Source organism: Staphylococcus warneri (genome assembly GCF_900636385.1).
GTDB lineage: Bacteria > Bacillota > Bacilli > Staphylococcales > Staphylococcaceae > Staphylococcus > Staphylococcus warneri.
Genome location: NZ_LR134269.1, coordinates 173,014 through 288,356, shown reverse-complemented (window position 1 = coordinate 288,356; position 115,343 = coordinate 173,014). Strand labels below are relative to the sequence as shown.

The 115,343-nt window shown below is 33.8% G+C and carries 99 protein-coding genes, 1 tRNA gene and 1 pseudogene (2 of these 101 only partly in view); 31 read left to right on the top strand and 70 right to left on the bottom strand.

Annotation, left to right across the window (positions count from 1 at the left end):
• On the top strand, nt 1–1,070 hold the 3' portion of the coding sequence (locus EL082_RS01270; RefSeq protein ID WP_002465924.1) for an FAD-dependent oxidoreductase. The gene continues 292 nt to the left of window position 1, outside the view; the window shows 1,070 of its 1,362 coding nt (coding positions 293–1,362); its start codon lies beyond the left edge, outside the window; its stop codon occupies nt 1,068–1,070.
• A gap of 58 nt (nt 1,071–1,128) precedes the next feature.
• Here the strand turns inward: EL082_RS01270 and EL082_RS01265 are convergent, their stop codons facing one another.
• Together EL082_RS01265 and EL082_RS01260 are read right to left on the bottom strand one after the other, a co-directional pair.
• Nucleotides 1,129–2,337 (bottom strand): putative glycoside hydrolase, encoded by a 1,209-nt coding sequence (locus tag EL082_RS01265; RefSeq protein WP_103286207.1) that lies wholly within the window; start codon nt 2,335–2,337, stop codon nt 1,129–1,131.
• A 144-nt stretch (nt 2,338–2,481) separates the two neighbouring features.
• Nucleotides 2,482–2,940 (bottom strand): P-loop NTPase family protein, encoded by a 459-nt coding sequence (locus EL082_RS01260; protein WP_002465925.1) that lies wholly within the window; start codon nt 2,938–2,940, stop codon nt 2,482–2,484.
• A gap of 154 nt (nt 2,941–3,094) precedes the next feature.
• Between EL082_RS01260 and EL082_RS01255 the strand changes: the two genes are divergently transcribed.
• Nucleotides 3,095–3,985, top strand: coding sequence for a fructose bisphosphate aldolase (locus EL082_RS01255; protein WP_103286208.1), 891 nt, complete (start codon nt 3,095–3,097; stop codon nt 3,983–3,985).
• Nucleotides 3,986–4,050: 65 nt separating this feature from the next.
• Here the strand turns inward: EL082_RS01255 and EL082_RS01250 are convergent, their stop codons facing one another.
• The 14 genes from EL082_RS01250 to betB all read right to left on the bottom strand — a co-directional run bounded on the left by EL082_RS01250 (nt 4,051) and on the right by betB (nt 21,986).
• Complete coding sequence (locus tag EL082_RS01250) at nt 4,051–5,187, bottom strand: FAD-dependent oxidoreductase (RefSeq protein WP_002465922.1); 1,137 nt, start codon at nt 5,185–5,187, stop codon at nt 4,051–4,053.
• Nucleotides 5,188–5,218: 31 nt separating this feature from the next.
• On the bottom strand, nt 5,219–5,797 hold the full coding sequence (locus EL082_RS01245) for a PadR family transcriptional regulator (RefSeq protein WP_002465926.1): 579 nt from the start codon (nt 5,795–5,797) through the stop codon (nt 5,219–5,221).
• A 135-nt stretch (nt 5,798–5,932) separates the two neighbouring features.
• A complete protein-coding gene (locus EL082_RS01240; protein WP_002465921.1) occupies nt 5,933–6,253 on the bottom strand; it encodes a YciI family protein in 321 nt (106 codons plus the stop codon).
• Between the two features lie 36 nt (nt 6,254–6,289).
• Complete coding sequence (locus EL082_RS01235; protein WP_002465927.1) at nt 6,290–7,729, bottom strand: 6-phospho-beta-glucosidase; 1,440 nt, start codon at nt 7,727–7,729, stop codon at nt 6,290–6,292.
• 120 nt (nt 7,730–7,849) lie between these two features.
• Nucleotides 7,850–9,349 (bottom strand): L-lactate dehydrogenase (quinone), encoded by a 1,500-nt coding sequence (gene lqo / locus EL082_RS01230; protein ID WP_015364658.1) that lies wholly within the window; start codon nt 9,347–9,349, stop codon nt 7,850–7,852.
• Between the two features lie 272 nt (nt 9,350–9,621).
• Nucleotides 9,622–10,446, bottom strand: coding sequence for a pyruvate, water dikinase regulatory protein (locus EL082_RS01225; protein ID WP_103286209.1), 825 nt, complete (start codon nt 10,444–10,446; stop codon nt 9,622–9,624).
• Between the two features lies 1 nt (nt 10,447).
• Complete coding sequence (ppdK, locus tag EL082_RS01220; protein WP_002466525.1) at nt 10,448–13,078, bottom strand: pyruvate, phosphate dikinase; 2,631 nt, start codon at nt 13,076–13,078, stop codon at nt 10,448–10,450.
• 237 nt (nt 13,079–13,315) lie between these two features.
• A complete protein-coding gene (gene mbcS / locus EL082_RS01215; RefSeq protein WP_103286210.1) occupies nt 13,316–14,905 on the bottom strand; it encodes an acyl-CoA synthetase MbcS in 1,590 nt (529 codons plus the stop codon).
• Between the two features lie 157 nt (nt 14,906–15,062).
• Nucleotides 15,063–15,536 carry an antibiotic biosynthesis monooxygenase family protein gene (locus EL082_RS01210; RefSeq protein WP_002465381.1) on the bottom strand — a complete coding sequence of 158 codons (474 nt, stop codon included), beginning with the start codon at nt 15,534–15,536 and terminating at the stop codon, nt 15,063–15,065.
• Between the two features lie 35 nt (nt 15,537–15,571).
• Nucleotides 15,572–15,781: a sterile alpha motif-like domain-containing protein gene (locus EL082_RS01205; RefSeq protein WP_103286211.1), complete on the bottom strand. Its 210-nt coding sequence runs from the start codon at nt 15,779–15,781 to the stop codon at nt 15,572–15,574.
• A gap of 111 nt (nt 15,782–15,892) precedes the next feature.
• A complete protein-coding gene (locus tag EL082_RS01200; protein ID WP_103286212.1) occupies nt 15,893–17,311 on the bottom strand; it encodes an MFS transporter in 1,419 nt (472 codons plus the stop codon).
• A 17-nt stretch (nt 17,312–17,328) separates the two neighbouring features.
• The gene (locus tag EL082_RS01195) at nt 17,329–18,504 is read right to left on the bottom strand and encodes a M20 family metallopeptidase (RefSeq protein ID WP_103286213.1); all 1,176 of its coding nucleotides are present in this window, start codon (nt 18,502–18,504) and stop codon (nt 17,329–17,331) included.
• Nucleotides 18,505–18,650: 146 nt separating this feature from the next.
• Nucleotides 18,651–20,360: a choline dehydrogenase gene (gene betA, locus EL082_RS01190; protein WP_015364653.1), complete on the bottom strand. Its 1,710-nt coding sequence runs from the start codon at nt 20,358–20,360 to the stop codon at nt 18,651–18,653.
• A 135-nt stretch (nt 20,361–20,495) separates the two neighbouring features.
• Nucleotides 20,496–21,986: a betaine-aldehyde dehydrogenase gene (betB, locus tag EL082_RS01185; RefSeq protein WP_002465377.1), complete on the bottom strand. Its 1,491-nt coding sequence runs from the start codon at nt 21,984–21,986 to the stop codon at nt 20,496–20,498.
• Nucleotides 21,987–22,404: 418 nt separating this feature from the next.
• On the opposite strand from betB, the gene cudC reads away from it, so the two are divergent.
• Entirely contained in the window at nt 22,405–22,959 is a 555-nt protein-coding gene (gene cudC / locus EL082_RS01180) for a choline uptake/conversion transcriptional regulator CudC (RefSeq protein ID WP_002465374.1), read from the top strand.
• Nucleotides 22,960–22,998: 39 nt separating this feature from the next.
• Here the strand turns inward: cudC and EL082_RS01175 are convergent, their stop codons facing one another.
• The 23 genes from EL082_RS01175 to EL082_RS11885 form a co-directional block, all read right to left on the bottom strand.
• Nucleotides 22,999–24,621, bottom strand: coding sequence for a BCCT family transporter (locus EL082_RS01175; RefSeq protein WP_002465378.1), 1,623 nt, complete (start codon nt 24,619–24,621; stop codon nt 22,999–23,001).
• A gap of 373 nt (nt 24,622–24,994) precedes the next feature.
• A complete protein-coding gene (locus EL082_RS01170; protein WP_047211203.1) occupies nt 24,995–26,287 on the bottom strand; it encodes an anaerobic C4-dicarboxylate transporter family protein in 1,293 nt (430 codons plus the stop codon).
• Between the two features lie 451 nt (nt 26,288–26,738).
• Nucleotides 26,739–27,302, bottom strand: coding sequence for an anaerobic ribonucleoside-triphosphate reductase activating protein (nrdG, locus tag EL082_RS01165; protein WP_103286214.1), 564 nt, complete (start codon nt 27,300–27,302; stop codon nt 26,739–26,741).
• Nucleotides 27,303–27,304: 2 nt separating this feature from the next.
• Nucleotides 27,305–29,149, bottom strand: coding sequence for an anaerobic ribonucleoside-triphosphate reductase (gene nrdD, locus EL082_RS01160; protein WP_103286215.1), 1,845 nt, complete (start codon nt 29,147–29,149; stop codon nt 27,305–27,307).
• Nucleotides 29,150–29,469: 320 nt separating this feature from the next.
• Nucleotides 29,470–30,219, bottom strand: a complete 750-nt coding sequence (locus EL082_RS01155) for a CHAP domain-containing protein (RefSeq protein WP_002465388.1) — start codon at nt 30,217–30,219, stop codon at nt 29,470–29,472.
• Between the two features lie 358 nt (nt 30,220–30,577).
• A complete protein-coding gene (locus tag EL082_RS01150) occupies nt 30,578–31,798 on the bottom strand; it encodes an ArgE/DapE family deacylase (protein ID WP_103286216.1) in 1,221 nt (406 codons plus the stop codon).
• 174 nt (nt 31,799–31,972) lie between these two features.
• Nucleotides 31,973–32,572 carry an adenylyl-sulfate kinase gene (gene cysC, locus EL082_RS01145; protein WP_103286217.1) on the bottom strand — a complete coding sequence of 200 codons (600 nt, stop codon included), beginning with the start codon at nt 32,570–32,572 and terminating at the stop codon, nt 31,973–31,975.
• 16 nt (nt 32,573–32,588) lie between these two features.
• On the bottom strand, nt 32,589–33,767 hold the full coding sequence (gene sat, locus EL082_RS01140) for a sulfate adenylyltransferase (protein WP_103286218.1): 1,179 nt from the start codon (nt 33,765–33,767) through the stop codon (nt 32,589–32,591).
• 20 nt (nt 33,768–33,787) lie between these two features.
• The gene (locus EL082_RS01135) at nt 33,788–34,687 is read right to left on the bottom strand and encodes a sulfite exporter TauE/SafE family protein (protein WP_103286219.1); all 900 of its coding nucleotides are present in this window, start codon (nt 34,685–34,687) and stop codon (nt 33,788–33,790) included.
• Between the two features lie 14 nt (nt 34,688–34,701).
• Nucleotides 34,702–35,319 carry an NAD(P)-binding protein gene (locus EL082_RS01130; protein WP_103286220.1) on the bottom strand — a complete coding sequence of 206 codons (618 nt, stop codon included), beginning with the start codon at nt 35,317–35,319 and terminating at the stop codon, nt 34,702–34,704.
• 61 nt (nt 35,320–35,380) lie between these two features.
• Complete coding sequence (cobA, locus tag EL082_RS01125) at nt 35,381–36,148, bottom strand: uroporphyrinogen-III C-methyltransferase (protein ID WP_002465384.1); 768 nt, start codon at nt 36,146–36,148, stop codon at nt 35,381–35,383.
• A 30-nt stretch (nt 36,149–36,178) separates the two neighbouring features.
• Nucleotides 36,179–37,897: an NADPH-dependent assimilatory sulfite reductase hemoprotein subunit gene (locus EL082_RS01120; RefSeq protein WP_103286221.1), complete on the bottom strand. Its 1,719-nt coding sequence runs from the start codon at nt 37,895–37,897 to the stop codon at nt 36,179–36,181.
• An 18-nt stretch (nt 37,898–37,915) separates the two neighbouring features.
• Entirely contained in the window at nt 37,916–39,766 is a 1,851-nt protein-coding gene (locus tag EL082_RS01115; RefSeq protein ID WP_103286222.1) for an assimilatory sulfite reductase (NADPH) flavoprotein subunit, read from the bottom strand.
• 283 nt (nt 39,767–40,049) lie between these two features.
• Complete coding sequence (locus tag EL082_RS01110) at nt 40,050–40,781, bottom strand: phosphoadenylyl-sulfate reductase (RefSeq protein WP_015364648.1); 732 nt, start codon at nt 40,779–40,781, stop codon at nt 40,050–40,052.
• A 179-nt stretch (nt 40,782–40,960) separates the two neighbouring features.
• Nucleotides 40,961–41,746, bottom strand: a complete 786-nt coding sequence (locus tag EL082_RS01105) for a zinc ribbon domain-containing protein (RefSeq protein WP_002465379.1) — start codon at nt 41,744–41,746, stop codon at nt 40,961–40,963.
• Nucleotides 41,747–41,998: 252 nt separating this feature from the next.
• Nucleotides 41,999–43,114 (bottom strand): MFS transporter, encoded by a 1,116-nt coding sequence (locus EL082_RS01100; protein ID WP_103286223.1) that lies wholly within the window; start codon nt 43,112–43,114, stop codon nt 41,999–42,001.
• Nucleotides 43,114–44,298 (bottom strand): 5,10-methylene-tetrahydrofolate dehydrogenase, encoded by a 1,185-nt coding sequence (locus tag EL082_RS01095; protein ID WP_049414730.1) that lies wholly within the window; start codon nt 44,296–44,298, stop codon nt 43,114–43,116. Before EL082_RS01095 ends, EL082_RS01100 begins: the two co-directional genes overlap by 1 nt.
• A 336-nt stretch (nt 44,299–44,634) precedes the next feature.
• Entirely contained in the window at nt 44,635–45,666 is a 1,032-nt protein-coding gene (locus tag EL082_RS01090) for a DUF4064 domain-containing protein (protein ID WP_103286224.1), read from the bottom strand.
• A 122-nt stretch (nt 45,667–45,788) separates the two neighbouring features.
• Nucleotides 45,789–47,783: an FtsX-like permease family protein gene (locus EL082_RS01085; RefSeq protein WP_232012201.1), complete on the bottom strand. Its 1,995-nt coding sequence runs from the start codon at nt 47,781–47,783 to the stop codon at nt 45,789–45,791.
• Between the two features lie 17 nt (nt 47,784–47,800).
• On the bottom strand, nt 47,801–48,547 hold the full coding sequence (locus EL082_RS01080) for an ABC transporter ATP-binding protein (protein ID WP_103286226.1): 747 nt from the start codon (nt 48,545–48,547) through the stop codon (nt 47,801–47,803).
• A 103-nt stretch (nt 48,548–48,650) separates the two neighbouring features.
• Nucleotides 48,651–49,547, bottom strand: a complete 897-nt coding sequence (locus EL082_RS01075) for a sensor histidine kinase (protein WP_047211220.1) — start codon at nt 49,545–49,547, stop codon at nt 48,651–48,653.
• 5 nt (nt 49,548–49,552) lie between these two features.
• Complete coding sequence (locus EL082_RS01070; RefSeq protein ID WP_047211221.1) at nt 49,553–50,218, bottom strand: response regulator transcription factor; 666 nt, start codon at nt 50,216–50,218, stop codon at nt 49,553–49,555.
• A 21-nt stretch (nt 50,219–50,239) separates the two neighbouring features.
• The gene (locus EL082_RS11885) at nt 50,240–50,398 is read right to left on the bottom strand and encodes a hypothetical protein (RefSeq protein ID WP_002467360.1); all 159 of its coding nucleotides are present in this window, start codon (nt 50,396–50,398) and stop codon (nt 50,240–50,242) included.
• 256 nt (nt 50,399–50,654) lie between these two features.
• Here EL082_RS11885 and EL082_RS01065 point away from each other — a divergent pair, with 256 nt between their 5' ends.
• Nucleotides 50,655–52,109: an alkaline phosphatase gene (locus EL082_RS01065; protein WP_103286227.1), complete on the top strand. Its 1,455-nt coding sequence runs from the start codon at nt 50,655–50,657 to the stop codon at nt 52,107–52,109.
• Nucleotides 52,110–52,191: 82 nt separating this feature from the next.
• Here the strand turns inward: EL082_RS01065 and EL082_RS01060 are convergent, their stop codons facing one another.
• The 3 genes from EL082_RS01060 to EL082_RS01050 form a co-directional block, all read right to left on the bottom strand.
• Nucleotides 52,192–52,293: an SE2200 family small protein gene (locus tag EL082_RS01060; protein ID WP_015364644.1), complete on the bottom strand. Its 102-nt coding sequence runs from the start codon at nt 52,291–52,293 to the stop codon at nt 52,192–52,194.
• A gap of 181 nt (nt 52,294–52,474) precedes the next feature.
• Nucleotides 52,475–53,941: a poly-gamma-glutamate hydrolase family protein gene (locus EL082_RS01055; RefSeq protein ID WP_103286228.1), complete on the bottom strand. Its 1,467-nt coding sequence runs from the start codon at nt 53,939–53,941 to the stop codon at nt 52,475–52,477.
• Between the two features lie 234 nt (nt 53,942–54,175).
• Entirely contained in the window at nt 54,176–54,625 is a 450-nt protein-coding gene (locus EL082_RS01050) for a MarR family winged helix-turn-helix transcriptional regulator (RefSeq protein ID WP_002467363.1), read from the bottom strand.
• 163 nt (nt 54,626–54,788) lie between these two features.
• Between EL082_RS01050 and EL082_RS01045 the strand changes: the two genes are divergently transcribed.
• Complete coding sequence (locus tag EL082_RS01045) at nt 54,789–56,429, top strand: alpha-keto acid decarboxylase family protein (protein WP_047211224.1); 1,641 nt, start codon at nt 54,789–54,791, stop codon at nt 56,427–56,429.
• A 235-nt stretch (nt 56,430–56,664) separates the two neighbouring features.
• Here EL082_RS01045 and EL082_RS01040 read toward each other — a convergent pair whose 3' ends face one another.
• The 7 genes from EL082_RS01040 to EL082_RS01010 all read right to left on the bottom strand — a co-directional run bounded on the left by EL082_RS01040 (nt 56,665) and on the right by EL082_RS01010 (nt 64,108).
• Nucleotides 56,665–56,877 carry a hypothetical protein gene (locus EL082_RS01040; protein WP_103286229.1) on the bottom strand — a complete coding sequence of 71 codons (213 nt, stop codon included), beginning with the start codon at nt 56,875–56,877 and terminating at the stop codon, nt 56,665–56,667.
• A 24-nt stretch (nt 56,878–56,901) separates the two neighbouring features.
• Entirely contained in the window at nt 56,902–57,909 is a 1,008-nt protein-coding gene (gene argF, locus EL082_RS01035) for an ornithine carbamoyltransferase (protein ID WP_103286230.1), read from the bottom strand.
• A gap of 244 nt (nt 57,910–58,153) precedes the next feature.
• Nucleotides 58,154–59,239 (bottom strand): CapA family protein, encoded by a 1,086-nt coding sequence (locus EL082_RS01030; protein ID WP_232012200.1) that lies wholly within the window; start codon nt 59,237–59,239, stop codon nt 58,154–58,156.
• A gap of 300 nt (nt 59,240–59,539) precedes the next feature.
• Nucleotides 59,540–61,060 carry a M4 family metallopeptidase gene (locus tag EL082_RS01025; RefSeq protein ID WP_103286232.1) on the bottom strand — a complete coding sequence of 507 codons (1,521 nt, stop codon included), beginning with the start codon at nt 61,058–61,060 and terminating at the stop codon, nt 59,540–59,542.
• A gap of 140 nt (nt 61,061–61,200) precedes the next feature.
• Nucleotides 61,201–62,043: a M23 family metallopeptidase gene (locus EL082_RS01020; protein WP_103286233.1), complete on the bottom strand. Its 843-nt coding sequence runs from the start codon at nt 62,041–62,043 to the stop codon at nt 61,201–61,203.
• A 105-nt stretch (nt 62,044–62,148) separates the two neighbouring features.
• Complete coding sequence (isaB, locus tag EL082_RS01015; protein WP_103286234.1) at nt 62,149–62,715, bottom strand: immunodominant staphylococcal antigen IsaB family protein; 567 nt, start codon at nt 62,713–62,715, stop codon at nt 62,149–62,151.
• Between the two features lie 157 nt (nt 62,716–62,872).
• The gene (locus EL082_RS01010) at nt 62,873–64,108 is read right to left on the bottom strand and encodes an ArgE/DapE family deacylase (protein WP_103286235.1); all 1,236 of its coding nucleotides are present in this window, start codon (nt 64,106–64,108) and stop codon (nt 62,873–62,875) included.
• Between the two features lie 112 nt (nt 64,109–64,220).
• Here EL082_RS01010 and EL082_RS01005 point away from each other — a divergent pair, with 112 nt between their 5' ends.
• A complete protein-coding gene (locus EL082_RS01005; RefSeq protein WP_103286236.1) occupies nt 64,221–64,739 on the top strand; it encodes a hypothetical protein in 519 nt (172 codons plus the stop codon).
• A 141-nt stretch (nt 64,740–64,880) separates the two neighbouring features.
• On the opposite strand, the gene EL082_RS01000 is transcribed toward EL082_RS01005, so the two are convergent.
• On the bottom strand, nt 64,881–65,660 hold the full coding sequence (locus tag EL082_RS01000; RefSeq protein WP_049414594.1) for a (S)-acetoin forming diacetyl reductase: 780 nt from the start codon (nt 65,658–65,660) through the stop codon (nt 64,881–64,883).
• 152 nt (nt 65,661–65,812) lie between these two features.
• Nucleotides 65,813–68,674, bottom strand: a complete 2,862-nt coding sequence (locus tag EL082_RS00995) for a YhgE/Pip domain-containing protein (RefSeq protein WP_103286237.1) — start codon at nt 68,672–68,674, stop codon at nt 65,813–65,815.
• A 258-nt stretch (nt 68,675–68,932) separates the two neighbouring features.
• Between EL082_RS00995 and EL082_RS00990 the strand changes: the two genes are divergently transcribed.
• A complete protein-coding gene (locus EL082_RS00990) occupies nt 68,933–70,984 on the top strand; it encodes an amidase domain-containing protein (protein ID WP_103286238.1) in 2,052 nt (683 codons plus the stop codon).
• Between the two features lie 63 nt (nt 70,985–71,047).
• Here EL082_RS00990 and EL082_RS00985 read toward each other — a convergent pair whose 3' ends face one another.
• Entirely contained in the window at nt 71,048–73,042 is a 1,995-nt protein-coding gene (locus EL082_RS00985; protein ID WP_103286239.1) for a midas domain-containing protein, read from the bottom strand.
• Between the two features lie 231 nt (nt 73,043–73,273).
• Here EL082_RS00985 and EL082_RS00980 point away from each other — a divergent pair, with 231 nt between their 5' ends.
• From EL082_RS00980 to EL082_RS00955, 7 genes and pseudogenes are all read left to right on the top strand, one after another.
• Nucleotides 73,274–73,702 (top strand): organic hydroperoxide resistance protein, encoded by a 429-nt coding sequence (locus EL082_RS00980; protein WP_103286240.1) that lies wholly within the window; start codon nt 73,274–73,276, stop codon nt 73,700–73,702.
• Between the two features lie 288 nt (nt 73,703–73,990).
• Nucleotides 73,991–74,164, top strand: a complete 174-nt coding sequence (locus EL082_RS11880; RefSeq protein ID WP_164553439.1) for a hypothetical protein — start codon at nt 73,991–73,993, stop codon at nt 74,162–74,164.
• A 244-nt stretch (nt 74,165–74,408) separates the two neighbouring features.
• Nucleotides 74,409–76,559, top strand: a pseudogene (locus EL082_RS00975) (MMPL family transporter); the annotation flags it as partial.
• Nucleotides 76,560–77,122: 563 nt separating this feature from the next.
• On the top strand, nt 77,123–78,049 hold the full coding sequence (locus EL082_RS00970) for a glycine betaine ABC transporter substrate-binding protein (protein ID WP_015364637.1): 927 nt from the start codon (nt 77,123–77,125) through the stop codon (nt 78,047–78,049).
• A gap of 212 nt (nt 78,050–78,261) precedes the next feature.
• Complete coding sequence (locus tag EL082_RS00965; RefSeq protein WP_103286242.1) at nt 78,262–78,834, top strand: TetR/AcrR family transcriptional regulator; 573 nt, start codon at nt 78,262–78,264, stop codon at nt 78,832–78,834.
• 121 nt (nt 78,835–78,955) lie between these two features.
• On the top strand, nt 78,956–79,513 hold the full coding sequence (locus EL082_RS00960) for a TetR/AcrR family transcriptional regulator (RefSeq protein WP_002467434.1): 558 nt from the start codon (nt 78,956–78,958) through the stop codon (nt 79,511–79,513).
• Between the two features lie 90 nt (nt 79,514–79,603).
• Entirely contained in the window at nt 79,604–80,797 is a 1,194-nt protein-coding gene (locus tag EL082_RS00955) for an MFS transporter (RefSeq protein ID WP_103286243.1), read from the top strand.
• A gap of 125 nt (nt 80,798–80,922) precedes the next feature.
• Here the strand turns inward: EL082_RS00955 and EL082_RS00950 are convergent, their stop codons facing one another.
• Both EL082_RS00950 and EL082_RS00945 read right to left on the bottom strand, forming a co-directional pair.
• Nucleotides 80,923–81,609, bottom strand: a complete 687-nt coding sequence (locus tag EL082_RS00950) for a flavin reductase family protein (protein WP_103286244.1) — start codon at nt 81,607–81,609, stop codon at nt 80,923–80,925.
• A 161-nt stretch (nt 81,610–81,770) separates the two neighbouring features.
• The gene (locus EL082_RS00945) at nt 81,771–82,946 is read right to left on the bottom strand and encodes an MFS transporter (protein ID WP_049414607.1); all 1,176 of its coding nucleotides are present in this window, start codon (nt 82,944–82,946) and stop codon (nt 81,771–81,773) included.
• 245 nt (nt 82,947–83,191) lie between these two features.
• On the opposite strand from EL082_RS00945, the gene EL082_RS00940 reads away from it, so the two are divergent.
• Together EL082_RS00940 and EL082_RS00935 are read left to right on the top strand one after the other, a co-directional pair.
• Nucleotides 83,192–84,244: an LLM class flavin-dependent oxidoreductase gene (locus EL082_RS00940; RefSeq protein WP_031464095.1), complete on the top strand. Its 1,053-nt coding sequence runs from the start codon at nt 83,192–83,194 to the stop codon at nt 84,242–84,244.
• A 14-nt stretch (nt 84,245–84,258) separates the two neighbouring features.
• A complete protein-coding gene (locus EL082_RS00935; RefSeq protein WP_002452034.1) occupies nt 84,259–84,618 on the top strand; it encodes a hypothetical protein in 360 nt (119 codons plus the stop codon).
• A 329-nt stretch (nt 84,619–84,947) separates the two neighbouring features.
• On the opposite strand, the gene EL082_RS00930 is transcribed toward EL082_RS00935, so the two are convergent.
• Nucleotides 84,948–85,424 carry a peptide-methionine (S)-S-oxide reductase gene (locus EL082_RS00930; RefSeq protein WP_103286357.1) on the bottom strand — a complete coding sequence of 159 codons (477 nt, stop codon included), beginning with the start codon at nt 85,422–85,424 and terminating at the stop codon, nt 84,948–84,950.
• 282 nt (nt 85,425–85,706) lie between these two features.
• Between EL082_RS00930 and EL082_RS00925 the strand changes: the two genes are divergently transcribed.
• The 4 genes from EL082_RS00925 (at nt 85,707) to EL082_RS00910 (ending at nt 89,894) form a co-directional block, all read left to right on the top strand.
• Nucleotides 85,707–87,035, top strand: a complete 1,329-nt coding sequence (locus tag EL082_RS00925) for a hypothetical protein (RefSeq protein WP_126474881.1) — start codon at nt 85,707–85,709, stop codon at nt 87,033–87,035.
• 284 nt (nt 87,036–87,319) lie between these two features.
• Nucleotides 87,320–88,252 (top strand): trypsin-like serine peptidase, encoded by a 933-nt coding sequence (locus tag EL082_RS00920; protein ID WP_103286324.1) that lies wholly within the window; start codon nt 87,320–87,322, stop codon nt 88,250–88,252.
• An 88-nt stretch (nt 88,253–88,340) separates the two neighbouring features.
• Nucleotides 88,341–89,531 (top strand): C47 family peptidase, encoded by a 1,191-nt coding sequence (locus EL082_RS00915; protein ID WP_058714242.1) that lies wholly within the window; start codon nt 88,341–88,343, stop codon nt 89,529–89,531.
• A 36-nt stretch (nt 89,532–89,567) separates the two neighbouring features.
• Nucleotides 89,568–89,894, top strand: coding sequence for a cysteine protease inhibitor staphostatin B (locus EL082_RS00910; RefSeq protein WP_103286325.1), 327 nt, complete (start codon nt 89,568–89,570; stop codon nt 89,892–89,894).
• 55 nt (nt 89,895–89,949) lie between these two features.
• Here the strand turns inward: EL082_RS00910 and EL082_RS00905 are convergent, their stop codons facing one another.
• From EL082_RS00905 to EL082_RS00880, 6 genes are all read right to left on the bottom strand, one after another.
• A complete protein-coding gene (locus EL082_RS00905) occupies nt 89,950–90,291 on the bottom strand; it encodes a hypothetical protein (RefSeq protein WP_103286326.1) in 342 nt (113 codons plus the stop codon).
• 132 nt (nt 90,292–90,423) lie between these two features.
• Complete coding sequence (locus EL082_RS00900) at nt 90,424–91,191, bottom strand: tyrosine-protein phosphatase (protein WP_103286327.1); 768 nt, start codon at nt 91,189–91,191, stop codon at nt 90,424–90,426.
• A gap of 238 nt (nt 91,192–91,429) precedes the next feature.
• Nucleotides 91,430–92,245: a phosphonate ABC transporter, permease protein PhnE gene (gene phnE, locus EL082_RS00895; protein ID WP_103286328.1), complete on the bottom strand. Its 816-nt coding sequence runs from the start codon at nt 92,243–92,245 to the stop codon at nt 91,430–91,432.
• Nucleotides 92,242–93,042, bottom strand: coding sequence for a phosphonate ABC transporter, permease protein PhnE (phnE, locus tag EL082_RS00890; RefSeq protein WP_103286329.1), 801 nt, complete (start codon nt 93,040–93,042; stop codon nt 92,242–92,244). The genes phnE (EL082_RS00895) and phnE (EL082_RS00890) overlap by 4 nt, the downstream gene beginning before the upstream one ends.
• Nucleotide 93,043: 1 nt before the next feature.
• The gene (gene phnC, locus EL082_RS00885; protein ID WP_002466170.1) at nt 93,044–93,817 is read right to left on the bottom strand and encodes a phosphonate ABC transporter ATP-binding protein; all 774 of its coding nucleotides are present in this window, start codon (nt 93,815–93,817) and stop codon (nt 93,044–93,046) included.
• A 147-nt stretch (nt 93,818–93,964) separates the two neighbouring features.
• A complete protein-coding gene (locus tag EL082_RS00880; RefSeq protein WP_103286330.1) occupies nt 93,965–94,921 on the bottom strand; it encodes a phosphate/phosphite/phosphonate ABC transporter substrate-binding protein in 957 nt (318 codons plus the stop codon).
• A 219-nt stretch (nt 94,922–95,140) separates the two neighbouring features.
• Here EL082_RS00880 and EL082_RS00875 point away from each other — a divergent pair, with 219 nt between their 5' ends.
• Nucleotides 95,141–96,676 carry a bifunctional metallophosphatase/5'-nucleotidase gene (locus EL082_RS00875; protein WP_103286331.1) on the top strand — a complete coding sequence of 512 codons (1,536 nt, stop codon included), beginning with the start codon at nt 95,141–95,143 and terminating at the stop codon, nt 96,674–96,676.
• Nucleotides 96,677–96,727: 51 nt separating this feature from the next.
• Here EL082_RS00875 and EL082_RS00870 read toward each other — a convergent pair whose 3' ends face one another.
• Entirely contained in the window at nt 96,728–97,897 is a 1,170-nt protein-coding gene (locus EL082_RS00870; RefSeq protein ID WP_103286332.1) for an MFS transporter, read from the bottom strand.
• 381 nt (nt 97,898–98,278) lie between these two features.
• On the opposite strand from EL082_RS00870, the gene EL082_RS11875 reads away from it, so the two are divergent.
• The 3 genes from EL082_RS11875 (at nt 98,279) to EL082_RS00865 (ending at nt 98,814) form a co-directional block, all read left to right on the top strand.
• Nucleotides 98,279–98,422, top strand: coding sequence for a hypothetical protein (locus EL082_RS11875; protein WP_162837424.1), 144 nt, complete (start codon nt 98,279–98,281; stop codon nt 98,420–98,422).
• Between the two features lie 50 nt (nt 98,423–98,472).
• Nucleotides 98,473–98,604 carry a hypothetical protein gene (locus tag EL082_RS12100; protein WP_002466168.1) on the top strand — a complete coding sequence of 44 codons (132 nt, stop codon included), beginning with the start codon at nt 98,473–98,475 and terminating at the stop codon, nt 98,602–98,604.
• A gap of 120 nt (nt 98,605–98,724) precedes the next feature.
• Nucleotides 98,725–98,814: transfer RNA gene (locus tag EL082_RS00865), tRNA-Ile, on the top strand.
• A gap of 109 nt (nt 98,815–98,923) precedes the next feature.
• On the opposite strand, the gene EL082_RS00860 is transcribed toward EL082_RS00865, so the two are convergent.
• Together EL082_RS00860 and lip are read right to left on the bottom strand one after the other, a co-directional pair.
• Nucleotides 98,924–99,250 (bottom strand): hypothetical protein, encoded by a 327-nt coding sequence (locus EL082_RS00860; RefSeq protein WP_002466171.1) that lies wholly within the window; start codon nt 99,248–99,250, stop codon nt 98,924–98,926.
• Nucleotides 99,251–99,552: 302 nt separating this feature from the next.
• Nucleotides 99,553–101,754 carry a YSIRK-targeted triacylglycerol lipase gene (lip, locus tag EL082_RS00855; protein ID WP_103286333.1) on the bottom strand — a complete coding sequence of 734 codons (2,202 nt, stop codon included), beginning with the start codon at nt 101,752–101,754 and terminating at the stop codon, nt 99,553–99,555.
• A gap of 382 nt (nt 101,755–102,136) precedes the next feature.
• Between lip and EL082_RS00850 the strand changes: the two genes are divergently transcribed.
• Nucleotides 102,137–104,395: an ATP-binding cassette domain-containing protein gene (locus tag EL082_RS00850; protein ID WP_103286334.1), complete on the top strand. Its 2,259-nt coding sequence runs from the start codon at nt 102,137–102,139 to the stop codon at nt 104,393–104,395.
• A 246-nt stretch (nt 104,396–104,641) separates the two neighbouring features.
• Nucleotides 104,642–106,207, top strand: coding sequence for a YfcC family protein (locus EL082_RS00845; protein WP_047211254.1), 1,566 nt, complete (start codon nt 104,642–104,644; stop codon nt 106,205–106,207).
• Between the two features lie 59 nt (nt 106,208–106,266).
• Here the strand turns inward: EL082_RS00845 and EL082_RS00840 are convergent, their stop codons facing one another.
• Nucleotides 106,267–107,079, bottom strand: a complete 813-nt coding sequence (locus EL082_RS00840; protein WP_002466579.1) for an alpha/beta hydrolase — start codon at nt 107,077–107,079, stop codon at nt 106,267–106,269.
• Nucleotides 107,080–107,128: 49 nt separating this feature from the next.
• Nucleotides 107,129–107,659: a VOC family protein gene (locus EL082_RS00835; protein ID WP_103286335.1), complete on the bottom strand. Its 531-nt coding sequence runs from the start codon at nt 107,657–107,659 to the stop codon at nt 107,129–107,131.
• 225 nt (nt 107,660–107,884) lie between these two features.
• Here EL082_RS00835 and EL082_RS00830 point away from each other — a divergent pair, with 225 nt between their 5' ends.
• Nucleotides 107,885–108,400: a YceI family protein gene (locus EL082_RS00830; RefSeq protein ID WP_002451375.1), complete on the top strand. Its 516-nt coding sequence runs from the start codon at nt 107,885–107,887 to the stop codon at nt 108,398–108,400.
• A 59-nt stretch (nt 108,401–108,459) separates the two neighbouring features.
• On the opposite strand, the gene EL082_RS00825 is transcribed toward EL082_RS00830, so the two are convergent.
• Complete coding sequence (locus EL082_RS00825) at nt 108,460–109,431, bottom strand: SMP-30/gluconolactonase/LRE family protein (RefSeq protein WP_103286336.1); 972 nt, start codon at nt 109,429–109,431, stop codon at nt 108,460–108,462.
• A gap of 333 nt (nt 109,432–109,764) precedes the next feature.
• On the opposite strand from EL082_RS00825, the gene trhO reads away from it, so the two are divergent.
• Together trhO and pcp are read left to right on the top strand one after the other, a co-directional pair.
• The gene (trhO, locus tag EL082_RS00820) at nt 109,765–110,727 is read left to right on the top strand and encodes an oxygen-dependent tRNA uridine(34) hydroxylase TrhO (protein ID WP_047211257.1); all 963 of its coding nucleotides are present in this window, start codon (nt 109,765–109,767) and stop codon (nt 110,725–110,727) included.
• Nucleotides 110,728–110,838: 111 nt separating this feature from the next.
• On the top strand, nt 110,839–111,477 hold the full coding sequence (gene pcp, locus EL082_RS00815; protein ID WP_103286337.1) for a pyroglutamyl-peptidase I: 639 nt from the start codon (nt 110,839–110,841) through the stop codon (nt 111,475–111,477).
• Nucleotides 111,478–111,529: 52 nt separating this feature from the next.
• Here the strand turns inward: pcp and EL082_RS00810 are convergent, their stop codons facing one another.
• Genes EL082_RS00810 through EL082_RS00800 form a run of 3 tightly spaced genes read right to left on the bottom strand, consistent with a single transcriptional unit; the run spans nt 111,530 to nt 113,229 of the window.
• On the bottom strand, nt 111,530–112,093 hold the full coding sequence (locus EL082_RS00810; protein WP_103286338.1) for a tubby C-terminal domain-like protein: 564 nt from the start codon (nt 112,091–112,093) through the stop codon (nt 111,530–111,532).
• 30 nt (nt 112,094–112,123) lie between these two features.
• A complete protein-coding gene (locus tag EL082_RS00805; protein ID WP_103286339.1) occupies nt 112,124–112,900 on the bottom strand; it encodes a hypothetical protein in 777 nt (258 codons plus the stop codon).
• 2 nt (nt 112,901–112,902) lie between these two features.
• Nucleotides 112,903–113,229, bottom strand: coding sequence for a PadR family transcriptional regulator (locus tag EL082_RS00800; RefSeq protein ID WP_002466587.1), 327 nt, complete (start codon nt 113,227–113,229; stop codon nt 112,903–112,905).
• Nucleotides 113,230–113,429: 200 nt separating this feature from the next.
• On the opposite strand from EL082_RS00800, the gene EL082_RS00795 reads away from it, so the two are divergent.
• Nucleotides 113,430–113,897 (top strand): DinB family protein, encoded by a 468-nt coding sequence (locus EL082_RS00795; protein WP_103286340.1) that lies wholly within the window; start codon nt 113,430–113,432, stop codon nt 113,895–113,897.
• Nucleotides 113,898–114,116: 219 nt separating this feature from the next.
• A protein-coding gene (locus tag EL082_RS00790) for an anion permease (protein ID WP_002466590.1) crosses the window boundary here: on the top strand, nt 114,117–115,343 show its 5' portion. It continues 192 nt past the right edge of the window; 1,227 of the gene's 1,419 nt are visible here — the first part of the coding sequence; it begins with the start codon at nt 114,117–114,119; its stop codon lies beyond the right edge, outside the window.

The following is a 115,343-nucleotide window of genomic DNA, read 5'->3' as shown; positions in this document are numbered from 1 at the left end:
AGCAAGTAAATTACGACAAACTCTTCTTAAGTCCAGGAGGAAAACCGGTCACACCTCCAGTTGAAGGTATCGATCAATACAATCATGTTTTATTCATGCGTGGCAGAGATTGGGCTAATCAAGTAAAATCACGTATGTCAAACGCCAAAAAAGCAGTTGTCGTTGGTGGTGGCTATATCGGTATCGAAGCAGCAGAAGCCTTCGCTAAAGCTGGTATTCAAACGAAAGTTATTGATGTCGCGGATCGTATTTTAAGTACGTATTTAGACCAAGAATTTACTGATATTCTTGAGGATAACGCTAAAGAACACGGATTAGAATTTATAGGTGGCGAAACAGTTCAATCCTTAAACGGTGATGAACAAGGAAATGTAACTAAAGTCATCACAGATAAAAACGAGTACGAAGCAGATACAGTACTATTTGCCGTAGGTGTTCAACCAGCAACAGATTGGTTAGAAGGTAAAATAGATTTAGGCAAAAAAGGCGTCATTAATATTAATCATCAACAACAAACATCTGCTAAAGATGTCTATGCTGGTGGCGATGCAACACTTGTTCCATTTGCACCAGTTGAAGAAGATCGATATATTGCTTTAGCAACCAATTCACGTCGACAAGGTGTAACAGCAGCTAAAAATATGTTAGGCCATGATATGACAATGCCACGCGTTTCTGGTACATCTGGTTTACAATTGTTTGATTATAAATTTGGTCAAACAGGTGTTCATGGTACAGAACAAGATCATTATGATGGAAACTTAGGACAAAAATATGTCAAAGAACTTATTCGTCCAAAATTCATGCAAGATGAAATCCCTGTACACATGAAAATTATCTATGATGAAGATAGTCATAAAATTTTAGGCGCACAACTTATGTCTAAAGATAATATTACTGAATCAATCAACACCATGTCCATTGCCATTTCAGCTGGTTATACTTTAGAACAACTCGCAGTACAAGACTTCTTCTTCCAACCTGACTACGACAGACCTTGGAATTACTTAAACGTACTTGCTCAGCAAGCATTAAATGACACATTTGGTAGTGATCAAATGCTATTTTAAATTACTTTGAAAGAAACACCTCTAGTGCATCGTATGCATTAGAGGTGTTTTTAATTAACTATTTATCTTTTTTCTCTTTTTGGTAATCTTTATCTTGATTCTTTCCTTTTTCAGGATTGAAGTTGGCACCTTTAGTATAGTCATTGCCAGCATTCCATAATAAGAATTCGTTAACGCCATTATCTTTTAAAGCCTGTACTTGATCAGATAATGTTTTTGCATCATATTCTTTATAGTTACCTTCTCCAAGATATGAAGCAGTAAAGTCTTGAATCCATGGACGAGAAATCGGTTTTTGTTTACCTAATGAATCTAATATATTATTTTCTTTTTGGATATATCTATTAACCGTTTTATATGGTTCAGTATCAGGTGCTTCTAATCCAAAATCTCCTGGACTCCAATGTGATGGATAAATCATAGAAGAAATAGCATCTACGTTTTTAGAGATTTTAGGGAAGCTTTGACCAATACCTGGTGCATTTTTCACTAATGCGGAATACCCAAAGACATCTGCTGATATTTTCACATTGTATGGTTTTAATTCTTTACGTGCATATTCTAAATAACTTGTAACAGCATCTACACGCTGATCGCCTTTACTTAATTTACTATTTTTATAATCACCTTTATCGTAATCTAATTGATCAGCTTCATTTTCAAATCCTTCTGGGAATCTAACATAGTCATACTGAATATCTTGGAAACCAGCTTTGGCTGCTTCTTTAGAAATACTTACATTATATTTCCAAACATCTTTAACAAATGGGTTTACAAAACTATCCCCTTTACCATTTTGCCAAACAGAACCATCTTTCTCTTTATATGACCATTCTGGATGTTCTTTAGCTAGTTTAGTATCTTTAAATGTAACGATTCTTGCGATAGGATAAATGTCATTATCTTTTAACTTTTTCAATAATGGTTTAGCATCTGCAATATCCATAGTATTTTTATCGATTAATTTATTTCCAGTATTAAATTTCATAGTGACATTACCTTCGTCATCTTTGACATCGATAACCATTGCATTTAATTTGGCATCTTTCACGTATTTAATTAATTGGTCAATTTTATCTCCTTGTGTTGAATTACTTGTAACGTAGATGCCTTTCACACCATCTTTAGGATAAGCGACTTTATTTCTTTGATTAGCCGTTTGTTCTGCTTTATTATCTTTTGATTTATCATTCTCATGACCGGAACTACAACCAGTAATTATTAATGCACTTGCTGCTAATGTAATCCAAATTTTCTTTTGCTTCATCCTTAATCCCCTTTTATGTATTGAAAATGATTTTTACAGACAATTTATGTAGTGGTACAAAATTTTAAAAATCATTAATCTTTTCTTATATTATATATTATCATATTTCATACATAGCATGTACATTACATATATTTAATCTCTTTATTTGATAATCCATAATTTCTCTGGGTACTTATGTTGTAACTTCTTTATTTGTTCATTATTAATCTTTGGAAAATCCCAAATAAATTTTAAAAACGCTAGACTCATTGTTTTAGGATTCTTTCCAATCGTTTGCTTACAAATGACATGTAGGAAATATCGTTTTAGTACTCTCCATATACAAGTCACTCTTTTTTCTTGTAACCAAATAACAACTTCAGCATGACTTACTCTCAGTTCTAATGTGTCTATATAATTACCATCAATAATCCAATATTGTTGTATCAAGATATCTTTGATTTCGTTAATCAATTCATCTTGTTCTATGGTCTGATTATCATCTTTCCAATTGATTTGATCCAAATGATAAAGAGGCAAGCTCATATATTTAGACAAATGAGTACTTAACGCAGATTTACCGCTCCCTGGACTACCTATAACTAGAACTTTGTTATACATTGTTATCCTCCTTCAAATCATCACATTATAAGGCGATTTTTTGACTTTATACTATTATAGTGTAATTTTCTAGGTAATTATAAGTTGAATCGCTTGAGAATAACAATATTTTTTATCATACTGTAGATGAAAGTTAAGTTAAGGAGTGGAAAGTATGAATAAAGAACAATTAGAAAAAATGAAGAATGGTAAAGGATTTATCGCTGCATTAGACCAAAGTGGCGGTAGTACCCCTAAAGCACTTAAAGAATATGGTGTTAACGAAGATGAATATAGCAATGACGATGAAATGTTCAAACTTGTGCATGACATGCGTACTCGCGTGGTAACTTCACCATCATTCTCAGCTGATAAAATCCTAGGTGCAATTCTTTTCGAACAAACAATGGACCGTGAAGTTGAAGGTAAATATACTGGAGACTATTTAGCTGATAAAGGCGTTGTTCCTTTCTTAAAAGTTGATAAAGGTTTAGCTGAAGAACAAAACGGTGTTCAATTAATGAAACCAATTGACGATTTAGACGAGACATTAGATCGTGCTAATGAACGTCATATTTTTGGTACTAAAATGCGTTCAAACATTTTAGAATTAAAAGAACAAGGTATCAAAGATGTTGTTGAACAACAATTTGAATTCGCTAAAAAAATTATTGCAAAAGGTTTAGTACCAATTATTGAACCTGAAGTAAATATCAATGCTAAAGATAAAGCTGAAATTGAAAATGTCTTAAAAGATGAACTTAAAAAAGGTTTAGATAGTTTAGACAGTGATCAATTAGTAATGCTTAAATTAACTATCCCAACTCAACCTAACTTATATAAAGAATTAGCTCAACATCCAAATGTTGTACGTGTTGTAGTACTTTCTGGTGGTTACAGCAGAGATGAAGCTAACAAATTATTAAAAGATAACGATGAACTTATCGCAAGCTTCTCACGTGCATTAGCTAGTGACTTAAGAGCTAGCCAATCTCAAGAAGAATTCGATAAAGCATTAGGTGACGCTGTAGATTCAATCTACGATGCATCAGTTAATAAAAACTAATTTCCACATTAAAAAAAGGTCGTGCAGTTTTCCTGCACGACCTTTCTTTATGTCATTTTTATTTTTTATGCTTCATCAAAAGCTTGGTTGAAAAAATCACCAAATTTTTGTGCACTATTTTGACTAAACATTAATTCTAAGTTATCTTGTGACTCTTGTGCTCTTGGTGCCGAACTTTCATACATTGCTTCTTCATACTGTTTCAATGCCGTTTGTAAATCTTCATTGCGTTCTATAGATTTAGCTAGTAAATAAGCATCATATAGCGCCATATTAACACCTTCACCCGCAAATGGGCTCATGACATGCGCTGCATCACCAATTAAAGTAATATGTGGATGATTGTCCCATTTGAAACCAATAGGCAATTTATAAATTCTTCTACACATCACGTCATCGCTAGCATATTTGATATATTTTTTAAGATCTTCATCCCAATCAGAGAAATCTTCAAGTAATTGTTCTTTCAACTCACCTACTGATAACGCTTTGTAATCATCAAGCTTTTCACTTGGCATGCGGAATGCAACATATACTTTAATACGGCCATTACCAGTAAACTGGCCTAATATACCTTTATAATCTCCTAATGCGACTAAGCTACCATTACTATTGATTTGAGCTAAGTCTGGATGTTTATTGACAACATCGTCAATATTCAATTCAATCATTGAAATATCATTATAAGTTACATCTACATGTGCAACATCATTTCTAACTTTCGAGAACGCGCCGTCAGCACCGACAACCATGTCGAACTGTTGCACTTCATCTTCTAAAAATTGTAAAGTTACTTTACCATTATCTAATTCTGTTAAAGATTGATACGTATAGCCATATTGAATCGTATCTTCTTTAAGCTTTTCAATAATAATGTCACATAGTTTACCTCGATCAATTTCAGGACGATCGCCTGTTCCTTGACCAATTTCTTCAAAATAAACAGTGCCATCTTTACCTAGCACACGTGTATCTTCCCCTTCTACACGGGCTAATGCTTGGAATCGTTCGAATATATCCGCTTCTTTCAATGCTAATTGGCCACTTTCTTCATGTATATCAAGAGAGCCCCCTCTTTTTTGATTTGAATCTGGACTCGCTTTTTCATATATTGAAACGTCATGTCCTTGTTGTTGAAGTAGCAAACCTAACATTAATCCTCCTGGACCTGCACCTATAATTCCAATTCTTTGTTTTTTCATTGAAAAGACCTCCTACACGACAACTACATCTCTATTTAGATAATTGTTCTAATTTCTCTTTTGTTTCTTTTATAATCTTATCTAACTGTTCTTTTTTATCATTGTCTTGCATAGATTCTTTTGATGCTTTCATAAATAAATGGAATAAATCGTGTAACTTTTCGCGTGATTGTTTCATTTCTTCAAAGTCTACATTTTCAAATTGCGCCATGCGTTCTGAAAAATCACTATTTTCTTTGTTTTCATCAACAAATTGTTGACCTTCTTCTGTAATTGAATACACTTTTTTATTGCCATCTTTAGTGATTGTGACAAAGTCTCTATCTTCTAACATTTGTAAAATAGGATACACTGAACCTGGACTTGGAGAATAAAAACCTTTAAATTTTTCTTCTAAATCTTTAATAATTTGGTAACCATGTCTTGGTTCCTCTTTTAACATTTCTAAAATTACAAATTGTAAATTTCCTTTTTTGAAGAATCTATCTCTACCATTCATTTGTCTAAAGTCTCCAAACTGACCTGGCCCTCTACCTTGGCCTCTGTTCATATCAAATCCTTCAAAATGTCTCATACCTCTATTTATACGATTATTATTTCTATTAAACATGTTAATCACCTTTCTTTTTTCGATATATCGATATATTAAACGATATATCGAAACTTGTCAACGATATATCGTTAATTATTTTAAAATAAAAAAATGGCACTATGATTTTTCCTTTCATAGCACCATTTTTATTGATTAATCTTCTTCTATAGGACTAGTTATCTCGATATTTTCTGGCTTACCAAACATAGGTGTCCATTGTTCTATCGAATAATCCGCTACTAATCCTTCTTTCCAAAACGGATCAGCTTTGAGTAATGACATTAATTGGTCTTCATTATTTGCTTTAAGTACTAAATACGCCTCCAATTTACTTTTATCCTCATTTTCGACTGGGCCTGATACTAATAAGTCACCAGATTCAACGAGCTGATATAAATAAATAGCATGATCACGTATGTGCTGTTGCCAGCCTTTCATATCTGTATGAACAAATTTCACTAAATAATAAGACATAGTATACTCCTTTTTATTAATACATTTTTGATACTCTTATAACCGTTCTCCATTAGATTCAATCACATTTCTATACCATTCAAAAGAATCTTTTTTCGTGCGTTCGAGTGTACCTTGTCCTCTATTATCTCTATCAACATGGATTAAACCATATCGTTTTTTCATTTCTCCAGTAGTGAAAGATACAATATCTATAATACCCCAAGGTGTATAACCCATTAAGTCAACACCATCCTGGTCGACTGCATCAATTGCGGCTTCAATATGTTCTTTTAAATATTGAATACGGTAGTCATCATGTATATTTCCTTTTTCATCCATTTCATCAACTGCACCAAATCCATTTTCGACTATAAACAATGGAATTTGATAACGATTATATAATACATTCAATGTGAATCTTAAACCTACCGGATCAATTGCCCAACCCCAATCACTAGTTTGAATATAAGGATTTTCAACTGAATTAGGTAAGCCACCGTTCACAACGTTATCTTCTACACTACTATTACTATCATGTTTAACTACTGTAGACATATAATAGCTAAATCCAATGTAATCGACTGTACCTTCTTGTAAAATTTGGTCGTCTCCTTCAAGCCAACCTATGTTAATATTTTCTCTTTCAAACATTTTCGTAGCATAACCTGGGTAATACCCTCTAACCTGCACATCTGGGAAGAAGAAACGCATTCTACCTGCAATTTCCGCTTCCATCATATCTTTAGGATTACAACTATATGGATAAATAGGTACATGTGAAATCATTGCGCCTATTTCAAATTCAGGATTAATGTCTTTACCAATTTTAACAGCTTTGGCACTTGCGATGAGTTCATTATGTGCGACTTGATATAAAACCTCTTCTTTATTATCTTCTTCGGATAATAACACACCAGAGTTTGTCCATAAAAAGATAGGGTTATTCAAATCCATCTGGTTATTAATTTCATTGAATGTCATCCAATATTTCACTTTATCTTTATAACGTTGAAATACTGTTTCAGCAAAATGCGCAAAGAAATCTGCTACTTTTCTATTTTTAAACCCACCATATTCTCTAGCAAGATGTAATGGCATTTCAAAATGTGATAACGTAATGACCGGTTGAATACCATATTTTAATAATTCATCAAATAAGTCATCATAAAATTTTAGTCCTTCTTCATTAGGTTCTTCTTCATCTCCATTAGGGAAAATACGTGTCCAAGCAATAGAAGTACGGAGACATTTTAATCCCATTTCACTAAATAATTTCACATCTTCTTTATAACGATGATAGAAGTCAATACCTTCGTGATTAGGATAATACTTGTCTGCTTCTACTTCTTGAGTGATTTCACGTGCTTTCCCATGTTCACCTGCTGTCATCACATCAATCACACTTAGTCCTTTTCCACCTTGATCATAGCCACCTTCAAATTGGTTAGCCGCTAATGCGCCACCCCATAAAAAATCATTAGGTAATTTAGACATACTACAACCCCTCATTTCTTTATCTGTTACATTCATTATATCAATTAAAAGTTCAAACTTTATAACAAAACAAAAAAACTCAACCAAGGCTCATTTACGCTTTGGTTGAGTTAATTTTAATTATTTTTCTCCATAGAAACCTAATTTAAGGTCTTTTGAAGTTTGTTTACGGATTTTTCTCATTAATTGTTCATCTTCAATTAATGATTCTCCATATGATGGAATCATTTTCTTAATTAATGGTTTCCATTCATCAGCATATTCAGCGAAGTTTTTCTCAAGAACTTCTAATGCTACAGATACTGAAGTTGAAGCCCCTGGTGATTCGCCTAATAATGCAATCACTGAGTGGTCTTGTGAATTCACTACTTCAGTACCGAACTGAATATAACCTTTACCATGTTCTTCTGTATCTTTAATAACTTGTACACGTTTACCTGCTGTATAAACTTGCCAATCTTCATCACGTGCTTCTGGATAGAACGTACGTAAATGATTCATACAACCTTCTTTAGTCATAATCACTTGGTCAAATGAATATTTAATTAATGGTAAGTTTTTAACCGCAGATGCTAGTAAAGTTGTAATATTGTATGGTTTTACAGATTTGAATAAATCTAAGTTTGAACCATTCTTAAGGAATTTAGGACCTACGTTCGCAAATGGTCCGAATAATAATGTTCTTTCACCATCAATATAACGTGTATCTAAATGAGGTACAGTCATTGGTGGTGTGCCAGGTGGTTCTTTACCATACACTTTGGCATCGTGTTGTTTGATGACTTCTGGGTTTGTACATGCAATGAATTGTCCACTGATTGGGAATCCACCTAAATGTTTACTTTCAGGGATACCTGTTTTTTGTAATAGTGGAATTGCGCCACCACCAGCACCAATAAATACATAGTCCGTTTCTTGTTCAAACACGTCACCTGTGTTACGGTTTTTAATTTTTACTGACCATTTACCATTTGATAAACGTGTAAAATCAACCACTTCATGATTGTATTTTACTTCTACATTATCAGTTTCTTGAAGGTGTTGTGCCATCTTACGTGTTAATTCACCGTAGTTTACATCTGTACCTTCATCAATTTTACTTGCTGCCATGTAGCCACCATCATTTTGGCGACCTTTCATCATTAATGGAATCCACTTTCTCATTACTTCGATATCTTCAGTGTATTCGATATTATCGAACATTGGGAAAGCTTTCATTTTTTCATAACGATCTTTTAAGAATTTAACGTTATTTTTACCTCTTACAAAACTAATATGAGGTAATGGATTAATAAATGCGCGTGGGTCTTCAATATTTCCTGATTTAACTAAATGACCCCAAAATTGTTTAGAAATCTCAAACTGTTCGTTGATTTCTTTCGCTTTTTCGATATCAATTGAACCATCAGGTTGTTGAACAGTATAGTTCAATTCACAAAGCGCAGCATGACCTGTACCTGCATTGTTACGTTCATTAGAACTTTCAATACCAGGACGGTCTAAGCGTTCATACAAATGAATATTCCAGTCTGGCGCAATTTCTTTTAACATTGATCCGAAAGTTGTACTAAGTACACCGGCACCAATTAAAATCACGTCTTTTTTGTCAGACTTTGCCATGTTGTTCACCTCTCCAAAATAAATACTTACACCAGTCCACTAAAATTGCATTTTATTGACTAAATCAGGATTTAATACAATTTTTCTAACATTTCATCTCGTAAACTAGTCTTCTATTCTTATGTTAAATCAACCATTGATAAAAGTAAATTATTATTCTTTATAATAATAGAAATTGATTTAGAAGGTGATTATATTTTATCCATAAATACATGAAATTGTATATATGTCACATTAAGTCACTATAAAATAACATTTAATATGATTATGTTTTAATCGTTTTGTTGTAAAAACTTTTCAATATAAAATGCTGATTCTTCTATAGATTTATATTCTGTGTTAATCACGGTTGTATTTAATTTATTGAATATTTCTTCGGCATAGGATAATTCTTTTTTAATTCTGTCTAAACTGTTGTATGTTGACGTTTTTGAAATACCTAACGCCTCAGCACGATTTTTTCTAATATTAGCGATATAATTGGGACTTGCTGTTAAACCGAATACCTTTAGTCCTTTATGTTGAAATACACTTTCAGGAATCGTCACTTCTGGCACTAATGGTATATTCGCTATTTTATAACCTTTATTGGCTAAATACATACTCAATGGTGTTTTAGACGTTCGAGATACGCCAACAATTAGGGCGTCCGCTTCTCCAATATCCGTGAAGTGTTTACCATCATCATATTTAACCGAATATTCTATAGCTTCAATACGTTTGAAATATTCTGTGTTCATTTTTCGTAATGCGCCACTTTCCATCAGTGGTGTAGATTGCGTATGTTGCTCAATCATCGTGATTAATTCCGACATATAATCTATATATGATATTTGGTGTTCCTGTGCATATTGATGACCAAGTGCATTGAAAGATTCACTAACCAGTGTTGTAACCACTATCGCGTTTTTTTCATGCGCTAATTCTAATACATTAAGAAATTCATTTTCATCCTTAATATATGGGAACTTCTTAATTTCTATTTGTGTTAAATCTGGAAATTGGGTCAGTGTCGCATGTATCATCCGTTGTGCCGTTTCCCCTATAGAGTCAGAAACGATGTAAATCGTTAATTGTTGTGCTTGTTGTTCTTTCACATTATCTCTCACTTTCTTCAGCTTGACTCTGAGCTGTAGCTAGGATTGCTCCAGGTACACGGAATGGTGAACATGAAACATAATCAATGTCCAATTGGTTAAATCTACGTATTGATTTTGCATCTCCACCTAATTCTCCACAAACACCTATTTTAATGGACGAATTAACGCGCTTAGCATTTGTGACCGCTATCTCTATCAGTTGACCTACGCCATCATGATCTAACGTTTGGAAAGGGTCAAGCTGTAATATATTACTTTCAGTATACACATTTATAAATTTACCTGCATCATCTCTTGAGAACCCATATGTTAATTGCGTCAAATCGTTCGTTCCAAAGCTAAAGAAGTCACATTGTTGTGCCAATTGGTCCGCAATCAAACATGCTCTTGGCGTTTCTATCATAGTGCCAATCAAGTAATGTACTTTATCTTTCATATCATTTTCTAAATCCTGAATCGTTGATACTAATTGTGATTTTAATGTTGTAAATTCTTCAACTGTAGATACAAGTGGAATCATGATTTCTGGTTGAGATGTAATACCTTCTTTTTTAAGGTTAAACACGCTAGTCATGATTGCCTCAACTTGCATTTCATAAAGTTCAGGGTAAGTAATAGCTAGGCGACATCCTCTATGTCCTAACATTGGGTTAACCTCATTCAAATCATTGATTCTTCGTTTTAGATGTGCTGTAGAAACATTTAATTGGTCTGCAACCATAGCAATATCTTCTTCTGTTGATGGTAAGAACTCATGTAACGGTGGATCTAATAATCGGACAATTGTTGGTCGCCCAGATGACAATTTAAATATGGCTTCAAAGTCTTCAATTTGATATGTCTTGATTTTATTTAATGCTTCTACACGTTCATCATAATTAGAAGCTAATATAAATCGACGCATTTCCACAAGGCGTTCCGCACCGAAAAACATATGCTCTGTACGCACTAAGCCAATACCTTTAGCATTAAACTGATAACCTGCTTGTATATCTTGTGGTGTTTCTGCGTTCATTCGTACCTGTAATCGTGCAATTTCTTCTGACCATTGCATAAATTGTTCGAACTCATCACTATGTTCAGCGCTAACTGTTTCAATTTCTCCAAGATATAAATCTCCAGCGCTACCATCGACAGAAATGATATCTCCTTCATGTAACATATCACCATTAGGGTAATGTACTGTTTTGTTTACTGTATCAATTTCGACATCAGAACAACCTGTCACACAACATTTCCCCATCCCTCTAGCGACAACTGCAGCATGTGATGTCATTCCTCCATGTGTAGTTACAATAGCTTCACTCGCCACCATACCTTCGATATCTTCCGGAGATGTTTCAGGTCTCATTAAAATAACACTGTCACCATTCTCTGCTTGAACTTTAGCTTCTTCAGCTGAAAATACAACTTTTCCTGTCGCTGCACCTGGACTTGCAGGTAGCCCCATTTTCGAAATAACCGTCGCTTGTTTTAATGCTTCTTCTTTAAAATTAGGATGTAATAATGTCTCGATTGATTTTACATCAACTTGTGTCACAGCTTCTTCTTTAGTAATGAGCCCTTCATTAACCAAATCAACAGCCACTTTAATAGCTGCTCGAGCCGTACGCTTACCATTACGCGTTTGTAATAAATACAATCTTCCATTTTCAATCGTAAATTCAATGTCTTGTAAATCTTTATAATGCGTTTCTAATTGTTTCGTCACATTGACAAATTGTTGATGCACATCTGGCATTTGTTCCTTCAATGTATCAATATCCTTGGGTGTACGAATACCTGCTACGACATCTTCACCTTGAGCATTTAATAGATATTCTCCAAATAATTGATTCTCTCCTGTCACAGGGTTTCTAGTAAATGCCACGCCTGTACCACTTCGTTCACCACTATTACCAAATACCATTTCCTGAATGTTCACAGCTGTACCAATATCATGTGGAATATCATTTAAATCTCTATAGACACGAGCACGATCATTATCCCAAGACTTAAATACAGCTTCAATGGATTCTTCTAATTGTTGAAGCGGATCTTGAGGGAAGGGTTTATGACCATGTTCTAAATAAATCCCTTTATATTGTTCACAAATTTCTTTTAATCCTTCAGCAGTAATATCAGCATCAGAGTTATATTGATGCGCTTTTTTATATTGTTCAAAATATGTATCAAAATGAGTCATTGGTACGCCATATACAACATCACCAAACATTTGTAATAAACGTCTATAGCAATCATATGCAAATCGAGCATCATCTGTTTTAGTGGCAAGTTTTTCTACATTCTCATCATTTAATCCTAAATTTAATATGGTATCCATCATACCTGGCATAGATATTTTCGCACCACTTCGTACTGATACAAGTAATAAATGATCCTGAGATGAAAAAGATTTGCCTGTTCTATTTGAAAAAGCAGTTAAGTGGTCATGTAATTGTGACTTTACTTCGTCTGATAAATGTTCACCTTGCTTTAAGTAATCTATACAAGCTTCTGTCGTAATCGTAAAACCGTCTGGAACAGGTAAACCCAATCGTTTCATTTCCGATAAATTAGCACCCTTTCCCCCCAATAAGTCTTTCATAGATTTTTGTCCTTCATCAAATGCATAAATCAATTTTGTCATAAGTAAGCACCTCTTTTTATTATGTCATACTAATTAATTTTGAGTATGTCATAATAAAAAGAAAAATACAAGCATGATATGAAAACGATTACGCAAAGTTTTTATTATTGTCACAATTCATCTAATATTTGTACTAAAAATCTATAGTTGTTTTAGCCATCTTTTTACAAACAATGTGTCATACTAATAAAAAACCTGAGCATGGATCCAATGCTCAGGTTTTTCTCACTTTATATTTTATTCATGTTCTTGGTTATATTTTTCTACTTCTGCATCTCTTAATTCTACACGTCTAATTTTACCTGAATTTGTTTTTGGTAATTCTTCTACAAATTCTATTGCACGTGGATATTTATATGGTGCAACTTCATTTTTTGTAAAGGTTTGAAGTTCTTTAACTAGCTCGTCATCACCTGTGTATCCATTTTGAAGAATTATAAACGCTTTAACAATATTACCTCTTAATTCATGTGGACTTGCTACGACAGCACATTCTTTAACAGCAGGATGATTTGTCAATGCATCTTCTACTTCAAATGGTCCAATCGTATAACCAGAACTAATAATGATGTCATCTTTACGACCTTCAAACCAGAAATAACCATCTTCGTCTTGATGAGCTAAATCTCCAGTCACATAATAATTGCCTAATCTTGCAGCTGCAGTTCGTTCTGGTTCTTTGAAATACCCTTTAAATAACGCTGGTAAGTCTAACGGCACAGCAATATTACCTTTGACGTTAGGTTCCACTTCATTTCCATCGTCATCAATAATAGTTGTATAACTACCTGGAATAGATTTACCCATCGCACCTGGACGAGATGCTGTATCTTTTAAGAAACCAATTAATAATGTACTTTCTGTTTGACCATAGCCGTCTCTCACTGTGATATCAAAATACTTTTTAAATTGTTCAACGACTTCCCTATTTAATGGTTCACCCGCTGACACTGCACTATGCAGATGTTCTAAATGATAATCATCTAAATTTTGTAATTTAGCCATCATACGATATTCTGTCGGCGTACAACATAATACATTGATTTGATATTCTTGTAATAATTCTAAATATGTTTCTGGTTTAAAACGACCGTTATATACAAACGCTGTTGCCCCTGAACCTAAACTTGATAAAAATGGACTCCATACCCATTTTTGCCAACCTGGCGCTGCAGTCGCCCAAACAAGATCATCTTCTTTAATACATAACCAATGTTTAGGTGCCATTTGTAAATGCGCATAACCCCAACCATGTGTATGAGTAACAGCTTTTGGATTACCAGTAGTGCCAGACGTGTATGATAAAATCGCAACATCTTCTCGAGAAGTATCAGTCACTTCTAGTTCATCACTTGCATTGGGTTTCTCTTCTTCAATTGAAATCCAATCTGGATGTGTATCACCAACAATAAATTTAGTAAGGTTTTGATATTCTTTTAACCCTTCAAATTCCTTAATAAATTTCCCAAATGAAATAACCGCATCAATTTCACCGTGGCTTACTCGATATTGTAAGTCTTTGGTACGTAACATTTCAGAACTTGGAATGATGGCAATCCCTAATTTTAATGCTGCAATATATAATTCATATGTAGCTATAGCTCTTGGCATCATAATTAATACTTTGTCTCCATGTTTCAAGCCATGCTTTTTGAAAATATTACCTACTTTATTCGCATTTTTTATCAATTCTTGATAAGTCACTTCAATATGATCATGTTCTGAATCTTTGTAAATAATTGCTTTTTTAGTTGCATCTGTAGCATATTGTTCTATTGCTGATGTAATATTATACTTTTCAGGTGCAAGTAAATCTGTTTTTTGCATATTTTTACTCCCTTTCCATGTCATTCATTTCAATTTTATCAAATGTATTATCACATTGATATATTTTACTCTTTATTGACAGACGACCAAACTAATATGACTTTCATATTCATCAAAAAACGGTACAGAAATAATTTCTGTACCGTTTCTTTATATATTAGAATATATCTTCATAATTTAGAAACTGATTGGCCATATCTTCAAGTTCTATTCTAATATTATATGACAAATCACGATTGACAATTAGGTTATCAACGCCACGTTTTGTTCCACGTTTGCGATGTGTTTGTGCGTATGCTGATGACTTTTGCCAATCATAAAAGGCTTGTCTCGATTGCCATAAAGTCACTATAATATAATGTTTATGTTTAGTTTGAGGTCTAAGAAAACGTAACGCTTTAAATCCTGGTACATCTTGCAAATGCTTTTGACGTCCTAAAAATTTATCTTCAAATTGGGTTTCTTTATCTTCATTGACATATAAATGATTGAGCACACAAAATGTATCATTTGATAGCTCATTAATCGATTCTAAGATGTCATAATACTGAGCATCATTATTTTTCTCGATCATAAATGTATCGTCTGATTCATTCATCTTATATGTTTTATAGTAATCATTTAATAACATGTTATTCCTTCATCCTAATTCATTTTTACTTTTCTTTATACAGCTTGTTGGTATAACGAGAGTGATCTTTTAACTATTTCTAATATTTCATCGTCTAAATTAGTCACTTGCTTAAAATATAATAATATATTATCAGCTAGTTTTTCTTCTTTTGGAAATTGTATATCCTTATCTACCCATGCCGCAAGTTCGCCTAGAGGTGTCTGGTCCCCCGTAAAACTTTGTATAAATTCATAAAACGTCACGCTATCACCTCATCTTACTTATTGCTACTATACTATCACGAAACGCGCAATAAAACATCACTATCAATCAAATAGCATTAAACTTTTTTTCATTTTCAAAATTATATCAATTCACATGTAAGTCGTTTTACATGATTGATATAATTTTGAGCGACGTGATAATTTAGGCAAAGCTACACAAACTACTAAAAATGAACTTAATGCCATTAAAGCATTAAACCAGAAGCTTATCATAGCACCAGTAGCAATAGAAGATGTACTTGCCATTACACTATAAATCGTACCGGCTAAAGTAATACCGAATGCACCACCTAAAGATGAGGCCATTTTATATATACCTGCTGCCACACCTACTTCTGATTCTGAACAATTGGAAATGGCAGTATCTGTGGATGGTGTTGCAAACAAACCTAATCCCAATCCAAATAACAAATAACCTAATACACAAACTACAATGTAACTTGTAACCGAGAGCATAGTCATCGACATGAATAACACGCCTAACATGGTTGAAAACGTACCAAGTAACATTGGTTGTCTGGGTCCCACTTTTCTTAAAAACATTTCGCCAACTCTTATCATAGAAAGCACAGCAACTAAATATGTGATTGATAACATACCTGCTTTAAAAGCAGAAAATCCTAAACCTTGTTGTACAAACGTATTCGCAACAATGAGTGTTCCTGCCACTGTATTTAGTAAAAAGTTAGCTAATGTTGCAACCGAATATAATCTATTATTAAAAAGATTAAAATCTATTAAGGGATACGATGATTTTCTTTCAAAGTAATAAAATATGATAGCCATCGTAATACAAAAACATATCAAACATATGATAAATATAGAAAGCCATCCCATCTTTGACCCTTGCGTAATAATAATATTGATACTGAGCATAATTAAAACAAGCAACCCTACACCTATAACATCAAAGCGTTTCTTTTCTTTGCCTAGGTATGCAGTTGTTTCTGGTGTGCCCTTAATAAGCAACAACGCAATAAGCGACGCGATAATAGAAAATATAAATATATATTTCCATCCTAAAAATGTAGTCATTACACCACCAAATATAGATGCTAAACCTGAGCCACCCCAAGAGCCTATGGACCAAAAACTCAATGCACGTTGTCTATCTTTACCGTGATAGTATGTTTTCACTATTGCTAAAGTCGCCGGCATAATGGCTGCTGCGGATAAACCTTGAATTGCTCTTCCTATTAATAGTAATGGCACAAAAGATGTAGCAATAACAAGTAATGATCCTATGATATTAAGCCACAAACCGATATTCGTTAATTTGACACGCCCATATGTATCAGCAAGACCGCCAGCACCTACAACAAACATTCCACAAAAGAGTGCTGTTAGACTGACGGCTATACTGATTGTCTCTAAACGACTATGAAATGCTTGCGTCAATGTAGGAATCACGTTAACTAATGACGTCGCAAATAGCCAAAATGTTAACACCGATAAAACAATACCAATTAATAATCTATTATTACCTTTAAATTCTTGTTGTTGATTCATAGTTGTATTAATCTCCTTTAATTCAAGTAATCTAGCACAACAGTACCCACTGCTTCAGCTGCAACTAACATAGAAGATTCGCTAATATTAAATTTAGGGTGATGATGCGGATAAATCTCACCGTCTTCAGGTGCAGCACCTGAGTAAATAAATGTACTTGGTAATTCTACTGCATAAAACGCAAAGTCTTCAGACGGTGGTTGTGGTTCACACTCTTCAACACCTTTAATATCATTGTCTCCTGCATTTTTAATTGTTTCAGCAACGTAAGATGTAAATTCTGGGTTATTGTATAACGCAGGATAGTCTTTATTAAATTCAAAATCACATGTCACACCGAATGTACTTTCTAATCCTTCTACGAGACGCGTTAATTCTTTTTCAATTGTATCTCTAGTATCATCTGTTAATGCGCGCACGTCACCTTCAATTTCAATACTATCTTTAATAACATTAAATTGACCTTTACCGTCAAATGAACCAATAGTTACAACACCTGTTTCAAATGGACTTAAACGTCTAGACACTACAGTTTGTGCTGTTGTCACAAAGTTAGCCCCCGCAACGATCGCATCATTTGCCATGTGGGGTGATGACCCATGACCACCTTTACCATGAACAGTAAGTTTGAAATACGCACGTCCTGTTTGAACAAATCCTTCTTTATAAAAGACTTTACCAGCTTCCATCGTACTCATGACGTGTGCGCCTAGTACATGATCAACATCTTCTAAGACACCGTCTTTAATCATACCTTGCGCACCACCTGGAGGCATTTCTTCAGCTGGCTGATGAATAACAATAACTTTACCTTTAAATTGGTCTTTCATTTCGATAAGTGTTTCAGCCAAAATTAACATATAAGCAGTATGTGCATCGTGTCCACACGCATGCATAACACCTTCATTCTCAGAGGCGACTGGTAACCCAGTTTCTTCTTTAATTGGCAACGCATCAAAATCAGCACGAATTGCAAGTGTTTTACCAGGTTTACCACTATCAATCGTTACTTTTACACCATTTTGTCCTACATTCGTTTCTACTTTACAATCTTTATCTTTGTAAAAGTTAGCGATGTATTTAGGTGTTTCTACTTCTTTAAATGACAATTCAGGATGTTGGTGAAGATATCTTCTAATCTCAATCATTCTATCTTCTTTTTCACGTAGACGTTCAACTAAAGTATTACTCATAAAATCCTCTCCTTTTATCTATATTATAATACGTTATTCCCATTTATTGTTGTGTCACACTTTACATTGTTAAAGACATCGTTATGAAAATATAAAAAATCACTTCGATATGAATATGTCATACCGAAGTGATTAATTGAAAAGATTTAATGTTTATAAAATGGATCGTTTTCTTTAGCGCCAGCCATTTCATCATGAACACCATGTTTATAATAATCAACATATTGAGGTTCTAATGGCTTTCTACCACGAATAATATCAGCAGCTTTTTCTGCTAACATTAGAACTGGTGCATGAATATTTCCGTTTGTTGTTCTAGGCATTGCTGAGGCATCAACAACACGTAAATTTTCCATACCATGAACTTTCATTGTAAGTGGGTCTACAACTGCCATTGGATCTGATGCAGGTCCCATTTTCGCACTGCATGATGGATGTAACGCTGTTTCACCGTCTTTACGTACCCAATCTAAAATTTCTTCATCTGTTTGAACAGATGGTCCTGGTGAAATTTCTCCAGCATTAAATGGGTCCATTGCTTTTTGAGATAAAATGTTTCTTGCAACTCGAATAGCTTCTACCCATTCACGCTCATCTTCTTTGGTTGATAAATAGTTAAAGACGATACTTGGTTTTTCAAATGGATCTTTAGATTTAATTTTTAAGCTACCGCGTGAATTAGAATACATTGGTCCAACGTGAACTTGGTAACCATGTGCGACAGGTGCTTTTTGACCATCGTAACGTACTGCAATTGGTAAGAAGTGGAACATTAAGTTAGGATAATCTACTTCATTATTTGAACGTACGAAACCGCCACCCTCGAAGTGGTTAGAAGCTGCAGCACCTTTACGTGCGAAAATCCATTGTAAACCGATAAATGGCATGCGTTTAACATCTAAACTAGGTTGTAATGACACAGGTTCTTTACATTCATGTTGAATATACACTTCTAAGTGGTCTTCAAAGTTTTCACCAACACCAGGTAAATGAACACGAGGTTCGATACCTTTAGATTTCAAGAATTCTGAATCACCAATACCAGAAAGTTGTAATAATTGTGGTGTATTGAAAGCACCACCTGATAAAATAACTTCTTTGGCATTAATTGTTCTTTCTTTACCATTTTTCTTGTAAGTAACACCCGTTGCTCTTCTACCATCGAAATTAATTTTAGTTACAAATGCTCTTGTTTCTACATCTAAATTTTTACGTTTCATAGCTGGTCTTAAATAAGCTCTTGATGCTGACATACGGCGTCCATGGTGTACTTGACTATCGAATGGACCGAAACCTTCTTGACGGAAACCATTCACGTCAGGGGTTTTATGATATCCTGCTTCAACACCTGCATCAAAGAAAGATTTGAATAATGGATTGGTTGCTGGACCACGTTTTAGTTTGATTGGGCCATCATGTCCTCTATATTTATCATATGGCGCTGAACCATAAGTTGTTTCTAATTTTTTAAAGTATGGTAAACAATGTGCAAAGTCCCAAGTTTCCATACCTTCAGGTTCTGCCCAACCTTCATAGTCCATTGGGTTACCTCTTTGATAAATCATACCGTTAATTGAACTTGAACCACCTAATACTTTACCTCTTGCGTGGTCTACTTTACGTCCCATATGTGGTTCTTCTTCTGTTTGATAAATCCAATCATATAATGGATTACCAGATGGGAACATTAACGCAGCTGGCATTTGAATAAATAAATCCCAGAAATAGTCACTACGTCCTGCCTCTAATACTAATACATTTTTATCTTTATCTTCACTCAGTCTTGCACCTAATACTGATCCTGCACTACCGCCACCAATAATGATGTAATCGTATGAATCATGTTTTCTACTCATCACGTATAACCTCCGAAATCAATTTTTATTTGTATGCATCTCTTTCATTGTTATCTTGAATCGTACTTAAATATGTAAGAGGTTGAGTAACTCATGTCATTTACGTCACTCGAACCTCTGTTTCATTACTATGTTTTATTTACTGAAAAAGTTAACTGGTTCTGGATTAGTATTTGTTAAGATGTGTTTTGATGTTAAATACTCTTCTAATCCTTCTTTACCAAGTTCTCTACCGATACCTGATTGTTTATATCCACCCCATGGTGCTTGTGCGAAATATGGATGGAAATCATTAATCCAAACAGTACCTAGTTTTAATTTGTTAGCAACACGTTGTGCTTTTCCGATATCTTTACTAAATACCGCACCTGCTAATCCATAAATAGAATCGTTAGCTAAGCGAATAGCTTCTGCTTCATCAGAAAATCCTTCTACTGTAACAACTGGTCCAAATACCTCTTCTTGTACAATACGCATTGATGTATCACAATTCGTAATAACAGTTGGTTCGAAGAATAAACCGGCTTGTAAATCTTCTCTTTCAGGACGTTTACCGCCAATAGCTATTGTAGCGCCTTCTTCTTTGGCAACTTCCATATATTTCTCAATTTTATCTCTATGTTCTTGTGAAATGACTGGACCCATTTCTGTATCATCATCAAATCCATTACCTAGTTTAATTTTGCTAACACGGTCGATAAGTGCCTTTTCAAAGTCTTCTTTAATATCGTTATGCACTAATATTCTTGAACCTGCTGAGCATACTTGTCCAGCGTGGAAGTAACCACCATTCAATGCTTGGTCAACTGCTAATTCAAAATCTGCGTCATCAAAAATGATGTTTGGATTCTTACCACCAAGCTCTAAAGCTACGTTAGTCACATGATCTGCTGCTTGTTTCATGATATGTTTACCTGTCTTGATACCACCTGTAAATGAAACAAGATCCACTTCTTCGTGACCTGACATAACATCACCAATTTCTGAACCGGCACCTAAAACTAAGTTAATTGTACCTTTAGGGAAACCTACTTCTTCCATCAATTCGAATACTCGAATCGTTGTTAGTGGTGTAATTTCACTAGGCTTCATAACCAATGAACATCCAGTTGCTAATGCTGGTGCGATTTTCCAAGACGCTTGTAATAAAGGATAGTTCCAAGGTGTAATTTGTGTCACCACACCGACTGGTTCTTTAACGACTTTACTTTCTGAATTAGGAATTGGTGTATTAATTATTTCGCCACCGTCTTTATCAGCTAATCCTGCAAAATACATAAATACATTATGAATATCATCCATATCTGCATAAGATTCTTCTAATGTTTTACCTGTATCTAATGTTTCTAATTTTGCTAATTCTTCACGATGTTCTTTGATTTTATCTGCAATGGCTCTGACTTTTTGACCTCTGACTTCACTTGTTTCTGAGGACAACTCACCATCTTCAAATGATCGTCTTGCCGCTAAAATTGCACGTTCTACATCTTCTTTTGTACCTTCAGCTACCGTGAAAATAACTTCTTGATTATAAGGATTGATTATATCTCTCGTGTTTTTATTTGAGCTATCTACCCATTCACCATCAATGAATTGACGGTTTGACAAGCGCTTTACAAGTTCCATCAAAATACCTCCGTTAAGTTTGTTAAATTTTTATTTAACGAATTTTACAGAAATATGTTAGCATATAAAACGAAAACATGTCAAAAGGTCTGAAGAAAAGCGCTTAGGATTTGAGCTGATTCGAACGATAAATAAAATTGCTTTTCAAATTTTATGCATCGTGAGTATTTCAGCCGAAAATCCTGCTTTTCGGAAGCCGTCAAAAGGTCTGAAGAAAAGCGCTTAGGATTTGAGCTGATTCGAACGGCTCTAGTACAACGAGATAAAGCAAAATATTTCCGCCTAATATTTTTCTAAAACCTTGCTTTTCATCTTTTTAAATAAAATTATATAATTGATTAGCATATAAAAGATGAAATCATGTTAACTTTATGTTGAGACGTGGTAAAATGAAATAATTCTTTTTGGAGGTACAGTCATGACACGTTCAGAAAACTACACATCTCAAGTCGAAGAAGCCAAAGACTTGGTAATTAATTCCATTGGCGAAACAATGGATTTGTATGGCATTAATCGTAGTGTTGGTAACTTATACGGCATCATGGTGTTTGAGGGAAGCATGACACTAGATGAAATGAGACAACAACTGCAAATGAGTAAACCTAGCATGAGTGCAGGTGTAAAGAAACTACAAGAATATGATATTGTTAAACAACAATTTACAAGAGGTAGCAGAAAACAACATTTCATTGCTGAAAAAGACTTCTTTACTTTCTTCCGCAATTTTTTCACTAAGAAATGGGAACGAGAAATCGATACAAATATGGAAGCAGTCAAAGATGCTGAAGCTATTATTAACCCTATCTTAAATAACAATGATTTAACTGATGAAGAACGACAAGATATTGATAAAGTGAAAGCTCAACTCGATCATTCAAAGGTGTATTACGAATGGTTAGCACAACTTAGCGAAGCTTTAGAAACAGGAGAAATCTTTAAGTACTTCCCTATTCCAGAACACGAAGATAAGTAAAAGGCTAAAGGATATCAATCCTTTAGCCTTTTTAATATGTTATAAATTATCATCTTGTTCTTCTTCTTTCACTTGAACAATTCGAAGTGAACGTCTTTCAACCTCTTTTAATTTCTCAGCACGTGTTTCCAATTTGATTCGATCTCGTCCTAAGGTAATCAAGAATGAGACCATCATAAATATGAATATGACGATTAATGGTACACTCGCAAGTATCGATGCAGTCTTAAGTACATCTAGTGCTCGTTCTCCACCTACTAACATGAGTGAGAATGGCAGTAAACATAACGCAAATGCCCAGAATAATCTGTTCGCTCTTAATGGCTCCCCAATCACTTTCTTTTGGGAAGCAGCCGCTAAAATATATGAACCAGAATCAAATGTTGTCGCTAAGAATAAGAATGCTGAAATTAAGAATAGGACAATCGTTATAGTTGGGAATGGTAAATGATGCATTACCTCAATGATAGTAGCCTCTGTACTGTGATGATTTAAGAAATCAACCACATTAAATTGACCAGAAATTTGTAAATAAACAGCATAGTTACCGAATATACCAAAGAATAATGCACAACCTAACGTACCATATATCATCGTACCAAGAACGACTTCTTTTAAAGTTCTACCTTTTGAAATTCGAGCAATAAATAAACCGATAAATGGTGCATAAACTAACCACCATGACCAATAGAATATCGTCCAATCTTGTGGGAAATGTGTCTCTTTACGGTGACCTATACCACCAAATGGCTCAACCCAAGTTGCCATATGGAAGAAATCTCGCATCATGTTCCCTAAACCAGTCACTGTAGTTTCCATAATAAATACAGTTGGTCCAATAATGAAGACAAAGGCTAATAAGATGAATGATAACCATACATTGACGTCACTCAACTTTTGAATACCTTTTTTCAATCCTGTATATGAACTAATGGCGAATATAACTGTGATAGTTAACAAAATGATTGAACGCATAACCATATTCTCACCATTTAAACCTGTAAGTCTTTCAATACCTGCTGATATTAAAGGTACACCTAAGGCAAGTGATGTTGCCGCACCACCTAATAATCCAAAGATAAATAGGATATCAACAAGTTTACCTACAAACTTATCTGTTTGTCCTTTTAATATAGGTCTACACGCTTGGCTAATTTTATATATAGGTTGTTTTTTAACGAACACTAAATAACCAATTGGTAATGCTGGCAATACATAAATCGCCCATGCAATCGGACCCCAGTGGAACATTCCGTATTGCGTCGCATACTGTAGTGCTTCATCGGACATACTTTTAGCGCCATTAGGTGGCACTTGATAATAGAATGCCCACTCAATTACACCCCAATATAGAATATCTGAACCAATACCTGCACAGAATAACATGGCTGCCCAAGTAAATGTGTTAAATTCCGGCTTGTCACTCGCTCTACCTAGAGTAACATTACCGTATTTACCAAATGCTATGTATAAAACGAAACAAAAAATAGCTAATCCTAAGAATAAATAAACAGAACCAATCGAGTTAGAAATTGCACTATTGATATCTGTAATAATTGTCTCACTTGCTTTCGGGAAAACCATCATAGGTATAACAGCTAAAAGTAACACTATGACTACACCTATAAAGGTCGTCCAGTCCATAACTTTTTCTTTTCTCAATCGTGATCCCCCTAATACTAAATGATTTATGAATCTTGATGTTCTTAAGTTCCACGTTCAAATATAATTGATTCACAAAATTGACAATAACGAACATTTAATAATAATGCAAATTACATACAAAGAAATACAAACCCATTATTGAATAATTATATAATTTCTGACGATTATTCTTTCACAATTGATTGTTGTGACAACAGTGTTAAATTTAGATTTAACGAATTAAACAAACTTAACTTCATTAAATATATGAATTTTTATGCATTTAAACAGAATTTTTATTTATTTTACTTTTTTTCATTAATTTTGCTTAATTACAACAAAAAAACTATCTCCCACTTAATTCGTGAAAGATAGTTGATTTCATTACTTGTTAGTATCCTAATAATAATTTTAATGTAAAACCAATTACAACTGAGGTGATTATGACAAAGAATCCCGGAATAATAAAACTCGTAGGCCTTGTTCTGCCTGTTTCGTCCAATTCAACTGCAAATAATAAAGTAGGTTGTGCTGGAATCACAAAGTTAACGTTAAGCGTCTGAACCATGGCGACAAAATATATGGGCGGAATGCCTAGACTCATAACAATTGGCACCATAATTGATGCAGTCGCTGTTTGAGAAATCACAATCATCGCTACTACTGATACGAGAACGATCACTAGCCAAGGTACACTACTAATAGCTTGGCCAATATCATTCTTTAATATTTTCAAATTATTAGGTGCGTTAAAAATAGTAGCGCCTAACCAACCAGGACCTAATACTGCAAACAATGCGCCAAATGCTGATTGAGAAATATGTGACGTTAAAATATCTGACGTATTAATTTTTGATAATAATAGATTAATGGCAGCACTTAAATACATAAAGAATTGAACAATATCTGTCATTTCTACATTAACAGTTTTGCCATTTACATTAAATGATGGCATTAAATGAGGGAATATCCCAAATGTTAATATGCCTAATACACATATTAAGAATGCTAATACACCGAATTTTACATTTTTTGAAAATTCACTAGGTAATGTCTCTTCTGGTAGTTCGACTAACTTTTGTGATGGTATGGGATTATTTTTTCCAACAAATGTACAGAATACACTTAATAAAAGCATACTCATCATCGCAGTTGGTAATACAATACTTAAATATTTTCCCATAGAAATATCGTAACCAGCTAACACCGATATGATATAAGCTGTCGCTGACGCAGCCGGACTACATAAAAGTGCTAAATTCGCAGTAAGTACTGATGCAGTAAGTGCTTTTTTAGGTTGTATGTTTGCTTTTTGAGCTGTCTTAGCAATAATAGGTTCTAATGATAAAGCAATATTAGCAGTACCAATGCCAAAGACAAATACAAACACAATCATTGGTGCAATAAAAATAATTGATTTTGGGAATCTCTCGATGATTTTAGATGCGATATATACAAGGTAGTCTATACCGCCAGTAGCTTGCAACGTACCACCTGCGATTCCTATTGATAGAATAATTAACACTGCTGTGACAGGTGCAGAACCCGGTGGTAATTGAAAACCAAAAATCATAATGAGTTGCGCTACAATAGCAAATATGCCGCAGCCAAGTGCACCGGCTGTTCTTAATCCTAATAACACAGCTAAAATCATAATCATAATTTCTATTATAAACAGTAGCAATTTAGGGACTCCTAACTCTCTTGTGATGTTAATTTTTAGTAACATTGATATTTTATCACTTAAACATGTGATAAGTATATATTTTCATATTTGATTACAAAATCAAATGTATTATTTTATCAATATAAATGAGCGTTTAAAGCTGATATATCTAGTATTTAGACATCGTCAACAAATGTTAACAATTACAAATTAGATTAATATTAAAAATAAATGAGCAACACTACACGTTGTAGTGATTGCTCATTCGATTCATTATCTTACTATGATTGTTGTGTTTTACGTGTTTGGCGTCGTTTTTTATAAATCGTTTCTTCAATAATGGAACCTACGATAAGACCAATGGCAATCATCCATTTACCTATTAATAACCACATATTGTCTCACCTTCTCTATATTGAATCTTTGCTCTTAGTATTACATTTCCCTTCTATAACGAGTTATAACATGATTAAAAGCTATTACTCGTTGATGGGCCACTGCAAATGTATTCACTCAATTGTTGTCGTTGTAAAGATGTGGATACATCAATCACTCTTTGATTTAATGACCCTTTGTAAGGTAGATTAGGACGATATAACTGCGTGATAAACATACCATCAACTAACACATCCACAGATTCTAATAATTCAAAGCGTAATCCCTTATCTTGTGAAAGATATTCAAATTGGAATCCAGTCCACACCCATATTGTTTTGGTCTGTCCAAATCTATGTCGAAATGCTTGTACAAGTTTCAATGTCACGTCTAAGTTACAAAAGGGCTCGCCTCCTAAAATACTTAAACCACTAATATAACTCTGTTCACAATATGAGATAATCTCTTGTAATATTTTCTCTGTAAATGGTTCACCATACTTAAAATGTTGCGCCGCTTTGTTATAGCAATCCAGACATTGGAATGGGCATCCTGAAACATACACACTACATCGTACACCCTCACCATCTACAAAGCTATGTGTTTCAATCTTAGCTATATACCCCTGTCCTTGTTCTATTTCTAATATAGGATTCATTGTCAAGATTCCTTCATATGCTTCACACGCGCACACATTTCTTTATGACGTCCTTCAATAACTGGACGTTGAACTGGATTACCTAAATAACCGCATGTCCGTTTAACAACATCAACCGTTTCAGGGTTATCATTACCACATTGAGGACATTGATAGCCGTGTGGTGTTGATTTAAAATCTCCATCAAATCCACATTCATAACAATGATCTATTGGAATATTGGTACCTAAATACCCTACCTTATCATAAGCATAATCCCATACCGCTTCTAGCGCTTTAATATTATGATTCAATTTAGGATACTCACAATAGTGGATAAAACCACCACTCGCATAATAGGGATAATCTTTTTCAAAATCTAATTTTTCAAACGGCGTAATATCTTTTCTTACATCATAATGAAATGAATTTTGGTAATAGCCTTTACTTGTAATATCTTGAATATCTCCAAATCGTTCTTGATCTAACCGACAAAAACGATCGGTCAATGATTCACTAGGCGTACTGTATATGCTAAACCAAATATCATATTGATTTGTCCATTGTTTTTGTAGACGCTGCATTTCTTTTAATATTTCGATTGTAAATGCTTTGGCTTCGTCATTATGTTCCCAATTAGGTCCATAAAATACTGTAGCAGTTTCATATAATCCGATGTATCCCATGGAAATCGTAGCTCTTTTATTCTTAAATAGCGCCATTACATCTTCGTGATCATCGAGTTTATATTTAAATGCACCGCTTTTATATAAGATTGGTGCATTATTTACTGTCGCTTCTTTTAATCGCTCTATTCTATATACTAAAGCATCGTGCATTAACGACATTTTGTTATAAAAAATTTTCCAAAACGTTGTCATGTCACCTTTTGATTCAAGCGCAATTCTTGGTAAATTTAAAGTTACAACACCTAAATTACAACGTCCATTATTCTCAAATTCACCTTGTTCATTACGCCAACTTGGTAAAAACGATCGACATCCCATCGGTGCTTTAAAATCGCCTAATAATTCTGCAATTTTATCGTAATTTAATATATCAGGATACATGCGTTTTGTTGAACATTCTAATGCAAGTTGCTTGATATCATAATTCGGATCTTCTTTTTTCAAATTAATACCATCTTTAATAGAAAATACTAACTTAGGAAAAATGGCTGTGACACGATCTTTACCTAATCCTTTAATTCTCGTTTTTAATATCGCCTGCTGTATTTTACGACTTAATGTATCTGTTCCTAAGCCAAATCCTAATGTGACAAATGGTGTTTGACCATTAGAGGTATACAGTGTATTAATCTCATACTCCAAACTTTCAATGGCGTCATTAATATCTTTAGTCACTTGTTGCTCTACATATGTTTCAATCTGTTCATCTTTAACATAAACTTGTGCTATTTCACGATGATGTCGCTCATTATATTGTGCATACTCACTCAATAATTCATCTACACGATCCACTGTACATCCACCGTATTGACTACTAGAGACGTTCGCAATAATTTGTACAAGTTGTGCTGATGCTGTCTGAATTGATTTTGGAGATGTAACATTGGCATTACCTATTTCAAAGCCATTTTTCAGCATGCTTTTTGCATCAATTAAACAACAATTTGTTAATGGTTGAAATGGGTGATAATCTAAATCATGAAAGTGAATATCACCATTTTGATGCGCCTCAGCAATATGTTTAGGCAATAAATAATTTAAAGCATATGATTTTGAAACAATACCTGCCGTTAAATCGCGCATAGTCGAAAAGGTATTGCTATCTTTATTAGCATTCTCATTTACGATAGTTGGATCCTTCTCAATCAAACCAGTTAATGATTGTTCTAGTTGATTCATCTTACCACTCTTTTCTATATATAGTGTTTATTTAAAATTTAAAACACAATATATAGTATTACAATGTATAATCGATGACTTAACTAAACTGTCATAAGTTTATTACTAATTCATGAACAACTATAAAAATAATCATTCAATTTTTGAAATCATTGTTTTGAAGATTGAAGTATGTCAAATAATAATAAACCCCCATGGAGGCACGAATTTAATCACAACCCTGACAAATATGTCACACCCATTCAAAATTTAATCAAACACAAAAAAGAACTCAAAATAATATTTAATATTATTTCGAGTTCTTTTTTGAATATAAATCATTATGAAATGTAGTTGTATGAACCAGCTTGGCTAGCTGAAATAGTACGTGTTGAAACGTTACCTGGTCCACCATTATAGTTCATTTCTGAAACTTTGATTGAACCATCACTATTTACATTTTCAACATATGCAACATGACCAAATGCACCTTGTGATGTTTGCATAATTGCACCTTGTTTAGGTGAATTACTTACATTATAACCATCTTGTGCTGCAGCGTTTGCCCAGTTACTTGCGTTACCCCAATTAGAACCGATTTTACCGCCAACTTTGTCATATACATAATAAGTACATTGACCAGCAGTATACGCATTTGAACCAGAGCTTGATTGTCCAGAAAATGCAGTTGAATTATTTGAAGATGGCGCGTTTTGTGTAGTCACTTTGATATTTTTATCTGATGTTGAATAATCAGCACCTAATCCGCCACCTTGATTATTTGTATTATCAGTAGTATAAGATTGTGTATTTTGATTATTGTTTGTAGCATTATTTGAATTGTAGTTTTGAGTAGTTTGGTTACCATATGAATAACTATTGTTATTACCTTGTTGTTGGTTAGGACTCCAATTACCTTTCCAATCATAGTGGTAGTTACCTTGTTGGTCAATTGTATATGTGTATTCATATGAATAAGGATCGTTAGGATTATATCCGTTATTGTTTTCTGCTGCATCTGCATCATGTTGCATTAAACCAAATGTTGCGAAACCTGCTGTTGCAATTGTAGCTGTAGCGATTTTTTTCATTTTAAATATCCTCCTAAGAATGATAAAGCTTTTTTGTTTACTATCTCGTGGCTACCTTCAATTTTCTATAAACATATAAGTTTCTTCTTCGTTAATTAACGACAAGACACACTCTAACAAACAAACAAGCTTTTGTGGGCGATGTTAAGATTTTGTAAATGAATCATAATAATCCAACATTTTTTGTAAAATTGTTGGATTATGGTTGTAATGGCTTTCAAAAGGATAGCTACGCAACTTAATCATTTTGTTAATATCAATTATTACTATGTATGTAATTTATCTGACAATTTTCTACATAAAAAAACTAAGATTATTGCATTATCCACGCAATAATCTTAGTCCATTTCATTTGGTTTTATTGGGTTTTGTTTAAATAATTCAACATTACTTGTTGATACATATCTGTATAGTCTAAATATCTTGATTTATAAACATATTCATCTGTTTTGTGTGCCATAGTCATATGACCTGGGCCAATAATAGCTAAATCAAAGTCTTCATCTTTATCTACTAATAATTCTGCTGCATCAGTCGCCCCAACTAAACCAGATACTTTAAATTCATTATTATAATCTAAAAAGCTTTGTACTAACGTGTTATCTTTTTGAGAATATACTGTTTGATGATCGACAGTTACTTCTAAAGAAAGTCTGTCACTATCAACTTCTTCTATCGTATCTTTAAATAATTTTTCAATCGCTCGATTATCATATTCTGGTACGGTTCTCACATTAAATTCAGCATACGCTTCTTCCGGAACAGTATTAAATTGTTCTCCACCTCGTATAATCGAATTCACAATAACAAGTCCTGCAGCTACGTCTTCAACTTTTTCTTCCGTCTTATCGTCAACTTGGTCGCCAAAGAATTCATCAATAAATGGGTGCACATCAAGTGCATGTGTACCTTCGTTTTTCTTGATGTCATCATACTTTTCTTTAATTTTTTGAATAAATTCAATGAGGGTATTAATCGCATTATGTCCCAGTGATGGTAATGAGCTATGTGCGGGCACGCCTTTAGATGTTACTTTTAATCCGATGGAGCCTTTTGAGGCGTAAAATACAAAGCCATCTGACGGTTCGGCAATAATTAAACCATCTAAATCATCAACATAGCCTTGTTCTTTAAGTTTCTCTGCCCCTGACATTTCTCTTTCTTCTGCTGTAGTAGCCATTAATCTAATTGAACCTTGTTGTAGATCACCTGACGCTTTAATTTCAATCATAGCAATAACTAATGCTGCTAAACCGCCCTTCATATCAGTCGTACCTCGACCGTACAATTTACCATCTTCTTCTGTTAATTTAAATGGATCATGCTCCCATTCATTATGATCCCCAGCATCAACAACATCCATATGCCCTGAGATACCTAGTTTCGGTGACCCTTCACCAATTTCGGCAATTAAATTCGCTCGATTATCGTCAACTTCCTGAATCTTAGAGTCTATATCATATTTGCTCAATAATGATTTAAGATATTTACATACTTCAAGTTCATTATCATTTTCAGTATTTATCTCAACCATATCTGACAATATTTGAATTTTATCCTCTTTAGAAAAGACACTCATGTTATCACCTTCATTTTATGTGTATAATTACTTATTTATTATTTATTATTTCACAATCAGTAGATGTTCAAACATTAATTTAATTTTTAATTCATATTGACAACTATCTTATTTTCAAAAAACAAAGCGTGTATGGATATGAATTAATTCCATTACACGCTTTATCTCGTATTTTTAAATATAACGATGTTCTTTTAAATAGTTTAATATTTGATTAACCGATGACTCAACACTATTATCTTCAGTATTAATGATGATTTCTGGTTCTTCTGGTGGTTCATATGGCGCACTAATACCTGTGAATTCAGGTATTTCACCTGTACGTGCCTTCTTGTATAAGCCTTTAGGATCACGTTGCTCACAAGTCTCAATACTGCATTGTGTATAAACTTCGATAAATTCTTGTTCCTCAAATAATTGTCTAACATTATCCCTATCTTGTTTGTACGGTGATATAAAAGCTGTAACTGTAATTGCACCTGAATCTACCATTAGCTTACCTACTTCACCGATGCGTCGAATATTCTCTTGTCTATCTTCAGGAGAAAAGCCCAAATTTTTATTTAAACCGTGTCTGACATTATCTCCATCTAAACGATACGTTTGTTTGCCATCTTCAAATAATGCCTTTTCTAAAGCAACCGATACCGTAGATTTACCTGACCCTGATAAACCAGTAAACCAAATTAATACACTTTGATGACCATTACGTGTTTGTCGTTGTGCTTTTGTGACTTCAGATTCGTGCCATGTAATATGTTTTGTTTCACTCATTTAACATCACCCTTTGTCATTTCTCTTTTAATCCTTTGATCAGCACATTTGCCACTTCTGGTCTTGAAAATTTTTCTGGTAATGATTCTCCGTTGCGTAATTTTTCTCTTACTTTTGTACCACTTAAATGTAAATGATTCGAAGCATCGTGTGGACAAGTTTTAGCTGTAGCCATATTGCCACATGCTTCACAGTAAAAGGCATGCTCAAATTTTAAAATTTGTATATCTAATTCATTTTCAAATTGAGAAATAAATTCCTGTGCTTCATAAGCGCCATAATAGTCACCAACACCTGCATGGTCTCTACCAACAATAAAGTGTGTACAACCATAGTTTTGTCTTACTAGCGCATGTAAAATGGCTTCTCTTGGACCTGCATATCTCATCGCAGCTGGATAAATGACTAAACGTGCTCGATTTTCTGGGAAATAGTTTTTAAGTATGGCTTGATAACTTTCCATTCTTACCTCTGCTGGAATATCATCAGATTTAGTTTCACCTACTAATGGATTTAATAGTAATCCATCTACAATTTCTAATGCTGATTTCTGAATATATTCATGGGCACGATGAACTGGGTTTCTAGTTTGAAATCCTACAACAGTCTTCCAATTCAATTTATTAAATAGCTGTCTCGTTTCTAATGGGTCAAGATGGTAATCTACAAATGCATCATGTTGTGGACGATTAATCAATTGTATTGGCCCCGCTAAGTAATACTCACCTTTTTCGTAAACCTTTTTCACCCCTGGATGTGCATTATCTGTTGTACCATAAACATGTTGTGCTTCCTTTTCTTTATCATAAGTATATTTTTCTTCTAAATCTAACACACCATACAATGTACCATCTTCTCCATATAGTGCTACCTGTTCGCCAATCACTAAATTGTTAGCCTCTGTTTGACTTACTGGCAATGTAATTGGCACACTCCAAACATGACCATTTTTTAGATGAACATGTTCTACGACACTTTCATAATCAGCTTGATTCATAAAACCAGTTAATGGACTGAACCCACCAATGCCTATTAATTCTAGATCCGATAAGCTCCATTGATTTAATATAATTGAATGTAAAGACTTCGCATTTTCAATCAGTTGTTCTCTTTTTGTACCTTCTACAATACAATTGACCAATGTTCCACCATGTGGGCGAATAGTATCATTTGTAAATGTTTTATGCTCTGACATATTTAAATCTCCTTTTCCAATTAATTATATTTGTTTACTCGGTTTTTCTTGTAAGAAAAACTTAGCATTCTATTTCTAATGACCTGGATAACAAGTAGACTTAAAACAACAACGATAATGATGACTCTCACAATGTTAGATAGCACCTCATCCTTAACAAAGTAACTAAGCAATGCATTACTATTAGTAAAAATAATTAACCCCCCAACACATATTGCTAAAATATTAATCGGTAAGATTTTAACTAGATATGCGGAAATAGGTGCTGCAATCAGTCCACCTGCACTAAGTGCTATTACAGCTAACCAATTGATATGCGTCATACCTAAGAAAATGATAAAACTTAACGACGCTGATAGAGTAACGAAAAACTCGCTTGCTGAGACTGTACCAATCACGTATCGTGGTTCCATCTTTTTACTAGATAAAAGTAACGGTGTATTAACAGGTCCCCATCCGCCACCGCCTATAGCATCTAAAAAACCTGCGATAGCACCTTGTGTCACCATTCTTATCCGGCCAAATTGACCTGAATAATGATGTCCATCGTTCATATGCTTAAATATAAATTGATATAATATATAAACGCCCATCGACAATAGAAATAAAGCAATCAGTGGTTTAATTGCATTAGCATTAATGCTTGTTAATACTGCTGCACCTAAAAATGCACTGATAGCACCTGGAATAGCTAATTTCAACATCGTTGGATAATGGACATTTTCAAACTTCCAATGTGAGGTCCCTGATGCTGCGGTAGTCGCTATTTCTGAAAAATGAACTGTAGCTGAGACAATAGCGGGTGCCACGCCAAAGGTTAATAGAATGGAGGATGATGACGCCCCAAACCCCATTCCAAGTGATCCATCTACTAATTGTGCTAAAAAGCCTGCTAGCGCAAAAATAAATAATTTCCGCATATTTTACCTTGCCCCTATCTGGATGAATCCAGTGTTTTCAACCAGTTTATAAAAGACTGCTGTGCGTTGGGATGTTTATATTTCTCAGTTAAAATATCTTGAAGTAAGCTTTGCTTTTCAGATGATGTGAGTGCCTTTTCTTTAATAAGTTGTCTAGATTCATATAAAAAGTCAATGTAGTCTTCATAAGATTCATCATAAGTTTGTGCCAAATTTTGTATGATTTGCTTAGCTAGTTTAGGACTTGCTCCATCTGTTGATACACTTATTGTGAGTTTGCCTCTTCTAAGTTGATTAGGAAATGTGATATTACCCTCTTTTGCATTACCTACATGATTAAATAATGTATGTGACCCTAGGTGATGTTTAATCTCATCATTCACTTGGTCATTATTTGTAGCAGCAATGACTAAGTCTGCATTTGCCACATCTGAGGGGTCAAATTCTTTTTGATGCCATGTTACCTGTTGTTGTTGGATAAGCCCATTTAAATATTCTGTTATATGAGGGCTTACTACGCGAATGTGGCTAGCATACTCAAGTAGCAATTCGACACGTCGTGTGGCTATTCGACCACCTCCGATAACCACAACATTCATTTGTGATAAATTAATCATGATTGGCATTTGCATGTGCCTCGTCACCTTTCCTATCCAAAATAATTATTTTAATATTCTAATAATTAAGTGTATCTTACTTAGCCAAGTTGACATTTTCTTTAAATGCTTGTTCTTCAAACCAACTGATTTTTTCTCTCATATTCACAACGTCTCCAACTATAATCATCGCCGGATTAGTAATTTCCTTTGCCTTATTTGTGATATCTTGCAATGTACCCGTTACTGTATGTTGTGATGTAGCTGTACCCATATGTACAAGTGCCACTGGTGTTTGAGGATTCTTACCAAATTTCACTAGTAATTCACAAATCTCCGGTAATCGTTTGACGCCCATATAAATACATAAGGTTTCAGGGCCTTGCGCTAAATGTTGCCAATACGCTTCCTTATCCATACCAGGTTTATTTACAGCAGTGATAAACGCTACAGATGAACTATAATCTCGATGTGTTACTGGGATACCTGCATATGCTGGTGCCGCTATCCCTGATGTAATTCCCGGAACAATTTCAAATGGAATATGATGTGTCGCCAATTGCTCCGCTTCTTCTCCGCCACGACCAAATACAAATGGATCTCCACCTTTTAACCGTGTGACTGTATGTCCTTTTTTAGCCAACTGTATCATCATACGATTTGTTTCTTCTTGAGGTAACGAATGTCTGTATGGGTCCTTGCCACAATAGAAAAACTTAGTGTTTGGCTCAGCATAGTCTAATATGTCTTTATTAATTAACCTGTCATACAAAATGACATCTGCTTCTTTAATTGCTCTAAGCCCTTTGATCGTTAATAATTCTGGATCTCCAGGTCCTGCACCTACTAAATAAACTTTGCCCATAGATACTCAACCCCTAACGCCATTTTTCTTTTAACTATGGAAATCTCTTCCATCATTCACTTTTGCTACCACCCCAGTGCGTATCATAAAATCACCAAAATGTTCATCCGGTAATTTTTCTTTTCCGTACTGTATGAGTAGCGGTCTTAACGTTTGTAAAATTTCGTTTTCATCAATATTTTCTTTATATAATTTATTGAGTCTTTCTCCTTTAAATCCACCACCTAAATACATATTGTATTTTCCTGGCGCTTTACCAATAAATGCGATTTCTGCTAAGGCTGGGCGAGCACACCCATTTGGGCATCCTGTCATTCGAATCGTAATGTCTTCTTCTTGAACCCCCGCTTCATCAAGTAAATTTTCAATTTTTGAAATGAGTGAAGGTAAATAACGTTCTGATTCTGCCATAGCAAGACCGCATGTTGGAAATGCTACACAAGCCATTGAATTACGTCTTAATCCAGTATAATAACTACCATCTGTAAGTTGATATTTATCTATAATTTGTTGTATGTCGTTTTTCTTTTCTGGAGAAATGTTAGCAATGACCAAATTTTGATTAGGTGACAACCTGAAATCTCCAGTATGTGTCTCTGCAATTTCACGAAGTGCTGTTTTAAGTTGATAATCTTCAGTATCTTTTACACGTCCGTTTTGAATAAATAGCGTATAGTTCCAGTTATTCTCACCCTCTATCCATCCAAGACGATCGCCATTATGGTCAAACTCATAATCTTTTGCAGGTTCAATCTCCCAACCTAAGCGTCGATTTAGCTCTTCATTCACCCAAATTTCACCTAAACGATCAACTGTATATTTAAAACGTGCATTTTTACGATTTTCTCTATTACCATAATCTCGTTGAATCGTTAATAGTTTTTCACACACATCAACTGCTTTGTCTTTAGGAATGAAACCAATTAATCGACCTAACTGCGGGTATGTCTCTTTATTACCATGCGTCATACCCATACCACCACCAATAGTAATGTTAAAGCCAATTAATTCACCTTGCTCAATGATGGCAATCAAACCAATGTCTTGAGAATAAACGTCAATATCATTAGACGGTGGTACTGCAATACCAATTTTAAACTTACGAGGTAAATAGGTACTTCCATAAATGGGTTCTGATTCTTCACTTGAATCTAATACTTTTTCACCGTCTAACCATATTTCGTGATATGCTCCAGTACTAGGAAGTAAATGATTACTGATAGCTGTAGCATAATCATTTACTTCAGCATGTACTTTAGATTGATATGGATTGGGATTACACATTGTATTTCGGTTAACGTCTCCACAGGCTGCTATCGAATCAAGTACAGATTGATTAATATCTTTCATAGATTGTTTTAAATTTCGTTTTAAAATACCATGAAATTGGAATGCTTGACGCGTTGTCAATTTGATGGTCTGGTTAGCATATTGATTCGAAATATCATCCATGGCTATCCATTGTTCTGGCGTAGCTTTGCCACCTGGTACACGTACACGAATCATAAAACTATAAGCAGGTTCTAATTTCTGTTTACGTCGTTCATCTCTTAAATCTCTATCATCTTGCATATAACTACCATGAAACTTTAATAACTTCGCATCATCTTGAGAAATCGCACCAGTGATAGGATTAGCTAATCCTTGTTCGATGGTACCTCTCAAATACTGGCTATCTGCCTTCAAATATTCCATTTGATCTAAATGATCATCTAATTCATCTGACAGTTTTTGATTTGATTTAACCATGTTTGACACCCTTTCCCGTTAATAGACGTCTCTTTGATATCTTTTCTCTCTCTTCATCTGCTTAAGATACGCTTCAGCATCTTCTTCGGATAAACTTTGTTCATTCATCAATACTTCCTTAATCGTTTGGTGTACATCTTTAGCCATTTGCTTTTCGTCCCCACATATGAAGATAGCTGCTCCATTTTGTATCCATTCATTAAACTGTTTACTATTTTCTAATATACGGTGTTGCACATACACTTTATGCTCAGTATCTCTAGAAAACGCAACATCTAGTTTCGATAAATAACCATTGTCTAACCATTCTTGCCAATCTGTTTGATAAAGAAAATCGGTTGTGAAATGTTGTTCACCGAAGAACAACCAAGTATTTCCTTTAAATCCTAATTCTTCTCTTTCCTGCATATAACTTCTGAAAGGTGCGACGCCTGTACCAGGTCCAATCATGATGACAGGTACTTCGCTTTCTTGTGGAAATTTAAAGTTTGGATTACGTTTTAAATAAATCGGTACCGTATCGCCGGGTTGCACACGTTCTGCAAATTGAACTGAGCAAACACCTGTTCGATCTCGACCATGAGAATGGTATCTTACCGCACCAACTGTAATATGTACTTCATCAGGCGTTGCTTTATAACTACTTGAAATAGAATATTCTCTAGGTGGTAACTTTCTCAATAGTTGATATAGGTTATCGGGTTGAAGTTCAGTCGTATTAAAATCGTTTAATAAATCGATAAGGTCTCGTCCTTCAATATAATTTTGAACCCATTCTTTATCTTGAACTTTTCCTTTTAATTCATCGTTATCAAATAGTGCTGATGCATTCTCTAATAATGGTTTCGTTAGTTTAGTAATTTCAAAATGCGATGTTAATGCCTCTTCAAGGTTTAATGTATCGCCATCTTCATTGATAAGCACTTGTTCTTCATAATCCCATCCTAATGTGCTGATTAATAATTCAACAATAGATGGATCATTTTGTGGTAATACCACAATACAATCGCCTGGTTCGTATTCCTCTCCAAAATTATCTAATAGTAATTCAACATGTCTTGTTTCTTTATTAGATCCTCTACCATTTAAATTAATGTTTTCTAATACTTCTGCTTCATATGGATTGGATTTAGAATATTTACGCTCCTTTGCTGATTTAATCGATTCGCTTACAACTTGCTCACTATCAGTATCTTTGGGTTTGGAGCCTATAGCATTAATGACGTTGGTCATCCATTTTTCGGCATCTTCTTCGTAATCGATATCACAATCTACACGGTCATATAATCGCTCAGCGCCTAATTCGGCTAATTTAAAGTCGAAATCTTTACCAGCTTGACAGAAATATTCGTATGATTGATCACCTAACGCAAGTACCGAAAATCTCAGACCTTCTAGTTTCGGTGCTTTACGCCCATGTAAGTATTCATGTAATTCAATAGCATTATCAGGTGGATCACCTTCGCCATGTGTCGATGTGATTATAAATAAATCTTCAACTTTTTTAATATCTTTAGGTTTAATGTCTTCCATAGATTTCAAGGTCACATTGTTACCCATATCTACAAGACGTTCTTCAAAGATTTCTGCTAAACTTTGGGCATTTCCCGTCTCTGACCCATATAAAATTGTAATGGCACGAGATTCTGGTGTAACTTCAGGTTCTTTATCAGCAAGCATTGTTTCAGTTTGTTGGTCTTGTTGTGCTATTTGATTCGACGTCACTGATTCATTGGTCTCAGCTTGTTGACTCGCTGTTAAATAACCACTTAACCAAAGCTTTTGTTCAGGTGTTAAAGTTGGTAGTAATTCATTAAGTTGTTTTGCTTGTTCCTCATTGAAAGGACTATTTGTGATGTTAATATTCACTAATTTCCACCTCTTGTCTTCAATCCTAGATTTTGAAAGTACTGGGTATCGTATGCTGTCATCTATCCTAGATTTTGACCTCATCATACTTGTTCAATCCAGTCATCATTTTAACGATGCGCTATTTGTATTCTATTAGCTTCATTCATGACGCTTGCACCCAGATCCGATTACTTTAATTATGTACCAAACTCTTAAATGAGTAAACGAAATATGATGTCATTAGTCTCTGTTTAATTCTTATCGGAATACTAGGTTTTATACGTAAAATTTTTAACCCTATTTAAGGTTTGTCAGGAACATGTAACCCGCATTCAGTTTTGTCAAAATTTGACCAACGTCCTGCTCTGGAATCTTCAGAGTCTAATACTGGTGATGTACAAGGAATACAACCTATACTAGGATAATGATGATCATGTAACTCGTTATATGGTAATTGATGTTGTTTGATATATTGCCATACATCGTCTTCTGACCAGTATATTAGTGGGCAAACTTTGATTGAATGAAACCGTTCATCTTTATTAATAAAGTTAGTATGCGCTCTTGTTGGAGATTGTGCACGTCTCAGTCCTGATACCCAAGCTTTCGCCCCAGATAAGACCTCTTCTAGTGGTTTAATCTTTCTGATATAACAACATTGATTAGGATTATTTTTCCATAACGCAGGATTATATTGATCAGCTTGTTCTTCCAATGTTAAATCAGGTTTCTTCATTTCGATACGTAATTCAGGATATGTTGTTTTTACTTCATCAATTAAGTTATATGTTTCTTGAAAATGCAAGTCAGTATCCAAAAAGACAATTTTGGCATTCGGTTTGATTTGATAAATTAAATCAATCAGCACCATACTTTCTGCACCAAAACTACATGAATAAACTAATTCATCTTCATATTGATCATATGCCCATTTTAATATTTGATATGCGCCCTTAGTGTCGTTATCAATGTTGAGGGAGTGTATAAAAGGGTCGCCCGTAAAATTATCGTATGTCATCGCTTTGACTGACATCTCTATCATCCCCCTATCAATTTTTATCCATTCTCTTTAAAACCTATCTGAATTGTCAGAATAATATGTTAATACATTAACTTTTTTTAATTTTAAAGTCAACCCATTTTATAAAAGTTGTCAGAAAATTAATATTTTAAATAAAAAAACGACCAGTATTAACTGATCGTTTCTTCTCTTTATAATTGGTCTATATTTTCAATTAAAGTAATCTTACCTTTTTTACTGTGAGCTATAACTGAGAAGTCATTATCTTTGTTGCTATCATAAATCAACTCATCACTTTTACGTTCGTCAGGTTCATAGTAGTGATCTAAAAATTCATCTTCAGTCACATTAGAAGGTGCTACACCTACACGATCTACTTTATCTCCAGAATAAAGTACCGCTAAATCACCATATTTTTCATAATATGTTTGACCACCATCAACCTTGCCTGAGGATTTACCAAATTTAGCTTCGACTTCTTTTCTTGTCATATCCTTATAAATGCCTTTATAGCCTTCAGTTGATGCAGATTTCATATACCCTTGATCAAAGTTACTACTAAACACATCAATCGTTGGTGCTTTCTCTGATGAGTTAGCCTCACTAGACGATGACTCTTTTGACTGACTATCATCTTTAGATTTCTTTTGTGTTTCAGTAGTTTGGTTATCACTATCATTGTCTTTAATTACATTATTGTAATAGTAGTAAGCACCATAAAGTAATGCACCAATTAATAAAATAAAGATAATTGAAAGTATTATAATCCAAATCGGTTTCTTATCTTTTTTATTTGGTTGAGGGGTATATCGATTACGATCTGGGTATGTTTGCTTTGATTGAGTTGCTTGAGTCTCTTGTTTTCCTTGTGATGACGGTTCCGCTTGTTTGATTTCTTTTTTTAATGTATTACCACACTTGTTACAAAATGCTTGTCCTGGTCTTACTTCATTGCCACAATTGGGACAATATTTCATTTCCCATCATTCCCTTCATAATGATTGTTTCATATTTTTCAGATTCTAAAAATATTGTTAACCAATATTTTAAATTACTTTTATAAAAAGACTATCTTTTCTAAACAATTTCTAAAATTGATTATTTTAATATTTAAGGAAATAAATAGGAACTGGCTCGGAATAATTGCTTATGAATTACTAGATTATTATTTTCAATACAAAAATAACCTAGGACGTACCAATTGTCCCAGGTTGATATATCATTAAAGATTATTGATTTTGATGTGTATCTTCATATCGAATTCGCTGTCGATATCCATACGTACTTTCTTTGATTAGTTCCTCATCAAGTAAACCTGCACCAATGGCACCTGCTACAGTTGAAATTGATGCTGCAAACCAAGGAATACTTAGATATAAATCAGGGCCGGCTGGTCCTTTAAGACTAATTTGTTGGCCTAAGAAATCGGCTGGTAAAAGCACTAATTCTGCAAATAAAAACATTAAGTACAAGATAATATAATAAATGATAACTGCAATAAATAACGTCATCACCGTGGTTAAATTATATAATAGTGTAATCCTCTTATTACTACTTTGCTTTGTGGACTCCCATAAATCATGTGACATCATAATCCATAGCAACATACCTAGTATCGCTATAATAGAGATGCCAAATAACCGCCACATCGAGAAATTATTAGCCATTTGCCACATGGTTGTAAATATTAAACCAAAGGCACCAGTAGTAAAAGCAATGGCAACAATGTTACTTAAACTCGCCATCATATTTAATGGATTGTTGGCAAATGTCATCCCACTGACTAATCTAAACATGCCTCTTGATCTAGAACTAGATAAATAGCGTATATGTTTTGACTCTGTGTCATCTAAATACACATGTGTCTTGTCTATTTTAGAAAGTGGGAACTGTTGTTTAACACTTTGTTCGATAAGATCATTATTATCATAATTACGGTGGTCTTGCTCTGCATGATGAACTTCATTAATGATTGTCACAATCGCGTTTTTAAATCGTTTTTTAACCGGTCTCCAACCAAACGCAGGGTATGAAAAGATAGCTGCACCATTTCTCATATTGATATCCAGTGCCATCACACGTCTATGGTGAAATATCGGTAAATCTGTAATAGCTAATACATAATCCCATTTACGTTCATCATGATACTCTTGAACCTTTGTAAATATTTCTTCTACTCTCTCCGCATAGCCAGTTAGAGGGTCAACAACTAAATCAATTTCCCATTCGACTTGATTATCATGTTGTTCTGATAAAATGTCAGGTATATCTTCCATTAAATTCTCTGCTAACTTTTCAGTAACACCAGGTGCTACAACTAATCCTATGACTTTTCTTTCAGACATTAATGACCCTCCTCTCTATGATCTTGTTTTTTCTCTTCATATTCATCGTCATCACTATCATCACTAGTAGACTGTCTTTCAACCTCTTGTTGTGATGGCTCATGTTGTTGTTCTTGTTCTTCTTTTTCTTCTTGTGCTTCCTTGTAACGATGGTATTGACGATATGAATACGTAATCTTTCTTATTTTCTCTTCATCTTCTACTGTAGATCCCATTGCTCCCGCTAATAAGCCTAGTGATGATACAAACCAAATTAATTTGACGTAATTCATAAACGTAAATTCTGCTTGTGCACTGGTCCAACTATTAAATAAACTTACTGGCACAAACAATGTAATACTCACAATTAATAATAGATACAATATGAAATAATTGATTAGCGTAATCACTATCAGTGTCAACATTGTTGTGGCATTGTATATCCATCTATACGTTCTTTGTGATTTGGCTGTTTTTCTTTCGATTAATTTATGTGCATATAATAACCAACATGCCATACCAACAATAGAAATAATCATTAATATAATAAATCTGATCGGTGAGTAAATGACACTAAGCTCCCACGGCATAGAAAAAATAGACACATATGTCCCTGTAGCAAAGGCAACAGAAATAATTTTTTTGAAGTTAAAAATATTTTTCCATGGTTTATTAGCACGCGTTAAACCACAAATTAACTGAATCCAACCTATAATCATAAATGGATTAATATATCGTCTTTTGGGGGATTCGTCTTCTTCAGGTTCTACCGATTTTAAATGGATGAATGGATGGGTGCTGGTCTTTGATAGTGGTTCGTTATAATATAGTTGTTCAATCATCGTAGTAATACTACTAATTAACTTTCTTTTTAAATCAATCACACCCAAGGAAGGTAATGATAACATTGCAACTTGCTTTTCATTATTGAAATCACTAACGACAACCTTTTTGCCAGAAATACTAGGAAGGTCTGTGACACATATTGCGAAATCCCAATGTTTTTCATTTTTGATTTGTTCTGCTTTATCAACACTCTCATGTACATCTTCGGCAGAACCAATAATTAAATCCTCTTTAACTTCAAAGTTCCATTGACTATCATCATTAATCCTTTGTGTCAGCAATTGCTTGATTTTGGGAATAATCTTCGTCACATGTTCATGTGCAACGCCAGGTGATGGTACTAATCCTACTGTATACATCGGTGAAACCTCCTTTCTTTAATATAATTAAAATAGCAATACAATGTTCTAATTTTACAATGGATCACATCTTGTCATCTATCTTCGATATATTCAAAATAATTTGCACGCAAATTATATTATAGACTCATAGAGAAATTTCAAACCTTTTCAATAAAAAAATCAATATCAATCCATAATAACTATATTGATTATATTTGACAAATAACATGTATCCATAATTACTTTTTATAAATAATTAATTGTGTATATAGGTTTATTTCTCAAATAAAAAAACCTTGAAAGGAACGGATTATTGCTCCTTTCAAGGTAAAACACCAATTTTATTTTATATTATTATTTCTTATCATCATTCTTGAATCGACGTGTTACTTTATCGACAAAGTTATCTTTGTTATGTGTTTCATTTTCAAATTGGCTTTGAGAATGTTCTGTATCATGACGGTCTACATCATGATGGTCTGCTCTATGACGGTCGTCTTCTCTACGATCTGCATCGAATCCGTTACGCGCGTCTCTTCCTTCTACGTTACGATTATCATGTCTGCTTTCTGTATCTTCAAATCGACGGTCTGTGTCTTGGTGATTGGTATCATGACGGTCTACATCATGATGATCTTCTCTGTGGCGGTCGTCTTCTCTACGATCTGCATCGAATCCGTTACGTGCGTCTCTTCCTTCTACGTTACGATTATCATGTCTGCTTTCTGTATCTTCGAATCGACGATCTGTGTCTTGGCGATTAGCTTCATGACGGTCTACATCATGATGGTCTGCTCTATGGCGGTCGTCTTCTCTACGATCTGTATCGAATCCGTTACGTGCGTCTCTTCCTTCTACGTTACGATCATGTCTATCTTCTACATCGTGATGATGTTTACGATTGTCATCATTTATATGTTCTGCTTTATCATGATGCTTATCCTTTGAATGTTTGTTATGGACGCTGTCTTTATCCTTGATATCATGCTTATCTTTATTTTTTCTAACTAATAACATAATACCTGCAATAATCCAGAATAAAGCCGCGATCCAGTTCATTACTAATGAAAGTACAGCAGCAATGATGAGTAAAACACCTGCTAATTTAGCCTTTTTCTTAATTAATAATGTCGCAATTAGTGCAATTACTAAAATAACTAAACCATAAATAAGTCCAACTTTAAAAATAGATGGTAATAACTCAGACATATGTGATGATGAGTCTACGGCTGGATTTGAAGCTGCCTGCTCTTTAGCTTGTCTTTTAATTTCTTTTTGTACTTCACTCGTACCACCAAACATGGCACCAATGCCTAAACCTAATAATATAAATAATTGAGTAATGATCCCTAACCAAGCAAGAATCCGTTCAATTGTCCTTTTCATTAAATGACACCTCTTTCTTTGTTTCTTTATCATTACCCAATTGAAATACCATGTATGCTTAAATTATAAAATTAAATTGATAATAATTTTATTTTTCCTATTATGCCAGTAGTTTATAAGTTTTATTTTTTTAATTGATTTACATATTTTGAGTATAAATAGGACGTCATTTTATACGTCAAGAGGTAAAGAACACTTACCATTATTATCACACTTATAAAACTAGTTATAAATATACCTTTGCTAACTTCTCCAAATAATCCGAGTACATTATATATTATTTTAGAGGCAACCACTGTATGGAATATACTCACAATAAACGGAACGCTAAATAACCAAATTAACTGTTGATCTAATATATGTTTGATATCATCATTATCTAGTCCTAGATGTGCCATCGTTACATAATGATTAACATCTTCTTGCGCTTCTGATACTTGCTTATAGTAAATGATCAAGAATATACCAATCACTAAAACGAAAGAAACTAAACTTCCCACAAATATTAAACCGCCATTGAAGTTATAAAACATCTTAATAAATGATTCATAACTAGTAATATTGATATGATGTTTTTGTTCAAGTTTATGAATATCGGGCGTGTCTTTCCCTTTTGAATCGTACGCATTAAATTCAATCATCGTGTGTGTGACTTGATCGTCAGCTTTGGCTGATGTTTTAGTATAATATTGGATGATTTGATCGCGTTCTTTGTCATTTTTAACAATTAAATTAATGTTTTCGCTAAATCTTATAGAATTCACATTGGTTTCTTCAACAGGTTTAATATTAAAGGATTTTCCTCTTAGTACTAAATTGTCATTCAAATCTAGCATTTGCATGCTCGTGTTCACACCGATTTCATTTGATTTTAAATGTAGCGGGCGATTAAATTGGTTATAATCATTCAATGTCATAATCGTAATAAATACATTTTTAGTACTCCAAGGATCAATATTGAACTCGTTTGGTGAATCACTTGGTTTGAGTAAACGTCGATAATCTGAACGATTGTCTAAAAGTACATTAAACATGGATTGGGTATATATTTTCGGTGTATCTGAATGTATATTTTGTTTAATATCTTCGGTTACTGCTTTAACCTTTTGAGCTACCTTTTTATCCTGATGAAAATCACCTTCAATACTGGTAAGATATTGATTTTTCCACATATTGCGAACATTCTCACCCATACTTCTGTATGTCGTGACGGTCATCCCTAAAGTAACAATCAAGAACGTACATAATATCGCGATACTTGCTAACCCTACTGCATTCGATTTCATACGTGCTCTTAATCCTGATATCAAAAAGAAACGTTTAGGTCGATAGTAAAACTTAGACAACTTTTGTAACCTTTCAATGAGTAATACACTCAATGATATAAATAATAAATATGTACCTATAAATACAAAGAATATAGCAACAAATAATGCCAAAATCGACTCTGCTGGCGTATTATTTTGTAAAGCTATACGATAACCATTACCAACACATAACATCCCGATAATTAACAAACTATAATTGAATACCTTTTGAAATCGATAATTACGATACGCTTTCTTATTCATTAATTGCATAGGATTTTGCATAGTGATTTTAAATACATTAATCATTAATAATAATATCATGACGATTGATAATAATAGCAATGTTATCCACATGGCTTTAAAATCAAATGGATAGGCACTTAGGTAACCTTCCCGCCCTGTCGTTACTTTACGAATAAACATAAATAATAGTGCACCGAATAAATATCCTCCAACGATACTCAATAATGCGATAATACAATATTTTACTATGGATTCTATTAATATTATGATGCTAAGATGACGTTTTTCCATACCTAAAATAATATAAAGTGAATAGGTCTTTTGTTGTTGTTTTATGACAAATTGATTAGCATAAATGATAAAAATGATAGCTAATAATGACATGAATACATTTCCAATTATTGCAAAAACACCTAGTAATTGATGATGTTGTTGAATATATGTATTAGTGGTTAATGATAATAGTATGTATTCAATCGCAAATATCGTACTTGAAGACAAAATAAATGGTATGATGATATGCCGTTGCGTTACAAAATGGCGTTTAACAATTGTCCAAATCATTGTTAGGGGCACGTTAACTACTCCCTTCCATTTATAATTGCTAAACTATCAGCAATACGCTTTTGATATACTATCTGGCTCTCTTCTCCACGATATATCTCATGATATAAACGACCATCTTTAATAAAAACAACACGATTAGCATACGAAGCATCAATAGTAGAGTGCGTAACCATTAAAATCGTTTGTTGTTGTTGATTGAGATATTGAAATAATTGCATTAACTGTTTCGAACTTTTTGAATCAAGCGCCCCCGTTGGTTCGTCTGCTAATAATAGTTGAGGATTCGTAATAAGCGCACGTGCTATAGCAACGCGTTGTTTTTGTCCACCAGAAATTTGATTTGGAAATTGATTTAAGATGTCACTAATATTAAGTTGTCGACTCACTTTGTCTAGGCGTTCTTGCATCGTATGAACAAATTGATTACTTAAGATAAGTGGCATTAAAATATTATCTTTATTTGTCATTGATTCTAAAATATTAAATTCTTGAAAGACAAATCCTAGTTGTTCTCGTCGAAACTGAGCAATATCTCTTTTTTTCAATGACGCTAGGGATTGACCATTCAATTGAATGGTACCTTCCGTTAATTGATCAAATGTAGCAATCAATTGTAATAATGTAGATTTACCAGATCCTGATTCACCCATAATGGCTACAAACTCACCAGTATCAACTAATAAATTCATATCACTTAATGCTTCAGTTCTATTTAAACCCTTTCCAAATACCTTTTTGACATGTTTGACTTCTAGTAACATATGGACGCTCCTTTCTAATACCAACTCTATTTTATATTAAAAAGGGACCAACAACATTTATAATTTCTTACAAATCTTGTTGGCCATCTTACAATTTTGAAAGTTAGCTTTGCGTTGGAAAGCTAATTGTAAATTGTGTACCTTTATTCAAGTCTGATGTTACTTCAACATTTAAATTCAGATGTTGCGCAATATGTTTAACGATAAACAATCCAATGCCGCTTGAGGATTCATTAAGGCTACCATTGTAACCAGAATATCCTTTGTCAAAGATTTTCGGCAAGTCTGCTTGACTAATACCAATCCCGTTATCTTTAATAGATAATTGTTGAGACGTTGAGTCAAAGTCAATCCAAATATCTTTTCCACGTGCATATTTTAATGCGTTATTCAGTATCTGTTCTATCAATATTGAAGTCCATTGTGCATCTGTTAAGATACTATCATCATTAGATTGATAATGAATTTTAGTATGTTGTTCAATAAAGTGAATTCGATATTTCATAATTAAAGGTTTAATTAAATCATCTATGTTAACCTCTGTGATTGTCATATCCGAGGCTTCATTAAGTAATTTTAAGTAACTTAGTGCTAAACGAGTATAGTTATCAATTTGTACAATTTCTTGTCTCACTTGATTGGCAACATTAGGTTCATTACGTTCTAGCAATAGTTGCGATGCAGTGATTGGCGTTTTGATTTGATGTACCCATGTTAAGAAATAACTTTCAACATCTTTACGATATTCAATTTGTTTGTTTTTCATTTCAAATAGTTCTTCTTCGAGTGATACTACTTTTTCTTTAAGTTTTTCTTGTTTTTGGAAACCTAAATAACTGATCCACCAATAAATGCACATAATAAATAAAATAATTGCTACACCAAGCATTAGCGCACTTTGGGGGAGTGAAAACACAAAGAAAATGAGTACAAACAGTAAGGATATAAACGTAACAATCGCTATTTCATTTTTAATTGATTTAATAAACGTTAGTAACATCTTATTTACACCCTATATCCCACATTTTTCTTCGTTTCAATAAAATCTGTTAAGCCAATTTGACTTAATTTTTTTCGCAATCGTGTCATATTTACAGCCAAAGTATTATCATCAATATAATTCTCTGATTCCCAACATTTTTCAATTAAAGCTGTTCGATTTACAAATTTACCTTCATTTTGAAACAACAGTTTAACGATTTGAAGTTCTGTTAAAGACAGTTGTGTCACATCATCTTGAAACATTAACTTAGCCTCATCAACGATAAGTTTACATCCCTTAACATTTAATTCATTATTAGATACAGCTAAATCATAAGTTCGTCGTAATAAAGCTTGTACTTTAGCAACTGTTAACGATAAATTAAATGGTTTCTCAATAAAATCATCGCCACCCATTTGAATCGCCATTATTTGATCCATATTATCTGTCCTTGAACTAATAAATATGATAGGTACGTTTGAGATTTTTCTCATTTCTTGGCACCAATGGAAGCCATTTAAAGTTGGTAAATTAATATCTAGTAGTACTAGGTCAGGTAGATAGTCTTTGAAATCATCTAAAACATGCGAAAACTGTTTTGCCATCTTAACGTCATAGTTCCATTTCTTAAGTTCACTTGCTAAACTTTCTGCAATGACTAAGTCATCTTCTACTATCAAAATCTTCATTGAGATACACCTTTCGTTGCGTTACATTGATTTATCTTGATGTTCGACTTGATTTTCATCAGTTTGAGTGTCATTTGATGCCTTTTTAGCAGCTTCATTTTTCTTTCTTCTTTTTTCTTCATAAATACTTAATGCAATAAAACCTATGATGAATAATGGAGATAACATAACAAATATCATTTTTTTCACCTCGTTTATTTTAAGCATGAGTTTCCATGGTGGCAAAATGGCTTCCAATTTCTCTCTTGCTATACTCTATTTAATATCTATTTTACATGTTTATTATTAAAAGTACATTTGTTAAGAGTCATCCATTAATAAAATCCTCTTTCACCTATGTTTACAATCTATTTACAAGAACCACACATCTAATCAAAATGCCTTGCTTATACTTAAATTGTAATGCATTTATACATATATTAGGGGGCCATTTTAAATGAAATTATTTAATCAATATACTAAATACTTATTGTCAGGTAGTATCATTGCTGCAACATTATTAAGTAGTACGAATGTATCATTAGCTTCTGGGACAAATACAGAGGACAACAAAAAACAAAGTAATGATGAAGCTATTGCTCTCGGCAATACTAAAAACCCTAAAAATGTCATTTTCTTAGTTGGCGATGGAATGGGTCCTTCTTTCAATACTGCTTATCGTTATTATCAAAATGATCCTTCAGCTAAATCGATGAAACCCACTACATTTGATAAATATTTAAAGGGTACTAACCGTACTTATCCTAATGACCCTAAAGAAAACGTGACAGATTCTGCGGCAGGTGCTACAGCATTTAGTTCAGGTCATAAAACGTATAATGGTGCCATTGGTGTCGATGCTAATAAGAAAAATGTTAAAACTGTGTTAGAAAGTGCAAAAGAAAAAGGTAAATCTACTGGTCTTGTATCTACAGCAGAAATCACTGATGCAACTCCAGCAGCCTATGCCTCACATGTCGATTCTCGTGATAAAAAAGATGAAATTGCGAAACAGTTTTATAATGATAAAATTAATGGCAAACATAAAGTAGATGTCATTTTAGGTGGCGGTTCTAAATATTTTGGTAAAGATAATGGGAATTTAGATCAAAAATTCAAAAAAGATGGTTACGATGTGGTTTCTAATAAAAATGAACTGAATCAATCGACTAGCAATCAGGTATTAGGTTTATTCTCTGAGAAAGATATGCCACTTCAAATTGATGCGCCAGAAAGCAACCCATTATTAGTAGATATGGAAAACAGCGCTTTAAGTAAACTTGAAAAGAACGATAAAGGCTTCTTCTTAATGGTAGAAGGTGCGTCTATCGACAAAGCTGCACATCCAAATGATGTTACGGGTGTAATGTCTGAAATGCAAGGGTTTGATAAAGCTTTCTCAAATGCGATTAACTATGCTAAACAACATAAAGATACACTTGTTGTAGCAACAGCAGATCATTCTACAGGTGGTATGACCATTGGTAAAGGTAAAGATTACAAATGGAATCCTCAATCAATCCATCAAATGAAACATTCTGGCATGTATATGACAAAAGAAATTGCTGCTGGTAAAGACCCTGAAAAAGTAATCAACGATGGTTATGGTATTGACTTCCCTAAAGAACAACTTGATAAAGTTAAAAAAGAAGCTAAAAAGCTGAAGAAATTAACAAAATCAGTCAAGGATGAAAAAGATCCAAAAGTTGTCGAACAAACTACACGTCTTCAAGATGCAATTCAAAAACCAATCAATGATGCATCACATACAGGTTGGACAACTTACGGTCACACTGGTGAAGATGTAAATACGTATGCATATGGTCCTGGATCTAATCAATTCAAAGGAAATAAAGAAAATACAGATAGTGCAAAAAATATCTTTGATTTCTTTGCTAATGACGTAAAATAAACTTTGATATTAAATAATCCGAGATGAGCGTGACTCATCCCGGATTATTTTAATGTATTCATCTAATTACTTATGATACATATTAATATTCAATATTAGGCGCTTGGTTTACATGGTTTTGATATTTTTTAAATGCATAGTAACCTGCACCGACTAAAGTTAATAATATAGCGAATTTTTTCATCATAAAAACTCCTTCTTCGATTATTCATTTCAACTATCGCTTTGAAATTCTTATGACATAATTATACACTTTTTTTCAACAATTTTAAAAACCTTATTATCAATGTGTTGAAAAAACATAAATTAATTTTAATATACTTCATCGGCATTCTTTTTTTTCAATAACACACAACACGTCGATTTTAATGTGTTGATGTCTCCGTTGTTTGTGATATTGCTATATGCAATGCATCTACAAATTGATACATTAATGGAGACCAATTATTTTCATTTTTTCGTGATGTTGTACTCATATCTTGATTAATAAATAATGCTTTGCGTAATGCAGTTGTTAACTCTAATTGCACACCAGTGCTATTTTCATTTTTATTAATAAAATTATCCTCATTTAATCCGCCTAAATATTCAGGCGGCACTTGTACAGCAAAGCCTCTACTTTCCAATTGTAATTGAATCGCATCTCTTAGGTCAGACTTAGCGCCGCCTAAAAATACAATTTGGTCGTCTCCTTTAGCTCCATGAATAGAAATGGTAGCCGCACGTCCTTCAATCATTTGATGTAAAGTTGGATCATCATAATGTGTAGACGTCACATGCAATTGTGTATTGTTAAATGGTCTAGTGGCTTCAAATGAAAAATAATCATAACCGCCTTGTTGTGCAAGTAACTTTGTTAACTCAGACGTACCTTGTTCTATATTACCTCCATGAGGCGCAACGATCAGCACTTGGTTGTCTTGGTCACGTGTTTCCTTCTTCCAATCTATGCCTTCTTTAGTTTCTCGTTCAAGCTGAGTCATTGAAGCGTAATAATCTTTATGCGCATTTTCAACCGGTATGATTGGTTTAGCATCTGAATGAGCACCTGTTGATGGTAGGTTAGTGTCTTTCGAACTTCCGCTCGTTTGGGTTGTAGTTGAAGTTGTCGGTGTTACTAGTTTCGTTGAAGAAGCAGTCGTCGTTGATGGTTTAGTACTTGGCAGTGACGTTGATGTCGAAGGTGCTTTGGCAGTACTAGTTGATGTCTTGGATACCGTCTTCGATGTCTGGCTCGGTGGACGCGTCGTTGTAGATGTTTTCGTCGATGTTGTTGATTTTGATGGTGTCGTAGTCGTATGTTGTGTTGTGTTCGTTGGTTTAGTTATTGATGTCTTAGATACCGTTGCTTTTGTTATAGGTGCTTTTGTTGTTGTGGTATGGTTTGTCGATGTCTTAGTCGTTGTTGTACTGCTTTTACGGTGAGTAGATGTAGGTGCCTTAGCAGATGTTGGTTTTTGTGTATGACTCGTGCTTGTCTTAATTGTAGATGTTCGACTTGTTTTAGGAGCTGAAACAGATACCGTTTTCACTGTTTGAGTTGGTTGCGTAATAGTTGCTACTTTCGTCGTCGTTTTCACTGTAGTTGGAGCCTTAACTGTCGTTGTGACACGTTTCACAGGTGTCTTCGTTTGGGATATATGAGGTGCTGTCGATAGTGTTCGTGTTTGATTATGAGTGCTCGTGTGGTTGTGAGTCGTTTGTACAGTAGAGGCATGGGCAGTGGCTTGTTGAGTCACGACACTTATCGTTCCTAAACTAATTGACGCAGTGATTAAACCTAACGTTATTTTAACAATTGGTTTAGTTTTTTTAGTTACATATCTTTTCATTCATAAACTCCTTAAAATAAAATACTTTTATCCTATGTTAACTTATCCATTGGAAATAGCAATATTTTTATTTAATATATCAACTATTTATTACATTATTAACAAAAATTTTAAAAATACTATGTAGGAGTTTAATATTTTTAACATCATTACTTAACATTCACCATTACTTCTTTAATATCATAAAAATCCCCTGTTACATCATATGCAACAAGGGCCTCGCAAAAGTATTAGTTACTCTTGTCCTTTTAAATGTTCAATATGTTTGAAGCCATCTCTTTGGTTGGCTAACGCTTCCATTATATCGTACCAATTGTTTCCTACTTTTTGTTGAATCGTTTGTAACAAGTGATCTTGTGCGTAATTGAGCTCATTAATTAACGCATTGCCTTTATCCGTAGCAAATAACTGCTTAACACGTCTATCTTTTTCTGATGTTTGCTCAATGATAAGTTCTTTTTCTTTTAGCGTTCTCAGTGTGGCATGAGAACCTTGCTTTGATATTTCCAATGTTTGAAGTAACTCTTTTATTGTAATTCCAGGTAATTTATTGATAAAAAATAAAAAACGGTGATGTTGGCGACTCATACCGTATTGCTCAATAATGTCATCCGCTGTCGTTACAAAGGTTTTATATGCAAAGTAAAATAGCATATGCTCATAATCGTTTTTATTTGTCGACATGTACTTTCTTTCCTTTTCTAATATTTAAGGTTCATTATAATAAAGTTTCCTTTTTTCGTCATGTTAAACTTTCTTTAAAAGGTCAAGTTAATTGACTTTCTTTTTACAAAAAGTTATCTTTTAATTGTAAAATGCAAATACATAAACAAAGGTGGAATGCATAATGAAACAACGTGTAGGACAATATTTAATGGATGCAGTTAATGCTGCTGGGGTAGATAAAATATTCGGTGTTCCTGGCGATTTCAATTTAGCCTTTTTAGACGATATTATTTCTCATGACCAAGTAGAGTGGATTGGTAATACTAACGAATTAAATGCTAGCTACGCCGCTGATGGCTATGCTCGAATTAATGGATTAGGTGCATTAGTTACTACGTTTGGTGTTGGAGAATTAAGTGCTGTTAACGGCATTGCCGGTTCTTATGCTGAACGTGTACCAGTCATTGCGATTACTGGTGCACCTACTCGTGCTGTTGAGTCAGCTGGAAAATATGTTCATCATTCTTTAGGTGAAGGTACATTTGATGATTATAGAAAAATGTTTGAACCTATAACAACCGCCCAAGGATATATTACGCCAGAGAATGCAACGACTGAAATTCCTAGACTTATACAAGCAGCGATCAACGAACGTCGTCCAGTTCATCTACATTTGCCAATCGATGTTGCAATGACTGAAATCGACGTATCTAAATCTTTCCAACCTGAAGCACGTGATGATCAAGATGTATCTCACTATATTCAAATGATTGAAGATAAATTAAATTCTGCTAAACAACCTGTGATTATTACTGGACATGAAATTAATAGTTTTGGTCTTCATTCTGAATTAGAACAATTTGTAAATCAAACGCATATACCTGTCGCTCAACTTTCTCTTGGTAAAGGAGCTTTTAATGAAGAAAACGAACATTATCTTGGTATCTTTGATGGTAGTATCGCTGAAGAAAATGTTAAAAACTATGTCAATCAAAGTGATGCTATTTTAAATATTGGTGCGAAGTTAACTGACTCAGCGACAGCTGGTTTCTCATTTGAATTTGATATCGATGATGTTGTTATGATTAATCATAACTATTTTAAAATGAATGAAACCATCTCTGAACAAGTTGCACTACCTCATCTTATAAAAGGTTTAATGTCAATTTCTTATAAAAATAAATCAGAATTTCCAAAGTATCAACGACCAAAAGAACATGACTATCAAGTTGATCATGAACCATTAACTCAAGCAACGTATTTCAAGATGATGCAAGATTTCTTACAACTAGACGATATTTTAATCGCTGAACAAGGTTCTTCATTCTTTGGCGCTTATGATTTAGCTTTATATAAAGATAATACCTTTATTGGTCAGCCATTATGGGGGTCTATCGGTTACACTTTACCTGCAACATTAGGTACACAAATCGCTGCACCGCATAGACGTAATGTCTTACTTATCGGAGACGGTTCACTCCAACTGACAGTTCAATCGTTATCAACAATGATTAGACAACAATTGAAACCGATTATATTTGTAGTTAACAACGATGGTTATACAGTGGAACGTTTAATTCATGGTATGAAAGAACCGTATAATGATATTCATATGTGGGATTACAAAGCGCTCCCTGCAGTATTTGGCGGAGATAATGTAGTCGTCCATGATGTTAATACATCACATGAACTTAAAGAAACATTTGAAAAGATCAATGCACATAGTGATTGCATGCACTTTGTTGAAGTAAAAATGGCAATTGAAGATGCACCAGCTAAATTAAGTGATATCGCTAAAGCATTTGCTTCACAAAATAAATAATAAATCATAAAAAGAGGTTGAGACATAAAGTTTTAGTACTCTGGGAAACCGATTAACAACGTCCCAAAACAGGATCATCTTCTTCTGGTCCCAGCAGAGAGGTTTTCATTTTGAAAACCTACCGGCAATGCAAGCTGGGCATGGGACTCTCACGATTAGACTAAAATTGGAAAACAATTTTGTGTATCGTTCGGTTCTGCTCAAATCCTAAACACTTTTGTCTCGACCTCTTCATTTATCTATGATTAATTATCTTTTCAAATTCTAACTTTGCTATAACATCATTAATCGTTTGGTTTTGAATCTCTGTCTTCATATCTTCGTGTATTTCATTTTCTATCATAGGATAGATATGATCAATAATTTGCTTACTCGCTATTTCGCCTATTTCTATTTCATAGTTTTCATAAAGAAATGACTTTAATGCTTTAGAGACTTCTATAATCATGCATAACACCTCATTTGTAATCTCTTATTTTATGCCACCTAAAGTTAATGCCATTATGGCTTTAATAGAATGTAAACGATTTTCTGCTTGTTTAAAAACAATAGAATAAGGACTATGAAAGACCTCATCTGTGATCTCCATTTCTGATAATCCATATTTTTCGTAGACATCTTTGCCTACTTGCGTTTGTGTATTATGGAAAGCTGGTAAACAATGCAGTACTTTCACATCAGGATTTTGTATCTTTTGAATTAATGACATATTGATTTGATAAGGTTGTAATGCCTTAACTCTTTCTTCTATAACATCTGTTGGTTCTCCCATTGAAAACCAAACATCCGTATAAATAGCATCCGTTTGATAAACAGTCTTTTCAATATCACTACTGATTTGAATCGTTGCGCCTGTTTGTTCCGCATAGTCTTTAGCCATCGCTACCACATGCGATTCCGGCAAGCGAGATTCTGGTGCCACAATATTCATATTGACGCCTAATAACGCCCCTGTAACTAATAAGTCATTCGCTACATTATTTCGAGCGTCTCCAATATATGTTAAAGTCTTACCTTTTAACGTCCCCCACTCTTCTTTGAGTGTCATAAAGTCCGCTAACATTTGTGTAGGGTGCCATTCATTAGTTAAACCATTCCAGACAGGTACATTAGCATGTTGTGCTAGTATTTCAATATCGTTATGATCATGTCCTCTAAATTCGATACCATCATACATACTTCCTAGAACTTTCGCCGTGTCATAGATGCTCTCTTTTTTACCTAAATGAATTTCTCCCTGTCCAAAGTAATCTACTTGAACACCTAAATCATGTGCTGCAACACTAAATGCTGCTCGTGTACGTGTAGATGGTTTTTCAAATATAATAGCTATATTTTTATTTGTTAATAATTGATGTGATTGGTTATTTTTCTTTTCTGCTTTTAATTGTTGTGCCTTATCTATGATGTAATTCAATTCATCTTTAGAATAATCGGTCGACTTTAATAAACATTTACCTTCAAAGTTAAACTTGCTCATGTCATCAACTCCTTGATAACATCTTACAACATAGTAAATATAAATTCAATATATTGTTTATTTATGCATTATATAAAATAACTTTCCTGCATTTTTTACTTGTTTTATCGACATCATAGTGATACAAATCATTCAGTATTGTATACATTCTTAAAATGGTAAATATCATTTACGATGTTTCTCATGAAACATTTAATGATTATGTTGGGGAATACTAGTAGAACATATATAACTTCTAATCATTTTAGAAACTATCATCATCTAAAAACGTTTCGTTAATGACTTCTTTAGTTATTTGTTTTAATCGTAATTGACTCATATCAGAATTCGGGTCATAATATCGACCATGTTTACGAATTAAGCGTTCATCCATATCCTTTAATGGATAAATTTTAAAGTTTTCTTTACTGTTTTTATTATATACATCACTTAATTCATAATAATTAACCATACTTCGCCATTTAACGTTTTCGATTTTTACTGCTTTAGGCGTTTTCATTATTTTAAATTCTATTCTACCGAGTAGGTCATTACTTTCATTTCCAGTTTCTTGTCCATTCAAGAAATTTCCTAGGGAATAAGCGACTAAGGTACGATGATGATCCTTACCTTTAATCCATTCAACTGGTTGTATAACATGAGGATGTGTACCTAATACTACATCCACCCCTTCATCAGCAAATAACTTTGCATATTTTCGTTGTATTGGATTAGGTTGATGAGATCCTTCATTTCCCCAGTGTGCCGATACAAATATGACATCTGCCACTTCTTTAGCTTGTTGAATATCCTTCTTAATTTGTTTGTCATCAAAATAGTTGATTTCGTATTGATGTTTAGGTTTAATTCCATTCGTACCAAATGTATAACTCAACATAGCTATATTGATACCATTTATCTTTTTGACAGCCACTTGATCATGAGACTTTTGCGAATCGTAAGTACCTGTAAGCAACACTTTATTTTTATATTTATTCCATTGTTGAATATGATATTTAAGTCCTTCATCACCTTGATCTAATGCATGATTATTAGATCCATTAATAAAATTAAATCCGGTTTGCACTAAACTATCTGAAATATCACTAGGTGTGTTAAATCTTTTAAACCCATGATAAGGACGATGATCACCACCTATTGGAGATTCTTGATTGATGAATGCAATATCTGCAGATTGAATATCTTTTTTTATATTTTGGTACATAGGATTAAAATTGTATGTATCACCATCTGATTCAAGTGCATCCCTATATATGTTAGGGTGTATTAAATTATCGCCTACTGCTAAAACTTGTGCCTCTTGCTTTAAATCCATCCGATATGCCAACATGCTAACTATCAAAAATAAAATAAAAGACAAAATCGATATTAAATAATACTTTTTCAATGTTGTATCTCCTTATATACAATATACATACAACATTACTATATTCACACACAAAAACAATATATTTTATTTTAAAATTATGTAAAATATTGTTTTCCAAAATAAAATATGATGAGTCAATTTAAATCGTACACTCTTAACTTTTTAAATTAGCCTGCTCGTTGTCTAACGTTAGACAACCCTAAGTGTTCCCACATAAAACAAGCCTTTCACTGTGCTTATCTCAGTGAAAGGCTAGATAGATTAAACGCCAACATCTTCCCATGATTGATTAACTTGATCTGCTGTGGATTTATCATATAAATCAAGCGCAGCTTGGTGTAATGATTTTTTAGCATCTTCGAAATCTGAATTAGAAGATAGATAATGTGTTAACGTTCTATAATAAATTTGTTCAGCTTTATCTTTACCAATACGTTTGATTGTTAAATAGGCAGCTTTATTAGGGATACCAGAATTGGTATGTACACCACCATTATCCTCTTGTGTTTTAGAGTAATGTTTCATATGTGCAGGTTGATCATATTTTTCAGGATTAGACATACTTCTTAATGCATCACCTTTAACGTTGGGTGTATATATATCCTCACCAATTAAGAAATTATCACTATCAATAAAATAGGCAAAGACATCTGAGAAACTTTCATTCAATGCACCGGGTTGATTTTCGTATACTAAATTGGCTGTTTCCTGAGTTATACCATGTGTAATTTCATGTGCTACCACATCTTTAGCACCAGAGAATGGTAAATAATTGTCATTATCTCCATCTCCATAAATCATTTTGTCACCAATCCAAGCAGCATTGTTACGATTATCTTCATTTTCAAATTGATTCACATGAGTTAATGAATCGATAGGACTTCCCTTATCATCGTATGATTCTCGACCAAATTTATTTTTATAATAATCATACACATCTTTAGCATAATCGTTCGCATCAACAGCAGCATGTTGCGACTTGTCTACAAATTCTTTATCTTTATCTGTCATCAGTTTCGAACTGCCATCCTCATCATTATAGTCATAAGCTGAAATATTACCTTTATGCGTCACATCCTTCAACTCATATCCTTTATCCTTACTATTAATATTAATTTTTTTCGTTTTGTTTAATACGCTTTTTCCCGTACCTTCAGTATGCGCATGTTGGATATTATTTATCTTATCAATGACTTCCCCAGTTTCAGCATCAACTTGAATGTTCCAATGAGATATTTTAGGAGACGTTGTTACAATTTCTACCTGATAAACATATTTGTTATGTTGTCCGCTAATTTGAATTTGATTCTTTTTAATGACATCATTTTTAAAGTTTTTAGCATTATCTGAAGACATTGAAATAGCTTCAAAAGCTTTATTGATGGCCTCTTTTTTATGGATTTGGACAGTATTACTAGGTTTTATTTCACTACCACCTGTGTCACCATTGATAAGTACAACCTTACCTTGAGGATTAGTATGTATTTTAACTTCTCTATCAGGAACATATGCATTTTTAAACTTTGGTTGTAGTGTATAGTGCGTGTAGCCTAATTGATCTGTATTGACGTCGACTGTTTTATAGTGCTTAAATTGCTTTTTAGCATTTTTATCATTGGGTAATAATTTTAATGCCTGAAATGCTTTATTCTTATCCTTAACTTCTAATTTGTTTTGATTTGCTGAATGATCATTCTTCGCATCCACTTCTTCACTATAAAATGTACTACTTATAGTTATTACTGAAATACCGGAAATGATAGTTTTAGACAATCGATTCATGTTAATCCTCCGTATATGTATAAATTTTAATCTCCCTTCATACTATTTATATTTTTATAAAAAGTAAATGAAAATTACATAAAATTCAATAAATATACGTTGTGTATTGTAATATAATATATAAATTTTATTAAACTATTTTATCGACAAATCGTTTCACCTTTAACGGGCATCCTATTATTTTTAAAATTAATTTTGAGTGATTGTCCTTCTATTAAACTAGGTTGATTACTAACTTGAAAATGAACATGAGGCTCTGACGAATTACCTGAATTTCCACAAAGACCTATCATATCGTTATCTGTTATTTCATCTCCAATGTTCACTTTGACCGAATGCTGTTTTAAATGTCCAATTAGACTAAATTCATTTGTCGAATGCTTTATCACGACATAATTGCCAAGTGGTTGTTTTTGATTCGTTTGTCCTATACGATTATCTTTTATATTATTCTCAATATCGACAACAACACCATTTAATGGTGCATATACTTGAGTACCATAAGCATAATAATGTTCACATCGCATGCCATCATCAATGTAGCTCATTCCAGAGTCTTTATTTATCTTTATAAAATCATATGCATACCTTTGTGTTTCTGAAGGATAATGATAATTGAATAGTTCGTTATCGCCACCCCAATATACAAACCATTCATCATAAAACGGAAATTGATAAGTTAAAGTTGTTCGTTTAACTTTAAAATAATACAAAGGTTTAAATAAAAGTGAAGATATTTGGCCATGAGTGACATGGATTGAAATACCATAGTTTTCAAAAGCATCTAACCATACATTCTCACCATACTTTTCAGTCCCGATGTCTACATAACACTTGTGTTGATGCGCAAATCTATTGTAGTCTTGCATCAACTTTTTTAATGCTTTCTTAGAAATCTGTTTCTTCATTTCTTTAGTAAAGTATGAATAAAGTGTTTTATAATCATTTTGTTCAATCATATTCATAAAGCCGTTATAAATCACTAGACGTAACCTCCTTCGTAGTTATCATTAACTTCAATCTATCATAATTGAACCTATCAAAAAACAGACATCCTCTATACGGACGTCTGTTCATGTCGTTCTAACTTATTTAATTTTATTTAATGTTTTATCTTTTTGAATTGCTACTTTAGTTTTTTCATAACCAATGACAACGCGGTCGATTTTACCTTTTGATGCATCGAACCAAACCGCTTCACCATTTTTCTTAGGTTGGTAGTAATAAATTCCTGTTGTATCATTTTTACCATTATCTACTTTTTTCAAATCTTTACCATAAGATTTTTGTAAATCTGTTAGCTTCAATTGCTTTTTCAATGGAATATCGACTAATGAAGCTTTTTTAGATTTTTTATCATATTGACGGAATAATTGATCTGATTTGATTACTGTTTGAGTTGATTGAGTTGGCGCAATTTTAATACCATTAAATGTAACGTTGCCAGCTTTGATTGCATTTTTGAAATTTTTATCTAAAACAAACTTCGCATCATAACCTGCGTTACCTTTATAAGTATAATAAACAGATTGATGTTCTTGGGTTGTTGCTGCATGTGCCGTATGATTGATTACTGGCGCTACACTCGCTGATGCACCTAATAATGTACCGAAAGCTAATGTAGACGCAATGATTGATTTTGTCTTTTTATTCATAACGTATCCTCTCTTTCTTTACCCATAGCTTCTTTGCTTAATAGGTCTTCTAAATTATACGTCATCAACTAAAGACATACAATTAAAAGTAATAGCCCTTACAGTTTTGTCATATCTAATTTATGCTTAAATTTAATATTTTATATTACACGTCTTATCATTTTTCATTTAAATATGTTAGCAATAATTCAATATAGTAATCGATAAATTTTAAGTAATGATTTTTATTAACACATTCATCAACTTGATGAGGTCCTTGACCTGGCCCTATCATTAAGAATGGAAAGTCTTCGCTTTTATCTTTTAATAAATTAGATGCATCCGTAACGGCCACTGTTGGTGTATCTATCAATGCCGAAGGATCAAAATATGTTTGAGCCAGTTGATGGCCTAATTTAAATAAGTGATTGTCACCCGTTGTGACAACTGGATCAAGATCTAAATATATGTCATGAGTCAAATGTGCTCCTCTTTGATTCGCTTCATCGATATATTTATTAAATAGTGCTTTAACTTTTGTATTATCATATTCTGGAATCGTGCGAACATTAAACGTTGCAGTTGCGTAATCAGGAACAGAATTGACTTGAGAACCACCATTAATCATACTATTGGTCATCACAAGTCCTTGAATTCTAGTTTGAACTTCATCTTTACTAACAAAACTAGGCAATTGATCAGCCATTTGATTGACCATATTGCCATAATCTAAAGCCGTTCCTTTTATTCTTTGTGTTATTTCTTCATATGCTTGATTGATATTTTGAACCAATTCAATAAGTGGTGTAATTGCATTTTCTCCCATAAAAGGTGTAGAACTGTGACTTGAACGCCCCTGAGATGTGATTTTAATATCCATTGATCCTTTGTGAGCATATACAATGCTTGGATAAGATGGTTCTGCGATGACTAGGGCGTCAACATCAGCCATATAACCTTTACGATATAATTGTTCTGATCCTGCTTGTTCCATTTCCTCTCCAGCGGTTGCTAATAATCTAATGGTACCGTGTTTTAACTGTCCGCTCGCTTTAATTTCAATCATTGCAATCACCAGTGCAGCTAATCCCGATTTCATATCAGCAGCACCTCTTCCATATAAATGACCATTTCGTTCAGTCAATTCAAATGGAGGAGATGTCCAATCATCATGGTTCCCTTCATTTACTACATCCATATGTCCTGAAACTGCAACGACTGGTTTACCAGACCCTATGGTAGCAATTAGATTTGCACGTTCTCCTGAAATGTAATCGATGTGTGTGTCAATATCATATCGATTAAGCCATTGCTCTAAATATTGTGCTACTGCTAATTCATTGTCATTGACTGAAGGTATAGCCACTATTTCTGATAAAATTTTTACCTTTTGTTCATTAGTTAATACACCCATATATTTCACTTACTTTCCTATTATTTTAAAATATCATTAAATGTTGTGTTCTTATTCAAAAATTTGATTATAATATAGTTAATAATTATCGTAGTTAATGGAGGACACACTTTTGAAGAAATTATTAGCAAGTATTGTTATTTTTGCACTTGTATTAGCTTTAGGATTTTCTGTTTTTGCAGCTTTAACACACCAAAACAAAACATCTCATCATAAAACTGAACACAAAACTGAAGAAAAAGATAAAAAGAAAACGTCAAAAGAGAAAGCGAAAAATAATACAACAGATCAAGAAACTGTTCAAGCTGAACCTACGAATTCACAACAAAATAATGTAAACAAATCCAATCATTCAGCTAATCAACAACCAACTCAAAAATCATCTCAAGCTACTCATCAGACATCACCAAGTCAATCAACTCAAGCTAAACCGTCCAACCAACCAGCACAAAAAAGTAATAATCAACCTGCGCGTTCACAACAATCGGAACCAGCCAATAAACCAAAGGCAAGTACTGAATCATCACAAGGTCAAGGCGGTCAAGGTGGTCAAAGCTCTAATAACAATAATAATGCGAATCGTTCAACTCAGAACAATAGCACTTCAAACAAACAAAACAAATCAGAATAATAAAAAGACAGGATTAAGTCATTCTCATTGGCTCTCACTTGAGCTGAATGTCGTATCCTGTCTTTTTTATTTAACACTCAATGATTCATGAGTCTGATTTGAATCAATTTTTCAAATTTCTTCTAAAACTATTTCACTAATCTAATGGAATCTCATACCACCATCAACGATAATTGTTTGTCCTGTAATATAATCTGAATCACTACCAGCTAAGAAACTAACAACATTAGCAACGTCTTCTGGTTTAGATAAACGTTTTAATGTAATTTGATCTGTAAATTGTTTCCAACCCCATTCTTCAGGTTGATTATTTTCTTTAGCTAATTTAATAGCGATACCTTCCATCATTGGCGTTTCAACAATACCTGGTGCAAATGCATTTACTGTTATACCTTTATCAGCTAAATCACGTGCAGCTACTTGTGTTAAACCTCTAACTGCAAATTTCGAACTACAGTATAGTGATAATCCTTTATTACCTTCTACACCTGCTTGAGACGTTGCATTTATAATCTTTCCACCGTGACCTAACGCTTCAAATTGTTCGAGTGCTGCTTGAATACCCCAGAATACACCACCAACATTTACACCAATAACTTGATTGAATTGCTCAGTTGTTACAGTATCTATAGGTGTCATTGGGCCTAACCCAGCATTATTCACTACTACATTTAATTCTCCAAAGTGTTTAACTACTTGACTAAAAACGTGAAAGACTTCATCACGATTAGCGACATCAGCTTTAAAGGCGATAGCTTCTTGGCCTTTACCCTTTAATGTGGCAGCCGCTTCTTTCGCACCTTGTTCATTATAATCCACTAATGCAACATTAAAGCCATCATTAAATAGTCGTTTGGCTATTTCAAAACCAATACCTTGTGCTGCTCCTGTTACTATAGCCACTTTATTTTGATGTGTCATTCTACACACGCTCCTTAAATATATTCACTTATTATAATATCACTCAAGAATATATTTTGTGTGTAGAACTCGTGTCTTAATGTATCTTACATAAAAAATTCTAGCACTTGAGGGATACATGTTATGCCCTAAGTGCTAGAAACTCATTCACTTTATTCAGTTACATTACTTTCATCAACTTTAGATGAAACTTTTCTCATCAATGGATCTGTGATTGGTTTCAAAATAACACCAACTATGATAAATCCTAATCCAAATAATGCTAAGATAATCACTTTCGTAATTAATATTTCCGGAACAATACCCCCTACCGTTTCACGTAAAGCATCAATCGCATACGTAAATGGTAAATACGGCGATATCGTTTGGAAAAACTTAGGCGTCGTTTGAATTGGGAAAGTACCGCCACCACCTGCGATTTGTAATACTAAGAAAATAATCGCAATGGCTTTACCAGGGTTTCCTAATAATGATACACAAGTATAAATAATTGAGTTAAATACTAGTGAGCAGAATACTGCTATCGTCACAAATAATACTGGCGACTCGACGGCTGCCTTTAATATAACTAAGTCTCCAATTGATACAATTAATGATTGTACTATACCTAATAGGAAGAAGAAGCCTGCTTTACCCAGGAAGACTTCTCTAGGACTAAGAATTGGTTTTAATGACTGATGTTTGTTATCTACGGATAATAAACTAACCATTAACAATCCGCCGACCCATATAGATAAGGCTGTATAAAACGGCGTCATTCCAGAACCATAATCTTTAACTGGGAACACATCGGTGGTCTTTTTATTTATTGGATGTGCGATGACATCAGCTTGCTTTTTCAAATCATTTTTCAATACATCGATTAAATTATCTACGGCATCGTCTTTATCTAATTGTTTAAATATTTTATTGGCTTTCTTCAGATCTTTCTCAACACCTGGCAATTTATTTTCTGAGAAATCCGCTAAATTAGACAGGGCTTCTTTAGCTCTTGGTTGGTTCTCATCTAATAAATTCACCGCGTTATCATATTTACTAAATAACGATGGTAAATTATCATTGACTGCTTGAGTAGCATTTGCTAGGCGTTGTTCTAAGCCAGGTAAATCATTACGCACAAAATCTGCCGCTTTGGCTACATCTTTCTTCACAGTTGGGAAGTAATCTTGTGCTGTTTTCATTGCATTCATATACGTTTGTTCTATACCTGGCAATGCTGTTTGAATACGATCAATACGCTTTTTACCACTATCTAATATACTTTGTCCTGACTGAATCACTTGATTAATTGAATTTAATTTAGATTGAACAGTTGATAATGCTTGTTGACCTGATGCCAATTGTGACGTAATATCATTCGAAATGTTTAATAAACTTTGATTTAATTCTTTCTTAACATACGTACGGAATTGACTTAACGTCTTATTCGTGTCATTGATTTTGTTCAATACATTAATCGCTTCTGATTTACCAGAACTACCGTTTGATAAAGCATCAATTAATTGGTTGGTTGTTTTTAACTGATCATTGAGTTGATTATTAGCTGTTTTTATTTGCTTAATTTCTTTTGATAAATCAACATCTTCATTTTTTTCAAGCTCTGATAATATATCAATAAATTGTTGATTATATTTCGTAGCATTTTCTAAACGAGATGATACATTTTCTAACGGTTCTTTAAACTCAGTCGGTTTGTCTGATGCCAATATACCGTATGAGATATGTTTCAATGCATCCATATCTTTTTGAGATGCCTTGGCCTGAACATCACTTAAATTTGAAAGCGATAATAATGATTCAGTCAATGCTGTATTCATTGATTTAACATCATTTGAACTTACTAGCTCATTTGACTGGTTATTATCTTTATTACCTGAAGTACTTAAAGATTGCGTCTTGATCCCAGTTTGATAACTATGTCCTTCATCACGTTGCTTACTATGAGCACTTTGTTGACTCGTACCTGATTGTTGACGTAAATCTTGGTTAACATCATTATTTACATTTTGGGCACGTCCTGCTGCATCTTGATAATCACCAACTCGATTTTGAACTTGTGTTAAAAATCCTTTAGCATCTGTGAGTTGGTCATTCGCAGCATCAATACCTTGCCCCGCTATAGAGACACCTCTATTGATTTTAGGAAATTGTGCCGGTACATCATTAGCTGCTACATTTAGTACTCTTTCAATATTAGGCATATAATTATTCAGCGCAATTATTAATTTAGCCTTTTCATTTAATGCAGGTATTGATGAATTAACTTGATTTAATCTTTCTTGTGCATCTAAAATATCACCTTTATAATTACCTAAATTTCTAAATTGATTCGCATAGCGATCAAGGTCATCTTGGTGTTCATTTAAATAGATGATTTTATTTTTAAACTTATTAATTTCTGGCAGAGAATTATTTGCTGCATAGACCGCATTTTTGATTTTATTAATTGTTGGCACTTCATCTTCAATTTTCAGACCTACTTTATTCGCCTCTGAAAGTAATGCTTTCGTCACGGTTTGATTAAATTGTTCGTTAGCTTTTTCTACCACTAATGAAGAACCTGTATCCGTTAATTTCGCAGCAACAGCATTAATTTTCTGATTGACTTTGAAATCGACATCCGCCTTTTCAGGGTGCTTCCTTAATGTTCCTGTAATTTGATGTGTAAACTTGCTCGGTATGTATATGCCTGCATAATATTTCCCCATTTTAATTTCATGATCTGCTTTTTCACGGCTAACAAATTGCCAATCAAAGCTATCATTTTTCTTTAGGGTTTGCACCATCTTATTACCTACATTAATCTCTTTCCCTCTAACTTTGTCACCTTTATCTTCATTGACAATCGCTACTTTAATATGGCCTGTATTTCCATATGGATCCCACATTGCCCATAAGTTAAACCATGCATAGAATGAGGGTAATATGGCTAATCCCGCTAATATGATCCAAACTGCTGGCGTTTTAGCAATTTTCTTTAAATCTGTTTTAAACAGCTTTAGTGCGTTTTTCATTGTCACACTCCTAAAAACGATTGATTAACTTTCCTATCTATATTTATATCGCCATCATATTTATACCTATTTTACCAAATGTTAGATTACATTTTTCAAAAACAATTTATTTTTCTGATAAAGGTTAGTATAATTAAATTTACTAGATTGATTCAATTCGTTGATATGTATCAACTATAAATGTCATAAGTTAAATTATAACAAATGTCCAATAAGTATCTCAATCATTTTTCAAATTTTTAAGGGAGCTAATCATAGATGTCTAAAGAAAAATTCTTAACATATTTACTTACAACTACATTAATTGTGCCATCTTTCTCAACAGCACCCATAGCTAATGCTGCAGATGACCACTCAACAACACCATCTTCATCACAACAGCGTGATACGCAAAATAACAATGATTCAACAAACAGTGATGATAAAAGTACTAAAATCACGCAAGAAGAAGATGAGATTAACACATCAGAACACAAACATGAAAAAACGAAGCAATCATCACACCAAAACACTAAAAAGGAAAAACAAGACAAAGCGCACCAACAAAACCATCATGGAACACAAACATCTGTAACAGATGATAATTATAAACAGTCACATCAATCAACTAATTTAATTAATCAATTTTATGATGGATTATCCACGCATCAATCTGACTTTAATCGATTATGGTCTCCAGACCAATATGATGATAGCTTTAGTTTAACGACGTTAATTCAAAACCTATTTCATTTTGACTCCGATATTTCAGACTATGAACAACCTTCTCATGAAGAAGATGATACAAATACAAACTCTAAAAATAACCAGTCTGATGATAATGATAAGATAACTGACAATGATCAAAATGCAGACAATAGTGGTCATTCTGAAAAGTATCCACAACAAGACGAGACTAATAAAGGTGATCAATCTATTAATCGTCACGATAAGGAAAATAGTGACCTATCAAACCAAGACAATCATTCACAAAGTGACGAAACTCAAGATCATCAACAAAGCGACAACAATCAACAAGATCATTCTTCAAATCAATCGAATGGTTCGAACAAGAATGACAAGTCATCATCTAATCAAAGCATTTCCGACTCAGCCATCGATTCCATTTTAGATGAGTATAGTGAGGATGCAACGAAGACGCAAAAGCAATATCAAACATCTAAAGATAAACACACTCAAGATGATAAACAACAAGATACAAAGCAAAACAATACAAAAAAGCAAGACGTCAATCCTCAACTTCCAACACCGGATGAATTAAAACATAAAACAAAGCCTGCACAATCATTTGAAGGTGATTTTAAACAATCGAATACACGTGCCACTGGATTGTTTCAACAATTACCTAAAATAGAAGATGGTGCTTTAACAGATGGCGATATCAATATCGTTGATAGTAAAAGCACGAGAGATTTTATTAAATCGATTGCCAAAGATGCACATCAAATAGGTCAAAAAGAAGACCTCTATGCCTCAGTAATGATGGCACAAGCTATTTTAGAATCTGATTCTGGTAATAGCGCTTTAGCACAAAAACCTAATTTTAATCTATTTGGCATTAAAGGAACTTATCAAGGACAGTCTGTTTCATTTAATACTTTAGAAGCTGATAGTACAAATAACATGTTTAATATTACAGCTGGTTTCCGTAAATATCCTGATACAAAAGCATCACTCGAAGATTACGCACGTTTAATTAAAAAAGGTATAGATGGTAACCCTAACATTTACCGTCCAACATGGAAGAGCGAAGCGTCTACTTACCAGTCAGCAACTTCTCATTTATCACGTACTTATGCGACTGATCCTAATTATGCTAAGAAATTAAATAGTATTATAAAACATTATCATTTAACTGATTTTGATAAGAAAGAAATGCCAAGTTTGGATAAATATAATCATACGATTCATAGCGATGATCAATCACAATCAAGTTTCAAACCATTCGTAGAAAACAAAGGAAGTTCAAGCTATCCACAAGGACAATGTACATGGTATGTGGATCAGCGTATGAAACAATTTGGTCAATATATTCATAGTAATTTAGGCGACGCACATCATTGGAATAATCGTGCAGCACGGGAAGGTTATCAAGTATCTTCAACACCTAAAAAACATACAGCAGTCGTTTTTGAAGCTGGTCAATTAGGTGCGGATACACAATATGGTCATGTTGCATTCGTAGAAAAAGTTAACGCTGATGGTTCAATTATCATTTCAGAATCAAATGTGAAAGGATTAGGCGTTATCTCATATAGAACGATTGATGCTGATGATGCATCACAATTGGATTATATAACGGGTAAATAAATCACTCGTATTACACCATTAAAAAGAGCGAGACAAAGTTAACTTTGTCTCGCTTGTTTTAATTTATTTTGATCTTTTACGTTGACTATACCAGATTATACTACCACCGATAATGGCTATAACTAATGCTATAGGCATCCAATGTTGCTTAACTGCCTGACCTGCATCAGGTAATGATAGATTACCATCATCATTAAACAATCCATCTAGGAATCCATCATTAGAACCAAGCGTTAGGCCTTTTTCAGGTGTTGGCGTTGGAATATCAGGAATACTATCCAATAGACTACCACCAGAATTAAGTTGATCTAATAAACGAGAGCCTTGATTGGATTGTTGATTAATTCTATCAAAAATGCTCGGTCTATTTTTGATCGGAGAAACAATATAGTCTAAATCTTTCTTAGCACTGTCCATCTTATGTTGCAATTGCAATAAATCATTAGCCTTACCGTTAATGGCAGACTTGATTAAATCTAAAGCACTTGCTTTATCACTTTGCATACGATTAATGATATCTGCTAGCACTTTTGCTTTTCCTTGTTCAATTCTCGTTGCTAATATAGTTTCAATCGCTTGTCGTTTATCTTTTGCATTATTTAATACATCATTTAAAATGTCATCCGCGCTCACATGTCCTTGTTTATCAATGTGTCGTTTGAGTTGCTCTACAATTTGTTGGTTTGATAATTGTCCATTAGCTAATTGTTTCGCAATACGTTGCGCTTCCTTATCCCCCAATCGTGTAGCAAGGAGTTGTTTAATTAATTGTTGCTTATCTTCAGATTGATCTAACATTGATTTTAAAATATTATCTGATGAAGTATGTGTAAGACCATCTAGCTGTTTATCGATTTGATTGGCAATTTGTTGATCTGTCTTTCCTTTCGTCTTTACGTGTTTCATTGCTTGTTTCGCTTCATGTTGACTCATCACTGTATCCAAAATGGATTGAGCCGCTTTATTTTTATCTTTGGATTGTTGCAACTGATTAAGTATTAAATCATGTTGTTGATTCATACGTTGTTCCGTTTGACGAATGTCTTGTTTTAAAGCTTGTTTACGTTGATTGTTAAAATCGCTTTGTTGATTGACATCCTGTTCTAATGCCTTAAGTGTATCTCTTTTATCATTAATGTAGTGATTGCCGTTCATGTTATTAGAAGATAATTGACTAGAAATCGCTTGATTTATTTTGTCACTACCCTCTAACTCTTTTGTAATCTTTCCAACGTGTCCATCTTGTTTTTGATCTGATTGTTTCACATCCGCTTCGTCAGCAATGTGTTTTAAATCATCTAATGTTTGTTGTTCTTTGGCGTTAGAATGTGGCAGTTCTCTAGTATTAGATTGTGATTGATTTTTAGAATCTTGTTGTCTGTCTTGACGTTGATTAGATGATGAATCGGAACGCTTTTGTTTTTGTGTCGTATCGGCATCTTCATCTAATGATGTATCTTGCTTTATTTTATCTAAATCATCCAACACTGACGTTTGTTTATGATTTAACGTTTGTTGCTTATCGTGTGGCTGAGCTTGTTCCTGTGCCTGACTCGTTTCACCATCTTTTTGTTGATGGTTATCAACATTTTCTGAAGATAAATCCAAATCAGCTAAAATTTTGTCTAAGTCTTTAGTAACATCATCTTTATCTTTCACATTTTCAGCATTCTTTTCACTAGGCGTTTCTTCAGCTGAATCTGTTGAATGCTGCGTTTCTTTGTCTAATGATTTCAATTTGCGATCTTCTTTTTTAGCATCTTCAATTATCTTATCCAATGTTGCATTATCAGATACATCATCTAGTTGTTTGTGGTAATCCTGTCTTGAATCTTCTTTTAAATGTGTAAGTCGATCAATATCATATTTAGCGTCATCGATTTTATCTTGCAATGACTCATCTTTTGATTCAGATGTATGATGTGAAGTTGAAGTTTCTTTAGCTTGTACTGACATATCACTAGCAAAACCATAACCTATCATTGATCCACTGATTAAAAGCGCTGAACAAGATAATTTCAAACACATGCTGACTTTGTCGAATTGTTTATCTTTCATGTTTTCAATCTCCTTTAATCAATTGCCGTTTTAAAATTCATCTCCATTATATAACAAAGCACTTTAAAATTACACTTTGCATTTTAAATAGAAGCTATTTAATCTATCAGTAAAATGAAATAAACAAATAATTTGTAACTATATGTATATACCTTTATAATTCAATCAAGTTAAATTAGTTAAATTCGCAATATGATTTAACTTAATTTTATATTAAAAGGAGTTTTTAAAATGGCAGAATCAATTTATTCAACTACAATGATTAGTAATGGTGGCCGTGATGGTCGCGTATTTAGTCCAGATAACACGTTTGTTCAAAATTTAGCAACACCAAAAGAAATGGGTGGTCAAGGTAGTAACGATACTAACCCTGAACAATTATTTGCAGCAGGTTATAGTGCATGCTTTAACAGTGCATTATCATTAATTTTATCTCGACATAAAGTTAATGACGCAAACCCTGAAGTTGAAATCACTATTGAGTTAGTGAAAGATACTACCGATAATGGTTTCAAATTAGCAGCAGACATTGAAGTTACGTTAGAAAATGTATCTCAAGAAGAGGCTGAACAGTATGTAGAACAAGCGCATCAATTCTGTCCATATTCTAAAGCAACACGTGGTAATATTGACGTTAACTTAAAAGCCAACGCTCAATAATGGAATTCAATTATTGAACCCTTGCGTTTGATTAATGAACAACTCCTAAATACCTATTAAGTGGTGGTGAGTATCTAACTCTCCCCACTTTTTTTATATAAATTTTTATGTATCGATACACCAATGGGGGTTCATGCCATAGTCATCCCTATTTTGATGTTTTTTATTAAACTTGCGCATCGGTTTCATATTTAACTGAATAAAGGGAATATAACTTATATAAAGCATTTTTTAATTATTTCTTTTCATCTTAGTTTAGCCGTACCACAACTGTAAGGAGGCATCCACATGGATTTATCTATCATACTTATAATATTAGGCGCTATTTTAATCATTATTTCCAAAATAGTGATGTATGCTGATGAAAAACGCCATGAATTAAAAGAGAAATTTTATTTACCCGGTTTATGCTTAGTATTGATAGGTATTTTAATTCTCGTTGGACATTTTGTCACAAGTTAACAGTTGCTATCACTGCTCATAAAGCACACTTCTGAGTTATCTTTTCAATAAAATGTCCAACAATTCTTACAATCTGTTTCATTTTTCAACGACTCAATAAAATTAATGGTGTTTCAAGCAGTTGAATCTTGTTAAATTAATAACTGTAACTTTAAAACACCATAGATTTTTCTCAATTAAATTGAGTCCAACTTCATAGTTCCGTCACAAGTTAACGAATAAAAAACAAATAGGAGGAAATGTCTTGGCAAAACTTTTATACAAATTAGGCAAATTCATTGCTGAGCACAAATGGGTCAGTATCATTGCGTGGCTTTTGATTCTAGGCGTTATCATCACACCATTATTAATTAGCGCACCTAAATTTGATAGCAATATTACAATGAATGGTCTTAAATCATTAGATACAAATGACAAGATGTCAAAAGAGTTCCATCAAGATAGTGAAAAGGCATCGATGAAAATTGTAATACATTCTGATAAAAAGGATGGTATTACAGATAAAGACACTAAGAAAGATATTGAAAAAGCACTTGATAATATTAAACAAGATGATGATTACGTACAAAACGTAAGTAATCCATATGAAACAAATCAAGTCAATGATGATAAAGATACTGCAATTGCGACAGTCAATTATGTAGTTAACCAAACATCATTAAAAGATTCTTCTAAGAAAATTATCGATCGTGAAATGAAAGATGTGAAAGATAACCACAATGTTCAAATCGAACAAGCACAAGGTGGTAGCGGTGGTTCTGAACCAGGAGGCAACTCAGAATTAGTAGGTATTGTCACTGCATTTATCATCTTATTAATTACATTTGGTTCATTAATTGCAGCAGGTATGCCAATTGTCAGTGCCCTCATGGGACTTGGTTCAAGTATTGGTATCATTGCATTATTAACAAACGTATTCGATATTCCAAACTTCACATTAACACTAGCCGTAATGATTGGATTAGCAGTTGGTATCGACTATTCTCTATTCATCTTATTTAGATATAAAGAAATTAGGAAAAAAGGTACCCCACCTGTTGAATCAATTGCCTTAGCTGTTGGTACAGCAGGAAGCGCAGTTATATTCGCCGGCTTAACAGTTATGATTGCTGTTTGCGGTCTTTCATTAGTAGGTATTGATTTCTTAGCCGTTATGGGATTCGCTTCTGCAATTAGTGTTTTATTCGCGGTACTTGCCGCTTTAACATTATTACCTGCATTAATTAGTGTTTTCCATAAACGTATTAAAATCAAAGACAAACCAGAAAAAAGTAAAGACCCTAAAAATCATCCATGGGCTAAATTTGTAGTTGGTAAACCAGTACTAGCTATTATTATTAGTTTAATTATTTTAATCGCAGCTATCATACCAATTTCTGGAATGCGTTTAGGTATGCCAGATGATAGCTTAAAACCTAACGATTCATCCGCACACAAAGCGTATAATTTAGTTACTGACAACTTTAGTGCCGGATATAACGGTCAAATTGCGATGCTTGTAAATACTAAAGATGGTGGCAGTAAAAAAGACATTGAATCTGATTTAAATAGTATGAGAAAAGATCTTAAAGATATCGATAATGTCGATACTGTCGAAAAACCTCAATTAAATGATAATAATCATTATGCATTAATCTCTATCATTCCTGAAGATGGACCTAATGCGCAATCAACAAGCAATTTAGTTTATGATTTACGTGATTACAATAAACAAGCCAAAGAAAAATACGACTTTAATACAGAAGTAACAGGCCAAAGCGTAATCAACATCGATATGGCTGAAAAATTAAATAATGCTATTCCAGTATTTGCTGGTGTTATCATATTATTAGCATTTGTATTATTAGTATTTGTATTCCGTTCAATCCTTGTTCCATTAAAAGCCGTTCTCGGTTTCGTATTATCATTAATGGCTACACTCGGATTCACAACCTTAGTCATGCAAGATGGCTTCCTTGGTGGTCTATTCGGCGTAGAAAACACTGGTCCACTATTAGCATTCTTACCAGTTATTACAATCGGTTTACTATTTGGTCTAGCCATTGACTACGAACTATTCTTAATGACGCGTGTACATGAAGAATATAGTAAAACTGGTGACAATGATCACTCTATTAGAGTAGGTATTAAAGAAAGTGGCCCTGTTATTGTAGCAGCTGCATTGATTATGTTCAGTGTGTTTATCGCCTTTGTATTCCAAGACGATATGCAAATCAAATCAATGGGTATCTCTCTAGCATTTGGTGTACTATTTGATGCCTTTGTCGTACGTATGACATTAATTCCAGCATTAACGAAATTATTTGGTAAAGGATCATGGTACTTACCTAAATGGTTAGGCAGCATCCTCCCAGAATTAGATATCGAAGGTAAAGCATTAGAACAAGATTCACATCAAGCTGAATCTCATGCATCTACCGATGAAGATCGTCATGGTGCTTACGCTACTGATCGTCGTGGAAGAGATGACAGAGACTTTGAAAGTGAACACCCTTCCCGTTTAGATCGTCAATATCATCGTGATGAAGATGAACGACGTTATCAAGATGATACACATCGTTCAACTTACACAAGCGAATCACACGTATCACGATTTGCATCCAATGAACCAAACGACGATGTAGATTATGAATCTTTATATAATAAACAAGGTAATGGTCACGATAATTATCCAAGACGTGACGACAGATTAGACGACCATTCTGAGCGCAGTCATTCATACGCACGTCGCTCTCAATCTGGTCCACAAAGTAACGAAGCACGTACAACTGATTTATTCAAACAGTTATCAAATCAAACGAATGATCAAGACATGCTATTTAATGCATTAATGTTATATGCAAGAGAAAATAGTAAAGATGTATACGATCAATATTCAAATCATACTGACAACAAACATCGTACCGATTTCAATCATGACGATGACAGATATTAATTTTAAAAAGGAGGATATGCTGAATGTTTAAAACAAGAGGTTTCAAACTGTTAGGCCTGTTTGCCACTATTGCCTTAGCCATCGTGCTAAGTGCATGTGGTAACGGTGGCGGAAGTTCATCAAAAGATGACAATACTTCCCTAGGCAATAAAGAAATCGAATTACCATATATTGCTAGTGATAACTCAGCGCCACGTACATTAGTCATAGCTGAAGTACTTAAAAAAGCTGGTTATGACGTTACAACTACACCTGTACAAGCAAGCGGTCCATTATATGCATCTGTAGCTGAAAATCCAGATTCATTCCATGCGTCAGGTATTTTCCCATCTACAGATAAAAGTTACTATAATAAATACAAAAGTAAATTATCCGTTTATGACAAAAAGAACCTTGTCGATGATGTTAAAGTAGGCTTAGCCGTACCAAAATACGAACAAAATATCGACTCAATTGCGGACTTAAAGGATAGCAAGAAGTTCGATAAAGAAATTCAAGGTACAGACGCTAGAAATGGTGTCATGAAACAAACTAAAAGTGAACTTGATGAAGATAATCTAGACGGTTATAGTCTTAAAGAATCTTCTGACCAAGATCAATTTAAAGCAGTACAAAAAGCTTATAAACAACAACAACCAATCCTATTTACAGCAATGGATTCTAGTTGGTTCTCTAAAGAATTAGGCGTTAAAATGTTAAAAGATCCTGACAAAATTTATGGTAAAGAAGATCAACATATTAACTTAGTATTTAATAAAGAATTCAAAGCTAATCATCCAGCAGCATACACAATTGCAACACGTATGTCAGACGACTGGAGCAAAAAAGATGAAGATCAATTAGCTAAGAAAATCTTCAAAGACCAGAAAAATCCAGAACAAGTTGCCAAAGACTATGTTGATGACAACGATAATAAAGTAGATGAATGGTTAGAAGGTATTGATCATTAATTCTTCTAGTAAAATCTAATAACTCCGAGTAACAATCATGTATGCAGGACTTGAGAATATACAGCTCAAGTCCTGCTTTTTTGTATTGTCTTCACAATCCAGTAATGTGTATTTCATGTAAAAAGCATTTATATTTGGTAAAATAACAACGTCTATGATAAATTATCAATCAATATTATCTTAATAAAATGACTATTCGGGGAGTCCTGCTTATGACGACATCTACACAAAAACGTATGATAAAACATATTAATCAAACAGTTTTTGAATTATTAAATGACTATCACTTTGATGAAATCACTGTACAGAAAATATGTGATGCTGCTGAAATTAATCGCAGTACATTTTATCGATATTTCCAAGATAAATATGACTTACTATACTCATTAACAGAATATATGAAGGAAGCACTCGATTTAGATTCTTTACATCAGCACGGTTCAACAGATGCATTAGAATCATTTATCTCTTTCATCAATACACATAAACCAGTATTTAAACATTTACTTGTCGCATCAAGACAAGACGATGTCTTTCGTAGTTTGACTCAATTCTGTAGTGAGAAAATATTAGAAGGTGCTGAGTGTAATAACGATTTATTAGCACATAAAATTATGAACAGCGATCATCCACAATTAATTGCTGATTTTTATAGTAGTGGACTCATTGAAATTATAAGAAGATGGGTTGAGAATAATTACAGTTACTCAGAAGAAGAAATTTTATCAGCATTACACGATACACTTGATTTTTCTCGCCCTGTTGATCATGTTTCTACCAACTAAATCTAGAAATGCGATAATCGACACCCATTGCCATCAATCGCAAATCAACACTTTGACAGCTAGTAGTAAAACTGTTAATTTTAACTAGAATGACTATTCTATTTTTAAATGAGTGATGATAATGTCCAAGAAAAAGCAAGATTTATTAGAAGTAGCAGAACGCTTATTTTACGAACATGGCTTTCGTGGTGTCGGATTAAAGCAAATTATTCAAGAAGCCAATGTAGCTACTATGACACTCTATAACCACTTTGACTCTAAAGAAAAACTAGTCGAAGCCGTGCTTCAACAACGAGAAATGCGTTACTGGCAATACTTAGAAGACGGTGTTCATCAATCCCCACAACAACCATTCATTGCTGCAGTAGATGCACACTGTAAGTGGTTGAAAGATTATTCGTACACTGGTGATATGTTTATTCGTGCGATTGAAGACTATAGCGATACCGATAATAATATCGAAGCTATCGCACGTGGACATAAAGAACGATTATTAACTTATCTTGAAAATTTAGCCAACCGTTCTAATTTTAAAAATGGACGCGATTTAGCTATTAGATATACCTTGCTAATGGAAGGTACAACCTCTATGACTACCCTTTTAGGTGTCGATGAAGCAACCAAACATGCACGCTACGTTGCCCACCTATTTATCGATGAAGCAACTAAATATAATTAATCCAACGATGAGATTGATAATTAAATCAATCTCTCTCATTTTTAAACTAAAATAGAATGAACGTTCTATATAAAAAGGAGTTGTTACTATATGAATTTCTATAAATTAGTTTTTCCTGGCATTGCCATGATTGCCACCATTTATGGATTAGGTCGATTTAGCTTTGGGCTATTTCTTCCTGATATATCTAATGATTTAAAACTTAGTGCTTCTAGTGCAGGACTCATTTCATCTTTATTCTATTTGTCATATTGTTTTACTATCGTCTATGCAACATTGAGAACTGCCAAAACGGGGCCAAAATACATGATTATGTTAGCTAGTATGTTAGTCATATTAGGTTTATTTATGATAAGCATTTCACCTAATGCCTTAACACTGTCATTAGGTGTTTTACTCGCTGGCGCAAGTTCTGGATTAATCTCTCCACCTTATGGTTACGCCATTTCTTTATGGATTAAATGGGAAGAACAAGGTAAGGCCAATACTTGGATTAATTCTGGTACGAGTTTAGGCTTAGTATTCACTGGTATCACTGCGATGTTAGTATTTATTGATTGGCGAACAACATATTTAATCTATGGTGTGATCGCCATACTCATTACTGTTTGGAATTTTTTCGTTATTCCATCTTTAAAACATAGTTTAAAAATCTATCCAGGTTCTTTAAATATTTTAGATATTAGTGCAAGTAAAAGAATCATTATGGCTTCCACTATATTAGGTTTTTCAACTGCACCATTTTGGACTTTCTCAAAATCATATGTTCAACAAACAGACCATTATTCTCCAATCGCCTTATCAATTTTTTGGATTCTAATCGGTGTAGCTGGCATTTTTGGTGGGATTTCTGGCCATATCATTGATCAATATGGTATTCAATTTGCCTACTTTTTTGGTGTTATCTTAATGTCAGTTGCTTCTATTCTCTTAGCCTTAACACCTATCGTGTGGATAGTGCCTTTCCTTTCATCATTAATCTTTGGTGTGAGTTATATTTTTATTACAGGTGTACTACTCGTTTGGGGTGTGAAGATATTTGTGAAGAACGCCTCATTAGGAATCGGAATACCATTTTTAATGTTAGCTGTTGGGCAAGTGCTAGGATCTATGGTAGCAGGACCATTTATTGAAGATTTAGGTTATACAATGACCTTTATTATATATGGTTTAATTGGTTTAGTCGCTTTATTACTATTTCCAAAAGTTGAGGTACAACCTCCAAAAGTAAACATTGATGGCGACTATACAGAACTACAAAAAGTAAATAAAGATTTACTATAGATATAAGGATTTCAAAATCCGATATTGAATGTCCAAATTAAAATAGCCAGTCAATGGGGTTCTAATACCACATTAACTGGCTATTATTCTACATTAAATGGTTGATGACTAAAGTGTTTTAAACCTTAGTCATCATTTTTATTATCGAAATTTCTACCTTCTAATCCTGCTAATTCTTCTTTAGAAGCATAAGGTGCTTTCATTTCGAATACTTGATCAACAACTGTATAATCATAATATCCTAAACGTGCAATTGGACGAATAGATGGAATATCTAATTTTCCATCTTCAGTGATGACTTTATCATCGATATGCACTTGGGCAACACGCCCAATCACAATATCCACTGTAGATACAGGATCACCAGTTGGTATGCGAATTGTTTGAACATATTCACATTCGAAATGCACTGGAGACTCTTTCACTCTGTATCCGGGTGCTTCAATACATGATTCTTTAGTAACCCCAGCGTAGTCAAATTCATCTTCGTCGGGTGCTAATGCTTTAGATGATAAATTAACCGCTTCTCTTAAATCATATGTCGCCATATTCCATACAAACCAACCCGTCTCTTCAGCATTTTTCACAGTATCTTTACGTTCGTGATCACCTAATACTGACTGATTCGCCGCAAACATAACCATAGGTGGGTCCCAAGTTAAATTTTGGTATTGGCTATAAGGTGCTAGATTATCTTTACCATCTTTCGAAACTGTAGATATCCAACCGATAGGTCTTGGTACTGTACTACTTTTAAATGGATCATGTGGCAATCCATGAGATTTAGTGCCTTGCTTTGGTGAATAATTCATCGTTTCTCACCCCTATTAAATATTTGTATTTCTTCAATCATATAATAGCTATTTGCATAATTCTAATACTAAAAAACGATTTACTTATAGCTATACACTATAAATAAATCGTTTAAATATATATCGTATCTATTAACTAAATCATTCGTTATGCTTTTTATTTAATATACACTTTCATCTTTAGGCATTAATAACGATACAATAAATGAAACAAAACCAATACATGCGATTGAAACAAACATTAAGAAATATTGTGGTAACTTAGCGATATAAATCATTAAAATGGGTGCAATTGCTGTTCCCATGAATAATATGACAGTATTGACTGATAAAAAGAATCCTTGATTATGTTTAACAGTCATACCTACCTTCGAAATGACTGATGGAATCGCAAATGCAATACCAGCAACAAATGTAACACTAAATAATGTGATACAAATAATATTTGTCGTGATTCCCATCAATATAAGTGATAACGTACTTGTAAGTAAGGCAAGTGAGATCACACGCTTAATACCTATTCTGCCACTTAAACGGCCTCCTAACAACGATACCAACATCCCTATCACACCAAATAATTTTACTAATGATGCTGTAGACATATCTCCATTTACTTTATCTGATAAAATGTATAAATTTAAAATGGCATACATACTGATAAACATAATTAATAATGTAAATGAGATGAATAAACAGTATAAAACTTTTAGATTATCACGGAAATCTTTAAAGTTATTAAAGAATTTAAGTAATTGTACATCCGCATTTCGACGTGGGCTTTCTGGTACATAGCGGTAAATAACAAATATTAAGCACAAATATAATACAGTTAAAGTGAAATATACCCAATGCCAGTTAAGATGATGAACAATGAGTTCACTTAAGTTCTGCCCTAATACCCCCGATAACATGAAACTAGTACTAATAAAACTAATTGCAGTCACCCTTTTTTTAGCAGGGTATGTTTCTGTCGTATACGTGATTGCTACTGGAGAAAAGGTTGCAGCGAATATACCTTGTATTGCACGCATAATGAGTAATAGTGAAAATGATTGTACAAATCCGATAATAAAACAAATGATGGTCAATCCACTCAAACCTATTAAAATGGTTTTAATTCTTCCATATTTGTCGGAAATCGTTCCATAAAACAAACAACTTATTGAATACATAATTGAAAAAATGACACCATTTAATGTGGCTACCGATTGGGGTATATGAAAGGAATGTGCAAATGCTGCTGTAAGTGGAAGTGCAGTATATAAACTACCCATAACGATAATTCCTGAGAAAAATAGAATCGTAGTGATAAGATTATAATGACGTTGTTCCTCCAATGATACCGATGCTCCCTTCCTATTAATAATAACGTTAACTATTATTACACTTTCATCAACAAAACTAAAGAACCTATTTAATTTTCAAAAAGTTTTAAATTTACCGCAAATTAAATTGCTATCACAAATATGCTTTTTTATCCCCGAAAATAACCTCAATAATAAGACGAATAAATAGTATTGACTTTCAAAAACCAACGATATATAATATACCCAGTATAAAAAATATATTGTAGGTGGCAATAATGAAAATTGAATTAGGATTAACTTCATTTGCCGATAATAGTGCGATTCATATGCCGGAAGGATCAGAACTTCCTATCTCAAATGCACAACGAATTAGAAATATCGTAGAAGAAATAGAATTGGCTGATCAACTAGGCTTAGATATCTATGGCTTAGGCGAACATCATCGTAAAGATTACGCTGTGTCAGATCCAGTAACTGTGTTAGCTGCTGCAGCTGCACGTACTTCACATATCAAACTATCATCAGCTGTTACTGTTTTATCATCTGATGACCCAGTCAGAGTATATGAGCGCTTCTCTACATTAGATGCTGTATCTAATGGTCGAGCTGAAGTAATGATAGGTAGAGGATCATTTATTGAATCTTTCCCATTATTTGGTTACAACTTAAATGACTATGAAGATTTATTTAATGAAAAACTTCAAATGCTATTAAAAATTAATAAGCATGAAATCATCAATTGGGAAGGTAAATTACGTCCTAGCGTTGAAAACACAGGTGTTTATCCTAGAATAGAACATGGCGAATTACCGATTTCTATCGCTACAGGTGGTACACCTGAATCATCATTACGAGCAGGTGCATTTGGTTTACCAATCACTTATGCTATTATTGGTGGTAATCCTAAACGGTTCGCACGTAATATAGAAATTTACAAATCTGTTGCTGAATCATATGGACATGATCCATCTCAATTACCAATATCTGTACATTCTTGGGGATATATTGCTGACACTGATGAGCAAGCTAAACGCGAATTCTTCCCTTCATTAAAAGCCCATCAAGATGTACTTGGTAGAGAACGTGGTTGGCCACCTTTCGATGAACAAGCCTTTGAAAGAGAAATTGGAAGTGAAGGTGCGATATACTTAGGTAGCCCTGAAACGGTCGCACAAAAAATTATTGAAACTGTAGAAACTCTAGGTCTTAATCGTTTTATGATTCATACACCAGTTGGATCAATGCCTCATGAAAAAACAATGCATTCCATTCGTCTTTTCGGGGAAAAGGTTAAACCTATAGTAGATAAATATTTTGAAGATAAATAGGAGGAAATATTTTTATGATTTTACGTTATGCTACAAATTTAAAACTTGCTAAAGAACTTTACGATGCATCAAAACCAAAATTACAAGGTGACCAAGGTATGTCAGATACATTCACAAATGTCTTCGGTATGCCTGAAAAATCAGTTAAATTAGCTGGTACGATTGAAGCAGCTGCTGCAGGCTTATTCGCAGTAAGCTTCTTAAGTAAAACTGCTTCACGTTTAGGCTCATTAGCTACAATTTCAGTACTAAGTGTAGCAGCTTACAAACACTTCGAAGCTGGACATGGTAAAAAAGGTGCTCAACATGCATTAGACTTATTAGGCTTAGCAACATTAAGCTTATTCGATACTTTTGACGGTAAACGCAAATAATTAACACGGAGGTCACATTAAGTGACCTCTTTTTTATTTGGGAGTAGGACAGAAATAATAAAGAACCACTAATCATTTATTATGTAGTGGTTCTTACGCATTAGCCACAGCTATGTGTACTTTAAAATAGAAATACATGAGTGAAACTCATGCATAAGAAATACTAATTTTTAAAGAAAAAGTATTTCTTTATCGTTGTCCATCCCCAACTTGCATTGTCTGTAGATTTTCTTTTCGAAATGCTCTATGTTTGGGGCCCATCCCCCCGGCAAGGTTGACTATATATGAATGTAACTTGAAATATATATATTTATGTCCCAGCCTGTTTTTTATTTATATTTATTTAACATATGCATAGGTATATGACACATATGATAATCTTCAGGATAATGTTCCAATCTATCTTGATGTTCGGGCGCGCTTTTCACATAGTTAGACAGAGGTAAGACTTCCACTACAATATGAGCCCTATCCTCTCGCTCATTAATAAAGGTTTGCGCTTCATTCAAATGTTTCGTATTTTCACTATATAATCCTGTTCTATATTTCTCACCTATATCTTGACCTTGCTGATTCAAACTATACGGATCAATTACCTCAAAAAGATATGACATAATGTTACGAATAGTTAAACTATCCGGATCAAATGTTAACTTTACACATTCAGCATAACCATCGTATTCACCATTCAAATTCGATGTTATTCCATTAGCCCTTCCTGCTTCAGTTGATACGATACCTGGTATAGTTTTAAAAAAAGCTTGAACACCCCATAAGCAACCTCCAGCAACATATACTGTTTCCATCGTCTTCACCTCTTTATTCGTATTCTACATAAAATAAAGCCTTATCAAAAGTACTTACTATACTGGATAATATTAAGTATTGATTCATGATTGATGATTAGAGTGACAAAACTGTTATTTCATTGACACCTGATTCATAGGGCTTTCAAATGATTTGATGCTATATTTAGATTGTACATAACGAAGTTTTGATAACTAAACATTTAACTTTATGAGTTAACTACAATAACTTAGATAAAATTTCTTTACTGTATAAATAAATATATTCAAGGGGAGATTTTTTTGACTCATCATTCTATCAAATACTTAATCGGCGCAACTATCACTACTTCTGCTTTATTTCTTACATCACATCACGAGGCTTCAGCTTCAACTATAGAAAATAATCAAGTAGACCAAGGTTTTAACCATCAGTCGAATGGTAATGCCATCACTCAAGTTAATCAAACAGATTCAACTTATAATCACGACGAAAATGGTAACCCTATTACTGCGGAAAATAACATCGATAGCAGTTTTAATCACGACCAAGACGGCAACCCTATTGCTTCTGATAACAATATCGATAACAACTTTAATCATGACCAAAATGGCGATACGATCGTTTCTGATGATAATGTGGATGCTGGCTTCAACCATGACGAAGACGGTAATCCTCTAATGACAGCTAATAGCGTAGATAGCGACTTCAATCACGACCAAAATGGTAACCCTATTGCCGTAGACAACAACATTGATAACAATTTTAATCATAATCAGAATGGCGATGCGATCGTTTCTGATGATAATGTGGATGCTAGTTTCAACCATGACGAAGACGGTAATCCTCTAATGACAGCTAATAGCGTAGATAGCGACTTCAATCACGACCAAAATGGTGATGCTATCGTTTCTGATGATAATGTGGATGCTGGCTTCAACCATGATGAAGACGGTAATCCTCTAATGACAGCTAATAGCGTAGATAGCGACTTTAATCACGACCAAGACGGCAACCCTATTGCTTCTGGCAATAACATCGATAACAACTTTAATCATAACCAAAATGGTGATGCTATCGTTTCTGATGATAATGTGGATGCTGGCTTCAACCATGATGAAGACGGTAATCCTCTAATGACAGCTAATAGCGTAGATAGCGACTTTAATCACGACCAAGACGGCAACCCTATTGCTTCTGACAATAACATCGATAACAACTTCAATCATGACCAAGACGGCAATCCTATTGCCTCAGACATTAATATAGATAACAACTTCAATCATGACCAAGACGGCAATCCTTTTGCCTCAGACATTAATATCGATAACAACTTCAATCATGACCAAAATGGCAATGCGATTGTTGCTAATAAAAATGCGGATGTTGGCTTTAACCATGATGCAGTTGGACAACCTATTCATGCTAACAACCAAGCAATGATAAGTCGTTCAATGCAACAATCACATGATACTACAACACCGCAATCAGCTATAACAACTCATCACCAATCAAATTCATTACCTGCAACAGGTCAAGACAGAACACGCGCGCCATACATTGGCTTTGTAATCACACTCGTTTTAGGCGTAGCTTTTATTTTATTAAGAAAATCATCTGCTAAAAAATAGGCTTATCATTAAAACACTATTAATTTCATTACAATTGATATAATACTAAGAAGCACCAGCTAATTACTATTTTTATAGTTTTAGTCGGTGCTTTTTATATAGTTAAAATCCATTTTTTGTACAATTAAATAATATAAAATGATATTTAATTCAATATTATAGAAAACATTTCATAAAACACTATTTTCTACAAAACTTTTTTAATTATTTTATATATTTGTATTAACTTAAAAATTTTTGGTGTTATATTTGTGTTGGAAATATAATTTTTAGGAGGTTTTAAAATGAAAGTTAAGTTTTTTACAGCAAGTTCTTTGTTAATTGCTACTTTGACATCAGCGACATTAATTAATCCGGTACATGCAGAAACGACATCATCAACCGATAATCACCAACAAACCACACAATCTCAACAACAAAAGACACCGAAGATTGATAAAGGTAATAACGTCAAACCTGTTGAAAAGAAAGAACGCGCAAATGTCATACTACCTAACAATGATCGACATCAAATTAATGATACAACGTTAGGTCACTATGCTCCTATTACTTTCGTTCAAGTTCAATCAAACGAAGGTACATTTATCGCATCAGGCGTTGTTGTAGGTAAAGACAAACTTTTAACTAACAAGCATGTTGTAGATGCAACTCACGGAAATCCACGCGCTTTAAAAGCCTTCCCTTCTGCAGTTAATCAAAATAATTATCCAAATGGCGGTTTTACTGGAGAACAAATCACTAAATATCCAGGTAATGCAGACTTAGCCATCGTTAAATTCTCACCTAATAACCAAAATCAAAATATTGGTGAAGTTGTTACACCAGCCACTTTAAGTGACAATGCGGACACAAGTCAAAATCAACCTATTACTGTAACTGGTTATCCAGGAGATAAACCACTTGCTACTATGTGGGAAAGTAGAGGTAAAATTACTCAAATTCAAGGTGAAGACATGCACTATGACTTAAGTACAACTGGTGGTAATTCAGGTTCACCTGTATTCAATAGCCGTAACGAAGTCATTGGTATTCATTGGGGTGGCGCAGCTAATAGCTATAATGGCGCTGTCTTTATCAACAACAATGTTCAAAACTTCTTAAAACAAAATATTGAAGATATTCATTTCTCAAATAGCGACAATAATGACGACAATGATAACAATAATGGCACAGACGATAATAACAATAATAACAACGATAATCCAGACGCAGCGTAACTTGCCAAACATATTAATATAAAAATTCAGAATAAACAGACAACGTATACTTATAAATCAATCATCAAACATTATCGGAGGTTGTTAAATGCATCATTCATATAAACATATATCGTTTAAATTAATAAGTATTCTCTTATTCGCCATACTCTTATTATCAACCATTGCTTTTACTGACCTTAACAAATCTTATGCTGCACAGAAGTCCAATCAACTAGAAATTAATGTTAAAAATGATAAAGTCCCTCAAAAAGTTCAGAATCTAGCACAACAACAATATAAAGGCTATGCTCAAGCACTAGATAAACAAAAAAATAGCCAAACTGGTGACTATCAATTAGGCGAAGCATTTAAAATCTATAAATTTAATGGTGAAGAAGATAATAGTTATTATTATCCAGTATTAAAAGATGGCAAAATTATTTATACATTAACGATTAGCCCTAAAAATGAAGCTGATTTAAAACAATCTAAAGAAAATGCAAACTATAGTGTTAAAATCTCAAATTTCATCGCTAAAGATTTAGAAGAAATTAAAGACAAACACACAAATATAACGATTTTAACTGATGAAAAAGGCTTCTACTTCGAAGAAAATGGACAAGTTAGATTAGTTAAAGCCACACCGCTTCCTACAAACATCAAAAATAAAGAAAATAGCCAACATATGTCATCTCATCTTAAACAACAACTTAAAGCCACATCTGAGCCAACAAAAATAAATGAAAATCAAGCAGCTGAAGCCAACCAAGACAATCAAGTTCAATATGAAAACACGTTAAAAAACTTCAAAATAAGAGAACAACAATTTGATAATTCATGGTGTGCTGGTTTTAGTATGGCAGCCCTACTGAATGCCACTAAGAATACAGATAAATATAATGCACACGATATTATGAGAACACTATACCCAAATGTTAGCGAAGAAGAATTACCACAATTCTCAACTAACCCACATCAAATGATTAAATACGGTAATTCACAAGGTAGAGACATTCAACATCAAAGTGGCATGCCTTCTTATAATCAAATTGATCAATTAACTAAAGATAATAAAGGCGCTATGATATTAGCTCATAGTGTTGAGAATAATCCTAATGATCCTCATCTTGGTCACGCTATGGCAGTTGTCGGTAATGCTAAAATTAATAATGAAGACAAACTGATTTTCTGGAATCCATGGGATACTGATTTATCTATTCAAGATGCAGACTCTAATTTACTTCATTTATCATTCAACAGAGACTATACATGGGACGACACAATGATAGGTTATTAAACATAATATAGATATTGATTGAAGGCAGGCGACACTATGTATCAACTCCACTTTATTCATATTAATGACGACGCACTTACACTCACAAAGTCAAAGCAAGACACCATTCACTTATTTTTAGGCAATTGGATTAACCCATCAGCCCAAAAATCTATTAGCATTCAAACTGGCGTTGATACGAATCACAATCAATATCAAATTCTTCAAATTGATACCGAACATCAACGTATTAAACTGACTTCTGAAGAAGATCCTCAACTCGTGTATATTTTAGACTACGAAGATACAAACCATATATTCATACAAACATCAGTTAAAAATTCGTATGGCACGTCAAGACCCATAAGATACGAAAAATTCTAATACTACATTTAAAGCGTCGTTCAAAGTCATTGAACGACGCTTCCCTTATGAGTAATTAATCAATTAATAATTGAATCCCTCTAACGATATTAATAATAAAAAGTGCTCCAGATCCTAAGATAAATGCGATACCCAAAATAAACAAAATTACCATTAACACTGTACTTTGATTGTATACTGCAGGTGCCATTGCAAAACAAATAATGGCTAAAACCATACAAACCCAAGACATGACATGGTTTAATAACGCTTTTTTAGAATACGTAGATGCAGGTGGCTCCGCAACGATCCAAACAATAATTGGAAAAAGTACAGGTGAAAAGAATATACTTAAATAACTTAATGCCCCCAACACATTATTTGTTCTGTCATTAACTACTTTTTGATTATCTTCCAACTTTATCACCTCTTCATTTTAAAGGTTAATTCATTTCCCAGGTTATTCATCCATACCTCTCTTCACTTGACCTTACACATTACTTTTACAACTATTGTCTAAATTATTTTCATTATTCATTCAAATTCATTTTTAAAACCATCTTAGAAATCGTCTCATCATCTCCGGCTCACATGGTTTATCCGAATAAACAGCTTCATTGTTCACGATAGCTTTAGCATTTTCAATCATTTCTTCTATTTTATTTCTATAAGGCATTAACTTACGTTCATCAAATAATTGTTTTAATACAAAAGGTCTATGCTCTACAGAATGTGCATCGGATGCTATAAAGTGTGCTAAATGGCATTCAATAAAACGTAATGATAATTTTTGAGCACTTCTTCCGAAATCACCTAACAAAGAACTTGCTGTCAATTGACTCATTGCTCCGTTACTAATCAACTCATACAATAGATACGGATTTTTGGCAATTGCTTTATTACGTTCTGGATGCGCTATGATTGGTATATATCCTAGAGTTTGTAATTCATTACACAGTCGATTAGCATTGTCTGGTACATCACCAAATGGTAGTTCAATCAATAAATAACGTGCTTTATTTAATCCTTGTATGCTGCCATATTCAATTTCCTTAATCATTGCTTCTGTTAGCCTTACTTCTTGACCTGGAAATAATTCGATACCTAAGTCTTTAATTTCTGGTACTTTTCTCATTTCTGCTAATGTCAAAGAAACATCTTGAAAGCTATTCTTAAATTTAGGATTTAGATGGTGTGGTGTAGCTATAATGCCTGTGATACCTTCTTTTTTAGCTTGAGTAAGCAACTGAATCATGGCTTGTTTCGTTTTTGGTCCATCATCCATATTAACCAATATATGGTTATGAATATCGATCATGATTTGTCATCTCCATCATTGAATCATATATAATAGTGTTTAAACATTTAGGATACTCGTACAATGCCAAACATATTATATAAAATATTTATTTAATATTATTATACCACGATGACTTGTGAATATATATTCGATTGCTAACTATATTTTCATCCTTAAAATGAGATTTTCTATTAAAAAATGCTTCCTAATAAAAAAAGAGTTTCCCATAATGAGAAACTCTAGCCTATCCGCTTAATTAAACGATGCGTTTACGTATTGCGCCAGAAATCAAATCAACGATTGCTACCATGACTACAAGTCCAATTAATATTATACCTACACGGTCCCAAGAACGAGTTTGAATTGCAAAGATAAGTGGTGTCCCAATACCACCAGCACCTATTAATCCAAGAATCGAAGCAGAACGTAAATTCAATTCAAATCGATAAAGGATTAATGATAAAAATGATGGTAAAATCTGTGGAATAACTGCAAACACTAATGTTTTCATTTTATTAGCACCACTGGCTTTTAATGATTCTACGGCGCTAAAATCCAAACTCTCGATATCTTCTGCCAATAATTTCCCTAACATGCCAACTGAATGAATACCGAGTGCCAAAACACCTGAAAATGAACCAGGACCTACCGCTTTAATAAAAATTAATGCCATCACGATTTCTGGAAATACTCGAATAACACTTAATATAAATTTGCTTATGCCTGAAACAGGTCGTAATTTCACCATATTTTGAGCACCTAAAAATGCAAGTGGAATACAAATAATAGCTGCTATAAAAGTACCAATTACTGCTATAGCAAATGTTTCTAATAGCCCTTTTAATAAATCTTCACCTTCAGGAATATAAATATATTTTAAATCTGGGTGAAACAAACCATTAAAAATAGCTTTTAAAATTTCAATAGATTTACTTTTGAGTTCTAAACTTGGCACACCTGAAAAAGCCCAAATAATTATACTCACTACTACAATTGCAATGAGCCATTGTTTAATCAACTTTTTTCGATGATTTTTAGTGTGTAATGGATATTGCGTTTCTTTAGTCGTCATGCGAGTTGTTCCCTCACTTTCGTACTAACGTAATCAATGATGACTACGATAACCAACGTGAATAAAATAATGCTAGCGGTTTTCGGATATTGAAATAGACCTAATGTTTGATCGTAAAACAATCCAATGCCACCCGCTCCTACTAAACCTAGCACGGCTGAAGCACGTATATTTACTTCGAATGCATAAAGTACATATGAGGCAAATGATGATATCGCTTGTGGCACCACACCATAAACTATCCATGTCACCTTATTTGCACCTACCGCCGTCATCGCTTCCATAGGTCCTGGATCTATCGTTTCTAACGATTCGTATAATAGCTTACCTATGATACAAATCGTTAAAATAAATAACGCTAAAATACCTGGAATTTGACCAATACCAAACACAGCAACAAATATCGCCGCAAGTAGTAAATCTGGAATCGTACGGACAATATTCAATACAAATCGTGCAGGTATATTAATCCATTTCTTCTGTACTATATTACTGGCGCATAATAATGCGACTAGAATAGACACGATGCTTCCTAATACAGTACTGACAATCGCCATTCTAATTGTGTCTAACATGGGTTGTGTAATTTGACTTAAGTAGCTCATATCAGGCGGAATCATTTGGGCAAACAAATCACCTATTTGAGGTAAGCCAACCATTAAGTCCCCAACATTAAAGCCTGTATAAATAAAACTCCAAACAATTAACGCGATGAGTAATACAAATGTAAAACTTGTCTTGAGCGACATTTTCCGCTTTAAATATGTATCATATTTTTGTTGTACTGGTGCGGTCATATTAATTCACTCCCAGCTTTTCGTCTTCGCTAATTGAGCGTCCATAAATGTCACTAAACACATCATCAGTCGCTTCAGAAGCAGGTCCATCATAGACTACTTCACCATCGCGTAATCCAATAATACGAGTACCATATTCTCTTGCTAAATCGACAAAGTGTAAGTTAATTAAAATCGTAATGCCTAATTCTTGATTGATGTTCTTTAAATCATCCATAACCTGTTTCGTTGTTAATGGGTCTAACGATGCTACAGGTTCATCTGCCAATATGATTTCAGACTCTTGGCATAATGCACGTGCAATTGAAATACGCTGTTGTTGTCCGCCTGAAAGTTCATCCGAACGTTGATCATACTTATCTAAAATATTTACGCGTTCTAGTGCATGCATTGCTTTAATTTTATCTTCTTTAGGAAATAACCCAAGTACCATTTTCCAAGTCGGATGATATCCCACTCTCCCACTTAATACATTTCTCAAAACACTAGAACGTTTAACTAAATTAAAATGTTGGAAAATCATACCAATGTTACGGCGCATTTCGAGTAATTCTTTGCCTCGTGCTTTCGTTATCGATTGGCCTTGAATGAAAATCTCACCAGATGTAATATCATGGAGACGATTGACTGATCTTAGTAATGTTGATTTACCTGCCCCAGATAAGCCAACTATAACCGCAAATTCTCCCTTTTCTATTTCTAAATTAATATTTTTTAATCCTACATGTCCGTTAGGATAAACCTTACTGACATCTTTAAATTCTATTTGACTCATGTTTGGCACCTTTCTTTTACAAAGAAATACTAAGGCGAATTGAATATCAAAATCTCCCAATATTTCATCCAATTCAACACTTAGCATTTCAAAGTCATGTACTTTGTTTAAGTCATTTGAACTTTATTTAAGTAGTTGTTTTTTGCATTACTTCATATCTTTAACTGCTTTTTCATTTTCTCTGACAACATCAAATTTAGAATCATCTGTATCAGTATAACCTTCATGTGAGTATACTTCTTTAATTATTTTATGTCCCTCTTTGGTTTTTGAAATATCTTTAAATGCTTTTTTCAATTTATCTTGGAATTTTTTATCCATATCGGGTCTTACAGAAATCGTATCATTAGGAATCGCATCCGTAAGTTGTAAAATTTTAGTATCTTTGAATACATCTGGTTGATCTTTCTTAACAATATTACGTGCATCGTTAAATACGGCTGCTGCATCTACATCACCATTTAATAATGAAATGATTGCTTGGTCATGCCCTTTAACGTTGACGATTTTCATATCTTTAGTTGCATTAATACCCGCTTCTTCTTTTAATGTAGCTAATGGGAATGTGTAACCTGCTGTTGAAGTTACATCTTGTAAGGCAATTTTCTTACCTTTTAAATCTTTTAAGCTTTTAATATCTGAGTCTTTCTTCACTAAAATTTCTGATTTGTAGTCATCCACAAGTTGCTTATTAGGTGAACCATCTTTGTTCACACCATAACGTTGTGCTTGTAATAATAAATCTGCTGCTTTTTGATCATGTGCTAATGTGTAAGCTGTAGGAGGTAAGAAGCCGACATCTACTTTTTTAGATTTCATGGCTTCGACAATTGTATTGTAGTTGGTAGAAACGGATACTTTAACTGGCATATCCAATTCTTTAGACAGAAGTTTTTCAAGTGGCTTCGCTTTCGCTTCTAATTTATCTGCATTTTGTGATGGTACAAATTGTACCGTTAGTTCTTTTGGTTTATAATCTCCAGATTTAGAATCTGAACCTTTGTCAGAACTCTTTTGATTATCTAAAGAGCTTGAATTTCCACATGCTGCCGTAAACATAATGACTGATAAAACAAGAATCAATAAACACTTCAACTTTTTCATCTAATAACTGTCCCTTCTAATACGTATTTGGTGTAATATGTATATAATAAAATTACACTTATAGATTACCACATATTAAAGTTATTTTGTATTATATTAAAATGAATTTTAATAACTTATTTTTAAATACAGTTGAAGGTTTTGTAAATTTTATTTAATAATACACAATGTAACAATATTGTTCTATAATTCATGATGAGTAAAGAGGAGTGATATTTTATGGAACAACTTGCGTTTTACGTAGTGAGCGATATACATGGTTACATATTTCCAACAGATTTCTCCAAAAGAGACCAATACCTACCTATGGGCTTATTGTTGGCTAATCATTTGATTGAAAAAGACCAACAACATTACGCTTATCATATTAAAATAGATAATGGTGATTTTTTACAAGGCTCACCATTTTGTAATTATCTCGTCTCTCATATCAAGAATAGTCAGCCTCTAGTCAATTTCTATAATCGTATGTCCTTTCACTTTGGTACACTAGGTAATCATGAATTCAATTACGGGTTACCTTATTTGAAAGATACATTGAAACGTCTAAACTATCCGGTGTTATGTGCTAATATCTTTGAGAATGGTGAATTACTCACGCATCAGGGCATTCACTATTTCGATGTTAATGGTAAAACAATTGGCGTGATTGGATTAACGACGCAGTATATCCCTCATTGGGAACAACCAGAACACATCCAATCACTCACCTTTGAAAGTGCCGTAACAACATTACAACGTTGGCTACCCGAAGTACGCCGCCAATCAGACTTTGTTGTTGTGAGCTATCACGGTGGCTTTGAAAAAGATTTAGAAACTGGAGACGCTACCGAAGCACAAACAGGTGAAAATGAAGGTTATGCAATTTTAGAACACTTCTGTGATGATATTGATATATTCATTACAGGTCATCAACATAGAGATATCGCAACGTTATTCAACCAAACGGCAGTCATCCAACCTGGTACACGAGGTCGATCTATAGGCAAAGTTGTTCTGAATTTGAACGATGACACTCATGAACGCATTGCGTCATGTAGTTTATTACCGGTTAGCGATGATGATGATTTTGTTGTTAATGAAGATGATCGCTATTTAAGAAGTCAATTAGAAGACTGGCTCGATACTCAGATTGCTGAACTACCTAATGAAATGATTGTGGATGATGCATTTGAAGCTCGTATAGCACCACATCCATTTATCAATTTTTTAAATTATGTCTTATTAGCTAAGAGTGGTGCCGATATGGCATGTACAGCCTTATTTGATTCAGCAACTGGTTTTACAAAACACGTTACAATGCGTGATGTCATTAACAATTATCCTTTCCCAAATACATTTAAAGTATTACGTGTTAGCGGTGCAGATATTAAAGCTGCAATAGAACGCTCTGCTGAATATTTTGATGTTATTCAAGAAGAAATCACCATCAGTAAAGATTTTATGGAACCGAAACCTCAACATTTTAACTATGATATATTCGCCGGTGTAAGTTATACGATTCAAGCTAGTCAGCCTAGAGGACAACGTGTGTCACATATTCAATTCAATGGTGAACCATTAGACTTTGATCAAATGTATACAATTTGTGTGAATAACTATCGTTCGGTGGGTGGCGGTCAATATGATATGTACGCCAACGCACCAGTTGTTAAAGATATCCAAATTGACGGCGCACAATTAATTATCGATTACCTTCAAGCACATTCAAATTCTCATATTCCTCAGGTCGTCAATTTTAAAGTTAAAAAGTAATGATTAAATATGAGAAACCCTGCTCGATCACGTGTCGAACAGGGTTATTAATTAATTATGAAATTGTATGTGCTTTTTCTCGTAAACATTATTTACTGTATTGAGTATGATACCTAAAATAATAATACCACCAGATATGAATGTAATCGTCATATATGGTAATCCAATTGATAATAATATTGAACCCAGTATAGCACCAATAAAGTTAGCTACATTAAATATAGAAGCAGCTAGCGTACTTGCTAGTAATGGTGCTTCATGTGCACTTAATATAATTTTACTATTTAACAGCGGTGTTGTACCAAATGTTCCAAATCCAAACAAGAAACAAATGAGTAATGCTAATACTGCATAATAAACAAAAATAACGAATAAGATAATAGTAATAAATAATAAGAAGAACGTATAGAATAAATATTTAGTTAAAGCATGTTCTGGTACACTACCTGTCACTAAATTACCAATTACACCACCTAGCCCAAATAAGAATAAACATACGGTTAATCCAATTATTTTAAAAGGTGCATAGTCATGAATCATTGGTTCCATAAACGTATAAGTTGTAAACACACCTGAATAACCAAATACGATGATAGAAATCACAATTAAAATGTGTGGGTTCTTAAATACGGTTAATTCTTTAGAAATATTGGCTTCTGCGCTTAATGAAACGTGTGGTGTAAACTTCATCATACCTAACATCGTTATCACTGCTAAGATAATCATGATACCAAATACAACTCTCCAATTAGCCAAGCCACCTAAAAATGATCCGAACGGCACACCAATCATGACTGCTATCGTTAGACCCGCTTGAACTAAGGCAATTGCTTGCGGTTTCTTAGCTGGTGGTGCAACAGCCGCTGCTACACTCATACAAACGCCAAAGAACGGCGCATGCATGGCTGCAGACATTAATCTTGATAATAAGAGCACATTAAAATTAGGCGCTAACATTCCTACTAAGTTACTCACGATAAATATAGCTACAAGCACAGATAACAAGCGATGCGCATGGACTTTCATCGTAAATATACGCATGAATGGACCAATCACTGCCACACTAATCGCATAGACACTCACAAGCAGTCCCGCACTTGAAATAGATACATGCATGTCATCAGATATTTGTGTTAGTAATCCTGTGACAACATACTCAGCCATACCAACAGTAAACGTACCTAACATAAAAATAAAAAACATCATTTTATTTTCTCTCATCACTGCTTCCCCCTTTTCGTTTCGTTCAAAAAATCAACATGAGTGATATACTACAAAAGATTTTGAACAACGTGAAGAGGTATATAGAAATTTTTCGAAATCTTCAATACGAGTTTTCATAAGCTTTCATTTCATTTTCATTATATTAAAATTAAGACAATTTTGGATTAGGCATTCTAGAGCATTATCGTTTTACTATCATATCTCTATTTATTGAATTTCTATACATCATCATGCATATGATTTATTTTTGACAATCATGTGACAAACTTGATATTGATTGGGCTAACCCACATAACCCTATTATATTATGATAGATACTAAATGAACGTTATAATGAAATGGAAGAGCAATACGATCATGAATATGGAGGTAGCTACAATGACATCCCAACAAGACCAGAAAGACGAAAAAGTAATTGCTGAAGATGAAAAACAAACTAAAAACTCATTTTGGGCAGACGTATTTAACTTTTTACCTGAAATGGTAGGTGGTCTTATGCGTCTAATTCGTTCATTGTTTTAATGTGTGCATTTAACTTTTGTTATTATGGTGCTTAATCGGAGGGATAGATTTTGGCAACAAAAAATAAAAATCGTAAAAGAAGTAAAATGGACATTCTAAAAGAGACAACCAATGAAATTTTATTTCAAAGTATACCTGAAATCATTTATGGCTTGATTCGTATAGTTAAAGGATTCATTTAACTATAAAATTAAATTGATTCTTTTAGAATATTGCACGTCTTTACAAATTTTTAATTTTTTAATCCATTTATCTTTACATTTACTATAGATAGTTATATACTGTTCTTTGTTAATTGATTTGGAGGGATACTCAAGTCTGGCTTAAGAGGCCAATCATTTATGATTGGTAGGAGCTTCGTGCTCGCGTTGGTTCAAATCCTTCTCCCTCCGCTACTGAATATTTATTATTGTAACCTGAGGCATTTCTTTATGTCTTAGGTTCTTTTTGTTCACCAATAAAGGCGTCCCGCATTGTGCGAGACGCCTTATTATTTATGAATTATTGATGTGGATGGAATGTTTTTTGCGGTGCATGAATAGTCACGTCATATTTATCAGCGATGCGTTGTGTTTCTTTATCCACTAATTGATTATATTCTTTAGTTGATACTTCACTTGCTTTTGGTAATCTCTTTTCTAATTCTGCATATTGTTTCTCTGACATACCCTTAGGTGCAATTCCACCATAAGGACGGTCACCTTGAGTTGTTTGATGTTGGTGTTTGGCAGTTTTATGTACTGAGCTTGCGTCCGCCACACCAGATACACCTGCAACTGCGAGTGTGCCTGCTAATACTGAACCTGCTAACATTGTCATTTTTTTCATTTTTAAAATCTCCTTCCAAAAGTGAATCATTGACACATCTATATCATAACAACTTTTTATAATTAAATCATTTATTTTTATATTTATTTACATATTTTTTACTTTTATAAATTTAGATATTTAAATTCAATTGTTTTTTTACATTAAAAAAGCACCTCACATGCTCATAAAGCATGTGAGGTACTTTACTTATATATTACTTAAATAATTCTTTTAATACTTTGAAGAATGATCCGATTAATTGGAAGAAATCCGCAGTCATAGTGCATGCTCCTTTCTTTATTAAAGATATAGTATCTTAATTATGCTTGTGCTTTTTGCTCTGATGTTAACTTTTCACTTTGTACTAAATCATCTGCTAGACTATGCCAGAATTGTTGTAATTCTTCTCTAGTTCTTACTGTATCAGAACTATCTTGTCCAACAAAGTCAACATGATCCCAATCATGTTTTGTAGGTGTTACTTGCCAAATACCTTTTTGGTTTTGATCTGTTGCTTGTGTATATTTTTGATTAAATGGATGTTGTGAAGAAATCACAGATACAAGTCCATCATTTTCTCTCCATTCTTTTTCGTTAGCTTTACAGATCACATTTCCAGTTAAAATAAATGGTAAGAACATGTTTAAATCTGCTTTTTGTCTACCAAATAGTGATGGATGTGTTGCTTCACCAGTATATGTTTTATATACAATATTTGGATTTAATGATGTTTTACGGTTTAAGTCTGTTGCACCATCTCGAGTTAAATCATAGAAACCATTGTCTTGTGATTTCCATAACTTAGAGTTTTTCACACGTTTAGCATAATCGATATATGATTCATTTAGTTTTTGTTTTAAGCCCCATTGAGATAAACCAAAGTCGACTCTTGAATCTTTATTACCAAATGCTTTACCAATATCATAAACAACCTGTCTTACAACCGCTTCATTACCTAATACATCTGAAGCGTGAGTACCATTATGTGGTGTACCAAGTGTTGTAATTGAAGAAACCATATTATCATTATTACCTTTGAATAATGGTGAAATTGTGCCACCATGTTTCTTCTGATATTCAATTTCCTCTTGGTTACCATTTCTTAAAAGTTCTTCAAGTTGGCGAATCGTTTGTCCACCCATACTATGACCAACTAAGTGCACTTTTTGACCTGGTTTCCAATCTTTATATACACCTTCATATGTTTTACCATATCGCTCATGACCATATTTCGCAGCATGTGCTGCACCGTAATCTACACGACCACCCTTGATATAGTAGTATAGTTCTACCGCTCTGTCATAGTTACTACCGAAGGCACTGATACTTGCTTCATATGATTTGTAGCCGTTTTCTTCTAAATCTTGGCGAATATTCATTTTATCGCCACCCCAATAATGTGATAAAACAGCTGGGTTAATATCATCAGTGAATCCATTAAATCCATGAACGAGAATGATAGGATCATGATTTTTATACTGTTGTTGTTTAGCTTTCTTATTTGTTTGATCTTTATCTGCTACGGCTACTTTATTTTTAGACTGATTATTTAATGTGGCAACTGAATTCGATTTTAGCGCTTGTAAACCGTCTTTTTGTTCTTTATCTTTTTTACTTGGATTATCTTTTGATAATAATGGTGAATCTTTTTCTAATTGTTCAAGAGAGACAGGTTGCTTTTGTTTTGATTTTTGAGATGACTCAGTTTGATTCGGAGCTGTAGCTTTTTGATCAACTGATTGTGCTGTCACTTTTTGTTGGTCTTTTTGATTAATTGTGGCATCTGCTTTTTCTTTATTCACAGTAGCATGAGTCGCTTTTTCTGTAGCATGACGTCGAGAGAAATCTGGATCGACCTGTTGCGCTTTATGATTTTTATTGAACTCTGAATCTACATCCGCTTTCTTTTGCGCTTGCTTATGACTAAATTCTGGATCTACATCATGTTGATCTGTTTGAGTTGATGATGCTTTATCTTGCGCCTTTGGACTAGGTGTTGGCGTTTCTTCTTTTGTTGCTTTGCCATCAGCTTTGTCCTTTTGATTTGGCGTTGTAGCATCAGATTTTTCAACAGACTTTGTTGCTTGATCTTCTGTTGTTTTTTCTTTAGTTGTTTTAACATCTTGTTGCACTTGATCAGCTGATTGCTCAGTTTCTACTGTTGCATCTTTTGTTTGTTTCTCTTCAGTATTGTCTTGTGACGTTTGTGTAGTATCTTTCTCAGATGTTTCTTTATGTAAGCTTGTTGGTGTTGCATCTTGTTGATTGTCATTTTGTGCTTCAACGCTATCGTTACGTTCTTTTAATTCACTAGATTGATTTGTTTGTTCATTTTTAACATCATTTCCCTGTTGTTCCCCAATAGATTGTGCTTGTTGTGCTTCTGAATCAACATTTCCCTTATCTTGATTTTCAGCTGCTTGAGCAGAACCTCCACCAATAAATAATAATGCTGCAATTAAAATGGAAGATGTTCCTACACTAAATTTACGAATACTATATTTATTTTCTCTATTTTTCATATTCGGCACCTCTATTTTATTTTATTTTTAAATCAATCCTAAATGACTAGATGAATAAATTGACAATTGCACGTGGTAAAAACTCAATTAATTTTGTAAACCAAGCTTTCATAAGAACCATCCTTTCTTTTTTAGTAAGCGCTTACAATAATATTAAAATAAAAAATTTCGACATCATCACTTACACTTACTTTAACTAGTAATTGATTAAAATGTTACGAAAATTTGTCTGAAAAGTCAATAATCAAATCCAATTCTATACAATTTTTATTTTTTGTAATTATACACACTTCATCTTATGGCGAATAAGCGTTATTAAATGACTATTCATAACGAATTGAAAATACATATTAGGGTAATACCGTATTAAGAGGTGAAACACATGTCAGAAATCAAAATCATTGGTGCCAAGCAAAATAATTTAAAAAATATAGATGTAACCATTCCTAAACATCAATTAACTGTTTTTACAGGGCGCTCCGGTTCAGGTAAGTCTTCCCTAGTATTTAATACACTAGCAGCCGAATCTGAACGTTTACTCAATGAAACTTACTCGAGTTATATCCAGCATCAATTAAGTCAATATTCCAAACCAGAAGTCGATCAAATTCAACATCTACCTGTAGCGATGATTATTAATCAGAAACGTTTAGGTGGTAATTCGCGTTCTACAGTAGGCACGATTTCAGATATTTATGCTTCTGTACGTTTATTATGGTCGCGTATTGGCGAACCATTTGTCGGATACTCCGATGTCTTTTCATTTAATAATACACGAGGCATGTGCGAAACATGTTCAGGATTAGGCTATGTCGAAGATATCGATTTAAATGAACTGCTTGATTTTGATAAGTCCTTAAATGAAGATGCGATTAACTTTCCATCATTTCGTCCTGACAGTTGGAGAGGAAAACGTTATTTATATACAGGTTTATTTGATAATGATAAAAAATTAAAAAATTATACTAAAGAAGAATTAGACACGTTTTTATACACAGAACCAACAAAGCTTAAAAATCCACCAGCAAATTGGCCTAGAACCGCAAAGTTTGAAGGATTAATTCATAGATTTAGACGTTCCTTTTTATTAAATGATAACTTTGAGAAAAAACGCTTTGCGAAAGATATTGAACGTGTTGTAACTAAACATGCTTGTCCGTCATGCCAAGGTAAACGACTTAATGACAAAGTATTAAGTTGTAAAATCAATGGGATGAATGTTGCTGATTTTACCGATTTACAAATCGATGATGCTTTAGCGTTTTTAGAAACGATTGAATCGACCAAAGCACAAGTTATTATCGAACCACTCAAACAACAACTTAAATCATTGAGCTATGTTGGTCTTAACTACCTAACTTTATCACGGGAAACGACATCTTTATCAGGTGGTGAATCACAGCGAATTAAGCTCATCAGACATTTGAATAGTCCACTCAGTGACCTTGTCTATATTATCGATGAACCGAGTGTGGGACTTCATCCTGAGGATATTCAACGGATTAATGACTTAATACAATCTTTAAAAGATAAAGGCAATACAGTACTTGTTGTAGAACATGACCCTGACGTTATCAAGACTGCCGATCATGTTATAGATATTGGACCTTTAGCTGGTAAAGATGGTGGCGAAATTACATTTGAAGGCACTTATAGAGATTTACTCAAATCTCAAACGAGTACCGGCCAAGCACTTCATCGTACGCATACTTTAAAAGATGGCATTAGATCAAACAATGATATGTTAGAGATTAATGATATTTCTAAAAATAATTTGCAACATATCACTACTCAATTGCCTAAACATGCAATGACTGTCGTAACAGGCGTAGCAGGTTCAGGTAAAAGTTCATTAATCACATCAGCATTTGAAAAAAATAGCCATGCGATTTTCATAGATCAAAAACCTGCCCACGCATCAAACCGTTCAAACTTACTAACTTATTTAAATATCTTTGATGACGTGCGCGCGTTCTTCAGTCAACAAACTGGGCTTAAGAAAAGTATGTTCAGTTATAATTCTGAAGGTGCATGCCCTGAGTGTCATGGTAAGGGCATAATTAAAACTGAGTTGGCATTTATGCCTGATTTCTCTCAAACATGTGAAATGTGCGGTGGTACAAGGTATCGTCCCGAAGTACTTGAAGCCAAAGTTGATGGCTACTCAATTGCTGATATTTTATCATTAACTGTCCAAGAAGCCATCGAAAAATTCAAAAATGATAAGCACATTGTTCAACCATTACAAGCTTTAGCAAATACTGGCTTAAATTACATGACACTAGGACAATCTCTAGATACGCTTTCTGGTGGGGAGATACAACGTGTTAAATTGAGTAAATATTTAACAGAAACCGTACATGATGCAATATTTATTTTTGATGAACCTACGACTGGTCTTCATGAAGACGACCTTCCCATACTCATCGAATGTTTCAATCATTTAATTGATCAAGGTAACACAGTAATCCTAATCGAGCATAACTTAACAATGATGACACAAGCAGATTGGTTTATTGATATCGGTCCCTATGCAGGTGATAAAGGCGGACAACTCCTTTATAGCGGCGAACCACAGGGCTTACTTGATGTTGAACAATCTGTAACCGCCAAACATCTAAGAAGATATATCGAACAATAGTATATTGATGGCAGACGAAACCAGTACGTGAAGACAAAAACGTACTGGTTATTTTTAGACAACATGATTTAATTACAGCTTAGTCAGAGGGATTGAACTTCATTAATTCTCAATTATTTTTTCTTTGAAAATGTTAATTTTTCCTCATTATTTTCCATAATTAATGTTATGCTTAATTTGTTTGAAATTATATGTATATTTATTTATAATTATTCATTAATAAAGTATGTATAGGGAGGAGATTGAATGGAAACGGAACACACGATGAACGATGGTCATACATCTTCACCAAAAAGAAAGTTTAAGTTAAAAATGCCTGGTGCATTTGCAATTTTATTCATCTTAACGATTTTAGCTGTTTTAGCAACTTGGATGATTCCTGCAGGTTCTTACTCTAAATTATCTTATGATGATCATGTATTAAAGGTCGAAAGTCCGCAAGGTAAAGTTGAAACACACAAAGCTACACAACATGAATTAGATAAGATGGGTGTCAAAATTGATATTGATCAATTTACTTCAGGTGCGATTAATAAACCTGTATCCATTCCCAATACATATGAGCGCTTAGATCAACACCCTGCTCATTTGTCTGATATTACGAATAGTATGGTAAATGGTACGATTGAAGCTGCTGATATTATGGTATTCATTTTAGTACTCGGTGGTTTAATTGGTGTCGTTCAAGCTAGTGGTGCCTTTGAATCTGGCTTACTGGCGCTAACTAAAAAGACCAAAGGCAGAGAATTTTTATTAATCTTCTTTGTATCTATATTAATGGTTCTTGGTGGTACCTTATGTGGTATTGAGGAAGAAGCTGTAGCTTTCTATCCTATACTTGTCCCTATCTTTTTAGCTATGGGTTATGACTCTATTGTTTGTGTGGGGGCTATCTTTTTAGCAAGTTCGATGGGCTCAACATTCTCTACGATCAATCCATTTTCAGTAGTTATCGCATCTAATGCAGCCGGCACTACATTTACTGAAGGTTTGTATTGGCGTATCGCTGGTTGTATTATCGGCGCACTATTTGTTATTGGTTACCTCTATTGGTATAGTAAAAAAATTAAAAAAGACCCTACCGCGTCTTATAGTTACGAAGACAAAGACGAATTTGATCAACAATGGTCTGTGATGCAGCACGATACCACACAACAATCATTTACAATGCGTAAAAAATTAATTTTACTACTCTTTGTGATACCTTTCCCAGTCATGGTATGGGGTGTGATGTCACAAGGTTGGTGGTTCCCAACAATGGCTTCTGCATTCCTTATCTTTACCATTATTATCATGCTACTCACTGCAACTGGTCCTAATGGTTTAGGTGAACAAGGTGTCGTTGATGAATTTGTCAAAGGTGCTTCCAGTTTAGTTGGGGTATCACTCATTATCGGATTAGCACGTGGCATTAACTTAGTATTAAATAATGGTCGCATTTCAGATACGATTTTACATTTTTCTTCTTCACTCGTAGAACATATTCAAGGTCCATTATTTATAATCGCTTTATTATTTATCTTCTTCTTCCTAGGATTTATTATTCCATCATCATCTGGATTAGCTGTGTTAGCGATGCCTATTTTCGCACCACTAGCTGATACAGTTGGTATTCCTAGATATACTATTGTATCTGCATATCAATTTGGACAATATGCAATGCTATTCTTAGCACCAACAGGTTTAGTCATGGCAACATTACAAATGCTTAATATGCGTTATTCTCACTGGTTCCGTTTTGTTTGGCCTGTTGTCGTCTTTGTACTTGTATTTGGTGGTGGCATGTTAGTCACACAAGTTTTATTACATTAATCGTTTGATATAAAAATAACCGGGATAAGTGCATAGCTAGCACTATCCCGGTTATCATTTTATTGAGATACATTATGATTTAACCAGTCTACTATTTCCTGGAAAATACTTTGATTATATGAAGCCTCATTAAATATTTCATGTTTCAGTCCATCATAAATATGGATTGATTTATGTTCGGAACTAATGTCATTGAACAATTCAAGTGAATCTTGATAACTCACAAGACCATCTTCCTTACCATGTAATATTAATATAGGATCAGTAAACGATGCTGCTTGTGCTTTTAATAATTCTACGCCATCAAGCAATGTATAAATTAATCCAAAAGAGATATCTTTCGCTACTAAATCGTCTAATTCATACTTTCGAATCGTATCTTCATCTGAACATACACCGTCACCAAGTTCATTCGGTAAATATTTATCTTCTGGTTGACTACGGTCAGGTTCTCCAAATAATTTCAGGTTATACCGTGTCAATGCCCCAGAAGTGATCATACCATCGACAAGACCAGGATGTTTTGTTCCATATAATGTGACTGTGTATCCGCCCATGCTATGTCCAATAAGATAGACATTACCTTTGTAGGTTTCTTTCACAAATTGAATCATCGCATCTAAATCTTCAACAATTTCATCTTTATTACTATAAAATACAGGCTTTCCTTCTGAACGACCGTGTCCACGTTGATCGTATCTAATGACGTTAAATTGATTATCATTTAAAAATGTAGTGATATGATCATAACGTTCAAGGTGTTCAGCTAAACCGTGAACAACAATGATATTGGCCTTTGGTTCCGATACCTCGTTGACCTTCGCATATAGGTTAGTACCGTCTGCTGATTGAATGTATTTAATATAATTCATTGTCATCCCCCTTTAGTTCACTTATACCCACTTTCGAACAATAATGACATCATTCATCAACTTTATTCGGAATAAATACATCAGCTTCACTATCAGGAGGATAATAATAACCATTTGGTATCGTTTGTAACTCAATTAAGCTTCCCCACGGCGTCTTAACATAAACCGTTTGATTATCTTTCGTATCTTCATAACGTGTATTTAGATGTGGTTCAGATATGGGTTGCCCACCTGCACGTTTGATTTGTGCCAAAGCTTTCTCAAAATGATCTACATAGAATGAAAGATGCGTGAAACCTATATCTTGTAATGATACAGCATGTTGTTGTGTCGCATCTTTAAATTCAAAAAGTTCAATATTTGGACCATTACCAAAAACCATCATTCGTTTTTTAATAATTTTGGCACCTTTCTCAAGGCCTAATACCTCTTCAACAAATTCGCCCTCTCTAGGACTATCTTTTTGTGTTTGACTGTCATAAGCCACTTTCCCGTCTAATCCTTGTTTGAAAAATTCTGTCGCTAGTTCAATGTCTGGAACAGTCAATCCAATATGATTGATACCTCTTGTAATGCGCATCTTTGATAACTCCTTTGATTAAAATATTTACCTGTCTTTTTATTTTCTATTCCCAATATGTTTTCATTTGACACATTTAGAAATTAAATCTACTTTTAGAGTAGAAAAGATATAAACTTTTGAAGATTTAATAATAAAAAGTTTGCTTTTCTAAAATGTACGTGGTATATTCTTTATATCAAATATAAATTATATATTTGAAAAGAGAAAACGGAGGAGTTAATTATGACTCAATTTACATTCGATAGCGTACACAGTGCATTAGATTTCCAAATCAAACATTTAATGGTTTCAAAAGTGAAAGGTGCATTCGAAAAATTCGACGTTAACGTTGAAGGCGATATTAACGATTTAAGTACTTTAAAAGCAACTGCAACAATTGATCCTGCTTCAATCAATACTGGTAACGAAGACCGTGACAACCACTTAAAAACAGGCGATTTCTTCGGTACTGATGAATTTGATAAAATCACTTTCGTATCTAAAGAAGTAAGTGAAAATAGTGTTGTTGGCGACTTAACAATCAAAGGCGAAACACACGAAGAAAAATTCGACGTTGAATATAATGGCGTAAGTAAAAATCCTATGAACGGTGAACAAGTAACTGGTTTCATCGTAACTGGTAAAATCGATAGAGAAAAATATGGCATTAGCTTTAACCAAGCATTAGAAACTGGTGGCGTAATGTTAGGTAGAGAAGTAAAATTCGAAGTTTCAGCAGAATTTTCAATCCAAGACTAATAAATATTAAAAAGCGGTTTTCTACATATACGTAGAAAACCGTTTTTTTCATACTTTTTTTAATGAAATTGGAAACTATGATGACCTTTAGCAAATCCATTTACCGTATATAACATCGATCCGCCACCCATTTCGATGTCATTTGAACAAATAATAAGTTGATTTGTATCAGGAATAAATTGTGGATGCGTAGAGCGTAGCATATGACCTTCATCTCGACCTGGAATTAAAATTTGCCCAATAGGATAGCCTTTTTTATTAAATACTAAGACTCTCCCTTGTCCATACATTGCAACATACAAATTATCATCACTATCAATACAGCAAGAATCTGGACCTTCATGACCAGTAAAATAATAAGGAATCGTCGCGCCGAATGGTGCAATTGTCACACCATCTTCTTCTAATTCAATACGATGTAATCGGTTCGTAGTCGTTTCAGTCACCCAAAGTACACGTTCATCTGTACTTAAGGCCACACCATTTGCGACACTAATATTTTGAATCACAGATGTCACCTTTTGAAAATCTGGTGATACATAATACACACCGCCTAGAGGATGAGTTGAATAACCTCTAAAATCAGTAAAATAAAAGCCACCTTTACGATCAAATACCATATCGTCAATACAATATTTCGTATTTAATTCTGAAATAATCTCTTCAAATTGGTCCCCTTTGTCAGTTGTAGCAAATATACCACCTGTCGATTTGAAATCACCTAAATAGCATATAAATAATCGACCGTCTTTATGAATTTTGATGGCTGCTGGATTTTCTTTTTTCGATTTAAATGGACGTGTCACTTCTTTAGTATCAGGATTAACTTTAAAGATATTACCTTCAAAGACATCGAGTAAGAATAATTGCCCATCACGATCAAAGTTTAAGCCCTCAAGTTGTAATCCTTTATCCGAGATTTCCACCCATGGTTCAGCTATTATCGTTTGCAATTCACTTTCCGAAACAATCGGCGCCACACTAGCCGATAGCCCCTCATACTTTAATGTTGGTAAACCATTATTTCCCATTTTCATACCCCTTCTTTCATATATAATGATATCATCACTATTTTATCTGAAATTAAATTTAAAGTCATTGAGAGATATAACCAATTTGCTGATTCTGTGACATAAGCACATTTCCAAATCATTATTGCCTTATTTTGTCAGTTTTATATCTTAGTAAAATACATTTAAATACTCAGTCACTTGAATGATTTATAAGCTGAGATATTGAATCATTTGCTAATTTTGGTACAATATTATAACGGTGTAAAAATACGTAGACATTAACGAAACGCTTAACAATGCATAAATAATGATGTAAAACACATAGATTAATAGATTAGAGGAGAATAGAAAATGGATTATAGAGTACTTTTATATTACAAATATACAACGATTGAAGACCCCGAAACATTTGCTGCAGAACACTTAGCATTCTGTAAAGAGAATAACTTAAAAGGACGTATCTTAGTATCAACAGAAGGTATCAACGGTACACTATCAGGTACTAAAGAAGATACAGATAAATATATTGAACATATGCATGCAGACGAACGTTTTAAAGACATGACATTCAAAATTGATGAAGCTGAAGGTCACACATTCAAAAAAATGCACGTACGTCCAAGAAAAGAAATCGTTGCACTTGATTTAGAAGAAGATGTAGATCCACGTGAAACAACTGGTAAATACTACTCACCAAAAGAATTTAAAGAAGCACTTGAAGATGAAAATACAATCATCTTAGATGCTAGAAATGATTACGAATTTGATTTAGGTCATTTCCGTGGTGCTGTGCGTCCAGACATTACACGTTTCAGAGACTTGCCAGATTGGATTCGCGACAACAAAGACAAATTAGACGGTAAAAACATTGTCACATATTGTACAGGTGGTATTCGTTGTGAAAAATTCTCAGGCTGGTTAGTTAAAGAAGGCTTCGAAAACGTTGGTCAATTACACGGCGGTATCGCAACTTATGGTAAAGACCCAGAAACCAAAGGCCAATACTGGGATGGTAAAATGTATGTCTTCGATGAACGTATTAGCGTAGATGTTAACCAAGTTGAGAAAACAGTTGTCGGTAAAGAACATTTCGACGGCACACCTTGCGAACGTTATATCAATTGTGCCAACCCAGAATGTAACAAACAAATCCTTGTTTCAGAAGAAAATGAAGAAAAATATCTAGGCGCATGCTCATACGACTGCGCTAAACATGAACGCAACCGTTACGTTGCAACACATGATATTAGTGATGAAGAATGGGAACGTCGTTTAGAAAACTTCAAAGACGTTCCAGAACATGCACACGCATAATTAAAATATATAAAACAGGCCGTAAAACGATACGTTTTACGACCTGTTTTTTTATTGAGTCATTGGGTTTAAATGATACTATATAAATAAATCATATTAAGAGGTGGACGTATGAAGATTCTAGTTACTGGATTTGATCCATTTGAGGGCAATCAAGTTAATCCTTCTTGGGAGGCGGTTAAGCAATTGCCTGACCATATCGGACAACATGATATTACAAAGTTAGAAGTGCCAACTGTCTTTCATAAAGTGATGAATGTCATACAACAAGCGTTAGATTCTGAACAATATGATGCTGTCGTTGCAGTAGGTCAAGCCGGTGGGCGTGCCGAAATCACCCCTGAACGTATCAGTATCAATATAGATGATGCCAGAATAGCTGATAATGACGGACAACAACCTATCGATATTCCTATACAACTTAAGGGTGCACCAGCTTATTTTTCAAATTTACCTGTTAAACGAATGACAGAAAATATCAAACAACAAGGCATCCCTGCAAAACTATCAAACAGTGCAGGTACGTTTGTATGTAATCATATTTTATATCAACTCGGTTACTTAAATGCTACACGCTTTCCTAACCTGCTATTTGGATTCATTCATGTGCCTTATATTCCAGAACAAGTCGAATCAACATCTCAATCACCCTCATTGTCATTGGACACAATTGTTAAAGGGTTAATTGCAGCAATCGGAGCAATTGACAGAAATGATGACATCAAAATTGCTTTAGGTGAGACACATTAATTCATATAAAAATAGCCAAGAATGACCTACTCCTATCATTCTTGGCTATTTTTTATATCGTAGGCGGCCCTATCATTGACCATCCTTTATGGCGTGTATAGACATGATTCACTGCAAAGATATGAAGTATCGCAATGCACAAGATCTTATGATCTTCAAAAAAGCGGTCTTCTCCACCACGTATTTCTGCGTAGTCCCCAACTTGTTTCCAATATGCAATATCACGATCTAATTTAGCATCTTTAATGTGCGTCTGATTATTTTCATCGGCATATATATTTAAAATTCGATTATCTAATTTAATAATGCCATACGTATCCTTTGTTCCACTACTTTTCTTATCAAATAAAACCTTTTGTGTGCTGCCCTTGTCATGATAATACAATTCAAAATGTTTACCCTCTAACACAGACTTTGCACTAGCTTCGACAACGATTTCTCCTGCTGAATTCCTCAATTCATATCTTCTAAATCTTAAAGATAATGTGACAATACTTACGATTCTTTGAAATGGATTACGAAAAACTTTCTGTATATCAACAATATGTTGGTTCCCTTCATCATAAACTGGAGATGATTGGGTAGAAAAAGGATTCCTCTTTTTATACTTATACATCTTACTGCCACCTCTTTTAATACTGAATTGTTAACGTTTATCTTCTTTTCTTAATTTCCAAAGCTTATAAATATAATAACCTATGAAACCCCAACTAATCACTACAAGTATCACCGAGGAAATAATGATAAATGTTTCTCGATTACTACTCATACTTCCAGTGAAAAGGTGCGCAATTAAGTTTGGTGCAGACACTATTAAAATAATAAATGCGAAAATCTTTTGTTTAACTATAAAGCAACCAATCATTGTCAAAATGAGTAAAATGATTCCAATCACTAAACTTTGTATATTAGATAATTTAATCATAGTATAGATTGGATAATGCCTTAATAAATATTCGCCAGCTATCATCAATAAATAAACAACAATACCAAATCCTATGATCACAATGTAAGACTCTTTCTTATCTCCCCATCGAACTAACGCTTTCCTCATCACTACGAGTTGTACAACCACACCTAAAACGAATACACCTATAATATAAAGCAGGAGTGATACTGACACATCAAACGTACCTTGATCAAGCATTCTAGGTATCATAAAAATAGCCAATAAGAATACTATAAAGTACATCACATATTTATATAGTCCCTGTGTCAATGTCATTTCTTTAGCGAAACGATCTGCATATAATTTTACAGGCGTCTGAATAATTGGCCGTACATCTTCACCATTTTGTTCAGCAGTCAGTAAATGATCTCGCAATTCATCGTCTATCTCATTCACTTCATCTTCGTCTTTTCCTCTAAAAAGAAGTTCAACTCTTAATTTGTCCAAGAAATTTTCCGATTCTTTACTCAACATAACTATTCACTCCCGAATAAATTATTCATACCTGAGTTTAAATACTTCCACTTCTCTTGAAATGCTGCTAACTCTACTTTGCCGCTTTCTGTAATCGTATAATATTTTCTTTTAGGCCCACCATTATCAGATTTACGAACTGTTGTTTCTACGTATCCTTTTTTACTCAAACGTAAGAGTACAGGATAAATACTTCCATCACTAATTTCAGGAAATTGATGGGCATGCAATTTTTCTAATATTTCATAACCATATGTTTCACCTTTAGCTATTAGTCCTAATATTGCGCCATCTAGCAGTCCTTTCATCATTTGATTTGATACTGACATCATCAACGCCTCCGACTACTATCTTATAATATAAGATAGTCAATAAATCTATTCTTGTCAACTATCTTACAATAAAAGATAGTCATTTCATAATATTCGCTATCAATCGCACTCATTTGATAATGTCTAAGATGCGATGATTCTGGGTAAACACAATTAGAACGATTAAGTATATTTTTTATACAGAGGAGAGACGAACGATGACGAATACGGTTTATGATGTTATTGATACGGGTGTTCATTATTTAGTAAATATGTATGATAGTTGGAAAGTTGAAGATATTTTAGATCAAGATAGTGATGTATTTCCTAATAATATACATTGGCAATTCGGTCATGTATTAACTGTTTTTGAAAATGCATTATCTAAAGGTAATCAACATGTGGTTGATTTAGAACGTTATAGACAACTATTTGCACCAGGATCTAAACCAGCTGACTGGCCTCAAATTGAAGGTGGTGTGCCGAATATCGATGAGATTTTAAAAGATATTCAAACTATTCCTGAACGTGCAAGACAATTAACAGAAGAACAGTTAACACAAACACTTGATCAACCCATTGCAGGATTCTCCACAGTGGAAGGATTATTAATGTTAAATGCTATTCATATACCGCTTCACGCTGGTAAAATTGAAGAAATGGCACGTGTCATAAAACAACAATAATTCAACAATGCTTTTTGATAGTCTGGTTGTTAAAACAGTATCTTAGGCTATCAACATTTAAAGGATTTCACTTGTAAAGTGAGGTCCTTTTTTATGTCCTAAATCATCGAAAATGATTCTCAATTAATTACTCAAACCCTCTGTACATTCACTATAAATAGGATTATCCTAGTGGTGTATTAATGAATCTCCTAATAGAAAGAAAGAAGGAAACTCATTTTGGAAAATAATGTAAAATACAAAAAGTTTATTCTTCCTATTGTAGTTGGTTTACTCATATGGGCATTAACCCCTTTTAAACCTGACGCACTAGATACTCAAGCATGGTATATGTTTGCGATATTTGTCGCTACGATCATCGCTTGTATCACGCAACCTATGCCAATTGGTGCCGTATCTATTATTGGATTTACATTAACCGTTTTGGTTGGTGTTGTAGATATTAAGACCGCTGTCCAAGGATTCGGAAATAATAGTATATGGCTTATCGCTATGGCATTCTTTATTTCAAGAGGCTTTGTTAAAACGGGTTTAGGTCGTCGAATCGCACTGCAATTCGTCAAACTATTTGGGAAAAAGACCTTGGGCTTAGCTTATTCATTAGTGGGTGTCGATTTAATATTAGCACCTGCTACACCAAGTAATACTGCACGTGCCGGTGGTATTATGTTCCCTATTATTAAATCATTATCTGAATCATTTGGTTCAAGTCCTAAAGACGGTACAGAACGTAAAATGGGTGCCTTTCTCATCTTCACTGAATTCCAAGGTAACCTCATTACAGCAGCAATGTTCTTAACTGCAATGGCAGGTAATCCACTAGCTCAAAACTTAGCCGAAAAAACTGCGCATGTACATATTACGTGGATGAATTGGTTTTTAGCTGCACTTGTACCTGGACTAGTATCCTTAATCGTCGTTCCATTTATTATTTATAAAATGTATCCACCTACTGTAAAGGAAACACCCAATGCCAAACAGTGGGCTGAAAATGAATTAGCCAATATGGGACCTATCTCCATTGCTGAAAAATTCATGACAGGTATCTTTATCGTGGCATTAGCATTATGGGTAACAGGTAGCTTTATCCATGTTGATGCAACATTAACAGCGTTTATTGCGTTAGCATTACTGTTACTTACCGGTGTCTTAACATGGAAAGATATTTTAAATGAAACAGGTGCATGGAATACATTAGTTTGGTTCTCAGTACTTGTACTCATGGCAGATCAGTTAAACCAACTAGGATTTATTCCATGGTTGAGTCAATTGATTGCACATAGCTTACATGGTTTAAGTTGGCCAATTGTCATTGTGCTACTTATACTATTTTTCTTCTATTCACATTATTTATTCGCAAGTGCAACTGCACATGTCAGTGCGATGTATGCTGCATTATTAGGTGTGGCAGTCGCAGCCGGAGCACCTCCATTATTCAGTGCTTTA

Excerpts from the sequence above, each read along its gene's own strand:
- phnE (WP_103286328.1), bottom strand. The coding sequence starts at position 92,245 with ATGACGACTAAAGAAACGCAATATCCATTACACACTAAAAATCATCGA.
- EL082_RS01095 (WP_049414730.1), bottom strand. The coding sequence starts at position 44,298 with ATGTATACAGTAGGATTAGTACCATCACCTGGCGTTGCACATGAACAT.
- phnC (WP_002466170.1), bottom strand. The coding sequence starts at position 93,817 with ATGAGTCAAATAGAATTTAAAGATGTCAGTAAGGTTTATCCTAACGGA.
- EL082_RS00965 (WP_103286242.1), top strand. The coding sequence starts at position 78,262 with ATGACGACATCTACACAAAAACGTATGATAAAACATATTAATCAAACA.
- mbcS (WP_103286210.1), bottom strand. The coding sequence starts at position 14,905 with ATGCAAAAAACAGATTTACTTGCACCTGAAAAGTATAATATTACATCA.
- EL082_RS01240 (WP_002465921.1), bottom strand. The coding sequence starts at position 6,253 with ATGTCTTATTATTTAGTGAAATTTGTTCATACAGATATGAAAGGCTGG.
- EL082_RS00995 (WP_103286237.1), bottom strand. The coding sequence starts at position 68,674 with ATGAAAAACGCACTAAAGCTGTTTAAAACAGATTTAAAGAAAATTGCT.
- EL082_RS00805 (WP_103286339.1), bottom strand. The coding sequence starts at position 112,900 with ATGTTGAGTAAAGAATCGGAAAATTTCTTGGACAAATTAAGAGTTGAA.
- betB (WP_002465377.1), bottom strand. The coding sequence starts at position 21,986 with ATGGAACTTGTAAAGCGCTTGTCAAACCGTCAATTCATTGATGGTGAA.
- EL082_RS01045 (WP_047211224.1), top strand. The coding sequence starts at position 54,789 with ATGAAACAACGTGTAGGACAATATTTAATGGATGCAGTTAATGCTGCT.
- EL082_RS01155 (WP_002465388.1), bottom strand. The coding sequence starts at position 30,219 with ATGAAAAAAATCGCTACAGCTACAATTGCAACAGCAGGTTTCGCAACA.
- EL082_RS00845 (WP_047211254.1), top strand. The coding sequence starts at position 104,642 with ATGGAAACGGAACACACGATGAACGATGGTCATACATCTTCACCAAAA.
- EL082_RS00860 (WP_002466171.1), bottom strand. The coding sequence starts at position 99,250 with ATGAAAAAAATGACAATGTTAGCAGGTTCAGTATTAGCAGGCACACTC.
- EL082_RS00825 (WP_103286336.1), bottom strand. The coding sequence starts at position 109,431 with ATGGGAAATAATGGTTTACCAACATTAAAGTATGAGGGGCTATCGGCT.
- EL082_RS00955 (WP_103286243.1), top strand. The coding sequence starts at position 79,604 with ATGAATTTCTATAAATTAGTTTTTCCTGGCATTGCCATGATTGCCACC.
- EL082_RS00850 (WP_103286334.1), top strand. The coding sequence starts at position 102,137 with ATGTCAGAAATCAAAATCATTGGTGCCAAGCAAAATAATTTAAAAAAT.
- EL082_RS01050 (WP_002467363.1), bottom strand. The coding sequence starts at position 54,625 with ATGTCGACAAATAAAAACGATTATGAGCATATGCTATTTTACTTTGCA.
- trhO (WP_047211257.1), top strand. The coding sequence starts at position 109,765 with ATGGATTATAGAGTACTTTTATATTACAAATATACAACGATTGAAGAC.
- EL082_RS00990 (WP_103286238.1), top strand. The coding sequence starts at position 68,933 with ATGTCTAAAGAAAAATTCTTAACATATTTACTTACAACTACATTAATT.
- EL082_RS00840 (WP_002466579.1), bottom strand. The coding sequence starts at position 107,079 with ATGAATTATATTAAATACATTCAATCAGCAGACGGTACTAACCTATAT.
- EL082_RS00915 (WP_058714242.1), top strand. The coding sequence starts at position 88,341 with ATGCATCATTCATATAAACATATATCGTTTAAATTAATAAGTATTCTC.
- EL082_RS01025 (WP_103286232.1), bottom strand. The coding sequence starts at position 61,060 with ATGAATCGATTGTCTAAAACTATCATTTCCGGTATTTCAGTAATAACT.
- EL082_RS01075 (WP_047211220.1), bottom strand. The coding sequence starts at position 49,547 with ATGTTACTAACGTTTATTAAATCAATTAAAAATGAAATAGCGATTGTT.
- EL082_RS01110 (WP_015364648.1), bottom strand. The coding sequence starts at position 40,781 with ATGTCAGTCAAAGCGATGACATACGATAATTTTACGGGCGACCCTTTT.
- EL082_RS01195 (WP_103286213.1), bottom strand. The coding sequence starts at position 18,504 with ATGAGTAATACTTTAGTTGAACGTCTACGTGAAAAAGAAGATAGAATG.
- EL082_RS01150 (WP_103286216.1), bottom strand. The coding sequence starts at position 31,798 with ATGAGTGTCTTTTCTAAAGAGGATAAAATTCAAATATTGTCAGATATG.
- EL082_RS00940 (WP_031464095.1), top strand. The coding sequence starts at position 83,192 with ATGAAAATTGAATTAGGATTAACTTCATTTGCCGATAATAGTGCGATT.
- EL082_RS00880 (WP_103286330.1), bottom strand. The coding sequence starts at position 94,921 with ATGAAAAAGTTGAAGTGTTTATTGATTCTTGTTTTATCAGTCATTATG.
- EL082_RS00980 (WP_103286240.1), top strand. The coding sequence starts at position 73,274 with ATGGCAGAATCAATTTATTCAACTACAATGATTAGTAATGGTGGCCGT.
- argF (WP_103286230.1), bottom strand. The coding sequence starts at position 57,909 with ATGAGCAAGTTTAACTTTGAAGGTAAATGTTTATTAAAGTCGACCGAT.
- EL082_RS11880 (WP_164553439.1), top strand. The coding sequence starts at position 73,991 with ATGGATTTATCTATCATACTTATAATATTAGGCGCTATTTTAATCATT.
- nrdG (WP_103286214.1), bottom strand. The coding sequence starts at position 27,302 with ATGAATCCTATATTAGAAATAGAACAAGGACAGGGGTATATAGCTAAG.
- isaB (WP_103286234.1), bottom strand. The coding sequence starts at position 62,715 with ATGAATAAAAAGACAAAATCAATCATTGCGTCTACATTAGCTTTCGGT.
- EL082_RS00910 (WP_103286325.1), top strand. The coding sequence starts at position 89,568 with ATGTATCAACTCCACTTTATTCATATTAATGACGACGCACTTACACTC.
- phnE (WP_103286329.1), bottom strand. The coding sequence starts at position 93,042 with ATGACCGCACCAGTACAACAAAAATATGATACATATTTAAAGCGGAAA.
- EL082_RS01260 (WP_002465925.1), bottom strand. The coding sequence starts at position 2,940 with ATGTATAACAAAGTTCTAGTTATAGGTAGTCCAGGGAGCGGTAAATCT.
- EL082_RS01120 (WP_103286221.1), bottom strand. The coding sequence starts at position 37,897 with ATGGTTAAATCAAATCAAAAACTGTCAGATGAATTAGATGATCATTTA.
- sat (WP_103286218.1), bottom strand. The coding sequence starts at position 33,767 with ATGTCAGAGCATAAAACATTTACAAATGATACTATTCGCCCACATGGT.
- EL082_RS00960 (WP_002467434.1), top strand. The coding sequence starts at position 78,956 with ATGTCCAAGAAAAAGCAAGATTTATTAGAAGTAGCAGAACGCTTATTT.
- EL082_RS01080 (WP_103286226.1), bottom strand. The coding sequence starts at position 48,547 with ATGTTACTAGAAGTCAAACATGTCAAAAAGGTATTTGGAAAGGGTTTA.
- EL082_RS01255 (WP_103286208.1), top strand. The coding sequence starts at position 3,095 with ATGAATAAAGAACAATTAGAAAAAATGAAGAATGGTAAAGGATTTATC.
- EL082_RS01135 (WP_103286219.1), bottom strand. The coding sequence starts at position 34,687 with ATGCGGAAATTATTTATTTTTGCGCTAGCAGGCTTTTTAGCACAATTA.
- EL082_RS01085 (WP_232012201.1), bottom strand. The coding sequence starts at position 47,783 with ATGATTTGGACAATTGTTAAACGCCATTTTGTAACGCAACGGCATATC.
- EL082_RS11885 (WP_002467360.1), bottom strand. The coding sequence starts at position 50,398 with ATGATATTTGTTATGTTATCTCCATTATTCATCATAGGTTTTATTGCA.
- betA (WP_015364653.1), bottom strand. The coding sequence starts at position 20,360 with ATGAGTAGAAAACATGATTCATACGATTACATCATTATTGGTGGCGGT.
- EL082_RS01000 (WP_049414594.1), bottom strand. The coding sequence starts at position 65,660 with ATGACACATCAAAATAAAGTGGCTATAGTAACAGGAGCAGCACAAGGT.
- EL082_RS01245 (WP_002465926.1), bottom strand. The coding sequence starts at position 5,797 with ATGTTTAATAGAAATAATAATCGTATAAATAGAGGTATGAGACATTTT.
- EL082_RS00920 (WP_103286324.1), top strand. The coding sequence starts at position 87,320 with ATGAAAGTTAAGTTTTTTACAGCAAGTTCTTTGTTAATTGCTACTTTG.
- ppdK (WP_002466525.1), bottom strand. The coding sequence starts at position 13,078 with ATGACAAAATTGATTTATGCATTTGATGAAGGACAAAAATCTATGAAA.
- EL082_RS01200 (WP_103286212.1), bottom strand. The coding sequence starts at position 17,311 with ATGAATCAACAACAAGAATTTAAAGGTAATAATAGATTATTAATTGGT.
- pcp (WP_103286337.1), top strand. The coding sequence starts at position 110,839 with ATGAAGATTCTAGTTACTGGATTTGATCCATTTGAGGGCAATCAAGTT.
- EL082_RS00900 (WP_103286327.1), bottom strand. The coding sequence starts at position 91,191 with ATGATCGATATTCATAACCATATATTGGTTAATATGGATGATGGACCA.
- EL082_RS01105 (WP_002465379.1), bottom strand. The coding sequence starts at position 41,746 with ATGAAATATTGTCCCAATTGTGGCAATGAAGTAAGACCAGGACAAGCA.
- EL082_RS00835 (WP_103286335.1), bottom strand. The coding sequence starts at position 107,659 with ATGCGCATTACAAGAGGTATCAATCATATTGGATTGACTGTTCCAGAC.
- EL082_RS01100 (WP_103286223.1), bottom strand. The coding sequence starts at position 43,114 with ATGTCTGAAAGAAAAGTCATAGGATTAGTTGTAGCACCTGGTGTTACT.
- EL082_RS00875 (WP_103286331.1), top strand. The coding sequence starts at position 95,141 with ATGGAACAACTTGCGTTTTACGTAGTGAGCGATATACATGGTTACATA.
- EL082_RS01130 (WP_103286220.1), bottom strand. The coding sequence starts at position 35,319 with ATGCAAATGCCAATCATGATTAATTTATCACAAATGAATGTTGTGGTT.
- EL082_RS00950 (WP_103286244.1), bottom strand. The coding sequence starts at position 81,609 with ATGAATTATTCACCAAAGCAAGGCACTAAATCTCATGGATTGCCACAT.
- EL082_RS00935 (WP_002452034.1), top strand. The coding sequence starts at position 84,259 with ATGATTTTACGTTATGCTACAAATTTAAAACTTGCTAAAGAACTTTAC.
- cobA (WP_002465384.1), bottom strand. The coding sequence starts at position 36,148 with ATGGGCAAAGTTTATTTAGTAGGTGCAGGACCTGGAGATCCAGAATTA.
- lqo (WP_015364658.1), bottom strand. The coding sequence starts at position 9,349 with ATGGCAAAGTCTGACAAAAAAGACGTGATTTTAATTGGTGCCGGTGTA.
- EL082_RS00985 (WP_103286239.1), bottom strand. The coding sequence starts at position 73,042 with ATGAAAGATAAACAATTCGACAAAGTCAGCATGTGTTTGAAATTATCT.
- EL082_RS01030 (WP_232012200.1), bottom strand. The coding sequence starts at position 59,239 with ATGTTGGCATATCGGATGGATTTAAAGCAAGAGGCACAAGTTTTAGCA.
- EL082_RS01070 (WP_047211221.1), bottom strand. The coding sequence starts at position 50,218 with ATGAAGATTTTGATAGTAGAAGATGACTTAGTCATTGCAGAAAGTTTA.
- cudC (WP_002465374.1), top strand. The coding sequence starts at position 22,405 with ATGACACGTTCAGAAAACTACACATCTCAAGTCGAAGAAGCCAAAGAC.
- EL082_RS01010 (WP_103286235.1), bottom strand. The coding sequence starts at position 64,108 with ATGGGTGTATTAACTAATGAACAAAAGGTAAAAATTTTATCAGAAATA.
- nrdD (WP_103286215.1), bottom strand. The coding sequence starts at position 29,149 with ATGAATCAACTAGAACAATCATTAACTGGTTTGATTGAGAAGGATCCA.
- EL082_RS01265 (WP_103286207.1), bottom strand. The coding sequence starts at position 2,337 with ATGAAGCAAAAGAAAATTTGGATTACATTAGCAGCAAGTGCATTAATA.
- EL082_RS01060 (WP_015364644.1), bottom strand. The coding sequence starts at position 52,293 with ATGAAAAAATTCGCTATATTATTAACTTTAGTCGGTGCAGGTTACTAT.
- EL082_RS01040 (WP_103286229.1), bottom strand. The coding sequence starts at position 56,877 with ATGATTATAGAAGTCTCTAAAGCATTAAAGTCATTTCTTTATGAAAAC.
- EL082_RS01235 (WP_002465927.1), bottom strand. The coding sequence starts at position 7,729 with ATGTCTAAATTACCTAATGATTTTTTATGGGGTGGCGCATTAGCGGCT.
- EL082_RS01090 (WP_103286224.1), bottom strand. The coding sequence starts at position 45,666 with ATGAAAAGGACAATTGAACGGATTCTTGCTTGGTTAGGGATCATTACT.
- EL082_RS01210 (WP_002465381.1), bottom strand. The coding sequence starts at position 15,536 with ATGTTATTAAATGATTACTATAAAACATATAAGATGAATGAATCAGAC.
- EL082_RS00800 (WP_002466587.1), bottom strand. The coding sequence starts at position 113,229 with ATGTCAGTATCAAATCAAATGATGAAAGGACTGCTAGATGGCGCAATA.
- EL082_RS01065 (WP_103286227.1), top strand. The coding sequence starts at position 50,655 with ATGAAATTATTTAATCAATATACTAAATACTTATTGTCAGGTAGTATC.
- lip (WP_103286333.1), bottom strand. The coding sequence starts at position 101,754 with ATGAAAAATAGAGAAAATAAATATAGTATTCGTAAATTTAGTGTAGGA.
- EL082_RS00930 (WP_103286357.1), bottom strand. The coding sequence starts at position 85,424 with ATGGAAACAGTATATGTTGCTGGAGGTTGCTTATGGGGTGTTCAAGCT.
- EL082_RS00795 (WP_103286340.1), top strand. The coding sequence starts at position 113,430 with ATGACGAATACGGTTTATGATGTTATTGATACGGGTGTTCATTATTTA.
- EL082_RS00870 (WP_103286332.1), bottom strand. The coding sequence starts at position 97,897 with ATGAGAGAAAATAAAATGATGTTTTTTATTTTTATGTTAGGTACGTTT.
- EL082_RS00830 (WP_002451375.1), top strand. The coding sequence starts at position 107,885 with ATGACTCAATTTACATTCGATAGCGTACACAGTGCATTAGATTTCCAA.
- EL082_RS11875 (WP_162837424.1), top strand. The coding sequence starts at position 98,279 with ATGACATCCCAACAAGACCAGAAAGACGAAAAAGTAATTGCTGAAGAT.
- EL082_RS00810 (WP_103286338.1), bottom strand. The coding sequence starts at position 112,093 with ATGTATAAGTATAAAAAGAGGAATCCTTTTTCTACCCAATCATCTCCA.
- EL082_RS00970 (WP_015364637.1), top strand. The coding sequence starts at position 77,123 with ATGTTTAAAACAAGAGGTTTCAAACTGTTAGGCCTGTTTGCCACTATT.
- EL082_RS01250 (WP_002465922.1), bottom strand. The coding sequence starts at position 5,187 with ATGAAAAAACAAAGAATTGGAATTATAGGTGCAGGTCCAGGAGGATTA.
- EL082_RS01055 (WP_103286228.1), bottom strand. The coding sequence starts at position 53,941 with ATGAAAAGATATGTAACTAAAAAAACTAAACCAATTGTTAAAATAACG.
- cysC (WP_103286217.1), bottom strand. The coding sequence starts at position 32,572 with ATGAGTGAAACAAAACATATTACATGGCACGAATCTGAAGTCACAAAA.